Origin of the sequence: Mesorhizobium sp. B2-3-5 (assembly GCF_006442395.1) — a bacterium.
Taxonomy (GTDB): Bacteria; Pseudomonadota; Alphaproteobacteria; order Rhizobiales; family Rhizobiaceae; genus Mesorhizobium.
Map to the genome: position 1 here is coordinate 1 of NZ_VFVX01000017.1, position 114005 is coordinate 114005.

Below are 114005 nucleotides of genomic sequence, written 5' to 3' on the forward strand. Positions count from 1 at the left end.
CATCGACAATCCGTTCGGCACGAGATTGTCACCCATGTCTTAGGTACGCTCTGTCACCCATGTCTCCGGGCCGTACAGAAAAGGTGATGGTGCCCAGAGGCGGATTCGAACCACCGACACGCGGATTTTCAGTCCGCTGCTCTACCAACTGAGCTATCTGGGCCTGTTCCGGCTAACGAATGACTCGCGCTCCGGATTTCGCTGGAAGCGCCGTGGGCGCCCCTTGAAAGCGCGTGGGTTATAGCATGGGAATCCGGCCTGTCCAGCGCCTAGGTGCGGATTTTCCGTAGGAAAAGAAATGCGCTTCGATAGGTCGGTTTCAATGCCATGCGCCTGCCCGTCTGGCTTGCCTGTCGTCGCGGAAATCGAACGGCCTCATGCCGCCAACAGCTCGGGGATTTGTTGAAGGCGCTGAGGGGGCCGGCGGAGCGATCCCTATTTCGGCTCGTCGGCGTCGGGGTCTTCCTCGTCGTCGCGGGCGGGAATGATATAGGCGCCCTTCAGCCAGCGGTTGAGGTCGATGTCCTTGCAGCGCTTCGAGCAGAATGGATAGGTCTCGCGCGCCGATGGCTTGCCGCATTCGGGGCAAGGGCGCTTGGGCCGCAGCGGCGTCACCTTGTCGTCGAGGCTCATGGCCGCGCGGACTGCCAGTTTTGGTGGGTCTTGAAACCCTCGCCGGAAAGCAGTGCCACCGTCTCGTAGAGCGGCAGGCCGACGATGTTGGTGTAGGAGCCGACGAGCTTGACGACAAAGGCGCCGGCGAGGCCCTGGACGGCATAGCCGCCGGCCTTGCCGCGCCATTCGCCCGAGGCGACATAGGCATCGATTTCCTCGCGCGGCAGCCGCTTGAAACGCACCCGCGTCTCGACCAGCCGCTGGCGCAGCTTGCCGCCCGGCGTGATCAGGCAGATGCCGGAATAGACCCGGTGCGAGCGGCCGGACAACAGCCCGAGGCAATTGGCGGCGTCATCCAGTGTTTCGGCCTTGGGCAGGATGCGCCGTCCGACCGCGACCACCGTGTCGGCGGCCAGCACGAAGCTCGGCGCATAATCCGTCTCGGTCTTCAGCGAGGCAAGCGCCTTCTCGGCCTTTTCCTGGCACAGCCGCTTGGCCAGTGAGCGCGGATGCTCGGCACGCAACGGTGTTTCGTCGACATCGGCGGGCAGCACACGGTCCGGCTCGATGCCGGCCTGCTGCAAGAGTTCGATGCGGCGCGGGGAACCCGAGGCAAGCACCAGCTTCTGCAAAATGCTCATTGCGTTCCGGCCGGGCCTTGATCTTACTTGAAACGGTAGGTGATGCGGCCCTTGGTCAGGTCGTATGGCGTCATCTCGACCAGAACCTTGTCGCCGGTCAGCACGCGGATGCGGTTCTTGCGCATGCGGCCGGCCGTATGGGCGATGATCTCGTGTTCGTTTTCGAGCTTCACCCTGAACATCGCGTTGGGCAACAATTCCGTCACGACACCAGGAAACTCGAGGACTTCTTCCTTCGGCATTCGATACCTTTGCTTGGATGGCAGTTCCGGCGCCTAGAGCACGATGCCGAAAAGTGTGAAGCGGTTTTCGGACGACATCATGCTCTACTTCTTTGACCTGGAGGCGGATTCGGATTTCAGGTCGAACAGACCCGAAATCATCCGACTCCAGCCGGAATTTCGGCGGAACCTATATGATAATCGTGCGCTTGTGAACACGCTTAATCCGTCGCGTTTTTTGCTTCTGGAAGCAAAAAACGTCGGCTTATGCGCGCCTTCAGCCGCTCGCGGACATCGCGATAGACCGCCATGATCTGTTCGCGCGTGCCGCCGGCATCGGTCGGGTCCGGCGTCGGCCAATATTCGACCTCGACGGCGAGCGAGCGGGTGAGCTCGAGCGCGGCGTGGTGCGCCTCCGGCGCCAGCGTCACGATCAGGTCGAAATAGTCGTCCTCGAGATCGTCCAATGTCCTTGGGTGACGCTCGCCCAGCGACAGGCCTTCCTCGGCAAGCACGGCATCGACGAACGGGTCACGCTCGCCGGCGCGCACGCCGGCCGAGGCGACGAAAATGGTGGCGGGCAGCATCCGGCGCGCCAACTGCTCGGCCATCGGCGAGCGCACGGCATTCATGCCGCACAGGAACAGGATCGAGCGGGGCAGGGCGCCGGGTGCCAGGATCAGCCCCGCCAGTGCAGCACGCAGACCAGCGTGAACAGCCGGCGCGCCGTATCGAAGTCGATGTCGATCTTGCCGGCGAGCCGGTCCATCAGCGTCTGCGAGCCCTCATTGTGCAGTCCGCGGCGGCCCATGTCGATGGCCTCGATATGGCTCGGCGTCGAGGAGCGGATGGCGTCGTAATAGCTTTCGCAGATCATGTAGTAGTCCTTGACGATGCGCCGGAGCGGCGTCAGCGACAGGATATGGGTGACGACCCCGGTGCCGTCCTCGCGCGCCACGGCAAAGACCAGGCGCTGCTCGGCCAGCGACAGCTTTAGCCGATAGGGGCCTGTGCCGCCGTCATTGACGGGCCGGAAACTGTTCTCCTCGATCAGGTCGAAGATCGCTACCGCCCGCTCATGCTCGACATCAGGCGTCGAACGGCCGATCGATTCATCGAGTTCGACATCGATCAGTTTTGCGCGGGTTTGATCGGAGCCCGTCATATCAGCCTACATGTTCAACCGTATGGCGACGGAGCGGCCATGCGCGTCGAGCCCTTCCGCCTTGGCGAGCGTGATCGCCGCCGGCGCCAGAACGCGCAACTGCTCCGGTCCAAGTCTGAGCACCGAGGTGCGCTTGACGAAGTCGAGCACCGACAGGCCCGACGAGAACCGCGCCGAGCGTGCGGTCGGCAGCACGTGATTGGAGCCGCCGACATAGTCGCCGATGGCTTCCGGTGTATGGCGGCCGAGAAAAACGGCGCCGGCATTGCGCATCCGCGACAGGAAGCCTTCGGCATCGTCGATAGCCAACTCGACATGCTCGGCCGCGATGCGGTCGACCAGCGGCAGTGCGGCCTCGATGGTCGGAACTTCGATCACCGCGCCGAAATCACGCCAGCTCGCCGCGGCCGTCTCGCCGCGCGGCAGGCTCTGCAACTGGCGCTCGACCGCCCGTTCGACCGCCTTGCCGAAGGCCGGATCGTCGGTGATCAGGATCGATTGCGCCGACACATCATGTTCGGCCTGGGCCAGCAGATCGGCCGCGATCCAGTCCGGATCGTTGTCGCCATCGGCCACCACGAGTACTTCCGAGGGGCCGGCGATCATGTCGATACCGACCGTGCCGAATACCTGCCGCTTGGCCGCCGCCACATAGGCATTGCCAGGGCCGACGACCTTGGCCACCGGACGGATCGTTTCGGTGCCATAGGCAAGGGCCGCGATCGCCTGCGCGCCGCCGACGCGGTAGATTTCGGAAACGCCCGATATGTCGGCCGCCACCAGCACCAGCGGCGGGATGGCGCCGCCGGAGGCAGGTACGCAGATGGCGATGCGTTCGACGCCGGCAACCTTGGCCGGTATGGCGTTCATCAGCACGGAGCTTGGATAGCTTGCGGTGCCGCCCGGCACGTAGAGGCCGACAGCCTCGATCGCCGTCCAGCGCCAGCCGAGTTCGACGCCGGCGGCATCCGTATAGCGACTGTCCTTTGGAAGCTGCTGCTCGTGATAGGCGCGTATCCGGTCACGCGCGAATTCGAGCGCCTTGATCGTCCCCGCATCGGCGCCATCATAGGCGCTGGAGATTTCGGTCTTCGATACGGCAATGCCGACGCTTCTGAGGTCGGCGCGGTCGAATCGCTTGGAATAGTCGATCAGCGCCGCGTCGCCCTCGGCGCGCACCCGCGCGATGATCTCGCGCGCCGCGGCCTCGACATCGGCGGACACTTCCCGCTTGGTCAGAAGGAAGGCGGCGAAACGCTGCTCGAAATCGGCGTCGGACTGGCGAAGCGTGATGGCCATGAGACGCTCAGGCCCTGTGCACGGGACGCGAGGTGGCTTCCCACGCGCCGCCGATGTCGGCAAGGCGGGCCTCGATGCACTCGACATCGAGCATGATGGTGCCGCCGCCTGAAAAGATCAGTTCGACGATGCCCGCGGGCTTGCTGATCTCGATGAAGCTGATGGCCAGCAGGGACAGAACCTCGGTCGGCCTGTCGCGGGCAATGCCGTTGGTCTTGGCGCCCAACACCCGGTCGAAATGCAGCACCGCCTGGCGCCGCTCGTTATGCTGGCGAAACAGGCCCGACTTCGCCTCCCAGACGAAGCGGTTCATGGTCAACACGAAACGTTTGGCCGCGGGCAGATATTCGAGGTCCGAAACCTTCATCACGGCATCCTGGACATGGGCCGAGACGATGCCCAGGTCCTGGTCGTCGAGCGCGATAAGCTTGAGGGCATTCATGCGGATTTCGCACCTGAAAGTTGACTGTTCAGCCTTCTGTTAGAGCATGATCCCGAAAAGTGGAAACCGGTTTTTGGCAAAGATCATGCTCAGACAAAACAGGCTCTAGGCGGTCTTTTCGAAGCACGCAACCGCGATAGGGGTTCTGCGCCAGGACAATCGCTTCAGGTTTGCACCGCTACTCGTCGCCCTGCCGGGCACTTCTCCCCGTATAGAGACGGGGAGAAGGACGCACCCCGATCGCGGATGCCGGCAGGCAGATAAGGGGGCGGTGCCGACTCGACAATTGCCCATTGGACGCCGACTTGAAGCGGCTGCCTTGGGGTTCTAAGCGGAAATCCGCTCGATCACAGCGCCGCAATTAGACAGCTTTTCCTCCAGCCGCTCGAAGCCGCGGTCAAGATGATAGACGCGGTTGACCGTGGTCTCGCCTTCGGCCGCCAGTCCGGCAATGACCAGCGACACCGAGGCGCGAAGATCGGTCGCCATCACCGGCGCACCCTTCAGTTTCGGAACGCCGTCGACGATCGCCGTCTGGCCGGAAAGCGTGATGTGGGCGCCGAGCCGGGCCAGTTCCTGGACATGCATGAAGCGGTTCTCGAAGATGGTCTCGGTGATGCGCGACTTGCCCTTGGCCATGGTCATCAGGCCCATGAACTGCGCCTGCAGGTCGGTCGGGAAGGCCGGGAAGGGCGCCGTCGTCACGTCGACAGGCGAAATGCCGGCGCCGTTGCGCTTGACGCGGATGCCGGAATTGGTCTGCGTGATCTCGGCGCCGGTCTGTGAAATCACATCCAGCGCGGTCTGCAAAAGCTCGGGACGCGCGCCTTCGAGCACGACGTCGCCGCCGGTCATGGCGACCGCCATGGCGTAGGTTCCGGTCTCGATGCGGTCGGGGATGACGCGTACGCGTGCGCCCGACAGCGCCTCGACGCCATCGACAGTGATAACAGGCGTGCCGGCGCCGGAAATTTTCGCGCCCATGGCGTTGAGGCATTCGGCGAGGTTGACGATCTCGGGCTCGCAGGCGGCGTTTTCGAGCACCGTTTCGCCCTTGGCCAGCGAGGCCGCCATCATCAGCACATGGGTGGCGCCGACCGACACCTTCGGGAACACATAGCGGTTGCCGACAAGGCGGCCATTGCGGGTCTTGGCGATGACATAGCCGGTGTCGACGTCGATATCCGCGCCGAGAGCCTGGAGGCCTTCGAGGAACAGATCGACCGGCCGCGTGCCGATGGCGCAGCCGCCTGGCAGCGACACCTTGGCCTCGCCCATGCGGGCCAGCAGCGGCCCGATCACCCAGAACGAAGCCCGCATCTTCGACACCAGCTCGTAAGGCGCCGTGGTGTCGACGATGTTGCGGGCCGAGAAGTTGATGGTGCGCGAATAGCCCTCATTCTGCTTCTCGCGGCGGCCATTGACGGAATAATCGACGCCGTGATTGCCGAGGATGCGGATCAGCTGCTCGACATCGGCCAGATGCGGCACGTTTTCCAAGGTCAGCGTGTCGTCGGTCAAAAGCGAGGCGATCATCAAGGGCAGGGCGGCGTTTTTCGCGCCCGAGATCGGAATGCTTCCGGCAAGCTCGTTGCCGCCGACAATTCTGATGCGATCCATTGGAGAACGTCCCTCTCGGCCAAAAAGGCCGGTTCAATCGTTTGAGTGTCGGCCCGTCTAGACCATCGGCTGGCTTGGTTCAAGAAATAGCATTTCGCCCATCCCAAGCTAAGTGTGGCCGATTTGAGTTAATCTTTTTGCATTTCCTTGGAAGCGGTGAGCCCGTCCGGCCGCTGGTCGGCCTCGCCGGTGCGGCGCGAGCGCGACTGCGCCTTGCGCTTCTGCAGATTGGCGCGCAACTGCTCGGCAAGCCTGCTTTTGCGGTCGGTGCCGCTGTTTCTCGGTGGAATTGTCTTGCCGCTCATCGTCCCGTCCCGGCCGGCGCCCGGCCAAACCGACATTCAGGGATAGCCAAGATTGTGGCGCCGCCATGTCATTGAAAGCTATCCGGCAAAGGCTTTCACAGAAGCGTTGTTCTTGGCCTTGCGCTTGCCGGTTCGATATGGCAGAAGCCCCGCCATCGGCGGCTGCGGTAGCTCAGTGGTAGAGCACTCCCTTGGTAAGGGAGAGGTCGAGAGTTCAATCCTCTCTCGCAGCACCAGCTTATCTCCGAATCTCGAATTTTATCTGCCTTGACGCCTGGCGTGCGTCGGACAAGCGCTGTTTGGCGCTCCGCGACATGGCTGCCTCCCTTATCGCACCGCCCAACTCGGTCGTTTTCGCGGGCTGACGGCTTGTCGGGCGCTCGGGTCGATGGCTAAATAAACGCTCACAGGGGAAGGGAGCATGGCACTTCACCTTTCGGCGGATGCCCCCGCTTCAGTCGCGGCCGCGCCGCAAAAATATCTCTTTGGCCCGTTCATCGACTTTTTCATGCTTGGCGGAAGCGCGCTTCTGATCCTGCCGGTCCTGTATTTCGTGCCGCTCAGATACGAAGCTGCTGTGACGCTGACGATGTTCTTGCTTTCCCATCTCATAAACCAGCCGCACTTCGGTCATTCGTATCAGATCTTCTATCGCAATTTCGCGCGCAAGGTGCGCGGCGACGGCTACAGCCGCAATCTGCAGATCCGCTATATTTTGGCGGGCATCGTCGTCCCGCTGGCGATGATTGCCTTCTTTGCCTATGGTTCATTGACGGGGAACACCCGGCTGCTCGGCTATGCGACCAACGCGATGGGCTTTTTCGTGGGCTGGCACTACGTCAAGCAGGGCTATGGCATGCTGATGGTCGATGCCGTGCTGAAGCGCAAATTCTTCAGCGATCAGGACAAGAAGGTGTTGCTGTTCAACGGCTATGCCGTGTGGCTGTTCGCATGGCTGCAGACCAACATGGTGATCACCCAGAGGCAGTTCTGGGGTTTGGACTACTACACCTTCGCGGTCCCGCCATGGCTTATCACCATCGCCATGTCGATCGCCGCCGCCTCCTCGGCGGCTACCGCCGTGATGTTCATCAATCGCTGGCGCAGGCATGGTGGCGCGCTGCCGTATAACGGCGTCGTCGCCTATGTCGTGTCCCTCTATGCCTGGATACTGTTCGTGACTTGGAACCCGCTCTGGCTGCTCGTCGTGCCGGCGATGCATTCCTTGCAGTATCTGGCGGTGGTCTGGCGCTATCAGACCAATGTCGAGCGCGACCGCGCGGATGCCGTCGGGAGGCCGGCTTTGAAGCTCCTGTCCATTCTTGGACCGCTGTACAGGCTGCGCGTGCTGGCGTTCATCATCGTGGGCGCAATTCTGGGAGCGCTCGGTTTCTGGCTGGTGCCGATGGCGCTGGTCGACCTCATTCCCTACGACAAGGCAGTGCTCGGCTCGTCGCTCTTCCTCTTCATCGCCTGGATATTCATCAACGTGCACCACTACTTCCTGGACAATGTGATGTGGCGGCGCGGCAATCCGGAAGTCTCGAAATATCTGTTTCGCTGAAGCAGGTTCATTCCGGGCAACCGCCCCTGCGGGACAGCCTTTCGGGCACGAACACGATTCGTTAACCAAGATGCTGTTCATCGGCGTGTCGAGGACTGATGTCCCGTCTGCGTGGTCAAGCCTGCTTGTCAGGTCGAGAGCGTCGAAAGAAGGCTCCGCATCGGCGAAGACGTCAAATCGCCCGAAACAAGAACAATGTGTAAGGCATGAACGTGATCGAAAGCCAACAAAACGCACCCGGCGCCTCCCCTCGTTGGACATGGCTGCCGGCCATTGCGGTCGCGTTCCTTTGCATGTGCGCCACCACTGCATTCGCGGAGACGCGCGCCCTGAAGATCCAACATCTCCATACGGGCGAGAAGGCCGAGATCGTCTTCAAGCGCGATGGACGCTACGATCAGGCGGGATTGAAGAAGATCAATTTCATGCTGCGCGACTGGCGCCGCAACGAGCCGACCAGGATGGATCCGCGTCTGCTCGACCTCGTCTGGCAGGCTTATCGGGCCAGTGGCTCCACAGCCTATATCCATGTGGTCAGCGCCTATCGTTCGCCGGCGACCAACGCCATGCTGCGCGGCCGCTCGAAGGGCGTGGCCCGGGAAAGCCAGCACATGGTTGGCCGCGCGATGGACTTCTTCCTGCCTGATGTGCCGCTGAAGAAACTGCGCGACATCGGCCTCAAGATGCAGGGCGGCGGCGTGGGTTATTATCCGACATCCGGTTCGCCTTTCATCCATATGGATGTCGGCAATGTGCGGCATTGGCCGGGCATCAGCCGCCAGGAACTCGCCAGGGTCTTCCCGAACGGCAACACGCTGCATGTGCCGAGCGACGGCAAGCCGCTGCCCGGCTACGAGCAGGCGTTTGCCGCCTACAAATCGCGCAAGGCCGCCGGCACGCCCAACATCGAGCTGGCAAGCGCCGACAGCGGCCAGCGCAGGCCGGCACGCGGCCTGCTGGCGACGCTTCTGGGCAGTCGCGGCGCGGAAGCGAATGATGTCGCGGAAGCGGTGCCGGCGCCGCGCAAGCCGGCCAAATCCGTTGAAACCAAATCCGTTGAACCGAAGTCCGTTGAAACCAGGCCGGCCGGACAGGGGGGTATCGCTGTCGTGCCGCCGCAGGCAGCCCAGCGGGCGGACATCCAGATGGCTTCCGCCGCTCCGGCTGAAGAACCTCCAGTCGAGCAGCAGGCGAAAACGGCTGAAGCGATCGTCATGGCGATGGCGCCCGGCGCGGTGCCTCTGCCGGCCTTCGCGCCGCGCACCGAGTCTAGGGCGAGTGTTCCGATCCCCGAAACGCCGACCCGCGAAACCGTGCCGTTCACAACAGCCAGCGCTTCCGCGGCGCGGGCCGAACTGTCGGCTGCCAAGCCGGCGGCAGCCAATGCCGAAATTTCCTTGGGCAACACGAATGCCGCTGCCGCAAACGCCGCGCCGGACCTCAACATCCCCTTGCCGACGTGGCGGCCGCGGACAAGCGCCGCGCCTCGTCCGGAGGCCGGATCCGGCGATGTCATCGCTGCCTTGCTGGCCGGGCATCATGCCGATGACGGCCTCGATGGACTGGCCGGCCAGCGGCTGCCGGTCCCCGCGTCGAAACCCGAAGATCGCGTCGGGGCGAGCCCCAAGGCCGACCGTGTCCAGCCGCGCGGCGATGCCGAAGCACCGCCTGTCATTGTGCCCGCTGCGTCGGCCGGCCGGCCGCTCGGGGCGGGCCGTGAGATCGCCGGCAAGGCGGGTTCGACAGCGGCGCCTGTCATTGCCGCCAATTTGATCCGCACGGCGCCGCAGCACGTCTATCTCGACGGATTCCAGCCGCGAGGACAGGCATCCGACCACCGCCGCTTCACCGGCTCCGCGGTGAAGTTCCTGCCCATCGCCAGCTTCAAATAGGTCGACGAACGCACCCGTTGGACATGGCATGCATATTGTGCGCGATACCGGACCGCTGCGATCCGATCTTCGCCTGCTTCGAAGTGATGGCGCAAGCCGTCGCCAATGTGCAACGTGTCAGCATTTGCGCCGGTGGCTCGCCTGTGATCCAAGACGGCACTGGATGCGGGTCACCCCTGCGGTTGGAGCGCTGAATGACTCTACTCACACGTCGCGGGCTTCTCAAAACGGCCGCGGTTGCCGGTGCGAGCGGGGTCGGGCTCGCCGCCATCGGCCGGCTCGGCGGCTGGGCGGTGGCCGCGCCTGAACCCGTGGTGCTGCAGACAGCGAAAATCCAGGCGAAGCTGATGGACGTCGGCCCGACGAGGAATGTGCTGACCTATGGCAGCGCCGGCATGCCGCCGGTGCTCAGGATGAAAAAGGGCGAGCCCTTCGCCGCGCGTCTGGTCAACGCCATCGACGATCCGACAACGATCCATTGGCATGGCATTCGCCTGCCGAACAAGATGGATGGCGTGCCGTTCCTGGTCCAGCCTTATGTCTATACAGGCGACCATTTCGACTACGCCTTTACCCCGCCGGACGCCGGCACCTTCTGGTACCACCCGCATTGCAACACGCTGGAGCAGATGGGCCACGGCCTGACCGGCGTGATCGTGGTCGAGAACCCGAACGATCCGAAATTCGACGCCGAATTTGTCCTCAATCTGCGCGACTGGCGTCTCGGCGACGACGGCCAGTTCATCGAGCAGTTCCGGCCACGCGATGCCGCCAGAACCGGCACCTACGGCACGGTGCGCACCGCCAACTGGCTCGACCAGCCGCAATATGACGCGCCGGCCGGCGGGCTGGTGCGGCTGCGCGTCGCCATCACCGATGTCACCCGCATCTACGCCTTTCGTGTCGATGGCGCGGAGGCTGATGTCATGGCGCTCGACGGCAATCCGGTGCCGCAGCGTTTTTCGCCCGATGCCTTGCTGCTTGGCCCGGGACAGCGCATGGAACTCGCCATCCGCATGCCGGACGAGGAAGGCGCTGTCGTCAGCCTGCGGGATGTCAGGGGCACGAAGCCCAAAATCCTGACGACCCTGCGCGCGATGGGCGGCTCACTCAGGCGAGACATACGCGATCTTGCTCCGCTGGAGGTCAATCCGGTGGCGGATGTCGATCTGACCAGCGCCCAGCATATTTCCCTGGCGCTCAGCGCCACGGCCGAAAACATTCCGAGCAATGGTATCTGCGGTTCACTCGGCTACGGTTTCTGGGCGATCAACAAGGTGCCGTGGCCAGGCGATACGCCGGATCCGACCGCGCCGCTGGCAGAACTGAAGCTCGGCAGGAGCTATGTCATCGACATGGAGAACCTGACGCCGCAATCGCATCCGATGCATCTGCACGGCATGAGCTTCAAGGTGCTGTCGTCGTCGACACGACCGGTTCAGCCGCTGATTTCGGACACCTACCTCATCCAGCCCAACGAGAAGGTGAGCCTGGGCTTCGTCGCCGACAATCCGGGCGACTGGCTGCTGCACTGCCACATCATCGAGCACCAGAAATCGGGCATGACGAGCTACCTAAGGGTGGTTTGAAGCCAAGCCCCGTCGCCAGGTCGCATCGTTGGCGAGCTACTTGCGCAGCTCCGCTTCGATCTCGTCGAGCACCTTGTCCTTGCCGATGCCGGTGAGGAAGGCGAGGCCCTTGATGACCGGCTTGGTCACCGAAGCGGAGATCGGGGTGGTGGAGACGATGAAGTCGACGCCGTCGGCAAGGCCCGGTACTTCGGTCGCCTTTGCCTGCTGGGCGTTGAAGGTCAGGCCGCGCTTCTTCATGGCCTCGGTGACGGCGACATTGACCGCGGTCGAGGTGGCAATGCCCGTGCCGCAGGCAAAGAGAATTGTTTTCTGTCTGGACATCTCTTGCTTCTCCTTGGGTATCAGCCGAGCACGGCACGCACGTCGTCAAGCGTCCTGGCCGACCTCAAGCCGTCCAATGCTTCTGGATTCTGGATGGTGGCCATCACGGATTGCAGCGCTTCAATCTGCTTGTCCTTGTCATTGATGGCAAGGAGGAAGACGAAGCCGACGGGCAGCTTCTCGTCGGGGTCTTCCATGTTGGCGAAGGTCACCGGCTTTCTCAGCGTGCCCATGGCGATGCCGGGTTTCAGCACATGTTCCGGATCGGTGTGCGGCACCGCGACATTGTCGGCGCGTTCCAGCGGCAGTCCCGTCGGGGTGGTTCTTTCGCGATGGACGACCGCGTCGGCATAGGAGCTTTTGACATAGCCAAGGGCCTCGAGCCGGCCGGCCAGGATGCGGATGATCTCCTCATTGGTCGAGGCATCGGATCCGAGCACGATCGCTTCGGGATCCAGAAGCTGCATGAGGCCGTCGGACATGTCTTGCTCCGTTATGGGTCGTGCGCCCGCGAAGGGCGCACGACCGGTTCAAATTGAAGCCGTGTTGGCGTTCAGGCCGTGCCTTCTGCCGGCTCGTCCTCGGCGCCTGCTGCCCGTTCCCAGCCGAGCGTGTTGCGGCGGTAGAGGACGAACAGCGCTGCGATGACCACCGCGATCACGATGATGCCGACAAGGCCAAGTCCCTGGATCGCTTCGATGATTACATAGGGGACCCACAGGAAGCCATCGACCACCGAGGTGATCTGCAGCGCGTCCGCCGGGAGCTTGAAGCCCGACGCGACGGCCGCGCTGGTGAACAGCGGGGCCAGCGCGTTGGCGACGTAGAAGCCGATCGCCAGCGTCACCGTGCCGATCACCACCATGCGGAACACGTTGCCTTTCACCAGAGGCGCGGTCATGGCGACGATGAACGGGATGACCGCCAGGTCGGCGAACAGGATGACGCGATTGCCCGGCAGGATCACCGACAGGATGATCGCGATCGGCACCAGGATCAGCGACGACGAGATCGCGGCGGGGTGGCCGATCAGGATCGCCGAATCGAGGCCGACGAGCAGCTCGCGATCGCCGGTGCGCTTGCGCACGAACTCCTGCGCCGCGTCGGAAACCGGAAGCAGGCCTTCCATCAGGATCTTCACCATGCGCGGCAGGAGCAGCATCACAGCCGCCAGCGTCATGCCGGTGCCCAGCACCTTGGCCAGCACCGTGCCGAGATCGCCTGCATTGTAGAAGGCGATGGCGCCGAGCACGAGGCCGATGATCAGGCCGAGCACCACCGGCTCACCGAACACGCCGAAGCGGCGTTCGATGGTGTCGGTGTTGATGTTGATGCGATTGATGCCGGGAATGCGGTCCATGATCCAGTTCAGGATGATGGCGATCGGCAGGATCTGCGCCGAGGCGAGATGCGGCACTGAGATGCCGGGCACGCCGTAGAATTGCTGCACCGCGCGCGCCGACCAGTCGGCGAAGAGCAGCGAGAGCGCTGCGACAAGGGCGGCAATGGCAATGCCGTAGGCCAGATTGTTGGTAGCGGCGACGACGAGCGAGCCGACAAAGGCGAAGTGCCAGAAATTCCAGACGTCGACGTTGAGCGTACGCGTCATGCGCGTCAGCAAAAGCACGATATTGACCAGGATGCCGACCGGGATGACCCACAGGCCTACCGAGGAGCCGAAGGCGATCGCGGCCGCCGAGGGCCAGCCGACATCGATGATGTCGCGGTGGATGCCGGTGTTGGTGACGATGGCCTTGGCGACGTCGCCGATCGACGTAAACATCAGGCCAAGCACAAGATTGATACCAATGAAGGCGACGCCGATCGTGACAGCGGCGCGAAAGGCCTTGCTGACCCTGGCACCCAGGACCACGGCTATGACGAAAATGACGATCGGCAGCAGAATTGTCGCGCCGAGCGTGTCGATGGCCCCCTTGAGGCCAGCGAGAACAGTATCCATTCTTCCTCCCCCGGAGCCCGAGCCTATGTCTCGCGATGCTCCTTGATCTCACCCAACGCCTCTGCCGCCGCATTGGCACAAAGGCACTCCCAAATTGCGCCTAGACCAATGCACTCCGATCCATCGTCTCGGTGAACATTTGCCTTTGCCAGCAAACGAATGTTTTATTCAGATTGTTCACAACAATGTCAATTGGCAACCCTTTGGGCCAATCGACCAATGCGAAGGCCGCTTTTCCCCGGCCAATTTCGGCTGGAATTGCCGGCCGGAGCCGGTTTCGTTGGCACAGATGGCCGGTCCCTGCTAATCCGGCGAGCAATCAAGAAGCTGTGGACGTCCCTGCATGACCAATGTCGCCCTGACCGGGCTTGCCCGCGATCTCGCCAGCCGCGCCGCCGAGGGCCGTCCGGTGCGCATCGGCGTCATCGGTTCGGGCGAAATGGGCACCGACCTAGTCACGCAAGGCATGCTGATGCCGGGTATTTCGGTTTGCGCCATCTCCACCCGCCGCCCGCACACGGCGCGTGACGCCATCCTTATCGCCTATGGCGACGAGGCGATGGCGGTGGAGGCCGACACGGCATCGAAAGTCACCGGCGCCATCGAGAGCGGCAGGATCGCCATCACCTCCAACGAGATGCTGGTCACCAATCCGTTGATCGACGTCGTCATCGACGCCACTGGCAAGCCCGGCGTCGCCGCCGATTTCGACCTGATGGCGATGGAGCATGGCAAGCATCTGGTGATGATGAATGTCGAGGCCGACGTCACCATCGGCTGCTATCTCAAGCAGCAGGCCGACCGGCTTGGCGTCGTCTATTCGGTCGGCGCCGGCGACGAGCCGTCGAGCTGCATGGAGCTCATCGAGTTCGCTTCCGCCCTTGGCCTGACGATCGTCTCGGCCGGCAAGGGCAAGAACAACCCACTCAACCGCGACGCCGTGCCCGACGACTATCGCGAGGAAGCGATCCGTCGCAACATGAACCCGCGCATGCTGGTCGAGTTCGTCGACGGCTCCAAGACCATGGTCGAGATGTGCGCCATCGCCAACGCCACCGGCCTGGTGCCTGATGTGCCCGGCATGCACGGCCCCAAGGCCGACCGCGACGACCTCGTCAAAGTGCTGATTCCGCGCGAGGATGGCGGGCTCCTCACCAAAAAGGGCGTCGTCGATTACACCATCGGCAAGGGCGTGGCGCCCGGTGTCTTCGTCATTGTCGAGGCGACGCATCCGCGCATCATCGAGCGCATGGACGATCTGCATATCGGCCATGGTCCCTATTACAGCCTGTTCCGGCCTTATCATTTGACGTCGCTGGAAGTGCCGCTGACCGCCGCCCGCATCGTGCTTTTCGGCAAGCCAGACATGGTGCCGCTGCCAAGGCCCGTCGCCGAAGTCTGTGCCGTCGCCAAGCGGGACCTGGCTCCCGGCGAGACCTTCGATGCGATCGGCGAGACCTGCTACCGGTCCTGGACCATGACCGTCGGAGAAGCCCGCGCCCGGTGCGCCGTGCCGGTCGGCCTGCTCGAGGGCGGCAAGGTGTTGAAGCCGGTTGGCAAAGGCGAACTGCTGACCACCGACAATGCGGCCCCCGACCAGACGACGAGGCTGTTCGCCTTGCGCCGGCTGCAGGATGAGATGCTTTATGGAAAATAGGTCGTTGTGGCGCCGTCATGACAAATGCACTACATTGTAGTGGCATATGTCGCTGAGGATCGGCCAATGAATCTCCAGATCAGAGACCCGCGTGCCCGTGAACTGGCACAGCGGCTTGCCGCCAAACGCAAGATTTCGATGACCGAAGCGGTCATCGAAGCGCTTGAGTCTGAATTGAGACGGGAAAGCGGACGCGTTCCCCTGGCGAAGCGGTTGGCTGCCATCGCCGATGACCTTAAAGCCAAGGCCGGCCATGGCGGCCGGCCTGTGAGCAAGGATGAGATCGACGACATGTGGGGACACCCCTGATGTTCGTCGACACCTCCGTTGTCGTGGCAATTCTTTCGGGAGAAGGGGATGCCGCCGAGTGGAGCAACCGGATCGCGGCCGCACCTCTCAAGATTACGTCCGCGCTGGTGGTCCTGGAAGCGGCGATGCGCCTCTCCACCATGCTTGCTATCGAGCCGGTGGTCGCGGAAGCGGCGATAGAAGCCTTTCTGCGCGAGGCCGAAATCGAAATCGTGCCGATCGATGCCAGCGACGCCAAACTCGCGATCAGGGCATTTTCAGACTACGGAAAAGGACGTGGGCACCCCGCGCAGTTGAACCTTGCCGATTGCCTGTCCTATGCTTGCGCAAAGAACCATCGCTCGGTCTTGCTCTACAAAGGCAACGACTTTTCGCACACCGATCTCGCTTGACGGGATATCGGCGCTACTTCCCCAACTCGATTGACCGCAGCCGCGCTGCTTCGACAGCCCGGGTGAGCAGATTGGTCAGCCGGTCTTCGCCCATCAGCACACCAAGCGCGGCCGCTGTCGTCCCGTTCGGGCTGGTCACTTGCTGGCGGAGCACGCCCGGTTCCTCCTGGCTTTCGGCGGCAAGCGAGGCGGCGCCATAGACTGTCTGCATGGCGAGCAGCCTGGCGGTTGCCGCCGGCAGGCCGGCCTTTTCAGCGGCCACCGTGAGCGCCTCGATGAAATGGAAGATATAGGCCGGTCCCGATCCGGACACGGCGGTCACCGCATCCATCAGGCCTTCGTCATCGATGGTGGCGACCTCGCCGCTGGCCGACAGCAGGTCGGCGACGAAACGCTTGGCATCGTCGGAAACCAGGGGATTGGAAAACACCACCATCATGCCCTTGCCGATCGCCGCGGGCGTGTTGGGCATGCACCGCACGATCGGCGCACGCTTGCCCAGGATCTCCTCGAAGGTGGCGACCGGCGTGCCTGCGGCGATGCTGACGAAAGTGGTGCGGCCGTCGCCGAAACGCTTGTAGGCGGTGGTGGCGTCGCGGATCACCTGCGGCTTCACCGCGATGACGACGAGATCAGGCACGGCGTCGGCTGGAATGCCGCCGGCATCCGCTGCCGTGCTGCAGCCGAGAGCTGCGGCACGGTTGCGCAAATCGGTATTGGGCTCGACCACGAAGACCGCCGAAGGCCCCAGCTTGCCGGATTTCAGCCAGCCGCTGAGCATGGCGTAACCCATATTGCCGCAGCCGGCGAGAACGAGCCTGATCGTCATGGAAACCCTCCGAAGGAAGGCTCTGACATAGACGTTCGCGTCTCAGCGGGGAAGCCCTGTCAGGACGGACGGGATGATCGCGCGCCGCGAGCCTCGGTCGTGTGCTGGGAGCCATAGGCGGGAAAGCTTAACGTGCCATTCCGAGGCCCGAATGCGCTGCAATTCCAGTGCTCGAGGTTATGAAAAGCCTATGCACCGGCCTGCCAAAGTTAACCTTTTGTTTCCTATGCTTGTTTAGCGTGGCTTAACGAATGGCCGACCGCCGCTGCCAGGCGGCCAAAGAGTGAAGCTCCAAGAAATGGTCGACAGGGAAAACCGTGAAGACTGGAGGCGCGAGCGTTCATTGCTGGCGCTCGGCCAGGCCATACGCGGTGAGGACGGCAAGGACGCGTCCCTGGTCTCGATAGGGGACCGGGCGGATCCGGCATGGCGCGAAGACGCCGCCACGCGCCATCGCCTGGCCCGTTCACGGCGGGAGACGCGGACGGACCCGACACTGTCGGCCCTCGAAACAGAGCGGCTCCGGCGGGACGGACAGCCGAGAGCGACTGCACAGCACGACGACCTCGTGTCGATGCGCGAACTGGAGCGTGAGGCCGCCGCCAAGCGCACCGTCTATGAACAGTTCCTGCTGCGCGCCAAGGAACCCGGCGAACAGAAAGACATCAACACCGCCAACATGAATGTGATCTCCAAGGCCTTCGCGCCGCTCGAGGCGAAAGGCCCGTCACGGGCCGTGATGGCGCTTGCGGGCCGGCTCCTGGGTTTTGCCTCCGGTGTCGGCCGTGCGCTGATGGCGAGGCTGCGCAATGCCATGTCCCGCAAGCCATCCGACGAGGCTGACGACGGCATTTCCAGCGCGTTAGCCGCTTTTGGTGAAAACGCTCGGGCGGCGGATGCCGCCATGCCCTCCGGCCATCCGAATCTGGATTCGGTCTTCATGCCTCGGCCAGTGGTGTCGGACTATCCGCGGCCGTCTTTCCCCCCGGGCTTCGATACGACTTATTCCAGGCCGATGGGGCCGCCGTCGCGGTCACCCCTGCTGCCGCTGCCGGTCTATCCGGCTCCGCCGCCCTATCCCCATGCACAGCAGGCGGGGTATCCGCGGATGCGGCCGTGGCAGGCGCCATCGCCGGCAGGCTACCCCTACACTCAGGCTATGGCGGCGCCCTATGCCGGGCACATACCGTATCCACCGCAGCCCCCCGCATCGCCGCAACCATCGGCCTACCCGGTGCAGCCGCCGGTGGAACCCTCGCAAGTCGAGGAAGGTGCCGAACAGGCGCCGATCGACGAAATTCGCGCCAGCCTGCGGGAGTTCCGCGATGCGGTCCGCGAACTCGCCGAGAGCCGCGCCCGCCGCCGCTACTTCTGAGCCACAAGATAGGTTGCCGAGGCCGAACAAAACCATCCCGATTTCGCGTAAACGGCATGGGACGGCGCTTTGACGGGATTGCGTGCAGGAATTTTCGTGACAATGCCGCGCTGCATGGTGCCGGCGCGCATTGTGTTTTGTGAACGCGCGTTGGGTAAAACGGTGTTGAGGGTGCTTCATGGCTGATGTGATCGACGGAAAAAGCGTTGCCGAAGACGTGGTGCGGACGGTGAAGACCCTGACCGCCGAGCTGGTCGCCAAGGGCAACGCCAAGCCAGGTCTCGCCGTGGTCATCGTCGGCGAGGATCCGGCGAGCCAGGTGTATGTCGCCTCCAAATCCCGTACCGCGAAGGAATGCGGTTTTCATTCGCTGCAACACACGCTGCCGGTCGACACGTCGCAGGAAGCCCTGCTTGAGATCATCGGCGAGCTCAACGCCGATCCGGCCGTCAACGGCATCCTGGTGCAGCTTCCGCTGCCTGCCCATATCGACGCCGGCAAGATCATCCAGGCCATCGCGCCCCAGAAGGACGTTGACGGCTTCCATTTCATCAATGTCGGCAAGCTTGGCACCGGCGAACTCGACACGGCCTTCGTTCCCTGCACGCCCGCGGGCTCGATGCTCCTGATCGAGCGCGTGCGCGGCAAGGATCTGTCCGGCCTCAACGCCGTCGTTGTCGGCCGCTCCAACATCGTCGGCAAGCCGATGGCCAATCTGCTGCTCGCCGCCAACTGCACTGTCACTATCGCCCATAGTCGCACCAAGGACCTGCCGGCGCTTGCCCGCACGGCCGACATCCTCGTTGCCGCCGTCGGTCGCCCGGAGATGATCAAGGGGGATTGGGTGAAGCAAGGCGCCACCGTCATCGATGTCGGCATCAACCGCATCCCCGCGCCCGAGAAGGGCGAGGGCAAGTCGCGCCTGGTCGGCGACGTCGCCTATGCCGAAGCGGCCAAGGCGGCAGGCGCCATCACGCCGGTGCCCGGCGGTGTCGGGCCGATGACCATTGCCATGCTGATGGCCAATACGTTAGCTTCGGCCTACCTTGCGGCCGGGTTGAAACGGCCCTCCTTCTGAGCCCGGGTTGACCCTGAAAGCCGCAGCTTTGCCGAACCCCAACATTTCTCCGGAACGGCCGGTCACGACTGATCCCGTTCAGGGCGGCCGGCAGTTCGCGTTCCTGCTGGTCGACAAGTTTTCCATGTTCTCGCTGGCCGCCGCGATCGACACGTTCCGCTCGGCGAACCGTCTGCTTGGCCGCGATTTCTATGGCTGGACCACGGTGTCGGCCGATGGCGATCCGGTGATGGCGTCCAACGGCCTGCCGCTGAAGATCGACTACAGCGTCGCCGACCTGCCGCCCGTCGACATCCTCTTCGTCTCGGTCGGCCTGACGACGGAATTCCCCGGCAAGAGCAAGGTTCTGGCGGCGTTGCGCAGTTGGGGCCGGCGTGGCAATGCGCTTGGCGCGCTGTCGGTCGGATCCTACCTCCTGGCCGAGGCCGGCCAGCTCGACGGTTACCGCTGCACCATCCATTGGGAAAACCGCGCCGGCTTCATGGAGCGTTTCCCCGATATCAACTGCACCGGCAATGTCTTCGAGATCGACCGCAAGCGCTACACCTGTGCCGGCGGCACCACCTCGATCGACCTGATGCTGGAGATCGTGCGCGGCGATTTCGGCTCGAACCTCGCCAATGGCGTCGCCAACCAGTTCCAGCATGAGCGCATCCGCTCGGCTGGCGACCGCCAGCGCGTCGGGCCCGAGCGCGATCTGACCGGCAAGTCGGAGAAGCTGCGGCGCATCGTCGAACTGATGGCCGATCACCTCGACGAGCCGCTCTCGGCGGTGCAGCTTGCCAAGTCGGCCGGCCTTTCCGTGCGCCAGGTGGAGCGCCTGTTCCTGCGCCATCTCAATGTCACGCCGGGCCGCTACTACATGCGGTTGCGGCTGGAGCGGGCGCGCGAATTGCTGCGCCAGACCAACATGCCGATCCTTGATGTGGCGATCGCCACCGGCTTCACCTCGCATTCCTATTTTGCCCAGAGCTACCGGCTGCAGTTTGGCCGGCCGCCTTCCGAAGAGCGCCGCACCACCTACTGAGCCGCTTCGCGGCGATGCCCCACCCGGCGCCGGGCGCATGAGCGACTTGGCGCGTGCCGGGCTTGTGTCCGGACGTGGCGTCCAATAGCTTCCCAGTGCGGACGAGGGCTAACTCAGGAGATTTCGATGACGGTACTTGCGCGGGGCGTCGCTGCGGCGGTCCTCCTGTTTTTCATGACGGCGGCCGGCGTCGCTGCCAACCGCGTCATCATCATCCTGGATGCTTCAGGCTCGATGTGGGCGCAGATCGGCGGCAAGCCCAAGCTCGAAATCGCCCGTGAATCGCTGAGGACCGTGCTTCAATCGGTTCCCGCCGACGAAGAAATTGGTTTGATGGCCTATGGCCATCGCGAGAAAGGCAGCTGCGAGGACATCCAGTTGATCGTGCCGCCCCAGCCTGGCTCGGCAAGCGCCATCACCGACGCCGCCGACAGTCTGAAATTCCTCGGCAAGACGCCATTGACGGCAGCCGTCAAGCAAGCGGCCGAAGCGCTGAAATACACCGAGGACAAGGCGACCGTCGTCCTCATCACCGATGGGCTCGAGACTTGCGGCGGCGACCCCTGCGCGCTCGGCAAGGAGTTGAAGGCATCCGGCGTCGATTTCACCGCCGATGTCGTCGGCTTCGGCCTGACCGCTGACGAAGGCAAGCAGATCGCTTGCCTCGCCGACAACACCGGCGGCAAGTACATCCAGGCCTCCGACGAGAAGGCGCTGCAGGAAGCCTTGATCCAAACCGTCGCTGCACCGGCGCCGGCACCCGCGGCTGAACCAGCGCCAGCTCCCGCCCCGGCACCCGCGCCGGCACCCGCGAAATCCGAGTTCAATTTTCAGCCGAGCGTGGTGATGGCCGAAGGTGGCGAGCCGATCACCGACGGCAATGCCTGGGAGATCTACAAGACGAAGTCGGACGGTTCACGCGGCGATTCCGTCACCACCGAATACGGCAACTACAACGGCAATCTCGACCCCGGTGACTATGTTGTCATGGCGCGTGATGACGAAGCCAAGGTGGAGCAGAAGATCAAGATCGAGGCCGGCCAGGTCTACAAGCCGCTCTTCACCTTGAACGCGGGCACCGTGCTCATTCATCCCAAGGCCTATCAAGGCGCCGATATCAGCAGCCAAGCCCGTCTGGATTTTGCCTATCCGGGCGGCAGCACCACCCACTATGGCGACTCAAAGGTCGTTGTCCCGGCGGGTGAACAGAAGGTCACGGTTCAGATTGGCAGCGGCTCGCTGACGGAGACCATTCAGCTGGCCGCCGGGCAGACAATTGAAAAGGATGTCGTGGTCGGCGTCGGCCATGCCGTCCTCAATGCCTACTACACATCGGGCGGCGATAAGGCCGACAATTCGGGCATCGGCTTCGAGATCGTCAAGGCGAAGAAGAAGATCGATGGCAGCCGCGACAGCGTCGAACATTCCTATGGCCCCGACAGCAAGTTCTGGCTGCCGCCCGATGACTATGTGGCGGTCAGCACGCTTGATCTTGCCGTCGTCGAGCAGCCCTTCAGCATCAAGGCCGGCGACAATCAGGACGTGAAGGTGACGCTCGATGCGGGTGTGCTGGCCATGACCGCCCCCGGTGCCTATTCGATCGAGGTGCTGTCGCCGAAAAAGGATATCGAGGGCAAGCGCAAGTCACTCGGCCTGAGTTATGGCGACACCTGGCAGCAGACCGTTCCGGCCGGCGACTATGTGGTTGTCCGTCACATGTCCGACGAAGGCCACGACAAGGAAATGCCGGTGACGGTGAAAGCCGGCGAACGCGCCGAGATCACGGTCCAGCCGTGATGCCGTTTTCCGCTGGTCGTAAAAAGGACGGCTTCGAGCCGCCCTTTTGCGTATGAACTCAGGCGGTCCCGAACGCGCTGGCGCCGTGGTCGGCGCGGCCCACCAGCTGCCGCAAGCCGGTGAAAAGCTCGCGCCCGAAACCGAACTCGTTGCCGATGAGGTCGGCTTCGGCGGCGCGGCGCAGCGCGAATTCCGTCCCCGGCACCAGCACCTCCAGCGTTCCGGCATCGGCGTCGAGGCGGATGATGTCGCCGTCATGGATCCTGGCGATCGGCCCGTCCTCGACCGCCTCCGGCGTCACATGGATCGCCGCCGGCACCTTGCCGGAAGCGCCAGACATCCGTCCGTCGGTCACCAGCGCGACGCGCTGGCCGCGATCCTGCAAGATGCCGAGCACGGTGGTCAGCTTGTGCAGTTCCGGCATGCCGTTGGCCTTCGGCCCCTGGAAGCGGATGACGGCAATGAAATCGCCGGTCAGCGTGCCAGCCTTGAAGGCGTCGTTCAGGCCCTGCTGGCTGTCGAACACCTTGGCCGGCGCCTCGATGATGCGCCGTTCCGGTTTGACCGCGGAGGTCTTGATCACGGCGTGGCCGAGATTGCCCGAAAGCACCTTCAGGCCGCCCGTCGGCTGGAACGCCTTGTTGAACGGCGCCAGCACCTTTTCATCGCCGCTGGCGCGCGGCGCGGCTTCACGCACCACGCTGCCCTCGGCACCGAGCTTTGCCTCGACCGCATAGGGCCGCAAACCTTCGCCCCACACCGTCTGCACGTCCTCGTGCAGCACGCCCTCGTCGAGCAATTCCCGGATCAGGAAGCCGAGGCCACCGGCGGCGTGGAAATGGTTCACGTCGGCAAGGCCGTTCGGATAGACGCGCGCCAGGAGCGGCACTGCTTCCGAGAGGTCTGAAATATCCTGCCAGGTCAGCGCGATGCCGGCCGCCGCCGCCATGGCGATCAGGTGGATGGTGTGGTTGGTCGAGCCGCCGGTGGCGTGCAGGCCGACGACGCCGTTGACGATCGAACGCTCGTCGATCATGCGCCCGACCGGCGTATACGCATTGCCGAGCGCGGTGATCGCCAGCGCCCGCTTCGTCGCCTCGCGGGTCAAGGCTTCGCGCAACGGCGTGCCGGGATTGACGAAGGAGGCGCCGGGCGTGTGCAGGCCCATGATCTCCATCAGCATCTGGTTGGAATTCGCCGTCCCGTAGAAAGTGCAGGTGCCCGGCCCATGATAGGATTTGGACTCCGCCTCGAGCAGTTCGGGCCGTCCGACCTTGCCTTCGGCATAGAGCTGGCGGACCTTGGCTTTCTCGTCATTGGGCAGGCCGGTCGTCATCGGCCCCGCCGGAATGAAAACCGCCGGCAAATGGCCGAAGGTCAGCGCCGCGATAACCAGTCCGGGCACGATCTTGTCACAGACGCCGAGATAGACGGCGGCGTCGAACATGTTGTGCGACAGGCCGATCGCGGCGGCCATGGCAATCACGTCGCGCGAAAACAGCGACAACTCCATGCCGGGCTGGCCTTGTGTGACACCATCGCACATTGCCGGCACGCCGCCGGCCACCTGGGCGATGCCGCCGGCCTCGCGCGCGGCCTCCTTGATCAGGGCCGGGTAGGTCTCGAAGGGCTGATGCGCCGACAGCATGTCGTTGTAGGAGGTGATGATGCCGAGATTGGGCACCTTGTCGGCGCCGAGCGCCAGCTTTTCCGAAGGGCTGCAGACCGCAAAGCCATGGGCAAGGTTGCCGCAGGACAGCACCGACCGGTTGGCGGTCTGGTTCGATGCGCTGGCGATACGGCCGAGATAGGCCTCGCGGGCCGCCTTCGAACGTTGGCGGATGCGTTCCGTGATGGCTTCGATGTCGCGTCTTGCGGTCATGTCGGTCGGTCCTTTCAGACGAGGTCCCGGAAACATCCTCCCGCGGTTGCCGGAACCACAGTAAACGTGAAATCAGGGCGCCCAGAAAACCTCTACGGGTCTGGGAGCGGCGTCGAGTACGGCTCGGATCGGCTTTCGCGGCCCGGGCGCGACAGCGCCGTCGAAAGCGGTGCGCTTATCCTCGCCTTCTATGTGCAGCGCGATGAAACCGGCGTCGATGATGCGCGCCAGCGAGAGCGTCAGTCGTGGCTCGCCGGCACTTGCCGCGTGAACCGGCAGGATGATCCGGTCGGATGCCGGATCGAGCAACCTCGGCAGACCGTCGGCATCGGGAAAGAACGAGGCGGTGTGGCCGTCCGGCCCCATGCCGAGCACCACGACATCGAGCGGCCAGGGCAGGGAGCGCAATGCCGCATCGTCGGATGCCGCCGCAGCCTCGATGCCGGCGGCCTCATGATAGAGCGGCACGAAACGCGCCGCTTTGGCCGCGTTCTGCAACAGATTGGCGGCCACCAGCCCGGCATTGGAGCGGGGCGAGGAGGCCGGCACGAAGCGCTCGTCGACCAGCGTCACGATCACCTTGTCCCAGGCGATCGGCGCCGCCGAAAGTGCGGCGAAGAATTTCGCCGGCGTCGCACCGCCGGAGACAGCCAGCAATGCCGTGCCGCGCTCGGCCATCGCCTTGGTCAGGTGGTCGGCAACGCGACCGGCCAGCGCCGCGGCCAGTGCCGGGCGGTCGGGAAAGGCGTTCCAGTTGTAGCTGGTGCTGTTCAATTGCTCTCGTGCCATGTCCGCCCGTCGCGTTCGATCAGTGCTATCGAGGCCGATGGCCCCCAGGTGCCTGCCGTATAGCCCTGTGCTTCCTGCCTGGCGCTTTCCCAGGCGTTCTGGATCGGGTCGATCCATTTCCACGCCGCCTCGACCTCGTCGCGGCGCATGAACAGCGTCTGGTTGCCACGGATGACATCCATGATCAGCCGCTCATAGGCGTCGGGCGCGCGGCCGTCGAAGGATTGCGCAAAGCTCATGTCGAGCGAGATCTGGCGCAGCCGCATGCCGCCCGGACCCGGATCCTTGATCATGATGAACTGCTTGACGCCTTCGTCCGGCTGCAGCCGGATGACCAGCTGGTTGGCGAAGATGGGGCCGGCACTGTCGCCGAAGATCGAATAGGGGATCGGCTTGAACTCGATGACGATTTCCGAGACGCGGGTCGCCAGCCGCTTGCCGGTCCTGAGATAGAAGGGAACGCCGGCCCAGCGCCAGTTGCCGATTTCGGCCCTGATGGCGACGAAGGTCTCGGTGTTGCTGTCCTTGCCGAGTTCCTCGACATATCCTTTGACCGGACCGCCGGCGGACGCGCCGGCGCGATACTGGCCGCGTACCGTGTGTTTCGGCGCCTCGTTGCCGTTGATGCGCTTCAGCGCCCTCAGCACCTTCAGCTTCTCGTCGCGCACGGCGTCCGCGTCCATCGAGGACGGCGTTTCCATGGCAACCAGGCACAGGAGCTGCAGCATGTGGTTCTGCACCATGTCGCGCAGCGCGCCGGCCTTGTCGTAGTAGGTGACGCGATCTTCCAGGCCCACGGTCTCGGCGACGGTGATCTGTACATGGTCGATTTGGGCGGAATTCCACAAAGGCTCGTACAGCGCATTGGCAAAGCGCAGCGCCATCAGGTTCTGCACCGTCTCCTTGCCCAGGTAGTGATCGATGCGGAAGATCTGGCTTTCGTGGAAATCGTCGCCCACGGCGTCGTTGAGCGCGCGCGCCGAGGCAAGGTCGCGGCCGATCGGCTTCTCCAGCACGATGCGCGAGTTCGGCGTGATCAGCTTATGCTCCTTGAGCTGGTGCGAGATATCGCCGAACAGCGCCGGCGCCACGGCCAGATAGAAGGCGCGTATGCAGTCGCTGTCGCCGATCGCCTTCTTCAACTTGTCGAAGCCGGCGCCGGTGGTCGCGTCCGCCGCGACGTAGGTTAGCCTCGCCAGGAATGTTGCCAGTTCCTTCGGGTCGATGTCTGCTGGCTTCACATGGTCCGAGATCGCCTGCTTGGCAAAGGCCCGGAATTCCTCGTCGCTCATCTTCGAGCGCGACGTGCCGATGATGCGCGTCGGCTCGGAGAATTGATGGTCGCGCTGGCGATAGTAGAGCGACGGCAGAAGCTTGCGCTCCGACAGGTCGCCGGTACCGCCGAAGATGATGAAGTCGAAAGGGTCGACGGGGATGATCTGGCTGGTCATGGTCTGTCCGCTTTGACGCCGCTCGCGAGTATGCGGCTGATATATTCTAATCGATTTAAATTTTCCAGTGCCATGGTGTCACATCAAGGACCGATCGCTGGATAATGCGTGGGTCCACATGTGCGCTTGACACTGGCGACAGCCGGAGGCTTGTCGGTGAACGAAGACTCCAGAAGCTTTCGCAGTTGCAGCATAGAACGTGAATGTGACGAAAGCTAAGGGGGAAATCTCGCGGTGTGGACCGCATCGCCGTCAGCCTGTTGTGCAAGCTGTGGAATGATCTCGAGGATATCAATGAGCGGGAAAAGCATGCGTCTGGAAAACAAGGTTGCCGTCATCACCGGTGCGGCCTCGGGCTTTGGCGAAGGCATGGCCAGGCGCTTTGCCGAGGAGGGCGCCAGGGTCGTTGTCGCCGATCTCAACGCCAAGGGGGCGGAGCGCGTCGCCGGCGAGATCGGCGAGGCGGCGATCTGGACGCAGACCGACGTTTCGCTGCGCTCTGAATTCGACGAGATGGTCTATGCCGCCAAAAGCGCCTTCGGCCGTATCGATATCATGGTCAACAATGCCGGATTCACGCATCGCAATAGCGACATGCTCAAGGTTGACGAGGAAACCTTCGACCTGATCACGGCCGTCAACATGAAGGCGATCTACCATGCCGCCCTTGCGGTGGTGCCGATCATGGAGCGGCAAGGTGGCGGCGTCATCCTGACCACGGCCTCCACCGCGGGGCTGCGGCCACGGCCCGGTCTCACCTGGTACAATGCCTCGAAGGGTTGGGCCATCACCGCCACCAAGTCGATGGCTGTGGAACTCGCGCCGAAGAACATCCGCGTCAACTGCCTCTGCCCGGTCGCCGGCGAGACGGGCATGCTGGAGAAGTTCATGGGCGTCGATACGCCCGAAATCCGCGAGACATTCCGCGCCTCGATTCCGCTCGGCCGGCTGTCGACGCCGCTCGATATCGCCAATGCGGCACTGTGGCTGGCATCGGACGAAGCCGCTTTCATCACCGGCGTGGCGCTGGAGGTCGATGGCGGCCGCTGCATCTGAAGCGCATCTTCGACAAGCCAGGCAATGGCAATCGTCGATTTGACCGCAACCGGCCTCGATTTGACTTGAGGTTCCCGCGGCCTAGAGTTCTTTCCGAGGCCAGGGGCCGGTGCGATGAACGCGAGATTGCGGAAAGTTCGCGAAAACCTGCGGCAGCGCGTCAGGGCCTACAGGGCGAGGCGCGCCCGCGCGAAAAGCAAGGCGACCTTCATCGGCGTTACCGGCAGTTCGGGAAAATCGACCGTCACGGCGCTGCTTGGGCATATATTGGCCGCCCATGGGCCGACCTATGCGCGAGTTTTCGCCAACACCATCAAGTCGCTGGTCAGCACGCTCTACAAGCGCATGAAGCGAGCGGGCGAGGTCGATTATGTCGTTTTCGAAGCTGGGGCCTTTGGCATCGATACGATCCGGCCAATGGCGGAAATGCTGCAGCCGCATGTGGCTATCGTCACCATGGTTCGCCTTGAGCATTTTGCCAGTTTCAGGACCCTGGAAAACATTGCCGTCGAAAAACGTGCATTGGTCGAGGCGTTGCGGCCGGACGGCCTTGCCGTCCTCAATGCCGACGACCCCCTGGTGGCCGGCATGGCTGAAGGCGCCAGATGCCGTGTCGTCACCTTCGGCAGGTCGCAACTGGCCGATTATCGTGTGACAGACATTCACGCCGCCTATCCGGATCGGCTGACGCTTTCGATCCATTGGCGCGGAGGCGTACTTGAGCTTCAAACGCCATTTCCAGCCGAGCACTTCTGGTTGCCGACCGCTGCTGCCGTGGCGACGGCGCTCGAACTCGGTGTTCCGCCGGACAAGATTGCCACCCAGATGGCGACTTTCCAGCCATTGGCAAATCGCTGTGCAGTGCTTGTCACCGAAGGCGGTCCGCAATTCGTTGTCGATGCCGCCAAGGCACCCTGGCATTCGATCGATCTTGCCTTGGATGTGATGGCCAAGGCGAGTGCTGGCCGAAAACGCATCGTGCTTGGCCAGATTTCGGATTATTCCGGCTCGACCAAGAAATACGCCTACGCCTACCAAACCGCGCGGGAAATCGCCGATCAGGTGATCTACGCCGGTGACAATGCGCATCGCTCGGGGGCGGGGCAGGCTGACCGCGACAGCGGCCGATTTGTCGAGCTTCGCACGGCGAAGGAAGTCTCCGACCACATCAAGCGCACGGCGGTGCCGGGTGAGCTGATTCTCCTCAAAAGCTCTTCAAACCTTCACCTGGAGCGCGTGGCGCTCGCCTGGACGCATGATGTCAGATGCTGGATTCCCGTCTGCGGCAAGCGGGAGGGCTGCGATACTTGCGGCCTGTACGAAGTTCCTTTCGAGCAGCATGGCGAGCATGTCAGGCAACGCAGGCGCGCCAAAAGATGGCAGCGGCTGCGACGCATGTTCGGCGGCAGGTCGTCGTAGTCCCGGCAGCTGAGGCCGGCCTCGGCTGCACATGCGCAAGTCCGTTACGCGCCGGTCTTGATATAGCTCTTGTAGACCCAGCCGGTCTTGCCGTTATAGACGATCTGGCACCACTTCTTGCAGCTCATCACCTGCACCGAGGTCTTGGCGGGCACCGTGACGATGGCGGCTGCATTCTTCTTCGGACTGCTGCGCATGGTCACTGGCCGGAGAATTCGCCCGGTGCCGGCCGCAGCTGCCTTGTGCGGCTTGGCCTTGTCCTTGCCGCCATTATCCTCGGCCGCCGCCGGCTGCTGTTCCGGTACTTGCGGCTGAACCTCCGGAATGGCGGCAGTCTGTGCGCCATCGGGATTGCTGGCTGCCGCCGGTGCTGGCGCGGCAACCTTGGCCAGCTCGGTGGCGGCATCGTTGTCGGCCGACGGTTGAGCAAACGCCGCCACGGCGGCTGGTTTGTCCGTCGGCTGCTCGGTCTTGCCTGCGGTCGGGCCGGTGGAAGCCGGGGCGGGAGCCGATACGGTTTTTGCCTGCGAGCCGGTCCAGCGAGGGTCATTGGCCGCAAGCGCGGGAATGGCGGCCTCGGCGACAGCCACGGCCGGTGAAACCTGATTGGCCTTGTGCGCCGCCCGCGGCACCGCTGCCGCGGCCACTGTCGTTCCCGATGGGGCGATCTTCGTCGTTTTCACGGGGGTGGCCGGAATCGTCTGTTCAGTGCTGGCGACCGCTTGCCGCTCGCTAGCCGGCAATGCCAGCCAGAGCGCGACCGCAGCCACGCCAAGCAGCGCGGCGGTGCCGATCGCGGCAATCACCAGATGAGAATTCGAACGGACTTCCTGCCAAAAGGACGGACGCATGTCATAGCCGAACTGCATGGCAAAGCGCCGACGTTCCGGAGCACCGAAACTGAAGGGCTCTTTCACTCTTGCCACCTCCATAAGCGGGCCGGTGTTCTCTCGATCAAATCCCGCAAATCATGCGTCTGATCAGCATCGGTCCCAAAAAACGCGGGAAGGCCCGCAACAATCCCCGAACAATCGCCCAGATGCGGACCTTTCGCCCGCGATTGTGGCATCAGTGCGCCATTATGAGAGATTCTGCGCTTTTGCCGGGAATTCCGCAATGTCCCGCCCGGGCAACAAATATTACATGGATATTACAATATTATATGGGATCGTGATCGCACGGGGTCGTGGCGATCCCAAGCGCACGGCGTCGAAAGGGGTTCAGTCGACGCCCTTTAGCCCCTATTTTCGTGAATGTCGTTCGCCCGAAAAGCGGGTCGCTTTCGGGCGACATGCATCAGATCCTGTCGCGCAGCGCGAACCAGTTGAGCGCCAGGAAAAGCAGCGGCGCGCGCAAACGGCGGCCGCCGGGAAATGGCGGAATTTTCAGGTCCTCGATCAGTTTCAGCCGGTCGCGGTTGCCGGCGACGGTCTCCGCGTAGAGCTTGCCGAAGAAGTTCGACAGCGTGACGCCGTGGCCGGAATAGCCGCCGGCCGAGATCACATTCGGCATCACTTCGCGCACAAACGGTTTTCTCGGCATCGTGATGCCGACATAGCCGCCCCAGCCATGGGTGATCTCGACATCACTCAGCGCCGGATAGAGTTCGGCGATCTGACGGCGGATATGGATGTGGATATCTTTTGGGTCGTTGACGCCATAAACCTCGCGTCCGCCGAAAAGCAGCCGGCCGTCCGCCGACTTGCGGAAATAGCGTACGACGAAGCGCGAATCATCGACCGACTCGCCGCCTGGCAGAACTTCTGAATTCGCTCCCAAGGGCACTGTCGCGCCGATGAACGACCCGATCGGCATGATGTGCGCGGCGCTCACCGGCTCGAGCGTACCGCCATAAGCATTGACGGCGATCAGGCATTTCTGAGCGCTCACCGTACCTCTCGGCGTCGAAACCTTGACCTTGCCGCCAGCGGAAATGATGCCGGTCGAAGATGTCCCTTCGAAGAGCCGCGCGCCTGCCTTTGCCGCCACCCGCGCCGTGCCGATCACCAGCTTCATGGGATGGATATGGCCGGTGCCGGTATCGCGCGTGCCGCCAAAATAGGCGATCGAGCCCAGCCGCTCCGCCGTTTCCTTGGCATCCATGAACGAGATGTGCGGGTAGGAGAAACGTTTGGCCATGATCTCGGCATGCGCCTTGTAGTCGTCGACATAGCGCGGCTTGTGCGCCACCGAAAGCTGGCCCGGCACGTAATCGATCTCGATCTGGTTGGCGGCGGCGAATTCAAGCAGATGCGCCTTCGCCTCCTCGGCGAGATCGAACAGCGCCTTGGCGCGGGACAAGCCGTATTCAGCCTCGAGATCCTCGGCCCAGGCGCGCTGCCCAGTGCCAAGCTGACCGCCATTGCGCCCGGACGCGCCATCGCCGAAGCGGTGAGCTTCGATCAGGACGACATTGGTCCCTGCCTTGGCCAGATGCGTCGCCGCCGACAGACCAGTGAAACCGCCGCCGATGATGACCACGTCACAGGTCCGGTCACCGTCCAGCGCCGGATATTCAGGCCGTGGCCCGGCCGTATCCTCATACCAGGAGCGGCCGGGAGAAATCGGGGATTGGTAAGGCATCGTACGGTGAAGACTCGGGTGTTCGTAGAGCGGTATAGTGAATAATGAGTGAGTAGTCAGTAGTCAGTAGTGAGTAAGTGAGTAGTGAATAGTGAAATGGTGGAGGACGATCCTACTCACTACTCACTACTCACTACTCACTACTCACTACTCACTACTCACTACTCATTATTCACTCAGCCATCACACATTCAGCAGCAGATATTCCCTCTCCCACGGACTGATCACCTCCATGAAGGTCTCGAATTCCGCCCGCTTGATCGCGGCGTAGGTGGCGGCGAAGGACTTGCCCAGGATCGCGCCGAGTTCTTCGTCGCCTTCGAACAGGTCGACGGCTTCGAGCAGGCTGCGCGGCAGGTCGATCTCGTCGGCATTGGCGGTGGTCAGCACCGGCGGTTCGGCCTTGATCTTGTTGGTGATGCCGATCAGTCCGCAGGCAAGCGAAGCCGCCAGGGCCAGGTAGGGATTGGCGTCGGAGGACGGGATGCGGTTTTCAACGCGTCGCGCCGCCGGGTCGGAACGCGGTACGCGGAACGCCGTGGTGCGGTTGTCATAACCCCATTTGTTGTTGACCGGAGCCGAGGCCGCCTGTGTCAGCCGGCGATAGGAATTGACATAGGGCGCGAACATCACCAGCGCGTTCGGCACATGCTTCTGCATGCCGCCGATGAAATGGAAGAAGTCCTCGGTTTCCGAGCCGTCCTCGGCCGAAAAGATGTTCCGGCCCGTCTTCTTGTCGATGATCGACTGATGGATATGCATGGCCGAGCCCGGCTGGCCCTGGATCGGCTTGGCCATGAAGGTCGCATAGATCTCATGCTTGAGCGCCGCCTCGCGAATGGTGCGCTTGAACATGAACACCTGGTCGGCAAGCTCGACGGGATCGCCGTGGCGCAGGTTGATCTCAAGTTGGCCCGCACCCTCTTCATGGATGAGCGTATCGATCTCCAGGCCTTGTCCTTCGGAGAAATGGTAGATGTCGTCGATCAGTTCGTCGAATTCGTTGACGCCGGCGATCGAATAGCCGGCGCCGCCGCCGATCGCGCGCCCCGAACGGCCGACAGGTGGGGTCAGTGGATAATCCGGATCCGGATTCTTGCGCACGAGATAGAATTCGATCTCGGGCGCTACCACCGGTTTCAGCCCGAGCTTGTCATAGGCGGCAATGACGCGCTTCAGCACGTTGCGCGGCGTGAACTCCACCGAGCGGCCATCCTGATGCACGAGGTCGCAGATGACGGCGGCCGTCGGATCCTCTTCCCAAGGCACCACCGTCAGCGTCGACAGGTCCGGCATCAGTTTGAGGTCGCCGTCATCCTCGGGATAGTGGAAGCCGTTGCCGTCCTCGGGATAGCCGCCGGAAATCGTCGTCATGAAGACGGCCGAAGGCAGGGCCAGCGAGGTGTTGGAGGTGAATTTCTTCGACGGCATCATCTTGCCGCGTGCGACACCCGCCTGGTCAGGCGTAATGCATTCGATATCCTCGATGCCGCGCCATTCAAGCCAGGCGCTGACTTCCTTCCAGTTCTTGACGCCACGTTGGCTTTTTACGAAGGCAGGCGCGCGGACACGTCCTCCGCGGCTCGACGGACGGACTTCCTTTTTTGCAGGCGGCATTATTCACCAGATAGAGTTGCGGATTTCGGAGTATAGCCGTGGCCAGCGATGGAAGGGAAGGGGAGCCATTGCCGGCATTTGCCGCCGCGGTTGAAAATCGCCCTCGGGTCGGCTTAGATTCGGCTTGTCCTTGAGTCCAGGAAGTCGGCGATGCGAACCAGCAGCGAAGTAACCACCATAGGCTTCGACGCCGACGATACGCTTTGGCAGAACGAACAATTCTTCCGCATGACGGAGAAGCGCTTCGCCGCCATGCTTGCCGATCATGGCGAGGAGAAGCAGATTTCAGCCCGATTGCTCGAGGCCGAACGGCGCAACCTTGCCGTTTATGGTTTCGGCATCAAGGGATTTACTCTGTCGATGATCGAGACGGCGATCGAGGTCACCGATGGGCGCGTGCCGGCTGCGGTCATATCGGAAATTCTCGATGCCGGCCGTGAGATGCTGAACCATCCGATCGAGCCCTTGCCGCACGCGCGCGAGACGGTGGAGAAGCTCGCCGGCACATTCCGCCTCGTGCTGATCACCAAGGGCGACCTTTTCGACCAGGAGCGCAAGCTGGCCGGGTCCGGCCTCGGCGATCTGTTCGACGCGGTCGAGATCGTCAGCGACAAGAGTGCCGCGACCTATGCGCGCCTCTTCAGCCGCCACGGTGATGGTCCCGCAAAGAGCATGATGGTCGGCAATTCGCTGAAGTCGGACGTGGTGCCGGCCATCGAGGCCGGCGGCTGGGGTGTCCATGTGCCGCACGAACTGACCTGGGTGCTCGAGCATGTCGAGGCGCCCGTCGCCGAGCCGCGGTTCCGTCAGATAGCCGATCTTGGACTGTTGCCCGCACTGGTCGAAAGCATCGGGAAATCGGGCTGATCGCCGCCTCAACTCTTTGTTTTTGCGCAATTCCGTACGGAAAAACCGTTGCGCACTTTTCTCCGGAATTGCTCTACCGGCCGATCAGGCGATCGATCACCGGTTGCAGCCGCTCAGGCGTGATCGGCTTGGCGACCACCACGTCGACGACGCTCGACAGGCCCAGGCTCTCGGGCGTGCCATTCTTGGTTGAAAGCAGGATCACGGGAGGAAGCGATTTGCCCGAAGTCCGCCGCAGCGTTTCGATGCCGGACATCAGATTGTCGCAGTCCTTGTTGTCGGAGCCGCCGTCGAGCACAATCACGCCGGGCAGGAGGGACCGCAAGGTCCTCGCCGCCGTATCGGGCGATTCCGAGATCGGTCTGAGCCCGGAACGCTCGACAATCTTCGATACCACCACTCGGTTGATCGGCGATTTCCCGACAACGAGCACTTGCGAGCGATCGCGGATCGTCTCGGCGCTGGAATGCCGGCTAATCTGATTCGGATGTTTTGTGGTCTCGCCCTCACGATTCACTGGGCACCCAAGTCGGCCAAGTTCGCCCCCATTTCAATGCAGAGTTGAAATCTGAAGACAATTGGCGTGAGATCGTGGCTCATGTCAAGTTGAAATAAAAGGCTGCTGGTTTGCCCCTGAAAACAATGAATTCAAGCAACAGTACTGTACTGAACTGTCCAGAATCTGATTGCGTAAAAATAAAATTCACCTGCGCACAATGTGCGCAGGTGAAGGGTCGGTTCGAACGATTTCCGATCAGCCATGGCTCTGCTGTGTCACGATCACCGGGATCAGCAGATCGCCCCAATTGCCGTCGCCACCATGGTGCCTTGCCGAGCGCACCAGCTCCACCGAGACGCCCGCCTCGACTGCCTTCATCACCGACTGGTTGAGTCTGTGCAGATCGTTGGCCAGCATGCGGATCGTCGCCTGCTGGTCGACGCTCATCGTGGTCGATTGCTCTTCCGCCCGTTCCTTGACGCGGCTTATCGATGCCATTGGTCTTCTCCTGTCCTTGAAGCCCTGTAGGGCGTTTCCTCGGTGTTTTCTGATCCGCTATTCCGCGGCCGGTTTGAACTGTGCGTGCTCGGTCGATTCATGCATGGCGGTGGTCGACGACTTGCCGCCGGTGATCGCCATCGACACCGCATCGAAATAGCCGGTGCCGACCTCGCGCTGGTGCTTGGTCGCGGTGTAGCCATTGGCCTCCGCGGCGAACTCGGCTTCCTGCAGTTCGGAATAGGCAGCCATCTGCCTCGCCTTGTAGCCGCGCGCCAGTTCGAACATGCCGTAGTTGAGCTGGTGGAAGCCGGCCAGCGTGATGAACTGGAACTTGTAGCCCATGGCGCCGAGCTCCCTCTGGAACTTGGCGATCGTCGCGTCGTCGAGATTCTTCTTCCAGTTGAACGATGGCGAGCAATTATAGGCCAGCAGCTTGCCCGGATGGTGCTTGCGCACGCCCTCGGCGAACTTTTTGGCCTGTGCCAGGTCGGGCTTCGAGGTCTCGCACCAGATCAGGTCCGCATGGGGCGCATAGGCGACGGCCCGCGCGATGCAGGGCTCGATACCGTTCCTGACCTGGTAGAAGCCTTCCACCGTGCGCCCGGCGTCATAGTCGACGAAGGGCTGGTCGCGCTCGTCGATGTCGGAAGTCAGAAGCTTGGCGGCTTCGGCGTCGGTGCGCGCCACGACCAACGTCGGCGTGCCCATCACGTCGGCGGCCAGCCGCGCGGCGTTGAGGTTGCGGATATGCGCTGCCGTCGGGATCAACACCTTGCCGCCGAGATGGCCGCACTTCTTTTCCGACGCCAGCTGGTCCTCATAGTGGACACCGGCGGCACCCGCCTCGATGAACGCCTTCATGATCTCGAAAGCATTGAGCGGTCCGCCGAAGCCGGCTTCGGCGTCGGCGACGATAGGCGCGAACCAGGTCTCGACCGAAAGCCCGTTGCCTTCGGAGGTTTCGATCTGGTCGGCGCGCTGCAGCGTGCGGTTGATGCGCTTGACGAGCTCCGGCGCGGCATTGGCCGGATAAAGTGACTGGTCGGGATACATCGCCGAGGCTGTGTTGGCGTCGGCGGCGACCTGCCAGCCAGACAGATAGATTGCCTTCAGCCCGGCGCGCACCTGCTGCATGGCCTGGTTGCCCGACATGGCGCCGAGCGCGTTGACGAAGTCTTCCTCATGGATGAGCTTCCACAGCCGGTTGGCTCCCATTTCGGCGAGGCTCTGGCGGATCTGCACCGAACCGCGCAGCCGCTTCACGTCCTGCGGCGAATAGGGACGTTCGATGCCGTCGAAGCGACCTTCCGGCGCCGAGGGGACAAGGTTGTAAAAATCAGTCATGGTCACTCCGAAAGATTGCTGCACGCTGTCCGCATGCCGATTGGCTTCAGCATCGGTATGTGACTAAGTTTACATTGCGGCGCAAAATGAGCCAGAAAAATCGGGAAGCTTAGCCGGATATAAGGGAAAATCTGTATTGTGTTTGACACGAACGCGCTGTAAATTTGTCAACATTGTAAAAGCAGCGGGCTGAGAACATCGCGGCTATCGTGTAAATTTATGTCAAGGGCATGTGGATGGCTGACCAGAAGATTTTCGCCGGACCGCGCATCCGCCGCATCCGCAACGCCAAGGGCCTGACCCAGACGGCGATGGCCGAGGGGCTCGGCATCTCGCCCTCCTATCTCAACCTGATCGAGCGCAACCAGCGGCCGCTAACGGTGCAGCTTATCCTCAAGCTGGCGTCCGTCTACAAGGTCGACCCACACGAGCTGCAGGGTGAGGCAAGGGGATCGGTCGCGGCCTTGAAGGAGGTGTTCACCGATCCGCTGCTGGTCGGCGAATTGCCTGGAGACCAGGAACTGATCGAGCTTGCGGAAGCGGCGCCCAACGCCTCGGCCGCGGTGATAAAACTATTCCGCGCCTATCGCGAGCAGGCCGAGCGGCTCTCCGACCTCAACGAGCTTCTGGCGCGCGAGGGGCGGGCGACGGCGCTTTCCGGCGCCCGCCTGCCGATCGACGAGGTGCATGAGACCTTCGAGCGGCGGCCGAACCATTTCGCCGCGCTCGAGGAGGAGGCCGAGGCGTTCACAGCGGCGCTCGATCCCGGTGACGACCTGTTCGGTGCGCTCAAGGCCTGGCTGAAGCGCGAATACGGCATCGTGGTCAAGGTGCTGCCGGTCGCCACCATGCCCAATTGGCGCCGCCGCTATGATCGCCATTCGCAACGCCTGTTCCTGTCCGAGCGGCTGTCACCGTTCGACCAGTTGCGGGAAGTGGCGATGGAGGCCTGCCTGATCCGCATCACGGTCGCGGTCGCCGGCGAAATCCAGGCGCTCAAACTGAGCACGGACGAAGCCCGCAGGCTCGCCCGCTTCGAGCTCGGCCGTTATGCCGCGCATGCGCTGATGATGCCCTACCAGACCTTTCACGCGGCCGCCATTCGCGCTCGCTATGACATCGACGTTCTGCGCTCGCGTTTTGGCGTCTCCTTCGAACAGGCGGCGAACCGGCTCACCATGCTGCAGCGGCAAGGCACGCCAGGCCTGCCCTTCTTCATGCTTGAGGTCGACAATGCCGGGAACCGCTTTCGTAGAGCCGGCAGCCAGGGCTTTCCGCACAGCCGCTTCGGCGGCGGCTGCCCCAAGCTGCCCGTGCATGCCGCCTTCACCCAGCCGGGCCAGGTCTTCGTCGAGGCGGTGGAAATGCCTGACGGCGCCGAGTTTCTGTGCATTGCCCGCACGCTGGAAGGCCCGCAGGGCGCGTTCTCCGAGCGTCCGCGCCGCACCGCTCTGCTGCTCGGTTGCGACATCGGCTTTCGCGACGACATCGTCTATGGCGCGGCACTGCCCGGCGCGGCTGCCGGGAAGTCGGGCCCAGGCACTGTCGTGGCGACGCCTGTCGGGCCCGCCTGCCGGCTCTGCGAACGCGTCGGCTGTCTGGCGCGTGCCGAACCGCCGGTGACACGTCCGCTCGGCCTCGACGAGATGGTGACCGGCCTGAGTGCCTTCGACTTCCAGTAACGCGGTGGATTGCAATAGAGCGGTCGTGAGGTGCCACAATCGTCGCCGGGCTCTGGACCACGCCCGGCCAGCGCGTTTGCGTTACGCGAACGGAGTATATTTTTGTCGTCCCTTGCGCATCGTCCCCGACCACAAAAGCTCGACAGTCGCGCCCATGACAGACGCAGCATCATCACGGAGCCTTGTTGCATCGACCGCCTCGCGGCGCGAGGAGCGCATCGGCTTCCTGCTGGTGTTCCTGTCGGCGCTGATGTGGAGTTTCGGCGGCACAATCGCCCGCTTCATCACTGCCGGCGACACCTGGACGGTGGTGTTCTGGCGCTCCGTGTGGGCCGCCGCCTTCCTGCTCTGCTTCATGGTCTGGCGTGACGGTTGGCGCGGCATGCTGAAATCATTCCGCGACATGGGCCTGCCCGGCCTTGCGGTCGGGTTCTGCTTTGCCATCGCGTCAACCGCCTTCGTCGTGGCTCTCGGCTACACCACCGTCGCCAACATCCTTTTGATGCAGGCCGGCGTGCCGCTTCTGGCGGCGCTGTTTGCCTGGGCTCTGTTTCGCGAACGGGTTGGTGTCGTGACCTGGGTGGCGATCGCCGCCGTCATCGCCGGCGTCGCCATCATGGTGTCGGAATCGCTCGATGGCGCGGTATCGCCCATAGGCGACGGGCTGGCGTTGCTGATCGCATTCATGTTCTCGATCGCCACAGTCATCACCCGGCGGTTCTCCAGTGTGCGCATGACGCCGGCGACCTGTCTCGGCACGATTCTGGCCGCGGGCTTTGCCGCCTCACAGGCCTCGACCTTCTCGGTCTCGCCCGGTGACATGGGTTTTCTGTTCGCCTTCGGCGTGGTCAATCTCGGCATTGGCCTCGCCTTCTTCGCCACCGGCGCTCGGCTGATCCCGGCGGCAATCGCGGCACTGCTCGGCACATTCGAGCCTATTCTTGGGCCGATATGGGTATGGCTCATCCATTCCGAAGTGCCGTCCGGACGTACCATCATCGGCGGTGCGGTGGTGGTCACGGCACTCCTTGTCCATATCGGGCTTGAATTCAAGCGCCAGGCACGGCCGCAACGGGCGGGGGTTACCGGAGTGCCGTCGCCTAATTGATGCCGGCACCGATGCTTTGCCATTGACAACGTTGCTGCCGCCCGGGCAGGCTGTGAACACGGCAACAACAAGACAGGCGTATCTTGCCAAGTCTCCCCGGCAACCCGATCGAGACCGGACCATATTTCTGTATTTCTGTCCGCGCGGTGGCGAAAGCTTCTGACGGCGCCGTGATTCCCTCCAGTCCGAGACGATTCCTGGGCTGCGTCGGGCGCGCCGATTGGCGCTTGTTGTCCCCTGGAAAGCTCAATAGTCTGAAGCAAATGCCCGGCCGCGCGCACGCCGCGACGAGTCGGCGATGGAACACTCACCAAAGGAGAATAGCATGATCCGCAAAGCGCTATGGCTTTCGGCGACCTCGGTATTTCTGGCGCTTTTGACGCCCGCGGGGCACGCCGAGGACCGCGTCGTCAATGTCTTCAACTGGTCCGATTATATCGATCCGACGATCATCGACGACTTCACCAAGAAGACCGGCATCAAGGTCGTCTACGACACCTTCGATTCCAACGAGATACTGGAAACCAAACTGCTTGCCGGCGGCAGCGGTTATGACGTCGTCGTGCCGAGCGGCAATTTCCTTGCCCGCCAGATCCAGGCCGGCGTGTTCCAGAAGCTCGACAAGTCGAAACTGCCGAACCTCTCCAATATGTGGGACACGGTTTCGGAACGGACCGCCAAATACGATCCGGGCAACGAGTATTCGATCAACTATATGTGGGGCACGGTCGGCATCGGCTACAACATCAAGAAGGTGCAGGCCGCGCTTGGCACCGACAAGATCGACAGCTGGGATGTGTTCTTCAATCCCGAGAGCCTGGCTAAGCTGAAGGACTGCGGTGTCTACGTGCTGGATTCGCCGGCCGACATCATTCCGGCGGCGCTGAAATATGTCGGCCTCGACCCGAACAGCACCTCGCCCGATGACATCGCCAAGGCCGAGGACGCCTTGATGAAGGTCCGCCCCTTTATCAGGAAATTCCACTCGTCCGAGTACATCAATGCCTTGGCAAATGGCGACATCTGCCTGGCCATCGGCTGGTCCGGCGACGTCTTCCAGGCGCGCAACCGCGCCAACGATGCCAAGCAGGGCGTGGAGATCGGCTATTCCGTGCCGAAGGAAGGCGCCCAGATGTGGTTCGACCAGATGGCGATCCCGGCCGATGCGCCGCATGTCGCCGAGGCGCATGAATTCCTCAACTACATGATGACGCCGGACGTGATCGCCAAATCGTCGAACGCCGTGCTCTACGCCAACGGCAACAAGGCGTCGCAGCAATTCGTCGACAAGGCGCTGCTGAGCGACCCGGCCGTCTATCCGGACGACGCGACGTTGCAGAAGCTCTATACCGTCTCGCCATACGATCCCAAGACCCAGCGCGTCATCACGCGTACCTGGACCAAGATCGTCACCGGCCAGTAAGTCATGGGATACGGCCCCGGCAGCCAACTGCCGGGGCCTCCTTTCCTTTGGGGAATTTTGAAGCACGGAGTTGGAAATGAAATCGCTTGGCAGCATCCGCAGGGATTTCGCGCCATGGAACGACCCGAGCGCCAAGCCATACATCCAGTTCGACAACGTCACCAAGAAGTTCGGTGACTTCACCGCCGTCAACAATTTGTCACTGACCATTTTCGAGCGCGAATTTTTCGCCCTGCTCGGCGCGTCGGGTTGCGGAAAGTCGACGTTGCTCAGGATGCTTGCCGGTTTCGAGGAACCCTCGGCCGGCCGCATCCTGCTCGATGGTCAGGATCTGCGCGGCATTCCGCCCTATCGCCGACCGGTCAACATGATGTTCCAGTCCTATGCCCTGTTCCCGCACATGACGGTGGAGAACAACATTGCCTTTGGCCTGAAGCAGGAGGGCATGCCGAAGGCCGATATCGAAAAGCGCGTCGCCGAGATGCTGAAGCTGGTCAAGCTCGAGCAGTTCGCCAAGCGCAAGCCGCACCAGCTCTCCGGTGGCCAGCGCCAGCGCGTCGCGCTCGCCCGCTCGGTCGCCAAGCGGCCGAAGGTGCTGCTGCTCGACGAGCCGCTCGGCGCTCTCGACAAGAAGTTGCGCGAGGAAACCCAGTTCGAACTGATGGACTTGCAGCAGGAGCTTGGCCTGACCTTCGTCGTCGTCACCCACGACCAGGAAGAAGCGATGACCATGGCCGACCGCATCGCCATCATGGACAAGGGCGAAGTGATGCAGGTCGCGACGCCGGCGGAGGTTTACGAGGCCCCGACGTCGCGCTTCGTGGCGCATTTCGTTGGCAACGTGAACATGTTCGAAGGCAAGGTTGCCGAGCGGACCGACAAGACAACACGCATCACCGGCACGACCGGAGCCCAGATCGTCGTCGAGAATGGCGCCGCCGCCGCGACAGGCGCCGACATCATCTTCGCCATCAGGCCTGAGAAGATCAGGGTGTCGTCGAAGAAGCCGGCCGACGCCGTCAACGCATTGGAGGGCGAAGTCTATGACATCGCCTATCTCGGCGACATGACCGTCTATCACGTCAGGCTGGATGACGGGCAGCTCGTGCGGGCAAGTGCCTTGAACGCGGCGCGCGTGAGCGAGGATCCGCTGACCTGGAACGACCGCGCCTGGGTGTCCTTCCGGCCCGACGCCGGCGTCGTCCTGACACGATAGGGGGCTGATATGTCCAACATCGCTGTCACCGACGCCGCCGCACCATCCGCCGCCGGCCAGCCGTTCGGGGCACGGCTGGCCGCCGGTTTCGTCAACCGGCTCGTCATCATCGTCCCCTATCTCTGGCTGCTGTTCTTCTTTCTCATCCCCTTCGTCATCGTCTTCAAGATTTCGCTGTCGCAGACGGCGATCGCCATGCCGCCCTACACACCCGTGCTCGACTTCAGCGACGGCGTTTCCGGCTTCTTCGCCGGGTTCCGTGACCTGAACTTCGACAATTATGTCTGGCTGACGCAGGACGCGCTCTATTTCAAGGCCTATGTCACCAGCCTGATCATCGCCGCCATTTCGACCGTGCTGACGCTGCTGGTCGGCTATCCCATCGCCTACGGCATGGCGCGTGCGCCGGCCACCATCCGCCCGACATTGCTGATGCTGGTCATCCTGCCGTTCTGGACGTCGTTCCTGATCCGCGTCTACGCCTGGATCGGCATCCTGAAGCCTGAAGGCCTGCTCAACCAGCTGCTCTTGTCCCTGCACATCATCAACCAGCCGCTGGTGATCCTCAACACTTACACGGCGATCTTCATCGGCATCGTCTATTCCTATCTGCCGTTCATGGTGCTGCCGCTCTATTCGTCGCTGGAAAAGATGGACTATTCGCTGATCGAGGCGGCCAAGGATCTCGGCTGCCCGCCGACATCAGCCTTCTGGAAGATCACCTTCCCGCTTTCATTGCCGGGCGTCATCGCCGGCTGCCTGCTGGTGTTCATCCCCGCTGTCGGCGAGTTCGTCATTCCCGACCTGCTTGGCGGGTCGCAGACGCTGATGATCGGCAAGACCTTGTGGAACGAGTTCTTCGCCAACCGTGACTGGCCGGTATCTTCGGCCGTCGCCGTCATTCTGCTGTTGCTGCTGACCGTGCCGATCATGCTTTTCCAACGAGCGCAGGCGCGTGCCCAGGAGCAGGATAAATGAACGCCACCTGGAGCCGCTTCAACGTCACCTCGATCGTGCTTGGCTTTGCCTTCCTGTACCTGCCGATCGTGCTGCTCATCGTCTTCTCCTTCAACGAATCCAAGCTCGTCACCGTCTGGGGCGGCTTCTCGACCAAATGGTACGTGTCGCTGTTCCACAATCAGGGCCTGATGGATGCCACCTGGGTCACGGCGCGCGTCGGTGTCATTTCGGCGACGGTGGCGACCGTGCTCGGCACGCTGGCGGCACTGACCTTGACGCGCTACACGCGGTTCAGGGGCAGGGTACTGTTTTCCGGTATGGTCTTCGCGCCGCTCGTCATGCCGGAGGTGATCACCGGCCTGTCGCTGCTGCTGCTCTTCGTTGCCGTCGGTCTCGATCGCGGTTTCCTCACGGTGACGCTGGCCCACATCACGCTCACAATGTGCTTCGTGGCGGTCGTCGTGCAATCGCGCCTGGTTTCCTTCGACCGTTCGCTGGAGGAGGCGGCGATGGATCTCGGCGCCACGCCGGCGAAGACCTTCTTCCAGATCACGCTGCCGGTCATCATGCCCGCGATCGTCTCCGGCTGGATGCTGGCCTTTACGCTGTCGCTCGATGATCTGGTTATCGCCAGCTTCACCTCCGGGCCGGGCGCCACCACGCTGCCGATGAAGATCTACAGCCAGGTCCGCCTCGGCGTGACGCCGGAGATCAATGCCGCCTGCACGATCCTGATCGCCGTCGTCGCGGTCGGCGTCATCATCGCCTCGATCGCCAACAAGCGGCGTGAGGTGCAGCGCCAGCTCGACGAGCGGGCCGCGCAGCGCGGGTGAGGGAGACGGAAGCCGAGGCTGGAGCCGTTCACCGTTTTATGGAAACAGCGAACCGCTCCGACTTTTTTGTTTTGACGCAATTCCAGGAAACCCGCTTCGCACGTTTCCTGGAATTGTCCTATTCGCCAGAGACGCCACGGCTTATCGGTGAAATGAACGGGGTGCTCCACGTTCCGCCGACGAAGAAGGACGACTGGTTCGGCCCCTGCTGGCCGTTCTTCTGCGCCGCCTGGTCAGGCTGGATGACGCCGCCGGACAACGCCAGCCCGCGCCCCGCATAGGAGGCGATGCCGGAAAGCCAGATCTTGTATTTCGCCGAATTGGCCTCGGCCTTGTCCAGCCTCGCCACGCCTCTCGAAATGGTTGCCTTCACTTCGGCGCCGTCGATCGGCAGCGTCCCGTCCGAGACGTCGTCCAGCGCGAAGAAGCCGCCCTGTTCGGTATGCTTGAGAAAGGCCGGCAGGTTGAATTTGCTGAGCGCGCCGGGGCCGAAGGTCGCCGTCACCGAGCCGTCGGCGTTTTCGAAGATGGAATCCCAGGTCCTGCCCGGTCCCTTGAGGATGACCGAAACGGTGCCCGTGCCGACCGGAACCAGCCGGGTCATCCCGGCCGCCGTGCCGAACGCGCCGCCATCGACATCGGAAGCAAGCAGCCGGATCTCGACCTGGGTGCCTTCGGGCTTGCGGTCGAAACGAAGGCTGCTCTGGATGTTGCCGCCAAAGGCCGAGGCATCGGAAATGTCGAAGACGGAAAGACCATCCTTGACCTGGGCGGTGGCGGCCACATCGGCAAGCTGGATGCTGCCGGCTGTGGCATGTGCGGCCGAGAGCCTGAGATCGAGGTTGACCCGGTCGGCAAAACTCGTGTCGGCATCACTAGGTCCAGCTCCGCTCGCCGGCCCCAGCGGCGTGAAGGCGGACAGGAATGATCTGAGATCGAGCGTGTCGAAGGCGAGTGTGCCGGAGATCACCGGCTGTGCATCGCCAAGCGACAGGTCCAGCGCGCCCATACCGGGATTGTTGTCCAGCGCCAGCGCGGTATTTTCGAACTTGACGCGTCCGGCCGACGCCGTGACCTTGCTCGAAATGCTGACGGAGCCGATCGCCGCGCTTGGCGCGATGCCAGCCTGCGACCATTCCAGCACGCGGCGCAGCGAGGGTGCTGCGAACTTCACCTGGCCGTCGAAATAGCCGTTCTCGGACATGCTGGCCATGCCGTCGAAGGAGAAGGTGGCGGGCGCGGCCTTGAAAGACAAGGTGAGCGGCGCCGTGCCGCCGGCAAACAGCACCAGCGGCTTCGGCGAAGCGGCATCCACGGTCACGCTTTCGCCGCGCCAGATCCCGGTTGCCGACAGTGTCGCGTTGCTGTTCATCGCCGCCCAGCTGGCCTGGCCATTAAGGCTGCTCAGGATTTCCACGTCCTTGCCGTTGACCGAAGCCACCATGCGCCCATCCCTGAACTCCACCGTGCCGAAGGCATCGGCCGGCAGCTTGTCGAGGTCAGGCTTGGCGGGGTTGGCATTGACGACGCCGCGGGCGGTGTCGATGGAGCGCGCGATGCGGCCGCCGGTCGGTGCTGTGGGCAGGAACAGGCCGTTTTCCGTGCGCTGGACCCGGATCGTCGGCCGCACCAGCCGCGCCGTGGAGAACGCCACATCGCCCTGCAACGCCGCCATGGCCGAGAGGTCGACCTCGACCCGTTCGGCCTCGACGACTGGCGGCGCGTCGGTGTCCGTCCACTTTGACAGCGTCACATCGGTCAGGATCGCGCGGAATTTCGGCCAGACCTCGATGCGCGGTGAGCCGTCAATGGCAACCCGGAATCCACTCCAGGCGCTCATCTCCCAGGCGATGCGGTCGCGCACGATGCGCGTCGAGGCGATCAGCGGCAGGGCGGCGACCACCAGAGCGATGACGATCACGGCAGCGCCGATCGCCCATACTCCACGGCGGATCAAGGATGATGGCATATCGCCCCGTATGCTTCCATTCCGATAAAATCATCCGACGGGTGTAACCCCTGTCGTCACCACGACTCCTGTCGTCACCACGACTCCTGTCGTCACCACGACTCCTGTCGTCACCACGACTCCCCGTCGTCACCACGACTTCCCGTCGTCACTACGACTTAGGGCTGACGCATTTCAAGTCTTTATGGCCCGGCGATGGCATTTGCGCACACCTAGCGGTATCAGCCGAACAAAATCTTGCTCTGCTGCGCTGCGATATGCATAAGCGATGACGACCCTGGGAGGATCGATCATGGCTGCCGAAGTACCGCTCTGGACCCCGACGCAAGACCAGATTGACGCTTCGCCATTGACTGCTTTCATGAAGGCCGCGGAGGCGAAAGCCGGCACCGCATTCGCCTCCTATGCCGACCTTCACGGCTGGTCGGTCGAGAACCGCGAGGCATTCTGGAGCCTGGTCTGGGACTTCTGCGGAGTCGTTGGCGACAAGGGCACCGGTGGGGACGAACGCATACTTGTCGATGGCGACAGGATGCCTGGCGCCGCCTTCTTCCCCGATGCGTCGCTGAATTTCGCCGAGAACCTTTTGAAGACGACCGGCGCGGCCGAGGCGATCGTCTTTCGCGGGGAGGACAAGGTCGAGCGGCGGCTGTCCTGGAGCGAACTGCATGGCCTGGTCTCGCGCCTGCAGCAGCTTTTCGTCTCGCTCAAGGTAAAGAAGGGCGACCGCATCGCCGCGATGATGCCCAACATGCCCGAAACCGTCGCCGCCATGCTGGCCGCGGCCTCGATCGGCGCGGTGTGGTCATCCTGTTCCCCTGATTTCGGCGAGCAGGGCGTGCTCGACCGCTTCGGCCAGATCGAGCCTGTGCTCTTCATCGCGCCGGACGGCTACTGGTACAATGGCAAGGCGATCGAGGTCGCCGACAAGGTCGCGGCGGTCGCGGCCAAGCTCGCCAGTGTCCGCAAGGTTCTGCTCGTCGACTATCTCGGCACCTCGGCCGACGTGGCCGACACCATCGACAAGGCCGTGGCGATGGAAGAGGCGCTGTCGCCCTTCGCCGCCAAGGCCGTCACCTTCGAGCGGCTGCCGTTTTCGCATCCGCTCTACATCCTGTTCTCGTCGGGAACCACCGGCATTCCCAAATGCATCGTCCATTCGGCAGGCGGCACGCTGATCCAGCATGTCAAGGAACACCGCCTGCATGCCGGTCTCTTGGATGGCGACCGCTTCTTCTACTTCACCACCTGCGGCTGGATGATGTGGAACTGGCTGGTGTCGGGCCTCGCTTCCGGTGCGACGCTGCTGCTCTATGACGGCTCGCCCTTCTATCCCGACGGCAACGTTCTGTTCGACTTCGCCGATGCCGAGAAGATGACCTTTTTCGGCACCTCGGCCAAATTCATCGATTCGGTGCGCAAGGCCGGCCTCAAGCCGATCCGCAGCCATGATCTGTTGAGCGTGCGCAGCATCTCTTCCACCGGTTCGCCGCTGTCGCCCGAGGATTTCCGCTTCGTCTACGACGGCATCAAGAAGGACGTGCATCTGGCTTCGGTTTCCGGCGGCACCGACATCGTCTCCTGCTTCGTGCTCGGCGTACCGACCCAGCCGGTCTGGACCGGCGAGATCCAGGGGCCGGGCCTTGGCCTCGCCGTCGACGTCTGGAATGACGACGGCAAGCCGGTCAGGCAGGAGAAGGGCGAACTGGTCTGCACCAAGGCGTTCCCGTCCATGCCGATCGGCTTCTGGAACGACCCCGACGGCAAGAAATACCAGGCGGCCTATTTCGAGCGTTTCGACAATGTCTGGTGCCATGGCGATTTCGCCGAATGGACGGCGCATGGCGGCATGATCATCCATGGCCGCTCGGATGCCACGCTCAATCCGGGCGGCGTGCGCATCGGCACGGCCGAGATCTACAACCAGGTCGAGCAGATGCCGGAGATCCTGGAGGCGCTGTGCATCGGCCAGGATTTCGACAATGACGTGCGCGTCGTGCTGTTCGTGCGGCTGGCCGCCGGCGTGCAACTGGACGAAGACCTGGAAAAACGCATCCGCGCCAAGATCCGCGGCGGCGCGAGCCCTCGCCATGTCCCGGCCAGGATCGTCGCCGTCACAGACATTCCGCGCACCAAGTCGGGCAAGATCACCGAACTCGCCGTGCGCGACGTGGTGCATGGCCGCGCCATCAAGAACAAGGAAGCGCTCGCCAACCCGGAAGCGCTGGAACTGTTCAGGAACCTGCCTCAGCTTGCCGAATGAGCCCAGCCGGCATGGTTAATGAAATATGGCGTGCGAATTTACCTAGATTTCACGAGTGGTACACATTCGTAAATTTTCCGCGGCGCCGGTAAGGACTTGTTAAGGCCCGACGCCGATAGTCGCACGTAACTTGAGGGAGAAATCCCGTTCCTCGGCCCCCGGAGGACTGAATTCGCTCAAGCCCCGTTGTGACAGCAATCCAATCTTTAAGGCGTCCTCCAGGGCGCCTTTTTCTTTTGGACTTTGCTATTCCGCGAGCACCCGGGTGGAGGGAAAAGCGACCTCCACCAGCGTGCCTTCGCCAGGCGTCGAATTGATGGTGAAGCGGGCGCGGTTTGCTTCCACCATTGCCTTGGTCAGCGGCAGGCCAAGGCCGGTGCCGTCGCCGCGGCCGCGCTTCAGGGCGTTGATCTGCTTGAACGGTTTCAGCGCCTGCTCGATCTCGGCCGGGCTCATGCCGATGCCGGTGTCGCGCACCCGCATCACGACGTCGCCCGAGGTCTCGTAGGCGGTCGAGACGATCACCTGGCCGCCAGCCTGAGTGTAGCGGATGGCGTTCGACAAGATGTTGAGCGCGATCTGGCGCACGCTGCGCAGGTCCGCCACCACTTCCGGCAGCCGCGAGGCGAAGCTGGAGCGGATGATGACGCGTTCGCGGTTGGCCTGCGGCTGCATCATAGCCACCGTCTCGGCCAGCGTGTCGTTGAGCGAAACGGCCTCGTAGGCCATCTCCTGCTGGCCGGCCTCGATCTTGGAGATATCCAGGAGGTCGTTGACCAGATCAAGCACATGGTTGCCCGAGCGGTTGATGTCGCGCAGATAGTCGCGGTAGCGGTCATTGGCGACCGGCCCGAACTTCTCGTCGACCATCAGTTCTGAAAAGCCGATGATGGCGTTGAGCGGCGTGCGGATCTCGTGGCTGATGCGGGCGAGGAAGTCGGTCTTCTGCGAGGAGGCGCGCTCGGCCACCGCACGCGCTTGGGTGAGATCCTCTTCGGCCCGCTTCCACTGCGTGATGTCGCGCACCACGGCACAGAAGCCGCTGTCGTTGGGCAGCCGGCCGATGGTCATGAACAGCGGGATGAAGCGGCCCTGCGCTTCGCGTCCGATCACCTCGCGGCCGTCATTCAAGACGCTCGCCACGCCGGGCTCGGACAGTCCGCTCAGATAGTCGCGCGCCGCGCGCTGGCTTTCGATTGCAAACAGCGAGGCGAACGGCTTGCCGGTCACCTCGTCGCTGTCGAAGCCGAACAGCGCCTCGGCCGGGCGGCTGATCGAGCGGATGGTGCCGTCACTGCCGATCAGCACGACGCCGTCGGTGGCGGTGTCGATGATGGTGCGCATCTCGGCGATGCGTGCCTTGAGCTCGGAAATGTCGGGCTGCGTCTGTTGCTCGCCGACCACGTGCAGGGCCGCCGGCGCCTCGTCCTCGCCGGAACGGCGCACGACCAGCATCAGTGCCTTGCCGTCGCGCCAGGGAACCGAGCGCAGGATGGCGTCGATCGGGAATTCGTGTCCGTCGCGCGTCCTCAGCCGGAGCGCATGGTCGCTGCCGTCGGAGGCGCCGTCATCCGCATAGGGATCGGCAAACAGCGCGCCCAGGCCGCCGGCATCCTCAAGGTCCTCGAGCGCGGCGTAACCGGTCAGGTTCAGGAACTCCTCGTTGGCATAGTGCAACTGGTCGCCCGAATGGATGAGCAGGGGCACCGGCAGCTTACCGAGCAGCAAGGTATCGGGAGCCTTGTTATCATCTCCGACGGAAAAGGCGGACGGCAAGAACCCGCTGGCTTTGAGTGGCGGCACCTGCAAGCGTGGCCGTTCCATCGCATTGTCCGCAGCGCCGCTTGCGCCGTCGGTTGCACCGGCGGCGGGCGCAACGGCCTGCTCGTCGGGTGAGGCGGCTTCCTCGCCGTTTTTCCAATCCTCATTGTCCTCGGCATCGCGAAAATCATCCGAGGTCATGCTGTCATCATCGACAGCCTCGGCCTTGGCAGCGATCGGTCCGCCGCCGGTCGCGAGGGCCTCGGAGATTTTAGGTTCCGCCGCCGGATCGGCAACCGGTGGCTGATCGCTGTTATCGGCGACAGGACCGGCTTCGTCACCCCGGCCGGCATAGTCAAGCAGCGAGCCTGCTTGATTGGGCAAGCTGCTGGCGGGCTTCCGATCCGTCGCTTCGTCTGGCCGCGCACCGTCAAGCCGTGCCAAGTCCTCTTGATCCCCGGCATCGGTCTCGGATGGCTCGGCCGGTTCTGTATCGGGTTTCGACGCAACCTCGCCTGCGTCCATGGTCGGCGCTTCGGTCTCCGGCGTCGGGACATCTGCTATTTCGGCCGGGGGTTCAGCGGGCATCTTGGCCGCCGGTTCATCCGAGCCAGGCCTTTCCGCTTGCGGAGGCTCGGCCGGCGAACTGTCCTTCTTCAGCCGTTCGCCGATCTCGCGAAAGGCGCTGCGTTCCAGCGTCGACAATCCCTTGTCGTTGGCCGGCTGCCGGTGTTCGGCCAGCCGGATGACCTTGTCGGCGAAGCGCCGTTCCGGTTTCGGCACGATGGTCAGCGCCGGCACCTCGCCCTTGAACGGGTCCGCAGCGTTCGGCTCCTCGGCCTTGGGCTCTTCGGTGGGAGGTTCGACGGCTGACGGCTTTGACGCCGCGGCGGCCTCGCCATTGGGCAACAGTGCCATGCCGATCGCTTCCGGATCGACGACCGCGTCGCCGGTCCGCGCGACGCCGAAGCCGCGGAAGCCTTCGAAAGCGCGGCTGCGGCCATAGACAGGCAAAGCCGCGAGGTCGACGGGGATCTTCATGTCGGTGCCGACGACCGGCCACAGCACGGAGCGGCCGGACCAGGTGTCGCGTCGCTCCAGAAGGCCGGCGATCTCGCCCGACGCGTCAAGACCGAAGGCCGCCGCGACATCCCTGAAGCGCCGGCCGATCACGTCGGCGGCCTGCTTGCCGACAATGTCGGCGAATTCCGGCGACAGCGCGCTGAACCTGCCCTCGGCGTCGGTGCGCCAGACGAAGCGCATCGGCGCCACCGAACGGTCTATCGTGCGGCCGGCTGGGGTTGCGGTTTGGGCGGAAGGGGAGGCGGCCTGGATGTCGTCCGGCCCCTTCCTTTCCTCGTAAGCTCCGGCGACGGCTTGTCTGGTCCCGGTCTCCGGGGCCGGCGTGGCGGGCTCGGGCGGATGATCGTCCTCGCCCGCATGGAAATACCAATGATCGTGCTGTGGAGACGTGCCGCCGTTCGCCGGCTGGTCGCTGTTTGCCGCCACCGGTCCGGCCGGGCCTGCAACTTCGGTCGGCTTGGGAGGGTCCTCGGCGATGGCTTCAGAAGGGGTGGGTTCCTGCCTGGCCGTTTCTGCCTGTGGATCCGCGGCCCGCTCCTTGTCCGCATCTGGCCGGGATTGTACGGCGGGGGCACCCGTCGCCGCGTCGGAAGGCTCGTGCGCCGGCGTTCCGTCTGCGACATCGGCGTCCTCGAGCCGATCCTCGTCGATCACTACCAGCAGATGCCGCTCCGGCGTCAGCCGGGCGAGACCGGCCGGGTAGGAGGTCTTGCTGCCCGGAACCAGGCGCTTGACGATGCGGTCGCCCTCGGCAGCCACATCGGCCACCAGGGCCGCCAGCGTCGCGGGCTGGATGCCAAGCGCCGAAAATCCTTCGGAGGCCGCCTCGACATTGCCCTTGGCATCGACGAAGGCGATGAAATGGCCGTCTTCGGTGAAGCCACTGATCGCCCGGCTGGCGATCTCGGCAACACTTCGCGAGCCTGTCTGTCCCGCCGGCACCACCAGCATGATCGCCTTTTCGTCATCGGGCAGCGTCACGGCACTTGCAAGAAAGCCGACAGCGCGGCTGGTCATGCCGGTTGCCAGCCGCACCATGATGGCGCGATCGTTGCCGATCTCAGGAAAGCAACTGGTCGCCATCACCTGACGGCGGGCGATCAGCGGCAGCCGCGCCGAGGCGCCGATGATCGCCTCGATGTCGGGGTAGCCGAACACGGCGGCGCCCGGCCCATTGGCCCAGATCACCTGCTCCAGGTCCACCGACAGGATCGCGATCGCGTCGCCGGCGGCAAACCGCTCGCGGACCGCGTCGAGGACGGCGACGTCGAGGAAGGAGTATTCGGACGGCATGCGCTTGGCGGACCCTCACGGAGCGGCGAATTTGCAGTTAACGCTTTGTTAATAAAAGCCGCAGGCGCGAAGGTCCACAAGCCAGAACGTGCAAAGGCTGGAATCTGGGCTTTTGGTTAACGGGGCAAAACAATTTTTTGTGCACTGCAACAAAGATATTGCAATGCACAAAAATTGCCTTTATATTGCCATCATACATGAACGAGACGGCTTTCTGTCAAAGCCGCTGCCCGCTGAAAAGGATGGAAAATGTCCAGGACCAAGACCGCCGAGACGATCGAAAACGTTGAATTCCCGAGCTTCGACGCTTCCAAGGCCACCGACCAGATGCGCGCTTTCGCCGAGAAGGGCGTCGAGCAGTCGAAAGAGGCCTATGCCAAGCTCAAGACCGGCGCCGAAGAGACCCAGAAGGCCCTGGAGTCGACCTACGAGACCGCCAAGACCGTTTCGAGCGACTTGTCGCTCAAGGCCATCGCCACGTTGCGCGCCAACGCCGAAGCCGGCTTCTCGCATCTCGAAGCCCTGATTGGCGCCAAGTCGCTGTCGGAAGTCGTCGAGCTGCAGACCGCCTTCCTGCGCCAGCGCGTCGAGATGACCGTCGAGCAGGCCAAGGACTTCCAGGCCGTCGCCTCCAAGGCGGCCGAGGACGTCTCCAAGCCGATCAAGACCGCCTTCGAGAAGGCCGTGAAGGACATTAAGGCTGCCTAATATTTACGCATGATCGGGAGATGCAACGAAAGGTCGCATTTCCCCCGGTATGATCAAGCGTATGATGGCAGCCATCAACGAATACCCGGCGGGTGGAACCTCCTCCCTTCACCTCCGGGGTGACCAGCCAGCTCCTCCTCCCGCTGGCTTGTAACAGGAAAAGGCCGGCACCTCCTCCCGCCGGCCTTTTTCTTTGCCTTGTGCACGTTGTGCCGCTGTGGGGAAGTGGTCTTTGCTTTGCAAAAGCCTTGAATTAAAATCCATAAGCCCGTAAGGACGCATCGCCGAACGACAGAGCGGATCAAGTGGGACGGGTTTCCTGCAGGGATTTGCTCAGGCAAGTGTGCCGTTGTAGCTCAGCTGGTTAGAGCGCCGGATTGTGGATCCGGAGGTCGCTGGTTCGATCCCAGCCAACGGTACCATCGGGTTACTCCTAATAAATCATTGACATTATTATATAATCCTCGCTTGGCGACTTGGACGTCACGGCTGGTTTTCTTCAACAGGCGGGGGATCGTTTCCACCCGAATCATTGAAGACGGTTTTCGACGAGCGACTACGGTCCAATAGATGACTGCGCTGACCTGCTCGCGGCAGCAGTCAGCTGCCATCGACAGCGCCACCTAACCTGATAGGCCTGTCGATCGCGGAATTCTTGGCGAAGAATTCTTGGCGAAATAGAATGCATCGTTGAGACCGGAACCCTTGTTGAAGTGCCACGTTCAATCGGCGGCGGATGGCCCTTCAACAGGAGAAGTTTATGCGTAACATTCTGATCGCTCTGGCTGCAGTGTCCGCACTGGCGACACCGAACCTCGCGCAATCGGCGACTGCTACGACGACTGGAACGTATGTCACCGCTAAGCCTACCGATATTCTGAGCTACAATCTGATCGGGCTTAATATCGTAAATGGCGCGAACGAGACCGTCGGGGAAATCAAGGATCTCCTCATCTCCGATGGCGCGCTTGCCGGCTACATCGTTTCGGCGGGCGGCTTCCTCGGCGTTGGAGAGCATTACGTGATCGTTTCGCCGGCTGCTGTGAAGGTCAATTACTCCGAGAACGACAAAAAGTGGACGGCCACCATGGACGCCACCAAGGACCAGCTAAAGGCTGCGCCGGAGTTCAAGTACGAAGGCCGCTGGAGCAAGTAGGCTTTTCCTGCGGCGCCGGACGCACATTCCGGCCCCTGCGGCCCGATCAGAAAACCGCGTTATTGTTCTCAGCCCAACCTCTCTTTGCGCGACCGCTCACAGTCATTCCCGGTTGCGAACGAGGCACATCGACAAGGAGACCTTTTATGACCACGGCCAAGAAGACATCATCTGAAAAGAAAAACGAAGCAATGCGCTTGGCGGAGACGACCGACGTATCGCCGAAGCAGGCTGACGATCTCATTCGCAAGCACGGCGGTGACAAGAAGAAGGTTGAAAAGGAAGCCAAGAATTTCAAGGCCGAAGGATAGGCTCTAGCGCGCATCTTGGCCCACTGCGGCGTTACCTGCGAATGGCCGTCTTGATCGCGGCCGCGTCGATTTTCTTCATTTCCATCGTGGCTTCGAACGCGTTCTTGGCCTGATCGCTGCCAGCAGGGATCTGATTCGAGCCGTGCTTTCCGTTCGCCGGCTTGGTTACACCGGAACACGAAGCACCCAGGCGCGTTTCTGTTCAGTAGCCGGTTGGGCTGTTCTGGAGAACTATCACATGAGCTTGGGCACAATTCTCATCATCATCTTGATCCTTGCATTGCTGGGCGGATTCAGCGGCCTGGGAGGCGGTCCGTTCTACGGGACCGGCTATTATGGCGGAGGCGGTCTCGGGCTGTTGCTGATTATCATAATTATCCTCGTGGTCCTGGGCCGCATCTGACCAGCAGCGCCCAGGGGGCGGCATAGGTGGACGAGTGGAAACGCACCCCGGGCGCCCGTTGGCCCCCGGGGAACAAAGCAGACCACGGAAACTTCTAGCCACACGGGACGCACGCCTGGGCAGGCCACAAGCGCAGGCCTGGCGGGTCGAGGAGAAGTGATGAATAATGAGCCTGTAGAGGCGCCAGTCCCCCGCAAGGGCATGCCAAGTCCCCGGCTCGACGAGGTCGAATTCAAGAGGCGGTACCGGGAGCAATTTTTCGATCCGGCGTTTCAACCGCATGAGGCGGCAATCGATGAACTCGCCGAAGTCGCCTGGCAGGCCTATAGGGAGTCCAGGAAGAGTCCGGTCACCCGCAAGGCAGGCGCGGAATTTGCTGATCCTGGTTACGACCTGTCGGTCGAATGGCTTTCCGCGCGTGATGCCATTCGCGATGCCCAGGAAAGATATGAGGACAGGGCGCGAAAGCCGACCATACTCATTGTCAACGGATCGTCGCGCAGTGAGCATACCTGTCCGGGCGAAATGTCGAAAAGCTTCCGGTTGGCCGAAATCGCAAGGTCAACTATTCAAAACGAGGCCCGGCTGGACGCCGAGATTTTGGATTTGTCTCGTCTCGCTTCAGAATATGGCCGCAACATTCACCCCTGCAAGGCATGTTTCTCGACCGCGGCGGCGCTGTGCCATTGGCCTTGTTCATGCTATCCCAATCATTCTCTCGGCCAGACCCAGGACTGGATGAACGACATCTATCCGCTTTGGGTCGCCGCGCACGGTGTCATGGTCATCACGCCAGTGAATTGGTACCAGGTTTCCTCGCCCGTGAAGCTCATGATGGACCGGCTTGTGTGTGCGGACGGAGGCAACCCCGACCCAACGCTCACGCACGGCAAGGACGCTACCGAGGCAAAGAAGGTCGAGATGAGCGGCTGGGACTACCCGCGTCATCTTGCGGGCCGGCTGTTTTCCGTCGTGGTCCACGGCGATGTCGAAGGTGTCGAAAATGTGCGACGGTCATTGTCCGATTGGCTCTGCTTCATGAAACTTTCGCCGGCGGGAGCCTATGCCGAACTTGATCGCTATATCGGCTATTGGAAGCCGTATGCGACCAGCCATCAGGAACTCGATGCCAACGAGGCTGTGCAAGAAGAGGTGCGCAATGCCGCGCGAGCCCTCGCCGAGGCCGTCTCGGAGCGCAGGGCGGGCCGACTGAAGCCGATCGGATCGAGCCTCAAAAATCCGCACCCTAAATGACTTGCGGACGTCCAGGGCATATTGAGGCGTCTTTCTTCCGGTATCCTGCTGCCGCCAATGCCTTGGGCCGCCAGTGCCTTGGGGCGCGGTTCTCAGGCGAACAGACCGGTGGCCGCACCCCTGCACGAAAACAGGACATTGAGCCACGCTGGACGCTATCTTGGCTCGTTATTCATGCTCAGATAGGTGGGATCGAATTCGGCGATCCCTGCCAGCCGGTCCCAGTCCGAAATCGTCACCGTGTGATTTGACCAGGCGACGACTTCTAGCCGCCTTAGGGAAGCGATCACCCGGTTCATGTGCACAACAGACAGGCCCAACACATCGGCCATCTCGGCTTGCGAGAGAGGCAGGCTGAAGCTCATGCCGTCAGTACGATTGACTACGCGCAGCCGCACGAAGAGCTCGCAGATCAGATGAGCGAGGTGCGAAGTCTTGGATCGTCGTCCCATCGCCACGATCCACTCGCGATGGATCGCGCCATCAATGAGCGTGTCCAGCCACAAAAGGCGCGTCAGGTGAGGAGCCCGTTCGGTAAGCATCTTCAGCTTGCCGTGGTCGGCAAAGGCCACGCGGCAAGGCGAAAGGGCGATGATGCCGTGGTCCATGATTTTTAAGAGAAAGGCATGAAGATCGACAAAGTCACCAGTCACCTGCAATGAAGTGATCTGACGTCCGCCGTTCTCCAGCACCTTGTAGCGCGCGGCAAAGCCATCCAATATCAAGGTGCTGTAGGCGGGGCGGGATCCGGCGGCAACGATATCCTGGCCGACGGCGAAGTCCCGACCCGTGGATATGATGCCGGCCAGGAGGGTCTTTTCCTCATTGGAAAGGTCGTCATGTTGGCCGAGTTGCAGATAAAGGGACTCAAGCATCATCTTAGCCTCGATCGAACGCGTAGGCCGCTGATGCGGATCGGGCACAACGGATGGGCGGGAGCTCAAACGCGCCCCCCTTCGGTTAGAATACCACGTTCTTCGAAGCTGCGCGTCTTCAAATGCTTGTCCCAGACGGCGCAGGACGGACGGGAACTTTTCCGGACGCCCGACGTTGGCGGCACCATGACAATTTTCTATTTCGACGTGGAAGAGAATGGCAACCTGGCGCGAGACCGGCACGGCATCGATTGCGCCGACTTGGATCATGCCAAGAAAGAAGCCGTCCGAGCGATCGTGGACATGACGCGCGATGCCTTACCGGATGGGGATCACCACGAATTACGGGTGACGGTCCGTGACAAATCCGGAGCCGTAGTGGTTGGAGTTACACTTAATTTCGATGCACGGGGCGCTGATCGGCAGTGATGCGGGAGCAATGTTACGAGGCGAAATGCATGCGCCGATGCTGTTGCCGGCCAAGCGTCGCGGCTCTGGAGAGGCCGAATCCAGATGGAAAGTGTCCGAGAGCGAAGGCGCCCATAGGGGAAGTCAAAGAGCGATAGGACTCCCCTCGGCCCAATATGAACGACTCAAACCCGCCGCGGTCGTGGCGGACTTTGCCCGATCCTGCCGGAACGGTGCCGTATTGTATTCTTGCTATTTATCGCCCTTCGTTTTCAGTGCGTCGCCCAAATCCCGCTTGTCGGGATCCTGCAGGTTTTCGCCGCTGGCATCCCTGTCGATATCGGGGTCGTCCTTTGCCGGACGGTATCCGCGAGGACGGTTTTCCGGCGGGCCTTCCCAGCGCGATTTCTCATTCGTGGTGCCTTGTGCAGCTTTACGCGAGCCTGTCATGATCAAGCCTCCTTGGTCGTGATGTTCGGGCATGTCTTTGAGCTGGTCCTTCGTCCATGTCGTGACGGCGTGCACTTCTCCGTCTTCGTCACGCATGAAGTCCAATTGGCTGGCAGGAACAGCGACAGGTTTGGCGCCGATGCCCAGAAAACCGCCGACATCGATGACGATTTCGGTTGCCGGGCCGGTACCATGGACGTGCGAGACGGAACCGATTTTTTCGTCGTCGGGACCGTAAACAGCGGCGTCTTCGAGAATTGTCGGCGTCAATTCGCTGGCGCTGAGCCGGACGTGATTGGTGTGATCCATCGTCGTGCCTCCTCACGGGTTGATTTTTCGTAATCCCGTGAATGGTCATCCGTTCCATACAAAATCCAGGAAACGTTCATCGGCAACCGAGACCCGTTACGGACCAGATGACGTCACGCGCCACACCGTATTGCCGACATCGTCCGCTATGAGCAGCGCCCCCGACTTGTCGATCGCCACACCAACCGGTCGCCCTCTCGCCTCGCCCTTGTCGTTCAGAAAACCCGTGACGACGTCCTGCGCCACTCCATTTGGGTGACCGCCGCTGAACGGCACGAAGACAACCTTGTACCCATTGAAGCGAGCGCGGTCCCAACTGCCGTGCTCGCCGATGAAGGCACCCCCGCGATAGGATTGCGGCAGGCTGGTCCCGGTGTAGAAAGCCAGTCCAAGCGGCGCGACATGGGAACTCAACGCGTAGTCGGGCGGAATTGCCTTTGCAACCAGATCCGGCCGCTGCGGCATGACGCGCGGGTCGACATGTTGTCCGTAATAGCTGTAGGGCCAGCCATAGAACGCACCATCCTTCACCGATGTCAGGTAATCCGGGACCAGGTTCGGACCGAGTTCGTCCCGCTCGTTGATGACCGCCCAGAGCGCTCCGCTCTCAGGCTCAAGCGACAGACCATTGGGATTGCGCAGTCCGCTGGCGAAGATACGCGAACGGCCCGTCGCCCGGTCGACTTCCCAGATCGCGGCGCGGTCCTTCTCGGCCTGGATGCCGTTCTCGGTGATGTTGCTGTTCGAACCGACGCCGACATAGAGCAGCGAGCCGTCGCGGCTGGCGACCAGGCTTTTCGTCCAATGGTGATCGATCGGTCCGCCCGGCAGCTCCGTCAGCACCGTCCCCGGCGCTGTGATCTTGGTGTCGCCCGGTTGATAGGGATAACGCAAGATCGCGTCGGTGTCGGCGACGTAAAGATCGTTGCCCACCAGCGCGACGCCGAATGGCGAGTTCAGATGGTCGAGGAATACGCCCTGATACTCCGGCACGCCGTCGCCATTGGCGTCGCGCAATAAGGTGATGCGATTGCTCGGGCCGGTGTCGCCGCCCGAGGTCGTGAGTGATTCGATCCAGCCCATCACCAGATCCTTCGGCCGTTTGATCGATGGCGCGGGCGGTGCCTTGGATTCCACGACCAGGATGTCGCCATTGGGCATCACATAGAGCGAGCGCGGGTGCTGAAGCCCCTTGGCCAGCGCCTTGATCTGCAAGCCCTGGGCTACGGTTGGTTTCTCGTCGTTCTTCCATCCCACCACGGAGGCAAGATGCATCGGCGGGAACAGATACTGGTTTATGTCAGGCAGTTTCGGGTTCGCACCGATCTGCGTGCTCGGGTCGGTGTTGTCGTCGCTGCAGCCGGCGACACCAAAGGCCGTGGCGCACAGAAGCGCTGCCATCGTCAATTTGAAGGCTCGATCAAAGTGTCTCATCGGCCACTCCCACATGATGGCGATAGACCAGGGCCCAACCGAGCCAGCCTGTAACAATCAGGATGAGTACGACCAGCGTCGATAGGATCAGCCCTGTCGGCACGACCGAGGTCCATGCGTCGCGCGTGTGAACGAGCATATTGAAGAAGGCCAGGATGAGCGCAACAAGGTTGCCGGCCATATGCAGCCAGGCGACCGGTTGTGCCCGGATCTCGCGCTCGCCGATGAAATCGACGAGACCTGCAATGGCCGCCAGGATACCGATAATAACACCTATGGTGACCAGCCAGGCCGAGAAGTCGGCCCACATCATCTCTGCCGTCCGCCAGTAGGTCATGTCCGTGAGAAACGTTCCGACGAAGCAGGCTATCGGAATCGTGACCAACATTGGATGAATTGGATGGCCGGCAATTCTGGCCGTCGATCTCGGGCTTTCCCTGTCCATTTTGGAGTTCCTTCCCGCCAGCTGGTGCTCGGAAAACAACCAGACGATTGTGAGAAAGTTCCCCTGCAATTTGCCCATTCACTGGAAGGTGAAATGAGGCCTTGCCGGATCAACGGCCAGGGCACCTACTGGTTGGTGACCTCTTCTAATCGACGGCGCCACAATTCGAGATCAGGGCCGGCTTTTCATACCCCGAGCGCAATCTATCCTTGGCCAGGTCATTTGCGGGCCTTTCGCCGCTTCCCTATCCGGCTACATGTTGCTCGCCGGCCGGGATGGTGGCCGTGGACGGTAGGATGGCACCTGGCGTGGCTTTACCGGGACATCGGAGAGCGAGTTTCGAATCGGCCTGACAGGTTTTGGTGAAGCAGCGGCACGCCGGCGCAACACAGCGGCCGACAATCTCTCAAGCAGCTCTCTAACTTCCATCGGACTGATCTCCTCCCAAGAGAGCCCCCCGCTTGGCCTTACCTACCATCTGAAACCAACATGTGCATTAAACTTTGACATATCCGGCCTCGAACCGCGTCGCCGGCGTTCGTCGCTTGCGACAGGGCGAGCGCATCCGTCTCCCGGGCACGCCGCTGCGTTGCGACCAGTCGATTTGTTGGAGACTGATGGGGTCAAAAATTTGTGACTGCCGGCGTGGCGCCGGAACCATCCCTATGACGCGCCGTTAGCTCACACGCGCGTTTCAGCAAATTCGGCGAGGGGATGCCGCAGGTCTTTTCCAAGAGCGCCAATGGTGTCGCCCGCTTCGTGGTTTGGGCCACATGCGCGGCGTTGCTTCTAGCCATCGTGATCGGCATCGCCCTGCCGCGTTCAGGCTTCGTGACCGGCGTGGGCCAGGCGGTGGCTCAACCCGTCCCGTTCAGCCACAAGCACCATGTCGGCCAACTCGGGCTCGACTGCCGGTACTGTCACAACGGCGTCGAGACCTCGTCATCGGCCGGGCTGCCGGCCACCGAAGTGTGCATGACGTGCCATTCGCAGCTGTTCACCAACGCAGACATGCTGGCACCGGTGCGGGCGAGCCTGGCATCAGGGCATCCGCTCGAATGGCAGCGCGTCAACAGCGTTCCCGACTTCGTCTACTTCAATCATTCGATTCACATCGCCAAGGGCGTCGCCTGCGAGACATGCCATGGCGAGGTCGACGACATGCCGCTGACCGTGCGGGCGCAGTCGCTGAACATGGGCTGGTGCCTCGATTGCCATCGCGATCCCCAGCCCAATCTGCGGCCACTGCAGGACGTGTTCCTGATGCATTGGAAGCCGCCTGACGACATCGCGCGGATCAGACGCTCACTGATCAGTTTGCTCGACATCCACCCCGAAACGATGACGGATTGCTATGTCTGCCATCGCTGATATCAGGCCAATTCCGACCGCCGGGATCGCCGCCTTGCGTGAGCAACTTTCGAGCGGCCGTGACATGTGGCGGAGCCTCGACGAGATTGCCCGTACAGCTGAATTCCTGCGCTTCGTCGAAGCCGAATTCCCGGCATTGGCCGACCGCCTCCCAAGCCGCATCGACCGGCGCACGATGCTGAAAGTGATGGGCGCTTCGCTGTCGCTTGCCGGGCTTACCGCCTGCAGCGAGGCGCGGAGCATCGTTCCCTATGTGCGTCAGCCTGAAAATGTCGTTCCCGGCAAGCCACGCTATTATGCAACGACGCTTTCAAGCGACGGCTTCGGCATCGGCGCCGTCGTGGAAAGTCATGAGGGACGCCCGACCAAGGTCGAGGGAAATCCCGACCACCCAGCCTCGCGCGGTGCCACCGATGCCATCATGCAGGCGGCTGTGCTCACCCTGTTTGATCCCGACCGCTCCCGCACGCCGCTGAAGGATGGCGAGCCGGCGGCCTACGGCGACTTCCTCGGGGATATGGCGGCGCTCGCTTCCAGGCTGGCTGGGTCGGGCGGCCTGGGCGCGGCCGTGCTGATGGAAGCGACGACGTCGCCGACAGCGAAGGTCCAGGTCGAAGCCCTGCGGGCACAATATCCGCGGTTGAAGATCTTCCGTCACGATCCACTTGCAACGACTGCTGGCGCTCAGGCATCGATGGCACTGTTCGGTAAAGCGTTGATGCCCGTCTACCGTTTCGACCGCGCGGAGACGATCTTCAGCCTCGACGCGGATTTCCTGGGGGAGGGGCCTGGCCGGCTTGCCTATGCGCGCGATTTCGCCGCGCGGCGGCGGGTGCGCGCCCCAAACGACAGCATGAGCCGGCTCTATGCGGTGGAATCGACGCCGACCATCACGGGAGCCGCCGCCGACCATCGTCTCGCAATGCGGCCGAGCGAAATCGAGGCTGTTGCGGCTGCACTGGATGCTGTGCTGGGCGATCAAGCAAATTCGACGCCTTCTATTGTCGATCCTGCATGGATGGCGGCGCTGACGCAGGATTTGCGGGCGGCCGGCGCCAAGGCGCTGGTCGTGCCCGGCTCGCATCAAAGCGCCTTCGTGCATGCCTGCGCTCTTGCCGCCAATGCAAAGCTTGGATCCCTCGGCAACACGGTGGAATTCATCGAGTCGCCGGATGAGGTTCGCTCCGACGGCGATCTGGCGGCACTCTGCAGCGCGATCGCCGACCGCTCGGTCGATACGGTCGTGGTGCTCGGCGCAAACCCGTTGCACACCGCGCCGTCCGATCTCGACGTCCATAAATTGTTCTCCGAATTGAAGCTGCTCATCCACTTCGGCCTTTGCAGGGACGAAACGGCACTTCATGCCCACTGGCACGTGCCGGCCGCGCATGAGCTCGAAAGCTGGAGCGACAGTCGTGCCTATGACGGCGCCGCCTCGATCGTGCAGCCGCTTATCGAACCGCTTTTCGGCGGCAAGACCATTCATGAGATTCTCGCTGCTCTCAGTGGCCGCTTCGATGCCGATGCGCTGGCGCTGGTCCGCCAGACCTGGAAAGCCCTCGACGACACAGCCTGGCGCAAGGCCCTGCGCGACGGCGTTGTGCTGGACAGCGCGTCCAAGCCAGTGCCGATCACAATGGCGCCGGATCTCGGCGGGTTGCAGCACCACCCGGTGACCGCGAACGGCTTCGATATCCGTTTCGTTGCCGATCCTTGGCTGCGCGACGGGCGCTACGCCAACGCCTCCTGGCTGCAGGAGCTGCCTCGGCCGCTGACCAAACTCGTCTGGGGAAACGCAGCCTTGATGTCGCCTGCGAGCGCCGAGCGGCTGAAGCTCGAGAACGGCGGGATCATAAACATCGCGCAAGGCACCTCCAACATAGATGCCCCGATCTGGATCACGCCGGGGCACCCGGACGACACGGTGACGCTTTCCCTTGGCTTTGGGCGCAAGATCGGCTCGGTCGCGACGCTTGCTCATGGCTACGACGCATTCCGGTTGCGGACCAGCGGCGCGAATTGGGTAGCCGCTGGCGCCATGATCGTCGCTCGCGAGGGCAAGGCGGAGGTTATCACCACACAGCACCACCAGGCGATGGAAGGCCGTGCCATCATCCGGCACACTTCGCTCGATGGTTTCCGCGAGAACCCAGGCTTTGTCCGTGAGGGCGTTCCGCGCATACCGACGGAGTCGCTCTACCCCGACTGGAACTATGACGAAGAGGCCTGGGCCATGGCGATCGACCTGTCGGCCTGCATCGGCTGCATGGCCTGCGTGTCCGCCTGCCAGTCCGAGAACAACATCGCGACTGTCGGCCCGGACGAATGCGCGCGCGGCCACGAGATGCACTGGCTGCGTATCGATCGCTACTATTCCGGCCCGGTCGATACGCCTGATCTGTTCTTCCAGCCTGTGCCTTGCATGCATTGCGAGAAAGCGCCATGCGAGGTGGTCTGTCCGGTCAACGCGACCGTGCACACCCATGACGGCTTGAACGCACAAGTCTACAACAGGTGCATCGGCACCCGCTACTGTTCGCAGAACTGCCCGTACAAGGTTCGGCGCTTCAATTTCCTCGACCACCAATCTTTCGACAAGGACGAGGCCGGCCCCGAGCAGGCCGTGCACAATCCGAACGTCACCGTGCGCTCGCGCGGCGTGATGGAAAAATGCACCTATTGCGTCCAGCGGATCAGCGCCAGGCGCATCCAGGCACAGATCGAAAACCGCGACATTGCCGACGGCGAGGTCGTGACGGCCTGCCAGCAGGCCTGCCCGACACGAGCCATAACCTTCGGCGACCAGAACAAGAGGGCCGCCAAGGTCGTCCAGGAGAAAAGCGCGCCGCATAATTATGCGCTGCTCGAAGAGCTCAACACCAGGCCGCGCACCACCTATCTCGGCAAGATCAGGAACAGCAACCCTAAGCTTGCTCAGCCGGGCGAGAAGACCGATGGCTGAGGCGGCCGCCAGGAGCACGGCCGTGCTGCGCGGCCGTCATGATTTTCCCGAAATCAGCGGGCGCATCGGCGCGATCGTGCTGGATGGCCGGCTGCCGCGCCACTTCTGGACAGCGTTCTTTTTCTGCTTTCTCCTGGTGCTCGTCTTCCTTTACTCCATCACCTACCTGATCTCGGTCGGCGTCGGCGCCTATGGCATCGACATCCCTGTCGCCTGGGGCACGATGATCTCGAATTTCGTCTGGTGGATCGGCATCGGTCATGCCGGCACATTGATTTCGGCCGTGCTGCTGTTGCTGCGCCAGCCATGGCGTGCCTCGATCAACCGCTTCGCCGAGGCAATGACGCTGTTTGCGGTCGCCATGGCCGGTCTCTTCCCGATCCTGCATCTGGGACGGCCTTGGTTCTTCTACTGGCTGCTGCCGCTGCCAAACACGCATATGCATTGGCCGCAGTGGCGAAGTCCGCTGGTGTGGGATTTCGCGGCGATCTCTACCTACGCCACCGTCTCTCTGCTCTTCTGGTACATGGGGCTGCTGCCCGACCTTGCCGTGCTGCGCGACAGGGCGAAGTCGCGCGCCGGGCAGCTCTTCTACGGCATATTGGCGCTTGGCTGGCGCGGCTCGGCCTTCCACTGGGCGCGCTATCAGACGGTCTATTTCCTGATGGCGGCATTGGCCACGCCCTTGGTCGTTTCGGTGCACTCGATCGTCGCGCTCGATTTCACCTTCGCAATCACGCCCGGCTATCACTCCACGATCTTCCCTCCCTATTTCGTCGCCGGTGCCTTGCTCTCCGGTTTCGCCATGGTGCTCACCATCGCCATTCCGCTGCGCTGGGCTTTTTCGGTCGAGGACCTGATCACGCTCAAGCACATGGACAATGCCGGCAAGCTGATGATCGCCGCGGGCATGATCGTCATCTACGGCTACGCGTCGGAAGCCTTCTTCGCCTGGTATTCGGGCGAGCCCTACGAGCGCGCGATGATGTGGCGGCGCGCCTTCGGCCCCTACGCGCCGCTGTTTTGGGTGATGCTGGCCTGCAATTGCGGCGCGCTGCAATTGCTCTGGTTCCGGCGCGTGCGCCTCAACATGCCGCTGCTGTTCGCGATTGCGCTGGTCATCAACATCGGCATGTGGCTCGAGCGCTACATCATCGTCGTCACCGGGCCGAGCCGTGATTACCTGCCATCGTCATGGGGCGAGCAGTCGTTGACCTGGCTCGATTTCGGCATCCTGTTCGGTTCGGTCGGCACTTTCTTCGCGCTCGTCTTCCTGTTCATCCGCATTCTCCCTGCCATCACCATCTTCGAGGTCGAGGAACTGGCCGAGGAAAAGGCACAGGCGACATGAGCCTGCACGGCATCATCGCGGTGTTCGCCGATCCCGAAGCGCTGATCGAAGCGGCACGCACGATGCGCGCGCGCGGCTACCGGCGCATGGAGGCCTTCTCGCCCTTCCCGGTGCGCGGGCTGGCCGAAATACTCGGCATGCCAAAATCGCGCCTGCCCTGGGTCGTTCTTGGCGGCGGCATTCTGGGCGCGGTTTTGGTCTACGCACTGATCCTCTACTCGGTCGAGATCGACTATCCCGTCAATGTCGGCGGCCGGCCGCTGCATTCCTGGCCGGCCTTCGCCGTTATCGCCTTCGAGGCTGCGATACTGGGAGCGGCCCTGGCCGGTTTTGTCGGCTTGCTCAGCGCCAACCGGCTGCCGCGATATTACCATCCAGTGTTCAACGCCGGCAGCTTCAGCTATGCGCGCGGCGGCAAGTTCTACCTCTTCATCGAGGCCGCCGATCCGAAATTCCGCAAAGGGGTGACCAAAGGCCAACTGACGCGGCTGGGCGCGCAAAGCGTCGAGGAGGTGGAAGCGTGAAGGCGCGGTTCGCCCTGCTTCTGGCTGCCATGCTCCTCGCCGGCTGCCGTCAGGATATGGAAGACCAGCCGCGCTACAATCCGCTCGCGAAAAGTGACCAATTCGCCGACGGCATGTCGGCGCGAATGCCGGCCAAGGGAACGGTCGCGCGCGACGCCGATCTCTCGTCGGTGCCCGATACTTTCCCCTATCCGATCACGATGGCGCTGCTGCAACGCGGCCGGCAGCGTTTCGACATCTTCTGTTCACCTTGCCATGGCCGCACCGGCGACGGCCACGGCATGATCGTCCAGCGCGGTTTTCCGGCGCCACCTTCCTATCACCAGGACGCCCTGCGCAAGGCGACCGACAGACACGTCTACGATGTCATCACGGACGGCTATGGTGCGATGTATTCCTATGCCGCGCGTGTGGCGCCTGCCGATCGCTGGGCGATCGTCGCCTATGTCAGGGCCTTGCAGTATTCGCGGGACGCGCCCGTTGCCGGGCTTCCCGAACGCCTGCGCGCCCGGCTCGAGGCGGAGGCGGCGCGATGATGCGGTTTGCCGTCGATCGTTGTACAGGGTTGGCGCTGGCCGCCGCGGCAGCAGGATTGCTGTCCTGCGGGGCAGAAGGGATTGCCGATGTCCGGGCGATGCTGGCTGCCTGGCTCACCACGGCGCTTTTCCTGCTCGGCTTGCCACTTGGCGCGCTGACCATATTGATGGTGCATGGGCTGACCGGCGGGCGGTGGGGCGAGGCGGTCCGCCAGCCGCTGCGCGCGTTGGTGGCGACACTGCCGCTGGGCCTGCTTTTTCTCCTGCCGGTGCTGCTCCGGCTCGACCTCATCTTTCCCTGGGCAAGCACCGATGGGGCAGCGCTGCCCGAGACGGTGCGCGAGAAACTGGCCTATCTGAACGTCCCGTTTTTCCTGCTGCGTTTCGCGGTCTGTGCCGCGATCTGGCTTTCGTTGGCGTGGCTTGTGCTCGGCTGGACAGCGGAGGACGAAAGCAGGGATCGTCGGGATGCGGGCAAAGGTTGCGCCGTCGGGCTGATTGTCCACGGTGTGGCGGTCACGGTCTTCGCCATCGACTGGATGCTGTCGCTCGAGCCGGAGTTCACCTCGACCATCTACGCCTTCCTGGAAGCAGCCTCGGAAGTGGTGGGCGCCTTCGCCCTTGCCATGATCATGCTCGCGGCAAAGCGCGCCATCGAGATCCTGCCTGGCGGCGAGGAGGACGTGGCACTGAGCGAAGATGTCGCCAACATGGCGTTCGGTTTCATGCTGATGTGGGCCTATCTCGCCTTCATGCAGTGGCTGGTGATCTGGGGCGGCGACCTGCCGGAGGAGATCCACTGGTATGTCATCCGCAGCAGCCATGGCTGGCAGTATCTGCTCTGGCTTCTGATCGCGGGTCAGTTCGCCCTGCCGCTGGCCGCTTTCCTCAGCCGGGATGTAAAGCGCAGCCATGCAGGTCTGCTCGGGCTCGCCGGCATCGTGCTTGCCGGTCACTTCATCGATATTTTCTGGCGGATCCGGCCGGCGCTTTTCAATGGCAGTGCGCAGGAGCTTTGGTGCGATCTGGCAGCGATGGCGGGCGCCGGCGGACTCTGGCTGGCGCTGCTGTTCTTCTTGGCTGAGCGACCCGACGTGATCGCTCTCTGGCGGCGGAGGCCTGCACATGGCTAAGGTCGCCCGCCACCCCGAAAAACGCGATGTCTGGCCGCGCGCGCTGCTCGGTTTTGGTGCCGGGCTGCTGTTGTTTTTGGCCGTAGCTGCAATCGCCATCCGGCTCGTCTTCGACACATCGCCATTTTGGCCGCCGCCTGGCGCTTCGACATTGTCCAATCAGGCAAGTCCGGCATTGCAGCCGGCGCCGGAAAGCGATCTCGCCGGTTTCCGAGCGCAAGAGGATCGGGAATTGCAGGAACTTGGCTGGGTCGATCGCGCCGCCGGCATTGCCCGGATACCGATCGACGAGGCGATGTCGGCGCTCGCCAGCCATGGCCTGCCCGATTGGGGCCAGCAGACAGCAACGACCGGCGGCGGCAATTGTCCATTGCTTGCAGAGGGCGTGCCGCGCACGCCGCAGGCGGATCGCTGCCGTGGATCGGCATCGGACAATGGCGGGGATGGTCCATGAAGGGCTGGCTTGTTGCACTGGGTCTGCTCATCGCCATGCCGGCCATCGCGGCCGAGCGCCCGACCTTCGATCCGCAAATCGGCGCGCAACTCGACCTTGGCCGGTCGCTTCGCGATGTGGCCGGGAAACAGCGGACGCTCGGCGAAACGCTCGGCGGGCGCCCCGCGCTGCTTATCTTCGGCTATGACAAATGCCCCAATCTTTGCGGCGTCACCCAACAAGCGGTTGCCTCGGACCTGAAGAAAATATCGCTCAGTCCGGCAAGCTACCTTGCGCTGTTCGTCTCCATCGATGCTGCCGAAACAACCGGCGATGCTGCCGACGTGCAGGCCGCGATCGCGCCTGTAGCTGGCGATGGACTGTCTTCGTGGCGGTTCCTCACCAGTGCTGACGGCGCCGGCGCGGTTCTTGCCGCGCAAGCCGGCATTGCCTTCGACCGACGCGCCGGCATCGACCAGTTCGTTCATCCGATCGCCATCATTGCGCTGACGCCGGCAGGCCGCATAGCGCAGGTGCTGCCGGCGCTGACCTTCACGCCGCGCGATCTCGAACTGGCACTGGTCGAGGCGTCCGCGGGCAAGCTTGGCTCGATCGCCGACCATGTCTTTTTGCTCTGTGCCGGCTTCGACACGTCGAAAGGCCAGTACACGCCGGCGATCTGGGCTGCCCTGAAGGTGGCGGGCATCGTGACGGTTCTTGGACTCGCAATGACGATCCTGCTGCTGATGCGCGGGAGGCGCGCATGAGCTTCGGCATTCCGTTTTTTCCGCAGCAAGCGTCGTCCGCCGCGGGCAGCGTCGATGTTCTGTTCTATACGTTGCTCGCCTTTGCCATCGCGCTTGGTCTCTCGCTCACCTTTCTCGTGGTCGGCTATGCCGTCAAATACCGCGTCGGTTCGCCTGCCGACCGTACCGGGGAGCGAGCGCGCAGCCTGCCACTGGAATTGACCTGGACCATCGCCAGCCTGGTCATCGCCTTCATCTTTTTCGGCTGGGGCGCCGTGCTGTTTGTCCGCCGCGACCATCCGCCGCCGAATGCCATCGAGATCGCCGGCCTCGGCAAGCAGTGGATGTGGGAGTTTCGCCATCCCGGCGGCCAGCGCGAGATCAACGAATTGCACGTGCCGGTCGGCAGAGCCGTGGTGGTGTCCCTGGCATCGCAGGATGTCATCCACTCGTTTTTCGTTCCCGCCTTCAGGGTCAAGCAGGACGCCGTGCCGGGGCGCACCACCCATGTCTGGTTCATCACCACGGAACCAGGCCGTTACCATCTGTTCTGCGCCCAGTATTGCGGCACGCAGCACTCCGAAATGGGCGGCTGGGTGACCGCGATGGCGCCGGAGCAGTATGCCTCCTGGCTGGAGAGCCAAGGCGAGGGGGAAACGCTGGCAGCGAGCGGCGAAAAGCTGTTCCAAGCGCTTGGCTGTTCGGGCTGCCACGGCAATTCGAGCAAGGTCAGGGCGCCTTCGCTTGCGGGTATTTTCGGCCGGCCGGTGGCGTTGGCCAACCAGCAGACGGTGATCGCCGACGAACGCTATCTGCGCGATTCCATCCTTGTCCCCAACAAGGAGATCGCCGCCGGCTACGAACCGGTGATGCCGAGTTTCGACGGGTTGGTCGACGAGGGGGAACTGCAGATGCTGCTCGCCTATCTCAAGTCGCTTTCACCTCGGGAGTCGGCAAAAAACGAGGCAGTCCGATGAGCAGTTCCGCAACGGCCGCAAGCTATCTGGGCGAAGGCAGCGGCCCGCGCGCCTGGTTGCTGACGACGGACCATAAGCGGGTGGCTTGGCTTTACCTCGTTTCGCTGACCGCTTTCTTCTTCCTTGGCGGCGCCTTCGCCGTCCTGATCCGCATCGAACTTGCGACGCCGGCCGGCGATCTCGTCACCGATGATGTCTACAACAGGCTGTTTTCGCTGCACGGCATCATCATGGTCTGGTTCTTCCTGGTGCCGTCGATCCCGGCGACGCTCGGCAATTTCCTGCTGCCGCTGATGATCGGCGCGCGCGATCTTGCCTTCCCGCGCCTCAACCTTGCCAGCTGGTATGTGTTCATTTTTGGCAGCTTCTTCGCGCTGTTCTCCGTCGTTGCCGGCGGCGTCGACACTGGCTGGACCTTCTACACGCCGCTGTCGACGCTCTATGCCAACGGGTTCGTCTCGTCCGCTGCCCTTGGCGTCTTCATTGTCGGGTTTTCGACGATCATGACCGGCATCAATTTCATCGTCACCGTGCACACGCTGCGCGCGCCGGGCCTCACCTGGTTCCGGCTGCCGATCTTCGTCTGGACGATGTATGCGACGGCCCTGGTGATGGTGCTGGCGACGCCGGTGCTCGCCGCGTCGCTGATCCTGATCGTTCTGGAGCGCGTCTTCGGCATCGGCATCTTCAACCCCAGGCTTGGTGGCGATCCGCTGCTCTTCCAGCACCTGTTCTGGTTCTACTCGCATCCGGCGGTCTACATCATGATCCTGCCCGGCATGGGTGTCGTGTCGGAAGTGTTGCCCTGCTTCAGCCGCCGGCCGCTGTTCGGCTACAAGGCGGTCGCTCTATCCTCGATGGCGATTGCCGTCTTCGGCTTCCTGGTCTGGGGCCATCATATGTTCGTCAGCGGGCAATCGGCCTATGCCGGCGTGGTGTTTTCGTTCCTGTCGTTCTGTGTCGCCATCCCATCCGCGATCAAGGTTTTCAACTGGAGCCTGACATTGCGCAAGGGCGAGATCAGCTTCGAGACCTCGATGCTCTATGCGCTGTTTTTCCTGGCGCTGTTCACTTTCGGCGGCCTGGCCGGCCTGTTCCTGGCGGCTCTCGCCATCGACGTCCACGTGCACGACACCTACTTCGTCGTCGCCCATTTCCACTACATCATGGTCGGCGGCATGGTGACCGCCTATATGGCCGGCCTGCATTTCTGGTGGCCGAAGCTCACCGGCCGCATGTATTCCGAGACCTGGGGGCGCATCGCGGCGACAGTCACGTTTCTCGGTTTCAACCTCACCTTCTTCCCGCAATATGTCCTGGGTTTCCTCGGCATGCCGCGGCGCTACCACACCTACCCGCCGGAGTTCCAATTCTGGCACGTGCTGTCGTCGGCGGGCGCCGTCGTGCTGGCCATCGGCTATCTCTTGCCGCTGTTCTATCTCACCTGGTCGCTGTTTCGCGGCGCGCGGGCCCCGGACAATCCATGGCAGGCAACCGGCTTGGAGTGGCAGACGAGTTCGCCGCCGCCGCCGCACAATTTCGAGACGATGCCGGTGGTGACGCGGCCGGCCTACGCCTACGACATGAAGGGGCTGGAGCATGAACGCTTCAGCCCGCATCTGGAGGCGGGCCAGTGAGTGGCCAGACGCAGAGCATCGCCTTCGACAACGCATCGCGCGAGAGCGCAGCCGACACCTTGGCCATGTGGGTTTTCATCGGCTCCGAGGCGATGCTATTTGGCGCCATTTTCCTGGTTTTTCTCATCGCGCATATGAATTATGGCGCTGCCTTCGCAGCGGCATCCAAACATCTGTCGCTTCAGCTAGGCACGCTGAACACGGCCATATTGATCACCAGCAGTTTTACGATCGCGCTGGCGCATATGTATTCGGCGGGCGGTCGCTGGCGCGCGGCAATCTGGTCGCTGGCGGCGACCTCTCTGCTCGGACTTGGTTTCCTGGCCGTCAAGGCGGTCGAATACAGCAAGGAGTTCAGCGAGGGGCTGGCGCCCGTTCTCGGCGCGCCGTTCAGCTATACCGGACCGGACCCCGTTCACGCCGAATTCTTCTTCGGCCTCTATTTCGCGATGACCTTCCTGCATGCCCTGCATCTGATTGCGGGCATTCTCGCTATCGCCGGGGTGCTTGCGTTGTGGTCTCATGCCAATCCAGCCGGCAGGGCTCGCCGGATACAAGCCGTCGGTCTTTACTGGCATTTCGTCGACATCGTCTGGGTCTTCCTGTTTCCGATCCTCTATCTGATCAACCGAGGGTGACGGAACGATGGGCGAAATTCGAAAACTTTCTTTCGCTTATGCCGGACTTCTGACCCTGCTGGGGCTGACCGTGGGTTCGTCCTTTGTCGATCTCGGCGGGTTCAATTCCGCTATCAACCTCGCGATAGCAGCCGCCAAGACAGCAGTGATTGCCCTGTTGTTCATGCATTTGACAAGCAAAGGTCTTCCGAGGCTCGTCGTCGCGGCTGTCGGGCTGTGGCTGGTAATTCTGTTTGGGCTGACTTTGGTCGGGCAATAGCCGCGAGTATGAGGCCAACCATATCGGCGGCAACTTCACGCCATCCCGTGCGTTGGGCTGGAAACCCAGGGATTTGCCCGATGTCACTTACCGCCTTTGCTCTCAACTGCACTTTGAAAAACTCCGACGGCACCGAGAAATCATCGACCGACCGGCTGCTGGCGGATTTGCTGGCGGCGATGGTACCGCACGGCGTGAAGGGCGAGATCGTCCGCGCGCTCGATCATGACATCAAGCCGGGTGTGCTGTCGGACATGGGCAAGGATGACGACTGGCCAAAACTACGCAGGAAGATCATCGATGCCGATATCTTCATTCTTGGCCTGCCGATTTGGCTCGGCCAGCCGTCGAGCGTCGCCAAGCGCGTTCTCGAACGCATGGACGCGTTTCTGTCCGAGACCGACAACAGAAGCCGGATGCCGGCAGCCGGCAAGGTGGCGCTGGTTGCGATCGTCGGCAACGAGGATGGCGCACATGCTTGCCATGCTGCTTGTTTCCAGGCGCTGAACGATGTTGGTTTCACGGTACCCGCCAATGGCGGCATCTATTGGGTTGGTGAAGCGATGAGCGACACCAACTATGTCGACCTGCCGGGGACGCCGAAGGCCGTCGTCGAGATGATCGAGATGGCCGCGTCGAACGCGGCCCATCTGGCCAAGCTGCTCAAGGCCGAAAATTATCCGGGAGTGGCGGGCTGAACTCGCCCCACTCGCGGCGGATGCCGTCCGCAGCGGAAATGGCGGCCAGACAAAAAGTTCTGGCCGGCCTTGCCTTCATTCCTCGTCGAACCGCCGGCCCTCCCTGGACGGGTCACGTCCGATCGCGCGTTCCTCGTCGTCATCCGGCAAGGCTTCATCGCTGTTCTGGTAGGCGTTGTCGTCGTCTTCTTCCGGCAACTCGCCGTCCTTCTCGATGTCGGACGGCTCGTCATCATCGTCCGAAACGCTGTCGGGAAGAATCTTTGCGCCTTTAATGGCATCCCAGTCCTGTTGCGCGATTGACGGAGCGTCCGTCTGGTCCTTTTCGGCTCGTTTGTCGCGAGGGGCCATCTTCATCCTCCAATCCTGCGCCTTTCGGTGCTTGCCCCGGCGCCTTGCGCCGGGGCAAAATCAGGCATCACGCGGCTTGCTGCAACGCACGCTCATTGACGCCGCCCTCGCCAAGTTCGGTCAAGGCTTCGTCGGTCGCCACCTCCTCTTCCAACGTCTGGTTGAGGAGCTGGACGATATCCTTCTTGCCGAGCTGCTCGGCCCAGGCGATCAGCGTGCCATAGCGGGCGATCTCATAGTGCTCCACGGCCTGCGCGGCGCCCACGAGGCCGGCGTCAAGCGCTGGAGCGCCGCCATAATCCTCGAGGATCTCCGCCCCCTCTTCGAGAATGCCGTCAATGGCCGGACATGTCTTGCCCCGCGCCGGTTTGTCGAGAAGGTCGAATATCTGCTCGAGACGATCGACCTGGCCCTCGGTTTCCGTCCGGTGCTTTTCGAACGCCGCCGCCACCTCCTCGGCCTCGGCGCCCTTGGCCATTTTCGGAAGCGCTTTCAGTATTTTCTTTTCGGCGTAGTAGATGTCCTTGAGGCCATCGAGGAACAGGGCTTCAAGCCCCTTCGTTTCCGCTTTCGTCGCTCTCTTGGCAGTCGCCATGATTGGTCTCCCATGGATTGTGTTGAGGCCTTCACCTGGCGGGTGAAGTCCTTCGATAACCTGCGACCGTGCGGGTTGTTCCGGCTCAAATCACAAAGAAGCGCAATGGCTGTTCGCCTTCGACGAGAGCGCGAGAAGGTCGGGCTGTTTGCTTTCAAACGCCAGGTCGCGTGGCGAATTCTTCGGAGAGAATGCGCAGACCTTCCTCGTATTTGGCGGTCGAGGCACCCGTTTGGCGGACCTGCCATAGGTTATCGTTGAGGTCCGCCCGTTTGACCGGTAATGCCAATCTGTTCGACGCGGCCCTGCGCACGAAAACGGCGTCGTCCTCGCCATCCCGTTTCGTCAATGCGTCGACGGCCGAAACAATCGCAGGACTAAAGCCTGCCTCTTCCAGGTGGTGCGGTGTCCAGCCTTCGCCCTTTTCCAGGACATCGTGCAGATAGGCGACGATCTTCTGATCAAGCGTTTCGACTGCATCCGCAACGCGCCTGCAATGTTCGATATATGGCCGCCCGGTCTTGTCGGTCTGCGCCTGGTGCGCTTCCTCCGCGATTTTCGCCGCTCGAAAAAGCATGCTCATCTTCGCCTCCATCAATAGATCTGTTCAAACGTGCACTGCCGCGGGGCCTTGTCCGGCCGCCACCGCAACAGCTTGGTTCCATGCCGGAACCGATTGCCGGTGACATGGTCGAACCGGACCTCGACCACAAGTTCCGGCCGCACCGCCTCCCACTCGCCGCTGCGCTCCGTACTCCAGCGGCTCGGGCCGCCCGGCGCTTTCCCGGTAAAACCAGCACCGCCGCGCAGCTTTTCGAGCTTTCTGGTGAGTCCAGCCCGGTCGTCCCTGGCGATCGTTGATGTGAAGCCGACATGGTCGAGCTCGCCTTGGTCGTTGTAAAGGCCGAGCAGGAGGGAGCCGACCTCCCTGCTGCCGGTCAGATAGCGGAACCCGCCGACCACGCAGTCGACCGTGCGCAGCCGTTTCACCTTGACCATCGCGCGTTCGCCCGGCCGGTAGGGCTCAGCGCGCGGTTTTGCAACGACGCCGTCGGTCGAGCCGTGGCTGGTTTCTTGCAGCCAACGTGCGGCGACCGTTGCATCGGTGGTGCAGGGCGACAGCCGTAATGCGGCGCGCGGCGCCCCGGCTATGAAGTCTTGGAGGACAGCGCGTCGCTCTGTCAGCGGATGGTCGAGCAAGATCTTGCCGCCCGGCGCGACCAGAATGTCGAATAAGATGAACCGGGCAGGAGTTTCCACGCTCAGTTTGCGAATTCGGCTTTCAGCCGGATGCAAGCGCATTTGCAGCGCGTCAAAGGAAGGACGTCCGTCGATTTCGATCGTGATTTCACCATCGACAACGAAATCGTGGGCTTCGATCTCGCCGAGCATCGCCACCAGCTCCGGAAAATACCGGCCAAGCGGCTTACCCGATTTCGCGCGCAGATCGACAGTCTCCGCGTTTTTGAAAGCAAGGCAGCGAAAGCCATCCCATTTCGGCTCGTACTGCCAACCACCGTCGTCGTGCGGAAGCGTGTCGGCAGCCTTGGCTTCCATTGGAGGCGTGTCCAGAGGCAGGGCAAACGGGTTTTTGATGGCGACTACCATCGTTCTTCCCTGTCGTGGTGCGGCAGATCGATCCCGCAGCAGATCCAGCCTAGCCGCTGGCCCGATCCGTAATTGTAATGGGGTGTGAGATCCGAGGGATCATCGAACGTTCCGATATGCAGGGCAATTTCACTCGGCGATGCGTCGTAAGCCAATGTGATGGGAGATCCGCAATCGCGGCAAAAACCTCTTTGCGCGATCGGCGATGACCGGCGGTGAAATGGTTTGTCCTTGAGCCACCAAAGGCTGGCCGACGGCACCCAGCCCAGCACCGCGAAGGCGCTGCCGGTCGCGCGGCGGCACATATCGCAATGGCAGTAATGGACACGCGGCTGGGATGTGACGCGGTAACGAATGTTGCCGCATAGACATCCCCCATTTCGTTCCGCACCTGTCATTTGGATCCTGCCGTTCGAGGGTCGCTGCAGCTGAACGTCCGACGCAGGATGTGGTTTCGACGAGAGGAACGAGTTCGAACGCATAGCGTTGTCCGGCACCAACCCAAGCTGGAGCGCCGGATTTGAACAGGGTTTTGCTATCGCGCGCAGACCGACCTGCCGCCAATTTCGCATTGCGCGGGCGCGGCGCGGATTTTTTCGAAATCAGTGTGCCTTGATGTCGGCGCCGGGCTTGGCATACGGCCCCTTGGGCGACCGATGTGTCCATCTCTGTGTCGACATGCAGCGGCTGTTCGCGGAACCCTCGCAATGGGCAACGCCGTGGATTTCCCGCGTCCTTCCTCGCATCGTCGAGCTTGTTGAAAGACGAGCTGCCGAGACGGTTTTCACCCGTTTCCTGCCGGCACAAAAACCGGGGCATGGCGTCGGTTCATGGAAGCGCTACTATGAACGGTGGGCGTCAATGACGATCGACCACGTTGGCCCCGAAATGATCAAGCTCCTGCCCGAACTGGCGATCCATTGCCCGCCAGCGGTCGTCGTTGACAAGCACGTCTATTCGCCATGGCCGGAGGGCAATCTTCAAGCGCTGCTTTCAAGGCGCCGGATCGATACACTCGTCGTAACCGGCGGCGAGACGGATGTCTGCGTCCTGGCCACCGTCCTTGGCGCGATCGACATCGGCTATCGCGTCGTGCTGGTAACAGACGCGCTGTGCAGCTCTTCGGATGCGACGCACGATGCGCTCATGACAGTCTATCACCAGAGGTTCGCACAGCAGGTTGAAACCGTTGAGATGGAAACGGTCCTGTCGAGTTGGAGTTGAAATTCCAAGGCCTATGCCGACGCGTCCAGATCGATCAAGGCGATGCCGAGTTGGTATTCTCCGTTTTTGGATCGCACGGTGCCATCGCTGTCAGGCCGACGCCGCGATCTCGGAGGCGAAGTCGCGGTAAGACCGCAGGGAGCGTCCCAGGAGCTTGGTGAGGCGTTCGACGTCGCCCGCATCGGGCACCATGCCTTCGGTGATGAAGCGCTCGGCCATCAGGCGCATATCCAACGCCATCCAACTCGGCATGAACTGGCGAAAGTTCCGCTCGAAGCCGGCGGTATCGTTGCCGGGGAAGGAGATCGTGCGGCCTAGCACTTCGGTCCAGATGGCAGCGACGTCTTCGCCGGTCAGCGTGTCGGGACCGACGACGTTGATACGATCGAGCGGAAGCGGCATGGAGGCCCGTTCGCGGCGGACCAGCTCGATCGCCGCGATCTCGCCGACATCGCGTATATCGACCATCGCCAGGCCCTTGCTGCCGATCGGCATCGGGTAAATGCCATGGCCGGTGATCACGTCCTTGATGGCGACGTCGTTGTTGATGAAGTAGGCCGGGCGCAGGATCGTGGCGTTGAGGCCCATCTGCTCGATCGTCCGCTCAACGCCGAACTTACCCGCGAAGTGGGGCACGTTCGCATAGAGGTCACTATGGATCACAGAGAGGTAGACGATCCGCTCGATGCCGGCTTCACGAGCCACGTTGAGGGCAACCAGCGCCTGTGTGAACTCGTCGGCAACCACGCCGTTGACCAGGAACAGCGTCGAGACGCCGGATATCGCACCGCGCACCGAATCGACGTCGAGCAGATCGCCCCGCACGACGGTGACGCCCGCTGGGACTTTGGCCTTTGCGGGATCGCGGACAAGTGCTCGCACGTCGGCACCGCGCCCGACGAGTTGTGCGACGACTTGGCTGCCGACATTGCCGGTAGCGCCGATGACGAGGATGGTCATGAGACTTCTCCGTGTTGGGTTTGATTGACGTTCTGAATATGAGTGCTCCACCGCTCTTGCGGCGTTGGACGACCTGCCGGCTGATGCAGGCAATGTTGCTCCCTGGCCGGGGCGCCCTCAAGGTAGGAGGATCGGATTTGGACCGATCCTGCGAGTGCTATAGTCTGCGTGCGCCTGCGCCGCCTCCGCCAGCCGGTAGCGATGAAGCTCGATTTCCCCGAAGATGCAGTCCCTCCACTGATCAAAGACTTCGGTGGCCGCCTGGGCCAGCATTGAGCCTTTCACGATCGCGGCGGCGCTCGCCTGGCCGATCTTGACGTTGCGCGCGGCGAGTGCCTGCTGATCGATATCCGGAGGGCCTGAAGAAGCGCCGATGGTGAAAATTGCTCCACCATTCCGAACCGCGCCAGCCGAGGCCGCAAACGTTGCCCTGCCGACGAATTCGTAGACGACGTCGACGCCTTTGGGGGCGATGGCGCGAATCCGGTCAGGAAGGTTGGCCTGATCGGACGCAAGGGCATGATCCGCGTCGGCCGAAATGCGCCCAAGTTTGGCACTTGAGCCAACGGCGATGACGATCGCGCCCAACGCTTTGGCCCAGCGCGCAACCAACGAGCCGACGCCACCCGTTGCGCCCTGAACGAGAACCGTGTCGCCCGGCCGCACTTCATGCAGCCTTTTGACGGCCAGCCACGCCGTTATGCCTTTCGTCAGTAATCCCGCCGCGATTTCGGCAGGCACGTCGTCCGGCAGATGCACAAGAGGCGCGACGTCGATAAGCCGCTCGCTGGCATAGGCGCCGGGTGCAAAGAAATAGGCAATTCGATCGCCGACCTTGAAGCCGTCCGTCTCTGGGCCCGTCTGCGCGACAACGCCGGCGGCCTCGACTCCGGGTACGAAGGGTAACTCCGATCGAAAGGCTCCCGAACGGAACATCGTGTCGATGAAATTCACGCCGATCGCGTCCTGGCGAAGCTTGACCTGACCTCGACCGGGGGCACCGACCGCATCCTCCTCAAGAACGAGAACCGACGGGTCTCCAGTGCGGCGTATACGGATGACAGCAGACATGGCGTTTGTCCTTGTGATCTCGATTTCCTATCGAGGCAGGTGGCCCAGTTGCCGCAGACCGGTCATCCAGTCCTCGGTGTGCCATGTGCGAACGATCTTGCCGTTCTCGATTTCGTGGATGTCGACAGCCTGGATATTCATCGATTGGCCGGTTGCGGGCAGACCGGCAAAAATCTGGCGCTGCGTTCCAGTGATGGTCGATCGCACGACGACTTTGTTTCCTTCTTGAATAACGTCATCGATCTTGATGTCGAAATCGGGGAATGCTCCCACAAGCATCGCCATAGCCGCTTTTGCAGCTTCGGGACCGTGTGGAGTGCCCGGTGGCGACGGGATGTCGACCCAGCTCGACGCCAGTAAGCTCTCAAGCAGTTTTGCATCATGGCGTGCAAACGCTTGGTACCATTGCGATGCGATGTGTTTCGGGTCGTTGGACAGGGGCGCCGCGCTCGCCTGAGCAGCGAGCAACGACCCTGCGATCAATGCGATAAGAGACTTCATGCCTTCCCCCGTCAGGCTTGCGGGAGCGGAGCGATCGCGCCCAACTGCTGCATGGCGGAGTAGAGGTTGGCGACGCCCCAGTGCTCGGTAATCTTGCCATTGACGACGCGCATCGCATCGACGGTCTCGAAGCTGACCTTCTTGCCGGTGCCGGCGACGCCGAGGAAGTTTCCCCGATGCGTGCCATGATATGTCTTGAAGGTGGTGACCACGTCACCGTCGATGCGCTGCCAATGGATTTCTGGCGTGAAATCCGGGAACGCCTCGCGCAAGCGCTTGTAGAGGACGAGGACGCCGGCCTTGTCGCGGGTGCCGCCGGGCTGAGGTGTATGATCGAAGAAGTCGTCCGAAAAAAGTTCATTGAACAGAGCCCAATTCCCTCCGCCTTGCACCTCTTCGGTGTTACGGCGAACGATGTCCTTGGCACTGCGGTTGAGATTGTCGGTCACTGGAATCTCCTCGATTTAGCGTTCAGAGCTGTCACGGGCCTTCGCCCCATCGGCGCCTGCGGCAACGCAAGCCAAGCCTGAAACCCGAACATGATTCCACCATCGGCGCGCCACTGGGTCATATTGCTGTTCCTCACCGATGCCGACGTGCCGGCCATGTTCGATGGGAAAGATCTACGCCCGCTGCATTTCCCAGAAAACCGGCATAATATCGGTTGTTACGTTCGAGGAATTCGATATGCGCTCAGGGCTTTGTATGCCGGCCCTTGACCAGCTGCGGATCCTTTTGACCGTCTTCGAAGTCGGGAGTTTTGCCGGCGCGGCGCGTCTGTTTCACCAAGGCATGCCACGCTTGCATTGCCACGAGCCGATGCGCGGCAGACTGTCTGTCAGCGCCGATGCGCGTCGAGGCTAAGGCGGCCAGCGCCGAAGGCGACGACATGAAGAAGTCCACCGGCAATGGCAATGTTCTTGAAGAAGTGAGGAAACTCGTTTTGATCCGCCAGGTTGGAATGAAACGCGGTCGCGATCGTGAACAGCGCCATGACAGCGGCGACGATGCGCGCACGATAGCCTGCGATGAGCGTCGCGAAGCTCGGGGCACCCGCAGCTACAGTCGAAATGATCGCTGCATCCGGACTTCCTTTGCCCCTCTCGCTTCGCCATCGCGGTAACGATGGAAGTTGCGGGTAGTCTCGCGCCGGAAAGGAGGAAAAGCGAGCCGATGAGAGTGCGGCCGACGATAGGGCTTCTGTCGTTCCCCACTTGCGGTTGTCTATGCCTCGCTTGATTGATGCTAGGCGAACAGCTTTCAGCCTATGGGCGCTATTCCGCGGGCGGGGATCGGAGCAAAGCGATCAGAGCAAGGCAGCCGACCGTGGAAAATCCGATCACGACAAAGCCGTCGATATAGGACAGCAGGTTGGATTGCGTTTGCACGACGCGTGCCAGAAGAGCCGCGGCCCGCGCATTGGTTTCATCTGGCCCCACCGACCGGGTGGTGACCGCGGCCCTGTATTGGTCGAGCCGTTGGTCGGTGAGATAGGAGCCAGCGGCTACGTGGAGGCCAATCAGGTTCGAATGGAACTGCTCGCGCACCCTGAGGAACGTCCCAATGAAGGCAACGCCGAGCTCCCCGCCGAAGAGCCGGAACGTTTGCAGGAAAGCGCCGAAGGTAAAGGCGTCGCCGCGATAAATGTGTCTGGTGGAGAACCAGATCAGGGATATGAAACCAAGCGACTGGCCAATTGCCTGCACGATCTGGGACGGAAGGAAGTCGTCGCTTGCCCAATCCTGCGTGAGGCCAGTGGCCATGAAACACGCCACGCCGATCAGCACGAAACCCGCCGCGAGGGGAAGCCGGGCGTCGACATGCTTAAGCAGTTTGCCGATCAAGGGGGCAAGCACAAGCTGAGGGGCCGCGATCCATAACAGCACGTCGCCCGTCTGGAGCGATTTGAAGCCCTGCACCGTCGCCAGATATTGCGGAATAATCAGCGCCGTTGAAAGCAGGACAAACCTGAACGCGATCAAAAGCGCGGCCAGGAGCGGAATGTTCCCGGATGCGACGAAGCGCAGATTGATCAGCGGCTGATCATGGCGAAGCTCATGGATGACGAAGGCGATGACCAGCAGAAATCCGGCCAGGAGCAGCCCGCAAATCAGTCCCGAGTTCAGCCAATCGAGCCGGTTGCCTTGATCGAGCGCGGCATAGAGCAAGCTGAATCCGACACTGGCATAGACTAGGCCGAACCAGTCGGCCCCTCGCAGGTAGTCGCGATTGATCGGCTCCCGTGGGATGCCAAACCAGACGCATAGCATCATCAGCGGCGTGATTATGGCGTTCTGCCAGAAAATCCAACGCCATGACAGATTCTCGATAAACCACCCCTCGATCGAGGCCGAGATGTTCAGTGACAACTCGGTGTTCATCGCATAGGCGGCAATGCCGTAGACCGCTAGGTGCGCCGGCAGATTGCGCAGAACGAAGCTGAGCGTCAGTGGAATGAATGTTCCCGAAGACAGTCCGCCCAGAAAATAGAACGTGAGGAAGATGGGTAGGTTCGCGGAGTAGGGAATGAGCACTGACAGGAGGGTAAAGACCGCGGTGGCCCCGAGAAGGACGCGCCGCACACCAAAAGTGCCGCCGAGCCATACCGCGACCGGTCCCATCATCATCTGCCCGACGGTCAGCGCGGTGCTGATCCACGCGCCTTCGTCAACACCGGCGTGGAGGGCACCGCGAATGTCGGCAAGCCCGAAGGTCGTGATACGCCCGGCAAGCGTGGAAATGATCGAGCCGATCAGCACAGCGAGGATACCGATATAAGGCCGGGCGCAAACAGCGGGAGTGGACGATGCGTTCCCGTGGGGTGCGAGAGACGGTGAGGTCGAGACCGATCGTGACAAGCCGAAGCTGACGTCCGTCATGGCAGGCCGTCCGCCGCCGCCCGGCCGTCCTCGCTTGCGCCGCCCGTGTCGACAGTCGCGGTCACCGACATCCCCGGACGCAGGAGCTCGAGCTGCGAACTGTCGTGATCGAGGATAATTTTCACCGGAATGCGCTGCACCACCTTGGTGAAATTGCCTGTCGCGTTGTCGGGCGGCAGCAGGCTGAATCTCGATCCGGTGGCGGGTGACCAGCTCTCGACGCGACCCTTTAGAACGACGCCGGGAACGCTGTCGATTGTCACCGTTGCCAGCTGCCCGGCGCGGACACGCGTCAATTGCGTCTCCTTGTAGTTCGCCACCACCCACAGGTCGGGAAGTGGCACTATCGAGATCACCTGGGTGCCGATACCCACATACTGCCCAGGCCGCACCTGGCGCAGGCCCACCATCCCGTCGACGGGTGCGAGAATCCTGGTATGACTGAGATTGAAGCGCGCCAGCGCCAAAGCGGCCTGCTGGGCCTTCAGAGTCGCTTCGGCCTGCTGTTGCTGCGTATCGAGCACCTTCAACTGCTGGCGCTGCTGATCGAGCTGCGCGTGGTTGAGATCAAGCGTCGCGGTAGCCCGGCTGTAGCTGTTCAGCGCCTGCTCCGCGGCTTGATGCGAGACAGCGTCCGTGGTGAGAAGAGACTGATAGCGCTTCGAATCCCGCTCGTAGCGCCACACATCCGACTCTGTTGCGGCGATGGTGGCTTCCGCCTGACGAATGAAGGCCTGTTGCAGGATTTTCTGATTTTCGATGTTGGCGATCGCCGCCTTGCCGGCCTCGACATTCGCTTCGGACTGATCCACCAGCGCGCTGTAGTCATCGTCTTCGATCTGGACGAGAAGGTCGCCCGCCTTCACGCGCTGGAAATCCTTGACCGCAACGGAGCGCACATAGCCGCTCACCCTGGCCGCAAGCGGCGTTATGTCCGATTCAAGATACGCGTCGTCGGTGCTCTGTGTCCTGGCGGAGCCGATCCAGACGTTCCAATTCATGGTGAAAAGGAACACCAGGCCTGCGGCCAGCAGGAGGACGGCAACGCGAAGGGGCAGAGTTTTGCTGCTGGCAGGCATTGGCAAGTGGACCACCACTACATTTTCAGGATGATGAACTGATCATTGGTCGAGTCGGTCTTCTCTCGCAGTTCGGCGACTTGCGCGGCAGGTGACCGCCGGCACGTGATTGCCCCAGCCATTGCGGATGGAGGCAAGCACGTCTCTTGACCCCTAGAGCCGGATGATTTCAGGTCGAGTCGACCTGAAATCCGAATCCGTCTCTAAATCAAAAAGTTAGAGCATGATGTCGTCCGAAAACCGCTTCACATTTTTCGGCATCATGCTCTAGGCAAACGCCTCTCCACTTGGGTCGAGGCGGCAATGGAATGGAAATGAGAGGACGACCTCAGAGTACCGAAAGAAGCCCTCCGTCCACGAAAAGCGCAATGCCGGTGATGTAGCTCGACAGATCCGAGCCCAGGAAGGCGACTGCATCACCTATCTCGGAGGGTTGACCAAGACGACGGAGCGGGGTGCGTTTGCGAAAGCCTTCGGACGCCTCGGCGATACCGGGACTGGTCCGAAGCAGCACCGTGTCGATGGTCCCCGGAGCCACCGCGTTCACGCGGATGCCATCGGGACCGAGCGCGTCCGCCAGGGATTTCGCCATCAAGACGACGCCACCCTTGCTGGTGGAATACGCGACTGTGATTCCGGCCCCGTGGATTCCGCCCATGCTGGCCATCAGCACGATGCTACCGCCCTTGCCCTTCGCCTTCATCTGACGCGCTGCTGCCTGGGATCCGAACAGTACACCGTCGAGATTCACCGACATCAGCCGTCGGTAGTCATCTTCCGCCACGTCGGGTCCGTCTGTCTTGAGCGTGATTCCCGCGTTGGCGACCATGACGTCAACGCCGCCGAACGTATCGGCCGCGTCAATCAGCGCATCATTGTCTGCCCGCTTGCTGACGTCGGCTTTCACGAAAAGACTGGACACGCCCAGCTTTTCGATATCGAGCGCGGTTGGCGCGCCGCCTTCGCGTGGTGTCTCGGTCACGTCGGAGACAATCACGGCCTTCGCGCCGTGTTGTGCCGCCTTGAGGGCAATTGCTCGGCCGATGCCGCTAGACGCGCCGGTGACGACAACTACCTTGCCCTTCAATATGTCGCTCATACGATTCTCCTGGGTTCCTTGCTTGATAGGCCGTCGACTTGCATTGGAATGCCTTGAAGGCATTGGCTTCCGGATTGGCGGTGTGCTGCTCCTGGAATTTCGCAAATCCGCGACTTCCCAGTGCTTGGCGAGCTTGCCGTCCGCGATTTGGTAGAACTGAAACGCCGCGAAATCGAAGCGGTTACCCGTCGCTTTATACTTGCCGAAATCGTTCACGTGAGTGCCGCTGACCCAGTTCATCACCGCCGCCCGATGAACTTCCAGACGATTGTCGGCTCAGATGAGATACCGAGGATGACGCTCGGATATCTCCAGGATTGTCACAGTCGTCGCTCGCGAACACCCAGATAAGGTCGCGAGCGACGTTCGACGCCGCATGGCTGCTCGCCGAGCGTGGCGCTCATGTCGCGGTGGGTGTGGATTCGTCGCAAGGCACATATCCGAAGTTCACCCACCCATCGACCCAGATGCTCCCGCCAATTTCTGCAGCTCGGACCCATACCACGCAGAGATGGCGCGGTACTCAGTTCCCTGAGGGGTCTTCCAATCCCGAAACCACTCATCAATCATTGCCCGCGAGGTGTTAGGTATAGCGCCGGCCTGAATCAGACGTCTTATGGCAGTCTCATGAGCTACCTGCGAAAGGCCGCCCACGGCGTCCACGACGAACATCGCCTCATAGCCATCGCGGAGGGCATCGATGATTTGATATGCGAGACAGATTTCCGTCCAGAGTGCCGCGAAGACCAAGCGCTTCCGGCCTGCTTTTTCGACGGCGGAGCGAATATTGACGTCTTCCCACGCGTCCATAGTCGAACGATCGATAGCAGTTGTTCCGGGTAACTCGTCCGCGATGGCCTGAACCGTGGGGCTGTTTACTTTGCCGCCAACCCCCACAGTACTTAGAATTACCGGTACGCCAAATGCCTTCGCAGCCCTGATCAGGAATCTGACATTCAGTTCGATAAGCGCCGAACTCGTTTCGGATCGGACTGCTCTGAGCATTTCGGGTTGGTAGTCAACCAGCAACAGGGCACATTCAGCAAACTTCCATACTCCTTTTGAAGGAGGTTCCTGTGCCTGAGCAAAGGAGGCGGAACTGAGTGATGCTCCAACCGTGACCAGCGATGCTCCAGCCATGGCCCCGGCGCCGCGGAGGATTCCTCGCCTGCTCGTCGACTTGGACATGATGTCATTTTCGTTCATCGATGCGCTCCACAGGGGGATCGGGTCATGACCTTCGCTCCGGTGTTGGTTGCATCTCTAGGATTTGCCGCAGTCATCGCTCGCGAACAGCCAGATAAGGTCGCGAGCGACGTTCGACGTAATCGACAAGCCATCCGCTCAGGCGATCGATGCTTCCGCCCGCCACCACGATGCGGCGTTCGCTACGCGAACTATTCGAATTGATCGAACTCGCATGTCAAAACTATGCGGCTGTTCCAGAGAGCCGACTGCTGACATTCATTCACCGTCTGCCGCGCCATCCTGGCTGCGACCGTCAGGATGAGGATGGTTCATGCTCGACCCGGCAACGCCCGCGATATCAATGCGCGTCGGCAAATCCGAACGAAATGGGATGACCGACGTTGCAGCGCTGGTTGGCCGGATTTTTATCAGCGGCGTTTTCATCATCTCGGGGATCGGCAAGATTGGCGCGCCGACTGCAACCATGGCCTTCATCAGTTCCGTCGGTCTGCCGTTTCCGCAATTGGGGCTGGCGATAGGGATCGTCATCGAGACAGTCGTGACGGTGGCATTTTTGGTCGGCTACCGCACGCGTATGATGGCCGCGATTATTGTAGTCTATTGCTTCGCCACCGCCATCTTCTTCCATAACGCCTGGTCTGATGTGAATCAGTTGATGCATTTTTGGAAAAACATGACCATGGCTGGCGGTTTGATGCAGGTCCTGGCCTTCGGTGCGGGCCGCTATAGCCTCGATGCATTTCGCAACTAGAAGTTTGGCCCCGCGACCGGTTCGCCGAATTCAATCGAGGCGTGCCACTTTTGAGGAGGCTAGTCACTGCATCCCATGTCGTCGCTAGTATGCTCGTGTCGTAAGACGATGGGAGCGGCGGCGTCAGTCGATGCAAAGGCCGGCAAAGTGCCACCATTCATGCCATGCGATTGGCGCATGAACTGATTGATCAGGAACGACGCCGCGGGGCCAGGAGGCATGTCCGTTCGGTGAATCGCAAAGAAGCGATAATGGCCGCCTTTGAAATCCGGCATGTCCAGCAGCACGAGCCTGCCGGAGGCGAGGTCCTCAACGATCATCGGTTCTGGCATCGTACCCCAGCCTATTCCTTCGCGAAGCAGCATATGTTTGGTGGCAAGATCCGCTACACGCCAAGTGTGGGTGGCCATGACGCCGAGATCCGAACCTGCGGTCAGCGGCGAGCGATCGGTAAGGACCAACTGAACATGATGGCGCCCGGCGCCGAGTGCGTTGACGCCCAGTGCCAGCGGATGAGAGGGCGCGGCGACCGGAACAAGGTGAACACAGCCGACACCGATGCGCTCCAGGCCGTCGATTTCGACGTCTGGAGGGCCGCGAACGCCGATCATCGAAGTCCGATCGAGTACGAGTTGGGTCACGGCGCCAAGAGCCTCGGCTCTCAGCCGGAGCGGGACCGTTGGGAACTCATCGTGGAAATTCCTCAGGGCTTCAACCACGCGGGCGGCGGGTAGCATCACGTCGAGGGCGACGTGAACTTCTGATTCGATGCCTTGATGAAGGCCCTTGGCCTTCGCGCGTAATCGGTTAAAGCCCAATGCCACGTCGCGGGCCGCCGTCAGCAACGCGCGGCCATCGCTGGTGAGCTGGGGGCGGCGGGTGGAATCCCGTTCGAAAAGCATGACGCCCAGTTGCGCCTCCAGATTGGTGATTGTGTAACTGATGACGGATGTCGCCCGGTTTAGCTGCCGCGCTGCTCCGGCGAAACTGCCCACGTCGACAACCGCGAGAAACACCCGCAATTGGTCGAAAGTCGGCGTCCCCGGATCAGACATATCGATTTCCTCCCAACGCACGAATGAGCATTTGCTAATCAATCGGGCAAATACTCGCACTTTGGCGTATAGAGTCAACCGGGCCTGGTTTTGCAGGGTCCATAACAAGCGCGATAAGGAATGACGCATGCAATTGTCGGGTCCGGCGCGATTGGCGAGCACCCTCGCAATTCAGTTCGCCAAGCACCGAATCGAGGTCATGCTGGCCAACAGCCGCCGCCCCTCCACCCTGACGGATCTGGCCGTGATTTAAGCACGAGCGTCACGCCAGTCGAGAGAGATTGTGGCTGAGGCCGTTCCGGCGCGTAGGTGGTCAACGCCTCAACACGATCCCGGCGGCCAGGCTGGCGGCATATCCCAAGCAGGCCGGCGGGCGCCGAGTGGTCGTTCTTCCGGCTATGAGGCAGTCGCTAGATCCCAGGCCGCCAAGCTGGTCGAAAGCCTCGGCTTGCCCGCTCGACCTCGGCATTGCCGTGCGAAGCCGGAGTTACCCGAAACGCGAATTCCATCGGTTCAGGGCCGCGCGCCGATCAAGACGGAATTGGCGTCCGAGTGCCGTATCGCCCATTAAGTCGAACCCGTGAACGGCCCCGGGATAGACATGGCATTCTACGGATACTCCCGCTCGCGAAGCGCGCATGACGAAGTTCACACCCTCTTCAAGGAAGAGGTCCAGGGCGCCGATGGCCAGGAACAGGGGCGGGAAGCCGTCAAGGCTTCTGGTCAGGCTCGGAGAAAAATAGCCCACCCGATCGTCATCTGCCGAATAGGCTCCTTTCATAGCCGACCACCCGAAGCGATTGTCTTGCGCTGTCCAGACAAATCCGCCGGTCGTCGGATTGGGCTGAACGTCTTGGTCGGACCCCGTCCGGCAATCAAGCATCGGATAGATCAGCATGGCGCCTGCCGGCAGAAACTCCTTACGATCGCGTGCCAGAAGCGTCGTCGCTGCAGCCAGTCCCCCGCCAGCGCTGTCTCCCATGATAGTGATCCGTCGCGGGTCCACTCCGAGCGAAGCTGAATTTTCGAAGAGCCAGCGAAGCCCGGCATAGCAATCCTCGATCGGGCCGGGGAATGGCGTCTCTGGCGCCAGCCTGTACTCCACCGACACCACAACCGCCGTATTCTCTATCGCCATTTGCCAATTCAGACCGTCGATCGAGGCCGCGGAACCTAAGACATAACCGCCGCCATGAATGTTCAGGATTGCTGGCTTTTGTCCCGCACCAGGCGGCGCATAAATGCGCAGTTGAACAGGAGGCGCCCCGTTCATGCCCGCGGTTACAGCGAGCCGAGGCTGCTCGATCGCCATGCCCTGTTGCTCGAAGTACTGTTGCGCGGTTGCTCGCGCGTCTGCGAGACTGGCGGCGCTAAGACCAATGCTGGGTCCATTTTCGAGAAACGGACGCAGTTCAGGGTCAACCAGACTCTCTCCGCTCATGTTCAAAAACCTCTCACTGAGACGCGCAATGGTAACGTCGCCAATCGCTTCAGCCAGTCCGATAGCATCGAACGCCGTGTTCCATGCTTCCGGCATGTGAGTTGCTTCGCCTTCGAATTCCTGCGGCCGCAGCGGCGAAATCGAGCGACCGACCACCTTTGAACCGCGGATGGGACGGGATTCGCCGCTTCGCTACATGCCTAACGGATAGAACGTCGTCATCGACGGAATCTGACTGGCATGGGAGGCCTCATCCAAGTCAGTGTCGATCAAGATCCGGCAGCCGAAGGAATAGGTAGCGGGCGGTGACCCTGTGACCTTTGCTGACCGTTCCATATCGCAGTCGAGGGATTTGACCATGATGGATGATTTCGATGGCAAAGTGGTCTTGGTGACCGGTGCAGGCTCAGGCATCGGACGCGAAGCGGCGTTGGAGTTTGCTGCTCGTGGCGGCATTGTTTTTGGCGCGGACCTGAACGAGCAAGGCCTTGCAGAGACCCGGCGTCTTATCTTGGAGGCAGGCGGCAGAGCGGAAGTCGGCCGCGTCGATGTATCCTCGGAGGATGATGTCTCGGCCTTTGTCGCGCGCATCGATGCTGAAGCGGGCCGTCTGGACGCCGCTTTCAACAATGCAGGAATTACTGGTGGCGCGCACCGGATCGAGGATTATCCCACGGATGACTTCGACCGCGTTCTACGGATCAACCTCCGAAGCGTCTTTCTCTGCATGAAGCATGAGCTACCGCTGCTGAAGCGGAGCGGCGGCGGTGTCATCTGCAATACGGCTTCGGTCGCCGCGCTCACCGGCCCCGGCGGAATGTGCGCCTACGCAGCATCAAAACACGGCATTCATGGGCTGACACGAGTCGCGGCGATGGAGAACGCCGCACATGGAATTCGAGTGAATGCCCTCGCGCCGGGTTGGACCGAGACGCCGATGGTCCTCACCGCAAGTGCTCAAAATCCATCCTTCGCCGCGCAGACGACCAACGCGATTCCGGCCAAGCGAGGCGGCAAACCAAGCGAAATCGCACAAGCCGCCGTTTGGTTGTGCTCGAGTGCCTCGAGCTATGTATTCGGGCAAATGTTGATCGTTGATGGAGGCATGACCATCGGTGGATTCGAGTTCTAATACCGAAACTTTGCTCCTCCGAGAACGACACCGAAATATGGAGACTGGATGATGCGCCTTGACGTCTGCAAACACTGTATCTCGGTTGAGCCGGAGGGGATGACAGACCTGTCTCGGGGATTTCTTACCCGTGAGGTAAGCCGGGGCGTTTTCATGTTGAACGGGAATTGAGGAAGTCACCGCAAAGGCTGCCGCTGACGTGAAGACGCGATGGTTGAACGGTCCCATGAAAGGCGTCGATCTTTGGACGGAAAGCCACTGCCGCGCGATGCTCCTCTATGTCCGTTGGAGTGACTAGCCCTCCCGAAGCCCAACTGAAGCCGCCCACAAGCGAGCGCGCGGCTGACCGTACCGACTTCCGAAAATGATCGAGTTTCGACATCTTTGCCATTTCATCGCCGCGGCCGAGCATCGCAAGGTTGCCACGGCCCTCGAAGACGGCGCGGGCGCTTCGCGCGAATGTGAGCTCCATGGAAGGCTTCGGATTCGTGGCGTCCATGTACGCCACGAAGTGTGGGTCTGGAGTGAAGAACGCCGTCTGGCCTTTCGCATTGCGCCGGTCGGGGCAGTGCGCGTAGGAGGCGATGAGTTCGTGGATGGCGAGGCGATCTGCGCTTTTTTGGGTAATACAAATTGAAAATTGCGCCCTCATGTTTCACAACAGGCCGGTAGACCGGGGATGGTTTCGCAGCCTGCGGGTCGCTCACGGTCCTCGAGACGAGAATTCTAGAGACGTTCAACAATGACCCAGCACGTACAAAACGCTCGAATTCTCATGTACAGCCACGATACGTTCGGGCTCGGCCACTTGCAGCGCTGCCGGACGATCGCGCATTCGCTGGTCGAGGATTTCCGCGGACTTCAGGTGCTTATCATTTCGGGTGCGACCATCGCCGGCGCTTTCGACTACCGCGCCCGTGTCGACTTCGTGAAGATCCCCAGCGTCATCAAGCTGCGCAACGGCGAATACACCTCGCTGGAAAAGGATATCGATCTGCATGAGACGCTAAGGATGCGCCAGTCGATCATCCGCCACACAGCCGAGAGCTTCCGGCCGGATATCTTCATCGTCGACAAGGAACCGCTCGGCCTGCGCGGTGAGATCGAGGACACGCTGTCCTATCTCAAGACGCGGGGTACCACGCTCGTGCTTGGCCTGCGCGAGGTGATGGATGCGCCGCATCTGCTCGAGGCGGAGTGGGCACGCAGGGATGTGATGCGCAAGATAGGCCTGTTCTACGACAAGGTCTGGGCCTATGGTCCGCCGGATTTCTACGATCCGCTGACCGGCCTGGATGTGCCGCCGGCTGTCAGGGCAAAGATGAGCTTCGTCGGGTTCCTGCAACGGAGCCTGCCGCGGAACGAGTTGCCCGGCCACCGGCCGGAGGGCGACTATATCCTCGTCACCACCGGCGGCGGCGGTGACGGCGCCGAACTGATCCACGACGTCATCGATGCCTACCAGCAGGATCCGCAATTGCAGCACCGGGCGCTGATCGTGCTTGGCCCCTACATGCCGGCGCGCAAGCGCAACAAGCTGCTCAAGAAGGGGGCCAGGATCCCCTACATCAAGATCATCGAGTTCGACAACCGCATGGAAGACCTGATTGCCGGCGCCAAGGCGGTGGTGGCGATGGGCGGTTACAACACCTATTGCGAGATACTGTCTTTCGACAAGCCGGCGCTGATCGTGCCGCGCGTCGAGCCCCGTGAGGAACAACTGATCCGCGCTCGGCGCGCGGCCGAACTCGGCCTCATCGAGATGCTCTTGCCGGAAGAAGCCAAGGATTCGCAGCGGTTTGCCGATGCACTGATGGTGCTGCCGGACCGGCCCCGCCCATCACAGAGCAATCCGCATCTGACGCTGGAAGGGCTGCCTCATATTTCCGCAATCGTCGCGGAACTGCTCGACCGGCGGGCCGGCCATCACCTTTCGGTCATCGAAGGAATGAACTGAGTTGCGATATCGCAAGATCGTCGTGGTTCTGAAGGGCTATCCGCGGCTGTCTGAAACCTTCATCGCGCAGGAACTGCTCGGTCTGGAGCGTGCGGGGTTCGACCTGATACTCGTCGCGCTCAGGCGGCCGACCGACGCAAAACGCCACCCCGTGCATGATGAGATCAAAGCGCCCGTCCATTATCTGCCGGAATATCTGCATGAAGAGCCACTCCGTGTGGCCCGCTCGCTGTTTGCCTATCTGCTGCGGCCGGGCTTCTGGCGCGCGCTCGGATCGCTGGCCAGCGACATCCGCCGCGACTTTACGCGCAATCGCGTGCGCCGCTTCGGGCAAGCGCTTGTGCTGGCGGCCGAATGGCCGGAAGACGCGGAATGGTTGCATGCGCATTTCGCGCACACGCCGGCATCGGTGACGCGCTATGCCAGCCAGCTTCGTAGCCTGCCTTGGAGCTGCTCAGCCCATGCCAAGGACATCTGGACTTCGGCGGACTGGGATCTGGCTGGCAAGCTTTCCTCGGCGCGCTGGACGGTCACCTGCACGAAAACCGGTTTCGACCGTCTGAAAGAACTCGCTAACGGCAAATCGTCCGTGCATCTGAGCTACCATGGGCTCGACCTTGATCGCTTCGGCAGTTTCGGCGAAGCGCGAAAACACTATGACGGCTCGGCGCCGGACGAACCGGTCGTCATTCTGAGTGTCGGGCGCGCCGTTGAAAAGAAAGGTTACGACACCTTGCTGGAGGCTCTTGCTCTCTTGCCTGGCGATTTGGCGTGGCGTTTCGAGCATATCGGCAACGGCGAGGAACTGAAACGGCTGAGGGCGCTGGCGCAAAAGCATGGACTGGATGATCGGGTCTCCTGGAAAGGCGCGCTAGCGCAGGAGGAGGTGCTTGAGCACTACCGCCGTGCCGACATCTTCGCCCTGGCCTGCAGGATCACCGCAAACGGCGACCGGGACGGTCTGCCGAACGTTCTGGTGGAGGCGGCCAGCCAGCGGCTTGCCTGCGTGTCGACCGATATTTCCGGCGTGCCGGAGCTCTTATCGCCTGACGAAACCGGGCTGCTGGTTCCGACGGAAGATCCAATTGCCCTGGCAAAGGCGCTGGAGCGCCTGATCCGTGATCCCGTGCTGCGCGCCCGCCTCGGCGACGCCGCCGAGCGGCGCGTGCGCGGCAATTTCGATCATATGGCAAGCATTGGACAGCTCAAGGAACTGTTCGAGCGTGAGTGGCGGGCCGCCGATTGAAGCGCGTCTTCCTTTATGTCCAGCATCTGCTCGGTATCGGCCATCTCGCGCGCTCCAGCCGCATCGCGGCGGCTCTGGTCGATGACGGGTTTGACGTAACCGTCGTGACCGGCGGAGCGCCGATCGCGGGGTTTCCGGGACCGGGGGTAAAATCTGTAACCCTGCCACCTGTCACCTCCGGTGATGAAGGATTTTCCGGACTGGTCGACCTGCAAGGCAAACCCATCGACGATGATTTCAAGAAGCGGCGTTCAGAGATGCTGCTGCAGGCATTCCGGGATTGCAGGCCAGACATCGTCATCGTCGAGGCGTTTCCATTTGGACGCCGGCAGATGCGCTTCGAACTTTTGCCGCTGATCGAGGCCGTCGACGCGACGTCGCCCAGACCGCTGCTGGCGACGTCGGTCCGCGATATCCTTCAGGAGCGCGTCAAGCCGGGCCGCAACGAGGAAACGGTCGATCTCATCAACAGGCATTTCGACCTGGTTTTGGTCCACGGCGATCCGGCTTTCGCAACCCTCGACAAGACATTTCCACTGGCTGGGGCGATCAGGGCCGAGATCACCTACACAGGGCTCGTCGCCGCGCCGCCGTCGCCCGCGGCCTCCGAGCGCTTCGATGTTCTTGTGTCGGTTGGCGGCGGGGCTGCCGGAAAGAGCCTTGTCAGATCCACCGTCGCAGCGGCGCGGAATGCCGAGAACGGTTGGAAATGGTGCCTGATCACCGGCCCGAACCTGCCGAAAGACGAATTCGACGCGATCGCTGGCGATGCCACGCCGGGCCTGTCCATTTTCCGGTTCCGCGAGGATTTCGCCAGCCTGCTAACCGGCGCCCGCCTGTCAGTCTCGCAGGCGGGTTACAACACGGTCTGCGATGTCCTGCGCGCGGGTTGTCGCTCCCTGCTCGTTCCATTTGCAGCCGGCGGTGAAACCGAACAAACGGTTCGCGCCCTGATGCTCGAAGAACTCGGCCTTGCGACGGTGCTGATGGAAAAGGACCTAACGCCTGAAGGTTTGACGCAAGCGATCGAACAGGCGCTTTTGGCACCGACGCCAACCGCGCATCGTCTCGATCTAGAAGGCGCGCGTCACTCGGCGCAAATCCTGCGCGAGCGGTATCGAACAGTTCCCTGAAAATGGAGCCTGGTTTCGGAAATGTACATGATGAAACAGGCGATTGGTCCTAGCGCGCGTCGCGTCCGGTGAGATTAGTGCGACGCGCTTCAAGTCCTTGTTTTATGCAGGTCGTCCCAAAACCGCTGCCCACTTTTGGACGAAATGCATTAAACAGTTCCAATCAGCATGAAGCGCGTATAGTTCTTTGTCGGTAGTTCGCCGGAGAACCGCATCTCCCGCAGCGCTGCCATTGCTTCGAAGGCTGCAAGTGAAGCCACGCAGTTGATGTGCGTAGGCTCGCTAAAATAGTCGTTGGATTGCAGCAGCACATTCGTGCCCCGCGGAAGCAGATCAAGCCAGGCGCGCAGATCGGCTATGTGTTCGCAGCTCGTATTGACGATCAGGTCGGAGCGCCCGGCCGCATAGTCGAGGGCGTACATATCCGCCGTCAACGCCTGGAAACGGTCGCCGGCATCCCGGTTGAGGGTCCGGGCGACCGAGGCGACTTCGGAATCGATGTCGATGCTATCGACCGCCGCGATGTCGAAACGGGCGTCGTTGAAAAGCATTGCCGGCAATATGCCGTACCATCCACCCACGACCCATACACGCCCAAACCGGCCGCCGCAGCTTTCGAACAGCCTGTCGAGCGCCCACATCTTGCAGGCGACCTGCTTGTGGTTGAAGGCATTGGCGATATCGGCCTTCGGATGCTTGGTGATGACGCGCGCCAGCCCTGCCACGAGAGGGTGGTTGACATAGGCGGCAATCCCCCGCGTGAGGTCCAGGGCCTGCTCGTGCCCGTCCATGCCGGCATTGCGTGGTTGCGTGACATCCATCATAGTTGTCTTCTATGTTGGGATTTGGGGCGACACAACGCAATCTTGCCTCCAGTAATGCTGTTTGGTTCGCGGACGTGACTGTGCCGCAAGACGCTTCGCCCTTGGCCGGTGCCGGAGAGAGCCTGTTGCATCGGTTCGGACCATCGGCGTCCGCCGGCGGCAGGACAATCCCCCGGGCCTCGCTGGCGGCGAAGACATCGCCTATAACGCCGCTCGCCAGCAGGTGCTTTTACATCCGTCCGTCCAACTGAAGGCCCACAGTCGCATATGGAACCCAGCCTAGCCCGCTATATCTGGACGCACACCAAGAAGCAGCAGGTCTGGATATTGATCATCGTCCTGCTTTCGATGATCCCGTATTTCATGTCCTTCGACCTGCCGAAGCTGATCGTCAACGGCCCGATCCAAGGTCGTGGCTTCGAGCAACCGGGCGCGACGCGGCCATTCATGAGGCTACACTATAACCTGCCGTTCATTGGCGACGTTCAGTTCTTCTCCGGTTTTCAGCTCGACCGCAAGGAGACGCTGTTTGCCCTGAGCCTCGTGTTCCTCCTTCTGGTCATCATCAACGGCCTGTTCAAACTCTACATCAACACCTACAAGGGCCGCCTCGGCGAACGCATGCTGCGGCGTATCCGCTTCGATCTGGTCGATCTCGTGCTGCGGTTTCCGCCGCGTTACTTCAAGCGGGTGAAATCCGCCGAAGTGGCGACCATGGTGAAGGACGAGGTGGAGCCGCTGGGCGGCTTCATCGGCGACGCCTTCCTGCAGCCGGTACTGCTGGGCGGCCAGGCGCTGACGGCCATGCTGTTCATCATGGTCCAGAACGCCTGGCTCGGAATGATAGCGGTCGTGATCGTGGTGATCCAGATCGTGCTCATCCCGCGAATGCGGCGGCGGCTGATCGTGCTCGGGCGCCGGCGACAGCTGACGGCGCGTGCACTTTCGGGCCGGGTAGGCGAAATCGTCGACGGCATCGGCGCGGTTCATATCCACGATACATCGAACTACGAGCGCGCCGACATCGCTGCCCGGCTTGGGCTTATCTTCAAGATACGCTTCGATCTTTACCAATGGAAATTCATGGTGAAGTTCCTCAACAATATTCTCGCGCAGATCACGCCCTTCCTGTTCTACATGATCGGCGGATATCTGGTGATCGAGGGGCGGCTGGATGTCGGCCAGCTCGTGGCGGTGATCAGCGCCTACAAGGACCTGCCCGGACCGATGAAGGAACTGATCGACTGGGATCAGGACCGGCAGGATGTCCAGGTCAAGTATCAGCAGGTCGTTGAACAGTTCACCGTCGAGGGTGTCATTGCGCCGAGAATCGAGGCATTGACGATCGAAGATCCACCTCCGATGACCGGCCCGCTGTCGGCGATCAGTCTGTCCATGGCGGACGATGGCGGTGCAATGCTCCTCGACCGTATCTCGCTCCAGATCAACCCGGGTGAGACGGTGGCGCTGGTCAGTACCGCAACGGGTGGGGCGGAGGCGCTGGCAGAAGCCTTCGCGCGACTGGACTGGCCGGACAGCGGAAGGGTCGCTTCGGGAGCCGACGACCTGCTCGAAATCCCCGAAGCGGTGACCGGCAGGCGCATGTCCTATGCCTCGTCGGATGTTTTCCTGTTCCAGGCAAGCCTCCGCGACAACCTGCTCTACGGGTTGAAGCATGCGCCGCTGACATCGGTGACCTATGACGGTACCGCGGCCGACCAGCGCCGCTGGGATATCGAGGAAGCGCGCCGGTCGGGCAATCCGGATATTGATATCCAAAGCGACTGGATCGACTATGCTTCCGCCGGCGCTACCGGCCCGCACGACCTCTTTGAAGTCGTGCGGCGGGTGCTCGACGCGGTTGTTCTGTCGCGCGACATTCTGGATCTTGGCTTGCGCTCTTCGGCCGACCTGACGCGTCACAAGGGTTTTGCCGGGCGGATCGTGGAACTGCGTGCGACGTTGCGAACCCGGCTGGAACGCGAAGGCCTGAGCGGCCTGGTGGTTCCTTTCGAACCGGGCGCCTACAACAAGGAAGCAACGATCGGCCAAAACCTGCTCTTCGGCGCCGCCGCCGGTCCCGAACTGGCCGACCGGGCTCTGGCGGCCAATCCGTATTTCGCTTCCGTGCTGAGGCAAGCCGGCCTCGACCGCACGCTCTACGAAATGGGCATGGAGATCGCAGAGCAGGCGATCGAACTGTTTGCCGACCTGCCGCCCGATCACCAGTTCTTCCAGCAGCTCGCCTTCATGAGCGCCGAAGAGATCCCCGCCTACGAAACCTTGCTGCAACGGCTCAAGAACCGTCCCTACGAGGCGGTTTCGGAGGCCGACCGCGCCATGATCGTCACCCTGAGCTTTGCCTATATCGAGCCCCGGCACCGCTTCGGCCTGCTGAGCGACGAGCTGATGAGCAAGATCGTCGCTGCGCGCAATTTATTCTATGAAAACCTACCGCCCGAGCTGCAAAATGCGGTCGAACGGTACGATCCTGCCAAATACATTGCCGCGGCTACCGTCATGGACAATGTGCTGTTCGGCCGCGTGGGCAACAATCATCCCGACGCGCCGGACCGCATACGCTCCATCGTCTATGACATCCTTGACGAACTGGGGCTTTATTCCGAACTTCTTGATGTCGGCCTGGACTTCAACGTCGGCTCCGGCGGCAGACGTCTGACTAGTGGCCAGCGACAGAAGCTCGACGTCGCCCGGGCCCTGCTCAAGCGTCCCGATTTTCTCATTCTCAACCGGCCGCTGTCGGCGCTCGACCAACGTGTGCAGGACAAGGTGCTGCGAAACGTGATCGAGGAAGCCAGACGCGACGGCCGTTCGCCGGCAATCGTGTGCGTCGTGACGAGTCCGGCAATGGCAACGATGTTCGATCGCGTTGTCGTGTTCGACTCGGGTCGTTTGGCGGAAGACGGAACTCACGAGACACTTTTGGCAGGGGACGGTGTCTTCAAGGAGCTGCTGTCATAGAGCATTGGACATTCAGATGGGATCATTCCGCCGGTGGGAACTTGCCGCAAGGTCAAGGGGTTCAGGTTTCCGGCTGATCGGGCTCGCCACCTTTCGCGTGGTTCGTCTCGCCATCCGGAACAGAATTGATTCCATCTGGGTGCCGTTTGATCTAGTCTCGCAAACGTGAATTTGGGAAGGTTGCGACGATGCTGCTCAAGGATGAGGTTGGGATGCTGCAACGCGTCCCCTTGTTCTCCGGCATAGAGCCGACAAAGCTCAAGCTGCTTGCGTTCACATCCGACCGCGTCAGCTACGGCGCCGGCCAGATCCTTTTCCGGCAGGGCGACGAAGGGGACGCCGCCTATGTCATCCTCTCAGGCCGAGCGGATATTCTGGTCGATTCCGACAGCGGGCCGATAAAGGTTGCCGAAATGGTGCCAAATTCGATCGTTGGCGAGATCGCCATATTGTGCAACAGTTCTCGCACTGCCACCGTCAGAGCCGCGAGTCCGCTGGAGGTCCTGAGAATCCGCAAGGATCATTTCCTGAGGCTTATGAAGGAGTACCCGGAAATGACCATCGAGGTGTTGCGGGTTCTTGCCGATCGCCTAAGCCATACGACCGCGGATCTGATCGACGCACGAAGCGCCAAGTAACGAGTGACGTGCGCTTAATCCTCGCCATCGTGACGGCACTGGCTGCCATCTGCGACTGGACTGCGAAGGGCTAGCATGGACGACGACGTTTTCCTGGTCAGGTTTTGGGGTGTGCGCGGCAGCATCGCGGTATCGGGGCCAGAATTCTCTCGCTATGGCGGCAATACGATCTGCATTGAGATGCGATGCGGTAAGCATACGCTTCTGTTCGACGCGGGCTCCGGCCTGCGGCCCGCCGGCGGGGCACTTCGGGCGTCGGGCGTGACCGATTTCGACCTGTTCTTCACCCATTGCCACTACGATCACATCATCGGGCTGCCGGCTTTCAAGCCGATATACGACCCGAGCGTCAAGATTACGCTTTGGTCCGGACATCTCGCAGGACGCATGACGACCCGGCAAATGGTCGATGCATTCATACGGCCGCCGTGGTTTCCGGTGAAACTCGATATCTGCAAGGCAAGCCTCGACTGCCGCGATTTCGTGTCCGGAGACGTGCTCCGGCCGCGTGAAGGCGTGGTGGTGCGGACCGGCAGTCTCACCCACCCGGGCGGCTGCATAGGCTACCGGGTCGAATGGGGCGGCCGTGTCGTGGCGGTGATCACGGACACCGAGCATCAGCCGGACAAACTCGATCAGGCGGTGCTCGGCCTGATCGAAGATGCCGACCTCGTCATTTACGATTGCACCTACACCGAGGAGGAAATGGAACGCCGCCGCGGCAATGGGCACTCGACATGGCAACAGGGCGTCAAGCTCTGCGAGGCGGCCGGTGCGCGGGGGCTTGCGTTGTTTCACCACGATCCGTCACGCACCGACGAGGAACTGGACGAGATGGAGAGACTGGCCAAGGACAGGTTTGCCGGCGCATTTGCCGCGCGGGATGGCCAGACGCTTGAATTTCCAGTCTCATCGCACAAAGGACGCTGAGCTATTTTCCTTTGCCGGCGCCGCGCCCGATCAATGTCCTGATCGGAAGCCATGCGCAGGCTTCAGCCTGTGCGGTGACCGTGAACAGCCGTTCGAGGAAAAGCCAGGCCGATTCATCATGCACGAGATGGTGGGTAAGCAGGCCGACCGGCTCGCCGCCGTCGAATGCATGCTGCAATTGCGCGATGATGGCCTGAACCAATAGGCCATGATCGCGGCAACCGCGCGTGCCATGCCAGTCCATGATGTCGACATTGCTGTTGATGACCGCCAGCGAAGCCGGCTTCGGCGGCCCATAGACCGACAATGCCGCAAATCCTATCGATCCAAGGTCGGGTATCAAGCCGGCGTCGATCCTGTTCCAGGGTGGCACCAGCATCGGAACGGCACGTGCGCCATGCAGGCCGGTTACGCGCGACAGCCCGCGAGCCAGATCATCGAGCACCACCCCGCGTGGCCGATGGGGGCCGAGCTCCTGCTTTTTCTGATTCTCGGGCGCATGATTTCGGTGCGCCCAGCCATGAATGGCGACCATGGCATGCGGCGCCTCGTCAAGCCGGGCGACAAGCTTCTCATCGGTCAGCGCCGGAATGACGGCCAGGGTGACCGGAACCGCGAATTCACCGGTGAGGTCGAGCAGCCGATCAAGCGCAGGCGTCGGATCCACGGCGTCATCGTCACGCAGCCAGAACTCTGCCTTACGGTTCGCCCGTCGCCGGCACGCCAGTTCTTCCACCAAGGGTTGCCAGATCTGATCGGAAGTCATGAAACCGGGATCGTCGCAAGAAGCTCGGCCAGACGCGCCGCCGCGGCGCCGATGGAACGTTCTTGGAGGATGAAACGTCTGGCTTCCGCGGCCATGATGGTTCTTTCGTCACTACGGGCCAGAAGCCTTTCAATGGCGGAAGCGAACGCCTTCACGTCGCCCGGCGGGGTGAGAAATCCGGCCTGGCCACCCCGTACGACCTCCGGCACGCCAGCGATGTCCTGAGCCACCACCGGAAGGCCGGCGGCCTGTGCTTCAAGATAGGCAACGCCATAGGCCTCGCCGAAACCCGGCCAGACATAAATTCCCCCACTGTAGAGGACATCCGGCACGGCTGCGGGCTCGATCGCCCCAAGCCATTCGATACGGTCGACGGGCAAGCCGGCGAATTGCGCTTTGACCTCTTCACGGGCAGGCCCATCCCCGACGACCGACAGCGTCCAGGGCAGGTGGCCGATTGAACCGAGCGCTTGCGCCAGCATGCGATAGCTGTCGACTTTGTCGCCCGGGCGCATCATGGCGACGGTTACGAGGCGCGTCGGACAACCCCGTGCCGGCGTTTCCCGGAATACCGATGTGTCGATGAAGGGCGAAAGCATGCCGAGCGTGGCGCCGGGTATCGCATCCGCCAGTCCCTGACGATCCCTTTGCGTGAAGCAGATGTTCAGCGCCGCCTGTTCGACGGCTCGCGCCACCAACGCTTGCGTATCGGCCCACAGACCGGCGTTGCGCCGCCTCGAATAGGAAGCTTCCGCTGTCACATAGGGGATCGCAAACGCCGACGTCAGCTCGGGCCCGATGAGGTCGGGCGCCTTGTAATAGGGATGATAGGAGAACCAGAGATCGGGCTTGCCGTCACGATCCCAAAGCCTTGTCAGCCGCGCGGCTTCCTCTCGGGCCTCGAGCTTGAGCGCATCGAAACTTTTCGGCTCCGGTTCGCGTAGATAGAAGCGCAGTTCGGATGCCAGTTCGACGCTATGCCTTCCATGCTCCAGCGCCTTGACCAGCGCCCGTGCCATCTGGCGGTCGCCGGAGGCAACAGGATGATTGGGGGACTTCAGCGGCGCGTGGAAGGCAATTCGCATCGCCGGACCCTATCATCGGAAAGCCAGCGCAAGTCAATTTCGAAGCACGATCGACGTCACCTTCAAGCAGTGGAATGTGCTATCTGATGCTCATGGAAACAGCTGCCGCGTCCGACCCGTTTGTCGCTTCTCTGCCGGTCTTCGCGAAGTTCGAAAGCGCTGCCTATATCGACAATTATCGGCCTCTCCCCGATGGCTGGGCTCTGGCCACCGCCGACATCGTCGGCTCGACCAAGGCGATCGAGGCAGGGCGCTATAAAACCGTCAATATGGCCGGCGCCAGCGTCATTTCGGCGCTGCTCAATGCACTGGGTCGGCAAGACCTTCCCTTCGTCTTCGGCGGCGACGGCGCGCTCGTCGCGTTTCCCGGCTCGGCGCTGGAGGTCACCCGCAACGCGCTGGCTGCTGTCCAGAGATGGGTGGCGGACGAACTGGACCTGACCTTGCGCGCCGCAATCGTGCCGATAAAGGATATAAGAGCGCAAGGCCTCGACGTTCGCGTGGCGAGGTTCCAAGCCTCAGAAGCGGTCTTGTTTGCCATGTTCGCCGGCGGTGGCGGCAGTTGGGCGGAAACCGAGATGAAAGCGGGGCGCTATCGCATCGATCCCGCGCCGGCCGGCGCGCGGCCGGATCTGACCGGTCTCTCCTGCCGCTGGAACCCGATCGAAGCCCGGCATGGCGAAATCGTCTCGATCATAGCCGTACCGGGGCCGTCGCGCGACTTGCGCGGTTTTCAGTTTCTGGCCTCCGATATCATCGCCCTTACCGGCAGCCAGGAACGCGATGGCCACCCGGTGCCGCTGAACGGGCCGAGCTACAGTTTTCCGCCCGCCGGCCTCGATATCGAGGCGCGCGCCATGGCGCCGGCAGGATGGCGGTGGCTGCCGAAGCTGTGGATATTGTTCCTCATGACGCTCACGGCGGTCAGCGATAGATATGGCTGGACGATCGGCAGTTTCGATCCGAAGATCTACAAACGCGACGTGGCCAGCAATTCGGATTTCCGGAAGTTCGACGACGGCTTGAAGATGACCGTCGACGTTGACGCGGATGTGTCGCAACGGATCGAGAACCGGCTGAAACAGGCGGAAGAGGCGGGTATCTGCAACTATGGCCTGCACCGTCAGAAATCGGCCTTGATGACATGCCTCGTCGCCTCGCCGCTGCAGCGCGATCACCTTCATTTCATCGATGGCGCGGCCGGCGGCTATGCGATGGCTGCCGCAAACCTGAAGGCGAAGGTGCCGGTTTGATGACGGCTTGCGGAAATCGATCTTCCGCAATATGCCTCGGCCATTGTTCTTGGGACCAAGTGAGGGTCTCCATGGGAACGGACAAGCCTGTGCGAATGACGGGAAAGCAGATTTTTGGACGCCTCACGATCGATATATGACCGACTTCTAAACCGGATTTCGACGCGCGCCGCGCAAGTCGGTGTTATCGGACTGGGCTATGTCGGGTTGCCCCTAGCGGTTGCGATCGCACGCGCCGGCTTCCCGGTTTCCGGCTTCGACATCGAAGCCCAGAAGGTCGAGAGCCTGAACAACGGCCAATCCTATATCGAGGCGGTGACGTCGACAGCCCTTGCCAGCCAGGTGGCGAGCGGACGGTTCCGCGCCACCGCGGATTTTGCCAAGCTGGCCGTCTGCGATGTCATCATCATCTGCGTTCCGACACCGCTGACGAAACACCGTGAGCCGGATCTCTCTTTTGTCAGGAACACGGCAGGCACGATCGCGAAACATCTGCGTCTCGGCCAGATGATCGTGCTGGAATCGACCACCTATCCCGGCACCACCGACGACGTGATCAAGCCCATACTGGAAGAAACCGGCTTGCGGTCGAAGACGGATTTCTTCCTCGGCTTCTCGCCCGAACGCGAGGATCCCGGCAATCGCAGCTTTGAAGTCGCGACGATCCCCAAGGTCGTGGCAGGCGACGGCATGGAAGCGGCGACGCTCGTGCAGGCTTTCTACCAAAGCGTGGTCAAGACCGTCGTTCCGGTTTCCACCACGGCCACGGCCGAGGCGGTCAAGCTGACGGAAAACATCTTCCGCTCGGTCAACATAGCCCTCGTCAACGAGCTGAAGGTCGTGCTCGGCGCGATGGGCATCGACATTTGGGAGGTGATCGAGGCGGCAAAGAGCAAGCCCTTCGGCTACATGCCTTTCTATCCTGGCCCCGGACTTGGCGGGCACTGCGTTCCGATCGATCCGTTCTACCTGACGTGGAAGGCGCGCGAATACGAACTGCCGACCCGCTTCATCGAGCTGGCGGCAGAGATCAACACGGCCATGCCGCGCCATGTGGTCGATGAACTGGCTAAGGCGCTGGACCGGCGCTGCGGCAAGGCGCTCAGCCGCTCCCGCATTCTCATCATCGGGCTCGCCTATAAGAAGAATGTGCCCGACATCCGCGAAAGCCCCTCATTGCGGCTCATTGAACTCATCGAGGAATGGGGCGGCAAGGCGGAATTCCACGACCCGCATGTGACCGAGATCCCGACCACACGGGAGCATATGGCGATCAAGGGGCGCCGCTCGGTCGAATTGACAGAGGCGGCCTTGAAGCATTTCGATGCTGTCGTCATCGCAACCGACCACGACGCGATCGACTATCGGACGATCGCTGATCACGCCCTTCTGATCGTCGACACACGCAATGTTTTTGGCCGCCTCGAGCTGGCCCGAGAGACGGTGGTGAAGGCCTGAGGGCGTCTTAGCCGACGAATTTTTTGCCCGATGTCGGGATCGTGATTGCACTCCGCCGGCAGCTTCGCCACTTATGCCGCAGGATATAGGTGCAGTTACGCTTGGCTCCTGGCCACAAGGACAGTCATCCGGGAAATTCTCACCGCTTTTGCCGCCGTAGTCGGCCCTGTTGAAATCCGGGTCTTATCTTTGGGTCGTGGGCAGACTGTGATATGGCGGATCAAAGGATAATGGGTTCGTCTTCGACAGGTTTCGAGATAGCATGAGCACAGCACAAGCAGAAATTTCCACTATTCTCATGGATAAGGTTGCCGATTGGCTGACCCAGTCGGCGCTGGCGGGCAATGACCTTGAAACGTTGATAAAAGGCTTTTGCGAACGGCTGGCTGCTGCCGGCCTGCCGTTGAAGCGGGTGCATTTGAGCTTTTCGATGCTTCATCCGCTTTATGACGCGCTTGGCTTCACCTGGCTTCGCGGTCAGGGCATGGAAGTGGAAGGCTTTCGCAATAAGGCCGGCGCGCCGTCTGACAGATTCCTGACCAGCCCATACTATCATCTGCTCAGCAACAAGCTCGAACATCTGCGACGTCGGCTCGATCCGTCGGTGCCGTCGGAGTTTCCTGTTTTCGATGAACTCAGGCTCATGGGCGTCACCGATTACATGGCTTTCGTCCATCCCTTCAGCGGCAACGCCAGTCAGGGCATGCTGGGGTCTTGGTCCACCGACAGTGCCGCAGGCTTCAGCGACAGCATGATCTCGGCGCTGCTGCGCATCCAGAGCCATCTCGCGATCGCAACCAAGATGGCGGTGCTCACCAAGCTCGCCGACAACATGATGACCACTTATCTCGGCGGTGACGCCGGCAGGCGCGTGCTGGACGGTCAGATCAGGCGAGGCGAGGGCGATACAATTCGGGCCGCACTGGTGATGGCCGATATGCGTGGGTCGTCCAGGCTTGCCGAAACCTCGGGCCGCGAAATCTATATCGACACGCTGAACCAATTTTTCGATGCCGTTGCTGCACCTTTCAATCGCAGAGGTGGGCAGATCATGAGTTTCATAGGTGACGGCTTCATTGCCGTCTACCCTTGCGAAAGACACCGCTCGCAGTCCGAGGTCGCCTGCCAAGCCGCTCTTGCGGCCGCGCACAAGGCCTCAGCGCGCATGATGGATCTCAACCTGCGCAGAAAGGAGCGGGGTTTGAGCGACATACAGTTTGGTATCGGCCTGCATATCGGTAATGTGATGTTCGGCAATGTCGGGCTTACCGACCGCCTCACATTCTCCGTCTTCGGCTCGGCTGTAAACGAGGTCCAGCGCCTCCAGACCCTGACCAAGAAATATCCGCACAGCGTTCTCGCCAGCGAAGACTTTGCCGGCTACTGCGGCGCCAACAGTTGGTTGACGCTCGGCAAGGAGGAACTGCCGGGCATCAAGCATAGGCTGACGGTGCTTGCACCCGATCTGTCGGGTGCTCTTGCCCTCGATGAGGACGGTGCGCTGGAGACGATTTACGACCGAATGTCGGACGCCGAGCAGGTCATGCTGCTTCATCGCGATGCCGCGCGGATGCCGACGGGCGACCCCAGGAAGATCCAGTAGCCGCAATCTGATCCGAACGCCTTTGGCATGCGGTCCGGTCACGGTTCCGCCAGGGAACTGGCGATCGTTTCGAATCCAAGTTGCTCTAGGCTGGCAATGCGATAGTCTCGTTTACTGGCCCTGCCGCCTGGCAGGCCGCCAGAGTGGGCCTGGTGCGCATGAATTCGGGTGTTGATCTGCTGCGGATCGAAGATGTTGGCATCTCTTTTGCCATTATCGGGGGACCGTTGCGTGCCGTCAGGCGCGCGAATCTTCGCGTTCTGCCCGGCAGGGTTACCGCGCTTGTGGGCGAGTCAGGTTCCGGAAAATCGGTTCTCAGCCAGGCAGTGATGGGCATTTTGCCGAACACTGCCCATGTTCACGGCCGTATCCTGTTTTCCGATCCTGAAAAGCCCGGCACGACGCAGGATATCCTGCAGATGTCGCGTGATGGACCCGAAATCCGGGCGTTGAGAGGCAGCCGCATCGGCAAGATCTTTCAGGAGCCGATGACATCGCTGTCGCCGCTGCACACGATCGGCAACCAGGTCAGCGAATCCCTGCAAATTCATACGCCTCTAGGTCGGGCGGAGCGCAAGGCGCGGACCGAGGAAATGCTCAGCCTTGTCGGCTTTCCCAATCCCAAGCGCGCCTACGACATGTATCCCTTTGAACTTTCAGGAGGATTGCGTCAACGCGCCATGATCGCCATGGCTCTTATCTGCCGGCCTGCCCTGTTGATCGCCGATGAGCCGACGACGGCGCTGGACGTCACCATCCAGGCGCAAATCCTGCAATTGCTGCGCGGGCTTCAGACCAAGCTGAACATGGCGATGCTGCTGATCACGCACGACCTCGGCGTGGTCGCCAATGTCGCCGACGAGGTGGTGGTCATGTACCATGGCGAGATCATGGAAGCGGGACCTGTCGAGGCGATATTCCGCCGCCCGGGTCACCCTTACCTGAAGGGTCTGATGGCAGCCGTTCCGCATTTCGACCTGAAGCCCGGCGAAAGGCTGAAGGCGCTTCGCGAGGTGCCGGTGAATGTCGGGAACCTGCTCGGCAAGCAGCCGGCGCCGGCATCGAAAGGGCCGGACGACATCCTATTGTCGGTGAGGGATCTGAAAAAGGTCTTCACCATCCGCAAGTCCGGATGGTTCGGCGGGGATCATCAAGCCTCTGTTCGCGCCGTGGACGGCGTGAGCTTCGATATCAGGCGGGGAGAGTGCCTCGGTCTGGTCGGCGAAAGCGGCTCCGGCAAGACCACCGTCAGCAAGATCCTCATGCGGGCCGTCACCCCCAGCGGCGGCTCCGTGACCTTCAACGGTCGCGATGGGCCGATCGACGTCTTGGAGGCCGAGGAGGACGCGTTGCGCACGCTGCGCGCGAAAATCCAGATGATCTTCCAGGACCCGGTTTCGTCGCTTTCACCCCGCATGACGGTGGAGAATATTTTGAGCGAGCCGCTGGAAATCCATCAACGTGGCAATGCCGCGTCCCGTCTCGCCACGGTCAAGAGCCTGATGCAGGCAATCGGGCTCGATCCGCGCTTCATCAAGCGCTATCCGCACAGTTTCTCCGGCGGGCAGCGTCAGCGTATCGGCATCGCGCGCGCGTTGGCGCTGGGGCCTGAACTCCTGATCTGCGACGAGCCGGTTTCGGCGCTCGATGTCTCTGTCCAGGCACAGATACTGAACCTTCTGAAGGACCTGCAGAAGGAACTGGGCCTGACCTATCTGTTCATATCCCACAACCTGGCGGTGGTGGACTACATGGCGGACCGCATCGCGGTGATGTGCGGCGGGCGTATCGTCGAGCTTGCGCCGCGCGAAATCCTGCTCAGGAAACCGGTCCACCCCTACACGCGCTCACTGGTCGCCGCGGTGCCTTTCCCCGATCTCGACAGGCCGATGGATTTCAAGACGCTGAAGCTCGGCGGCGCGTCCGACACCAGCGCTTGGGGACCGCAATTCCGCGACGAGGGCGAGGAGGATATGCTGTCGCCGCTCGATCTTGGCGGCGGCCACCTCGTGCTGGCCCGTCGTTCGGCCGATGTCAGCGAGCTGCGCCATTGATCAGCCGGCGCACCGTTCTTGGGCTCATGGCTTCGGCATTTCTGCCGAGCACGTCGCGCGCCGGCGATCTGGAGCCGGAATTCCTTCAGCCGCAATTGAAGGCCAGGGCGCTGCCGGCACTCGCCGAGCGCTTGCCCAAGAGCCCGCGCGCGTTGAACCTCGCCGCGATGGGCCGGCAGCCCGGCCAGTATGGCGGCACGCTGCGCACGATCATCGGTAGCCAGAAAGATATCCGGCTGATGACGATCTATGGATATGCTCGCCTGGTCGGCTATGACGAAAAGCTTAAACTGCAAGCCGACATTCTCGAAAGTTTCAACGTATCGGATGGTCGCGTCTTCACTTTCAAGATACGGGAAGGACATAAATGGTCTGACGGCAGCCTGCTGACGCCGGAGGATTTTCGCTATTGCTGGGAAGATGTCTGGCTGAACAATGAGCTTTCGCAAGGCGGGCTCCCCCCGGCCCTGCTGGCCGACGGCAAGCCGCCACGCTTCGAGATCGTCGATCCGTTAACGGTCCGCTATAGTTGGGACGCTCCCAATCCCGATTTCCTGCCCAAGCTCGCCGCGGCTTCGCCGCTATCGCTTGTCCTGCCGGCCGCCTATCTCAAGCAGTTCCACAGAAAATACCAGGATCCATTCCGGCTAGCCGGCCTGATGAAGGAGAACCGGGCCAAGAAATGGACGCTCCTGCATATCCGGATGTCGCGGCAATATCGCCCGGAGAACCCGGAACTGCCGACGCTCGATCCCTGGCAGAACCGGACCAAGCCGCCGGCTGAGCAGTTCGTCTTCGAGCGAAATCCGTTCTTCCATCGAATGGATGAGAATGGCCGGCAACTGCCATATATCGACCGGGTTGTCATGAATGTCAGTTCGTCGGAGATCATTTCAGCCAAGACCGGTGCGGGCGAGAGCGACCTGCAATGCATGGGAATTGACTTCACCGATTATGCCTTCCTGAGGGATGCGGAGAAGCGCTACCCGGTGAAGATGCATCTCTGGAAACGCACACAGGGCTCGCGGCTGGCGCTGCTGCCCAATCTGAATTGTTCCGACCAGGTGTGGCGTGGCCTTCTTCGTGACGTGCGCGTGCGCCGCGCACTTTCGCTCGCTGTGGACAGGCGCGAGATCAATATGGCCGTGTTCTACGGATTGGCGCAGGAAAGTGCCGATACGGTCCTGCCGGAAAGCCCGCTCTACCGGCCGGAATTCGCGAAGGCCTGGGTCGCCCATGATCCTGACCTGGCCAATGCCCTTCTCGACGAGGTCGGGCTTCAGACGCGTGGCGATGACGGCCTGCGGATACTTCCCGATGGACGCCCGGCGCAGATCATAGTGGAAACGGCCGGCGAAAGTACGCTGGAAACCGACGCGCTCGAGCTCATCACCGATCACTGGCGCAAGATCGGCATCGCCCTGTTCATCCGGACTTCGCAGCGCGACATATTCCGCAGCCGCGCGCTTGGCGGCCAGATCATGATGTCGATATGGTCGGGCATCGACAATGGCGTGCCGACCGCCGACATGAACCCTTACCAGTTGGCCCCCACCACCGACGACCAGTTGCAATGGCCGCTCTGGGGTGCCCACTACTTGTCTCACGGCACGCTCGGTGAAGCGCCCGATCTTCCAGCCGTGGTCGATTTGATGGCTCTGCTGAAGCGCTGGAACGCATCGACCGAAGCCACGGAACGCGCCGAAATCTGGAATTCGATGCTGTCGATCTACACTGACCAGGTGTTTTCAATCGGCACGGTGAACGGAACGTCTCAGCCGATTCTGGCGTCCTCGCGGCTGCGCAATCTGCCTGACAAGGCGCTCTACGGCTACGACCCGACAGCATATTTCGGTGTCTACATGCCGGATGCATTCTGGCTTGGAGAGTCCTGAGCGTGCTTCGATATATTGTCTGGCGCATCGCCGTAATGGTTCCAACGCTGCTGGTCATATCGGCGCTGGTGTTCACCATCATCGAACTCCCCCCGGGCGACTATTTCGACAGCTACGTTGCCGAGCTTAAGGCTCAAGGCGAAGCGGTGGATTCCGACCGCATCGAGATGATGCGGAAGGAATATGGTTTCGACAAGCCGCCGGTCATTCGCTACTTCTACTGGGTAGGCGGGATGCTGCACGGCGATTTCGGTTATTCCTTCGAATATGAGCTGCCGGTTCGCGACGTCGTCGGGGACCGAATGTGGCTCACCGTGCTGGTCTCGTTCGTCACGATCATCTTCACCTGGCTCATCGCCTTTCCGATCGGCATGTACTCCGCCACCCATCAATATAGCTGGGGCGACTACGGCCTGACTTTCTTCGGCCTTCTCGGCCTTGCCATTCCGAACTTCATGTTGGCGCTGATCCTGATGTATTTCGCCAACATCTGGTTCGGCACGTCCATCGGCCATCTCATGGACCAGCAATATCTCGGCGAGCCTATGAGCTGGGCCAAGGCGAAGTCGATCCTCGCCCACCTTTGGATCCCGGTCTTGATCATCGGCACCGGGGGCACGGCCAGCATGATCCGGCGGCTGCGGGCCAATCTGCTCGATGAACTACACAAGCAATATGTCGTGACCGCGCGCGCCAAAGGCCTTCATCCCTTCAAGGCGCTGGTCAAATATCCGCTGCGCATGGCGCTCAATTTCTTCATTTCAGACATCGGCTCTATCCTGCCGGCCATCATCTCCGGTGCCGAAATCACGGCGATCGTGCTGTCTTTGGAAACGACCGGGCCGATGCTGATCAAGGCGCTGCAAAGCCAGGACATGTACCTGGCAGGGTCGTTCCTGATGTTCCTCGCCTTCCTGACGGTCATCGGCGTGCTGATTTCCGACCTGGCGCTGGCGCTGCTCGATCCACGAATTCGTTTGCAGGGCGGCAGCACCAAATGAACACGCAATCGCCGCTGCCTGCTCCGGGTGCTCCACTGCAACACTACGTTTCCATAGCGCCCTTTGACCTGCAGTCGGTCGAGGCGATGACTCCGGAGCAGTCGAAGGTCTTTCAGGCGTCGCAGTTGCGGCTGATGTGGTGGAAATTCCGACGGCACCGGCTTGCGCTGATGTCAGGCATATTCCTGGCAGCGCTCTATTTCAGCATACTGATCTGCGAGTTCCTGGCGCCCTACAATCTGCACACGCGCAACATGGACTATATCTATTCGCCGCCGCAGCGGGTGCACCTGTTCCACAACGGCCAGTTCATCGGGCCGTTCGTCTACGGCCGCCAGATGATGCTGGACATGGACACGCTCAAGCGGAACTACGTCGACAAACAGGATGATGTTCAGCGGATCCGTTTCTTCTGCAAGGGCGACAGTTACCGGCTCTGGGACCTGATCGAAGGTGACAGGCATTTTGCCTGCCCTGCCGAAAACGGCCAGCTCTTTCTGGCCGGCACTGACAGGCTGGGCCGCGATGTGTTCTCGCGCATCATCTATGGCGCGCGCATTTCACTGACAATCGGCCTCGTCGGCATCAGTTTCAGCTTCCTGCTCGGCATAGTCATCGGAGGACTGGCCGGCTATCACGGCGGCATCTTCGACCTGATCGTTCAACGGATAATCGAAGTTCTGCAATCGATCCCCAGCATTCCGCTATGGCTGGCTCTGGCGGCGATCATGCCAATAACCTGGAGTCCGATCCTGATCTATTTCGGCATCACCGTCATCCTCGGGCTGCTCCACTGGACCGGACTGGCGCGGGCCGTGCGTTCAAAGCTTCTAGCCTTGCGTGAGGAGGATTACGTTCTGGCCGCGCAGTTGATGGGCGCCAGCAGCAGCCGCATTATCCGGCGGCACCTCATTCCCGGCTTCATGTCGCATCTGATCGCGACGGCGACGATCTCCATCCCCGGAATGATCCTGGGCGAGACGGCGCTGAGCTTCCTTGGGCTCGGCCTGAGGGCGCCGACAACCAGCTGGGGCATCCTGCTGACGGAGGCGCGCAGCGTCAATGTGATCGCGTTCTATCCATGGCTGCTTTTGCCAATGCTCCCGGTCATTCTCGTCATCTTGGCGTTCAACTTCCTCGGCGACGGCTTGCGGGACGCCGCGGACCCCTACAAGTGACATCGCTATTCCGCCGCGCGTCGTGCCGCCACTCCACCCGCTATGATCCTTGTAGGCAGCCTGTTCGGTTTATTGCAGTGTTCGTCGTTCGCCTCTATATGCGGCGAGGCTCGATCCGGGTTTAATACGTCGCGCCCGGCTTTCACCCGCGAACCGTTCGCGGGCATTGCCGATCCTTTGAGCTGGTTCAGGATACACAACACATATGAGTCGCCTCGAGAGTTTCATCCGCAGGATGACTGCACAGCGCGACATTCTCGATCAAGTCTGCGCGGAGGTGGCGAAGATAGAGGGTCCCGTGCTCGAACTCGGCCTGGGCAATGGCCGGACGTACCATCACCTGCGCGAGCGCCTGCCCGGACGTCGGATCGTGGCGTTCGACCGCGCGCTAGCCGCGCACTCCAGTTCAATTCCCGAAGCTGAAAACCTCGTGCTCGGCGAAATACGTGAGACGGCGGGCAGGTTCATTGGCATCGACGCCGCTCTTGTCCATGCCGACATCGGCACCGGCTATCAAGACCGCGATGCGGTGACCGCTACCTGGCTTCCCGATCTGACCGCGCGCCTGCTTCGCATCGGCGGCATCGCGGTCAGCGGCACGCCGCTCGATCACCCGCTGTTGCAACGCCTCACGCCGCCGCCTTCGGTACCCGCCGATCGCTATTTTATCTGCAGGCGCGTGTAAGGACCGAGGCGACCCAAGCCCTCAGGGGATCGTATATATCGCTATTTCCCGCTCAATGCCGCGCAGCGAGACCTCGTGGGGCACGGGCGTCAGCGCGTTCCTGTGCAACAGATCGGCGGTGAGAGTGTCGTCGACCACCGCACGAGTGGCGAAGATCGCCTGTGCATTGGCAAGGTTCTGCACCCGCGAGGCTATGTTGACCGTCTGGCCGAAATAGTCCTGTCGCTCGTTCATGGACACGGCGATGCAGGGGCCGGCATGGACTCCGATCTTGAGCAGCAGGTCCTCGCGCCCGCTCTTTTCGTTGAGCGCACGCATGGCTTCGCGAATCCTGAGGGCCGCGGCAATCGCACGATCAGGCGTCGCGAAGGTCGCCATCACCGCATCACCGATCGTCTTCACCACGGCGCCTGCCTCGGCCGCGACGATCTCGTGCAGAACCTGGAAATGCTCGCGCACGAGATCGAAGGCCGAAAGATCACCCACCCGCTCGTAAAGCGCGGTCGATCCGCGCAGGTCGGTGAACAGGAAGGTCAGGCTGGTGATCTTCAGGCGTTGGTCGATGTCGAGCGTGTCCGTGCGGTAGAGATCGCGGAACGTCTGGTGGGTGAGCAGGCGCTTGGCGGTGAGGAAGGGCCGGCGTTTGCCGAGCAAATCATGCAATGCCTTGCCGGCGATGAAGACCATCGGCAGCACGCGGGTGTCGGTCCTGTTTTCCAGCGAAATGCGCAACGGGCCGGGTTGCATCTCCAGCGTCTGGCTCTGGACATGATCGCGGTCGAAGACCAAAGAAAGGCTGCGGCGCTCCTTTGTTGGTTCACCCTTCCCGTCGATGAACTGCACTGAATGGGTGACCGGCTCGAAGACGATGACGAATTCGGGCGGCAGCTGTACGGGCAGAACCGCCTTTTCACCGGGCGCAAGCTCGATATCCTCCAGCGAGATCTCTTCCATCTTTTTCGCGAAATCCTTATCCGGCAGATCGACGCCGGATGCCCAGTAGATCTGGCGGAAATATTCCATCAACGGCAGCTCGTGTGGATTGTGGGCGGCAATCCTGCGTATGCGGGGACTGACGGTGAATGTCACCTCGACCATCTCGTCGAGCGTCGGCGAATATCCCTCGGAACACAGCGTGCAGGTGTATTCGTCCTTCTGCAGGGTCTTTAGCGTGGCGTTGGTGTCGAGCACGCCGCCGCAGCCTGGGCACAGGACGTTCCAGGAAATGTCGAAGATGCCCACCCGCGCCGCATGCAGAAAGGCGCTTATGGCGCGCTCCTCGTCGAGGCCATGCTTGCTGGCGAAGGCCGGCACATTGATGCGGCAAAGGTCGCGGTCCTCGGCCTCGGCGATGGTTCGCTCGATCGCGTCGATTGCCCTCGGATCGACATCGGTCGATTGCCGCAGAAGCGAGAACAGATCCTGAGCTTCGTTCATCGTGCAGGCTCCGGAAAATGCGCCCCAAGGCGTGTTGACCGGACCGCTCTTTGGTCCGAGGGTCCATTTTACCTCGAAACGTGCCGCACGGCCATTCGAATAGACAGGCCTGGTGACAGTTCAATTTCCATTCGGCCGATTCTCACCGGCCGCAAGCGGCACGATGACGGTCCATTGGCATTCATCTTTGAGACTGTCGCACTCATC

General features: G+C 62.0%; 106 protein-coding genes, 3 tRNA genes and 3 pseudogenes. 60 read left to right on the forward strand and 52 right to left on the reverse strand.

The features are described 5' to 3' along the window. Nucleotides 1-87 precede the first annotated feature (87 nt). The 10 genes from FJ958_RS19215 to FJ958_RS19265 all read right to left on the reverse strand — a co-directional run bounded on the left by FJ958_RS19215 (nt 88) and on the right by FJ958_RS19265 (nt 6308). Nucleotides 88-163, reverse strand: a tRNA-Phe gene (locus tag FJ958_RS19215). 272 nt (nt 164-435) lie between these two features. Then, nucleotides 436-633, reverse strand: a complete 198-nt coding sequence (gene yacG / locus FJ958_RS19220; RefSeq protein WP_140744763.1) for a DNA gyrase inhibitor YacG — start codon at nt 631-633, stop codon at nt 436-438. Continuing rightward, nucleotides 630-1256, reverse strand: coding sequence for a Maf-like protein (locus FJ958_RS19225; protein WP_140744764.1), 627 nt, complete (start codon nt 1254-1256; stop codon nt 630-632). The genes yacG and FJ958_RS19225 overlap by 4 nt, the downstream gene beginning before the upstream one ends. Before the next feature lie 23 nt (nt 1257-1279). Beyond that, nucleotides 1280-1498, reverse strand: a complete 219-nt coding sequence (gene infA, locus FJ958_RS19230) for a translation initiation factor IF-1 (protein ID WP_006200926.1) — start codon at nt 1496-1498, stop codon at nt 1280-1282. Nucleotides 1499-1698: 200 nt separating this feature from the next. Continuing rightward, nucleotides 1699-2169: a low molecular weight phosphatase family protein gene (locus tag FJ958_RS19240; RefSeq protein WP_140744766.1), complete on the reverse strand. Its 471-nt coding sequence runs from the start codon at nt 2167-2169 to the stop codon at nt 1699-1701. Further along, complete coding sequence (locus tag FJ958_RS19245) at nt 2157-2642, reverse strand: UPF0262 family protein (protein ID WP_140744767.1); 486 nt, start codon at nt 2640-2642, stop codon at nt 2157-2159. Before FJ958_RS19245 ends, FJ958_RS19240 begins: the two co-directional genes overlap by 13 nt. A gap of 6 nt (nt 2643-2648) precedes the next feature. Next, nucleotides 2649-3941, reverse strand: coding sequence for a histidinol dehydrogenase (gene hisD, locus FJ958_RS19250; protein ID WP_140744768.1), 1293 nt, complete (start codon nt 3939-3941; stop codon nt 2649-2651). A 7-nt stretch (nt 3942-3948) separates the two neighbouring features. Next, nucleotides 3949-4383, reverse strand: a complete 435-nt coding sequence (locus FJ958_RS19255) for a DUF2948 family protein (protein ID WP_140744769.1) — start codon at nt 4381-4383, stop codon at nt 3949-3951. 327 nt (nt 4384-4710) lie between these two features. Beyond that, nucleotides 4711-6003, reverse strand: coding sequence for a UDP-N-acetylglucosamine 1-carboxyvinyltransferase (murA, locus tag FJ958_RS19260; RefSeq protein WP_140744770.1), 1293 nt, complete (start codon nt 6001-6003; stop codon nt 4711-4713). 128 nt (nt 6004-6131) lie between these two features. Continuing rightward, nucleotides 6132-6308: a hypothetical protein gene (locus FJ958_RS19265; protein ID WP_140744771.1), complete on the reverse strand. Its 177-nt coding sequence runs from the start codon at nt 6306-6308 to the stop codon at nt 6132-6134. Between the two features lie 161 nt (nt 6309-6469). Between FJ958_RS19265 and FJ958_RS19270 the strand changes: the two genes are divergently transcribed. From FJ958_RS19270 to FJ958_RS19285, 4 genes are all read left to right on the forward strand, one after another. Continuing rightward, nucleotides 6470-6544 (forward strand) — tRNA-Thr (locus FJ958_RS19270). Between the two features lie 185 nt (nt 6545-6729). After that, nucleotides 6730-7872: a hypothetical protein gene (locus tag FJ958_RS19275; RefSeq protein WP_140744772.1), complete on the forward strand. Its 1143-nt coding sequence runs from the start codon at nt 6730-6732 to the stop codon at nt 7870-7872. 206 nt (nt 7873-8078) lie between these two features. Then, nucleotides 8079-9764: a DUF882 domain-containing protein gene (locus tag FJ958_RS19280; protein ID WP_140744773.1), complete on the forward strand. Its 1686-nt coding sequence runs from the start codon at nt 8079-8081 to the stop codon at nt 9762-9764. A gap of 194 nt (nt 9765-9958) precedes the next feature. Continuing rightward, nucleotides 9959-11353 carry a multicopper oxidase family protein gene (locus tag FJ958_RS19285; RefSeq protein ID WP_140744774.1) on the forward strand — a complete coding sequence of 465 codons (1395 nt, stop codon included), beginning with the start codon at nt 9959-9961 and terminating at the stop codon, nt 11351-11353. 36 nt (nt 11354-11389) lie between these two features. On the opposite strand, the gene FJ958_RS19290 is transcribed toward FJ958_RS19285, so the two are convergent. The 3 genes from FJ958_RS19290 to FJ958_RS19300 form a co-directional block, all read right to left on the reverse strand. After that, nucleotides 11390-11677, reverse strand: coding sequence for a PTS sugar transporter subunit IIB (locus FJ958_RS19290; RefSeq protein ID WP_140744775.1), 288 nt, complete (start codon nt 11675-11677; stop codon nt 11390-11392). A gap of 20 nt (nt 11678-11697) precedes the next feature. Beyond that, entirely contained in the window at nt 11698-12159 is a 462-nt protein-coding gene (locus tag FJ958_RS19295) for a PTS sugar transporter subunit IIA (RefSeq protein WP_140744776.1), read from the reverse strand. 71 nt (nt 12160-12230) lie between these two features. Further along, nucleotides 12231-13637 (reverse strand): PTS transporter subunit IIC, encoded by a 1407-nt coding sequence (locus tag FJ958_RS19300; RefSeq protein WP_140744777.1) that lies wholly within the window; start codon nt 13635-13637, stop codon nt 12231-12233. A gap of 343 nt (nt 13638-13980) precedes the next feature. Here FJ958_RS19300 and FJ958_RS19305 point away from each other — a divergent pair, with 343 nt between their 5' ends. The 3 genes from FJ958_RS19305 (at nt 13981) to FJ958_RS19315 (ending at nt 15995) form a co-directional block, all read left to right on the forward strand. Beyond that, nucleotides 13981-15294 (forward strand): NAD(P)H-dependent oxidoreductase, encoded by a 1314-nt coding sequence (locus tag FJ958_RS19305; protein WP_140744778.1) that lies wholly within the window; start codon nt 13981-13983, stop codon nt 15292-15294. Nucleotides 15295-15360: 66 nt separating this feature from the next. Continuing rightward, nucleotides 15361-15603 (forward strand): type II toxin-antitoxin system VapB family antitoxin, encoded by a 243-nt coding sequence (locus tag FJ958_RS19310; protein WP_140744779.1) that lies wholly within the window; start codon nt 15361-15363, stop codon nt 15601-15603. Next, nucleotides 15603-15995, forward strand: coding sequence for a type II toxin-antitoxin system VapC family toxin (locus FJ958_RS19315; RefSeq protein WP_140744780.1), 393 nt, complete (start codon nt 15603-15605; stop codon nt 15993-15995). The genes FJ958_RS19310 and FJ958_RS19315 overlap by 1 nt, the downstream gene beginning before the upstream one ends. 13 nt (nt 15996-16008) lie before the next feature. Here the strand turns inward: FJ958_RS19315 and proC are convergent, their stop codons facing one another. Then, entirely contained in the window at nt 16009-16824 is an 816-nt protein-coding gene (proC, locus tag FJ958_RS19320; RefSeq protein ID WP_140744781.1) for a pyrroline-5-carboxylate reductase, read from the reverse strand. 283 nt (nt 16825-17107) lie between these two features. Between proC and FJ958_RS19325 the strand changes: the two genes are divergently transcribed. The 4 genes from FJ958_RS19325 to FJ958_RS19340 all read left to right on the forward strand — a co-directional run bounded on the left by FJ958_RS19325 (nt 17108) and on the right by FJ958_RS19340 (nt 22101). Then, nucleotides 17108-18199, forward strand: a complete 1092-nt coding sequence (locus tag FJ958_RS19325) for a hypothetical protein (protein WP_246679658.1) — start codon at nt 17108-17110, stop codon at nt 18197-18199. Between the two features lie 178 nt (nt 18200-18377). Next, complete coding sequence (gene folD / locus FJ958_RS19330) at nt 18378-19277, forward strand: bifunctional methylenetetrahydrofolate dehydrogenase/methenyltetrahydrofolate cyclohydrolase FolD (RefSeq protein WP_140744782.1); 900 nt, start codon at nt 18378-18380, stop codon at nt 19275-19277. A 28-nt stretch (nt 19278-19305) separates the two neighbouring features. Continuing rightward, on the forward strand, nt 19306-20304 hold the full coding sequence (locus FJ958_RS19335) for a GlxA family transcriptional regulator (protein WP_140744856.1): 999 nt from the start codon (nt 19306-19308) through the stop codon (nt 20302-20304). Nucleotides 20305-20430: 126 nt separating this feature from the next. After that, the gene (locus FJ958_RS19340) at nt 20431-22101 is read left to right on the forward strand and encodes a VWA domain-containing protein (protein WP_140744783.1); all 1671 of its coding nucleotides are present in this window, start codon (nt 20431-20433) and stop codon (nt 22099-22101) included. A gap of 58 nt (nt 22102-22159) precedes the next feature. Here the strand turns inward: FJ958_RS19340 and edd are convergent, their stop codons facing one another. From edd to zwf, 3 genes are all read right to left on the reverse strand, one after another. Continuing rightward, nucleotides 22160-23983 carry a phosphogluconate dehydratase gene (gene edd, locus FJ958_RS19345; RefSeq protein ID WP_140744784.1) on the reverse strand — a complete coding sequence of 608 codons (1824 nt, stop codon included), beginning with the start codon at nt 23981-23983 and terminating at the stop codon, nt 22160-22162. A 72-nt stretch (nt 23984-24055) separates the two neighbouring features. Next, nucleotides 24056-24772 (reverse strand): 6-phosphogluconolactonase, encoded by a 717-nt coding sequence (gene pgl, locus FJ958_RS19350; protein WP_140744785.1) that lies wholly within the window; start codon nt 24770-24772, stop codon nt 24056-24058. Then, entirely contained in the window at nt 24754-26223 is a 1470-nt protein-coding gene (gene zwf / locus FJ958_RS19355; RefSeq protein ID WP_140744786.1) for a glucose-6-phosphate dehydrogenase, read from the reverse strand. Before zwf ends, pgl begins: the two co-directional genes overlap by 19 nt. A gap of 309 nt (nt 26224-26532) precedes the next feature. On the opposite strand from zwf, the gene FJ958_RS19360 reads away from it, so the two are divergent. Beyond that, a complete protein-coding gene (locus FJ958_RS19360; RefSeq protein ID WP_140744857.1) occupies nt 26533-27279 on the forward strand; it encodes an SDR family oxidoreductase in 747 nt (248 codons plus the stop codon). Between the two features lie 114 nt (nt 27280-27393). Continuing rightward, the gene (locus tag FJ958_RS19365; protein WP_140744787.1) at nt 27394-28698 is read left to right on the forward strand and encodes a Mur ligase family protein; all 1305 of its coding nucleotides are present in this window, start codon (nt 27394-27396) and stop codon (nt 28696-28698) included. Nucleotides 28699-28742: 44 nt separating this feature from the next. On the opposite strand, the gene FJ958_RS19370 is transcribed toward FJ958_RS19365, so the two are convergent. From FJ958_RS19370 to FJ958_RS19380, 3 genes are all read right to left on the reverse strand, one after another. Next, entirely contained in the window at nt 28743-29615 is an 873-nt protein-coding gene (locus tag FJ958_RS19370) for an SH3 domain-containing protein (RefSeq protein ID WP_181176441.1), read from the reverse strand. A 379-nt stretch (nt 29616-29994) separates the two neighbouring features. Then, nucleotides 29995-31281 (reverse strand): FAD-binding oxidoreductase, encoded by a 1287-nt coding sequence (locus FJ958_RS19375; protein ID WP_140744789.1) that lies wholly within the window; start codon nt 31279-31281, stop codon nt 29995-29997. A 183-nt stretch (nt 31282-31464) separates the two neighbouring features. Beyond that, nucleotides 31465-32898, reverse strand: a complete 1434-nt coding sequence (locus FJ958_RS19380; RefSeq protein ID WP_140744790.1) for a glutamine synthetase family protein — start codon at nt 32896-32898, stop codon at nt 31465-31467. 150 nt (nt 32899-33048) lie between these two features. Here FJ958_RS19380 and FJ958_RS19385 point away from each other — a divergent pair, with 150 nt between their 5' ends. After that, entirely contained in the window at nt 33049-33765 is a 717-nt protein-coding gene (locus tag FJ958_RS19385) for an HAD family hydrolase (protein ID WP_140744791.1), read from the forward strand. Between the two features lie 73 nt (nt 33766-33838). Here the strand turns inward: FJ958_RS19385 and FJ958_RS19390 are convergent, their stop codons facing one another. From FJ958_RS19390 to aceA, 3 genes are all read right to left on the reverse strand, one after another. Beyond that, a complete protein-coding gene (locus FJ958_RS19390; protein WP_246679666.1) occupies nt 33839-34243 on the reverse strand; it encodes a response regulator in 405 nt (134 codons plus the stop codon). Between the two features lie 276 nt (nt 34244-34519). Beyond that, nucleotides 34520-34762 (reverse strand): hypothetical protein, encoded by a 243-nt coding sequence (locus tag FJ958_RS19395; protein ID WP_006202762.1) that lies wholly within the window; start codon nt 34760-34762, stop codon nt 34520-34522. Nucleotides 34763-34819: 57 nt separating this feature from the next. Continuing rightward, nucleotides 34820-36109 (reverse strand): isocitrate lyase, encoded by a 1290-nt coding sequence (gene aceA, locus FJ958_RS19400; RefSeq protein ID WP_140744793.1) that lies wholly within the window; start codon nt 36107-36109, stop codon nt 34820-34822. A gap of 236 nt (nt 36110-36345) precedes the next feature. Between aceA and FJ958_RS19405 the strand changes: the two genes are divergently transcribed. The 6 genes from FJ958_RS19405 (at nt 36346) to FJ958_RS19430 (ending at nt 43331) form a co-directional block, all read left to right on the forward strand. Beyond that, complete coding sequence (locus FJ958_RS19405; protein WP_140744794.1) at nt 36346-37791, forward strand: XRE family transcriptional regulator; 1446 nt, start codon at nt 36346-36348, stop codon at nt 37789-37791. A 154-nt stretch (nt 37792-37945) separates the two neighbouring features. Next, on the forward strand, nt 37946-38899 hold the full coding sequence (locus FJ958_RS19410; protein WP_140744795.1) for a DMT family transporter: 954 nt from the start codon (nt 37946-37948) through the stop codon (nt 38897-38899). 325 nt (nt 38900-39224) lie between these two features. Beyond that, the gene (locus FJ958_RS19415) at nt 39225-40322 is read left to right on the forward strand and encodes a polyamine ABC transporter substrate-binding protein (protein ID WP_140744796.1); all 1098 of its coding nucleotides are present in this window, start codon (nt 39225-39227) and stop codon (nt 40320-40322) included. A gap of 76 nt (nt 40323-40398) precedes the next feature. Next, on the forward strand, nt 40399-41538 hold the full coding sequence (locus tag FJ958_RS19420) for an ABC transporter ATP-binding protein (RefSeq protein ID WP_140744797.1): 1140 nt from the start codon (nt 40399-40401) through the stop codon (nt 41536-41538). Between the two features lie 9 nt (nt 41539-41547). After that, nucleotides 41548-42516 (forward strand): ABC transporter permease subunit, encoded by a 969-nt coding sequence (locus tag FJ958_RS19425; RefSeq protein ID WP_140744798.1) that lies wholly within the window; start codon nt 41548-41550, stop codon nt 42514-42516. Then, a complete protein-coding gene (locus tag FJ958_RS19430; RefSeq protein ID WP_140744799.1) occupies nt 42513-43331 on the forward strand; it encodes an ABC transporter permease subunit in 819 nt (272 codons plus the stop codon). The genes FJ958_RS19425 and FJ958_RS19430 overlap by 4 nt, the downstream gene beginning before the upstream one ends. A 118-nt stretch (nt 43332-43449) precedes the next feature. Here the strand turns inward: FJ958_RS19430 and FJ958_RS19435 are convergent, their stop codons facing one another. Next, nucleotides 43450-45300: an AsmA family protein gene (locus tag FJ958_RS19435; RefSeq protein WP_140744800.1), complete on the reverse strand. Its 1851-nt coding sequence runs from the start codon at nt 45298-45300 to the stop codon at nt 43450-43452. Nucleotides 45301-45592: 292 nt separating this feature from the next. Between FJ958_RS19435 and FJ958_RS19440 the strand changes: the two genes are divergently transcribed. Continuing rightward, on the forward strand, nt 45593-47563 hold the full coding sequence (locus tag FJ958_RS19440) for an acetoacetate--CoA ligase (RefSeq protein WP_140744801.1): 1971 nt from the start codon (nt 45593-45595) through the stop codon (nt 47561-47563). A gap of 246 nt (nt 47564-47809) precedes the next feature. Here FJ958_RS19440 and FJ958_RS19445 read toward each other — a convergent pair whose 3' ends face one another. Beyond that, nucleotides 47810-51700: a PAS domain S-box protein gene (locus FJ958_RS19445; RefSeq protein ID WP_140744802.1), complete on the reverse strand. Its 3891-nt coding sequence runs from the start codon at nt 51698-51700 to the stop codon at nt 47810-47812. A 249-nt stretch (nt 51701-51949) separates the two neighbouring features. On the opposite strand from FJ958_RS19445, the gene FJ958_RS19450 reads away from it, so the two are divergent. The 6 genes from FJ958_RS19450 (at nt 51950) to FJ958_RS19470 (ending at nt 55532) form a co-directional block, all read left to right on the forward strand. Continuing rightward, nucleotides 51950-52408, forward strand: coding sequence for a phasin (locus tag FJ958_RS19450; RefSeq protein WP_140744803.1), 459 nt, complete (start codon nt 51950-51952; stop codon nt 52406-52408). A gap of 345 nt (nt 52409-52753) precedes the next feature. Beyond that, a tRNA-His gene (locus tag FJ958_RS19455) sits at nt 52754-52830 on the forward strand. A gap of 338 nt (nt 52831-53168) precedes the next feature. Next, nucleotides 53169-53564, forward strand: a complete 396-nt coding sequence (locus FJ958_RS19460) for a PRC-barrel domain-containing protein (RefSeq protein ID WP_140744804.1) — start codon at nt 53169-53171, stop codon at nt 53562-53564. Nucleotides 53565-53710: 146 nt separating this feature from the next. Next, nucleotides 53711-53875, forward strand: coding sequence for a hypothetical protein (locus FJ958_RS31630; protein WP_181176442.1), 165 nt, complete (start codon nt 53711-53713; stop codon nt 53873-53875). A gap of 238 nt (nt 53876-54113) precedes the next feature. After that, entirely contained in the window at nt 54114-54278 is a 165-nt protein-coding gene (locus FJ958_RS19465; RefSeq protein ID WP_140610360.1) for a DUF3309 family protein, read from the forward strand. Between the two features lie 159 nt (nt 54279-54437). Further along, the gene (locus FJ958_RS19470) at nt 54438-55532 is read left to right on the forward strand and encodes a flavodoxin family protein (RefSeq protein ID WP_181176443.1); all 1095 of its coding nucleotides are present in this window, start codon (nt 54438-54440) and stop codon (nt 55530-55532) included. Between the two features lie 155 nt (nt 55533-55687). Here FJ958_RS19470 and FJ958_RS19475 read toward each other — a convergent pair whose 3' ends face one another. Beyond that, the gene (locus FJ958_RS19475) at nt 55688-56407 is read right to left on the reverse strand and encodes a Crp/Fnr family transcriptional regulator (protein WP_140744859.1); all 720 of its coding nucleotides are present in this window, start codon (nt 56405-56407) and stop codon (nt 55688-55690) included. A gap of 186 nt (nt 56408-56593) precedes the next feature. On the opposite strand from FJ958_RS19475, the gene FJ958_RS19480 reads away from it, so the two are divergent. Beyond that, entirely contained in the window at nt 56594-56836 is a 243-nt protein-coding gene (locus tag FJ958_RS19480; RefSeq protein WP_140744805.1) for a hypothetical protein, read from the forward strand. Between the two features lie 231 nt (nt 56837-57067). Here FJ958_RS19480 and FJ958_RS19485 read toward each other — a convergent pair whose 3' ends face one another. The 4 genes and pseudogenes from FJ958_RS19485 to FJ958_RS19500 all read right to left on the reverse strand — a co-directional run bounded on the left by FJ958_RS19485 (nt 57068) and on the right by FJ958_RS19500 (nt 59453). Further along, nucleotides 57068-57265 (reverse strand): hypothetical protein, encoded by a 198-nt coding sequence (locus FJ958_RS19485; RefSeq protein ID WP_140744860.1) that lies wholly within the window; start codon nt 57263-57265, stop codon nt 57068-57070. Between the two features lie 18 nt (nt 57266-57283). Beyond that, nucleotides 57284-57574, reverse strand: a pseudogene (locus FJ958_RS19490) (PRC-barrel domain-containing protein); the annotation flags it as partial. 96 nt (nt 57575-57670) lie between these two features. Beyond that, nucleotides 57671-58975 (reverse strand): sorbosone dehydrogenase family protein, encoded by a 1305-nt coding sequence (locus FJ958_RS19495; RefSeq protein ID WP_246679667.1) that lies wholly within the window; start codon nt 58973-58975, stop codon nt 57671-57673. Nucleotides 58976-58994: 19 nt separating this feature from the next. Then, on the reverse strand, nt 58995-59453 hold the full coding sequence (locus tag FJ958_RS19500) for a DUF2231 domain-containing protein (RefSeq protein ID WP_140744807.1): 459 nt from the start codon (nt 59451-59453) through the stop codon (nt 58995-58997). 714 nt (nt 59454-60167) lie between these two features. Here FJ958_RS19500 and FJ958_RS19505 point away from each other — a divergent pair. From FJ958_RS19505 to FJ958_RS19565, 13 genes are all read left to right on the forward strand, one after another. Continuing rightward, nucleotides 60168-60824, forward strand: a complete 657-nt coding sequence (locus tag FJ958_RS19505; RefSeq protein ID WP_140744808.1) for a cytochrome c3 family protein — start codon at nt 60168-60170, stop codon at nt 60822-60824. A gap of 34 nt (nt 60825-60858) precedes the next feature. Continuing rightward, nucleotides 60859-63786 carry a TAT-variant-translocated molybdopterin oxidoreductase gene (locus FJ958_RS19510; protein ID WP_181176444.1) on the forward strand — a complete coding sequence of 976 codons (2928 nt, stop codon included), beginning with the start codon at nt 60859-60861 and terminating at the stop codon, nt 63784-63786. Further along, nucleotides 63779-65137, forward strand: a complete 1359-nt coding sequence (gene nrfD, locus FJ958_RS19515; RefSeq protein WP_140744810.1) for an NrfD/PsrC family molybdoenzyme membrane anchor subunit — start codon at nt 63779-63781, stop codon at nt 65135-65137. The genes FJ958_RS19510 and nrfD overlap by 8 nt, the downstream gene beginning before the upstream one ends. Then, nucleotides 65134-65661, forward strand: coding sequence for a DUF3341 domain-containing protein (locus tag FJ958_RS19520; RefSeq protein ID WP_140744811.1), 528 nt, complete (start codon nt 65134-65136; stop codon nt 65659-65661). Before nrfD ends, FJ958_RS19520 begins: the two co-directional genes overlap by 4 nt. Next, nucleotides 65658-66197 (forward strand): cytochrome c, encoded by a 540-nt coding sequence (locus FJ958_RS19525; RefSeq protein WP_246679659.1) that lies wholly within the window; start codon nt 65658-65660, stop codon nt 66195-66197. Before FJ958_RS19520 ends, FJ958_RS19525 begins: the two co-directional genes overlap by 4 nt. Further along, a complete protein-coding gene (locus FJ958_RS19530; protein ID WP_140744812.1) occupies nt 66194-67330 on the forward strand; it encodes a hypothetical protein in 1137 nt (378 codons plus the stop codon). Before FJ958_RS19525 ends, FJ958_RS19530 begins: the two co-directional genes overlap by 4 nt. Continuing rightward, entirely contained in the window at nt 67323-67784 is a 462-nt protein-coding gene (locus FJ958_RS19535) for a hypothetical protein (protein WP_140744813.1), read from the forward strand. Before FJ958_RS19530 ends, FJ958_RS19535 begins: the two co-directional genes overlap by 8 nt. Next, nucleotides 67781-68530 (forward strand): SCO family protein, encoded by a 750-nt coding sequence (locus FJ958_RS19540; protein WP_140744814.1) that lies wholly within the window; start codon nt 67781-67783, stop codon nt 68528-68530. The genes FJ958_RS19535 and FJ958_RS19540 overlap by 4 nt, the downstream gene beginning before the upstream one ends. Beyond that, nucleotides 68527-69486 (forward strand): cytochrome c oxidase subunit II, encoded by a 960-nt coding sequence (gene coxB, locus FJ958_RS19545; protein ID WP_140744815.1) that lies wholly within the window; start codon nt 68527-68529, stop codon nt 69484-69486. The genes FJ958_RS19540 and coxB overlap by 4 nt, the downstream gene beginning before the upstream one ends. Continuing rightward, nucleotides 69483-71123 (forward strand): cytochrome c oxidase subunit I, encoded by a 1641-nt coding sequence (gene ctaD, locus FJ958_RS19550; protein ID WP_140744816.1) that lies wholly within the window; start codon nt 69483-69485, stop codon nt 71121-71123. The genes coxB and ctaD overlap by 4 nt, the downstream gene beginning before the upstream one ends. Then, a complete protein-coding gene (locus FJ958_RS19555) occupies nt 71120-71761 on the forward strand; it encodes a cytochrome c oxidase subunit 3 (RefSeq protein ID WP_140744817.1) in 642 nt (213 codons plus the stop codon). Before ctaD ends, FJ958_RS19555 begins: the two co-directional genes overlap by 4 nt. 7 nt (nt 71762-71768) lie before the next feature. After that, nucleotides 71769-72020 (forward strand): cytochrome C oxidase subunit IV family protein, encoded by a 252-nt coding sequence (locus FJ958_RS19560; protein WP_140744818.1) that lies wholly within the window; start codon nt 71769-71771, stop codon nt 72018-72020. An 80-nt stretch (nt 72021-72100) separates the two neighbouring features. Beyond that, nucleotides 72101-72718 carry an NAD(P)H-dependent oxidoreductase gene (locus FJ958_RS19565; RefSeq protein ID WP_140744819.1) on the forward strand — a complete coding sequence of 206 codons (618 nt, stop codon included), beginning with the start codon at nt 72101-72103 and terminating at the stop codon, nt 72716-72718. Nucleotides 72719-72793: 75 nt separating this feature from the next. On the opposite strand, the gene FJ958_RS19570 is transcribed toward FJ958_RS19565, so the two are convergent. The 5 genes from FJ958_RS19570 to FJ958_RS19590 form a co-directional block, all read right to left on the reverse strand. Then, a complete protein-coding gene (locus FJ958_RS19570) occupies nt 72794-73075 on the reverse strand; it encodes a hypothetical protein (protein ID WP_348642210.1) in 282 nt (93 codons plus the stop codon). A 61-nt stretch (nt 73076-73136) separates the two neighbouring features. After that, on the reverse strand, nt 73137-73664 hold the full coding sequence (locus FJ958_RS19575) for a ferritin-like domain-containing protein (protein ID WP_140744820.1): 528 nt from the start codon (nt 73662-73664) through the stop codon (nt 73137-73139). A gap of 154 nt (nt 73665-73818) precedes the next feature. Further along, on the reverse strand, nt 73819-74247 hold the full coding sequence (locus tag FJ958_RS19580; protein ID WP_140744863.1) for an HD domain-containing protein: 429 nt from the start codon (nt 74245-74247) through the stop codon (nt 73819-73821). Nucleotides 74248-74258: 11 nt separating this feature from the next. Further along, entirely contained in the window at nt 74259-75272 is a 1014-nt protein-coding gene (locus tag FJ958_RS19585; RefSeq protein WP_140744821.1) for an ATP-dependent DNA ligase, read from the reverse strand. After that, complete coding sequence (locus FJ958_RS19590; protein ID WP_181176445.1) at nt 75266-75670, reverse strand: GFA family protein; 405 nt, start codon at nt 75668-75670, stop codon at nt 75266-75268. Before FJ958_RS19590 ends, FJ958_RS19585 begins: the two co-directional genes overlap by 7 nt. Nucleotides 75671-75887: 217 nt before the next feature. Between FJ958_RS19590 and FJ958_RS19595 the strand changes: the two genes are divergently transcribed. After that, a complete protein-coding gene (locus tag FJ958_RS19595) occupies nt 75888-76496 on the forward strand; it encodes an isochorismatase family cysteine hydrolase (protein WP_140744823.1) in 609 nt (202 codons plus the stop codon). A 90-nt stretch (nt 76497-76586) separates the two neighbouring features. Here the strand turns inward: FJ958_RS19595 and FJ958_RS19600 are convergent, their stop codons facing one another. The 4 genes from FJ958_RS19600 to FJ958_RS19615 all read right to left on the reverse strand — a co-directional run bounded on the left by FJ958_RS19600 (nt 76587) and on the right by FJ958_RS19615 (nt 79477). Then, nucleotides 76587-77456 carry an NmrA/HSCARG family protein gene (locus FJ958_RS19600; RefSeq protein WP_140744824.1) on the reverse strand — a complete coding sequence of 290 codons (870 nt, stop codon included), beginning with the start codon at nt 77454-77456 and terminating at the stop codon, nt 76587-76589. A gap of 117 nt (nt 77457-77573) precedes the next feature. Then, on the reverse strand, nt 77574-78527 hold the full coding sequence (locus FJ958_RS19605; RefSeq protein WP_140744825.1) for a zinc-binding dehydrogenase: 954 nt from the start codon (nt 78525-78527) through the stop codon (nt 77574-77576). A gap of 27 nt (nt 78528-78554) precedes the next feature. Beyond that, nucleotides 78555-79028 carry an ester cyclase gene (locus FJ958_RS19610; RefSeq protein ID WP_140744826.1) on the reverse strand — a complete coding sequence of 158 codons (474 nt, stop codon included), beginning with the start codon at nt 79026-79028 and terminating at the stop codon, nt 78555-78557. An 11-nt stretch (nt 79029-79039) separates the two neighbouring features. After that, nucleotides 79040-79477 carry an ester cyclase gene (locus FJ958_RS19615; RefSeq protein WP_140744827.1) on the reverse strand — a complete coding sequence of 146 codons (438 nt, stop codon included), beginning with the start codon at nt 79475-79477 and terminating at the stop codon, nt 79040-79042. Nucleotides 79478-79640: 163 nt separating this feature from the next. Between FJ958_RS19615 and FJ958_RS31820 the strand changes: the two genes are divergently transcribed. Further along, nucleotides 79641-79892, forward strand: a complete 252-nt coding sequence (locus FJ958_RS31820) for a hypothetical protein (RefSeq protein WP_210243459.1) — start codon at nt 79641-79643, stop codon at nt 79890-79892. On the opposite strand, the pseudogene FJ958_RS32055 reads toward FJ958_RS31820, so the two are convergent. The 6 genes and pseudogenes from FJ958_RS32055 to FJ958_RS19645 all read right to left on the reverse strand — a co-directional run. Beyond that, nucleotides 79867-80061: pseudogene (locus FJ958_RS32055) on the reverse strand (DoxX family protein); the annotation flags it as partial. The gene FJ958_RS31820 and the pseudogene FJ958_RS32055 overlap by 26 nt on opposite strands. Nucleotides 80062-80302: 241 nt before the next feature. Beyond that, nucleotides 80303-81907 (reverse strand): MFS transporter, encoded by a 1605-nt coding sequence (locus FJ958_RS19630; RefSeq protein ID WP_140744828.1) that lies wholly within the window; start codon nt 81905-81907, stop codon nt 80303-80305. After that, nucleotides 81904-82986 (reverse strand): HlyD family secretion protein, encoded by a 1083-nt coding sequence (locus tag FJ958_RS19635; protein WP_140744829.1) that lies wholly within the window; start codon nt 82984-82986, stop codon nt 81904-81906. Before FJ958_RS19635 ends, FJ958_RS19630 begins: the two co-directional genes overlap by 4 nt. A gap of 328 nt (nt 82987-83314) precedes the next feature. Next, nucleotides 83315-84085, reverse strand: coding sequence for an SDR family oxidoreductase (locus FJ958_RS19640; RefSeq protein WP_348642211.1), 771 nt, complete (start codon nt 84083-84085; stop codon nt 83315-83317). 114 nt (nt 84086-84199) lie between these two features. Next, a pseudogene (locus tag FJ958_RS32550) lies at nt 84200-84325 on the reverse strand (ester cyclase); the annotation flags it as partial. A gap of 207 nt (nt 84326-84532) precedes the next feature. Then, nucleotides 84533-85291 (reverse strand): isochorismatase family protein, encoded by a 759-nt coding sequence (locus FJ958_RS19645; protein WP_140744831.1) that lies wholly within the window; start codon nt 85289-85291, stop codon nt 84533-84535. Nucleotides 85292-85604: 313 nt separating this feature from the next. Between FJ958_RS19645 and FJ958_RS19650 the strand changes: the two genes are divergently transcribed. Then, nucleotides 85605-86045, forward strand: a complete 441-nt coding sequence (locus FJ958_RS19650) for a DoxX family protein (RefSeq protein WP_246679662.1) — start codon at nt 85605-85607, stop codon at nt 86043-86045. A 59-nt stretch (nt 86046-86104) separates the two neighbouring features. On the opposite strand, the gene FJ958_RS19655 is transcribed toward FJ958_RS19650, so the two are convergent. Then, nucleotides 86105-87100 (reverse strand): LysR family transcriptional regulator, encoded by a 996-nt coding sequence (locus FJ958_RS19655; RefSeq protein WP_140744832.1) that lies wholly within the window; start codon nt 87098-87100, stop codon nt 86105-86107. A gap of 127 nt (nt 87101-87227) precedes the next feature. Between FJ958_RS19655 and FJ958_RS32435 the strand changes: the two genes are divergently transcribed. Then, nucleotides 87228-87353, forward strand: a complete 126-nt coding sequence (locus tag FJ958_RS32435) for a hypothetical protein (RefSeq protein ID WP_281406669.1) — start codon at nt 87228-87230, stop codon at nt 87351-87353. A gap of 234 nt (nt 87354-87587) precedes the next feature. Here FJ958_RS32435 and FJ958_RS19660 read toward each other — a convergent pair whose 3' ends face one another. Continuing rightward, nucleotides 87588-88637, reverse strand: coding sequence for an alpha/beta hydrolase (locus tag FJ958_RS19660; RefSeq protein ID WP_210243460.1), 1050 nt, complete (start codon nt 88635-88637; stop codon nt 87588-87590). 262 nt (nt 88638-88899) lie between these two features. Between FJ958_RS19660 and FJ958_RS19665 the strand changes: the two genes are divergently transcribed. After that, nucleotides 88900-89673 (forward strand): SDR family oxidoreductase, encoded by a 774-nt coding sequence (locus FJ958_RS19665; protein WP_140744833.1) that lies wholly within the window; start codon nt 88900-88902, stop codon nt 89671-89673. Nucleotides 89674-89824: 151 nt separating this feature from the next. Here the strand turns inward: FJ958_RS19665 and FJ958_RS19670 are convergent, their stop codons facing one another. Continuing rightward, nucleotides 89825-90325, reverse strand: a complete 501-nt coding sequence (locus tag FJ958_RS19670) for a nuclear transport factor 2 family protein (RefSeq protein WP_140744834.1) — start codon at nt 90323-90325, stop codon at nt 89825-89827. A 90-nt stretch (nt 90326-90415) separates the two neighbouring features. On the opposite strand from FJ958_RS19670, the gene FJ958_RS19675 reads away from it, so the two are divergent. The 3 genes from FJ958_RS19675 to FJ958_RS19685 are packed head-to-tail and all read left to right on the forward strand — an operon-like array spanning nt 90416 to nt 94009. After that, a complete protein-coding gene (locus tag FJ958_RS19675) occupies nt 90416-91630 on the forward strand; it encodes a glycosyltransferase family protein (protein ID WP_140744835.1) in 1215 nt (404 codons plus the stop codon). A gap of 1 nt (nt 91631) precedes the next feature. Further along, nucleotides 91632-92876, forward strand: coding sequence for a glycosyltransferase (locus FJ958_RS19680; RefSeq protein WP_140744836.1), 1245 nt, complete (start codon nt 91632-91634; stop codon nt 92874-92876). Then, the gene (locus FJ958_RS19685; RefSeq protein WP_246679664.1) at nt 92873-94009 is read left to right on the forward strand and encodes a glycosyltransferase family protein; all 1137 of its coding nucleotides are present in this window, start codon (nt 92873-92875) and stop codon (nt 94007-94009) included. Before FJ958_RS19680 ends, FJ958_RS19685 begins: the two co-directional genes overlap by 4 nt. A gap of 149 nt (nt 94010-94158) precedes the next feature. Here the strand turns inward: FJ958_RS19685 and FJ958_RS19690 are convergent, their stop codons facing one another. Continuing rightward, the gene (locus FJ958_RS19690) at nt 94159-94830 is read right to left on the reverse strand and encodes a class I SAM-dependent methyltransferase (protein ID WP_140744867.1); all 672 of its coding nucleotides are present in this window, start codon (nt 94828-94830) and stop codon (nt 94159-94161) included. A gap of 270 nt (nt 94831-95100) precedes the next feature. Here FJ958_RS19690 and FJ958_RS19695 point away from each other — a divergent pair, with 270 nt between their 5' ends. From FJ958_RS19695 to FJ958_RS19705, 3 genes are all read left to right on the forward strand, one after another. Beyond that, entirely contained in the window at nt 95101-97815 is a 2715-nt protein-coding gene (locus tag FJ958_RS19695) for an ABC transporter ATP-binding protein (RefSeq protein ID WP_140744838.1), read from the forward strand. 188 nt (nt 97816-98003) lie between these two features. Then, nucleotides 98004-98453, forward strand: coding sequence for a cyclic nucleotide-binding domain-containing protein (locus tag FJ958_RS19700; RefSeq protein ID WP_140744839.1), 450 nt, complete (start codon nt 98004-98006; stop codon nt 98451-98453). 75 nt (nt 98454-98528) lie between these two features. Next, the gene (locus FJ958_RS19705) at nt 98529-99383 is read left to right on the forward strand and encodes an MBL fold metallo-hydrolase (RefSeq protein WP_140744840.1); all 855 of its coding nucleotides are present in this window, start codon (nt 98529-98531) and stop codon (nt 99381-99383) included. Between the two features lies 1 nt (nt 99384). Here the strand turns inward: FJ958_RS19705 and FJ958_RS19710 are convergent, their stop codons facing one another. Both FJ958_RS19710 and FJ958_RS19715 read right to left on the reverse strand, forming a co-directional pair. Continuing rightward, nucleotides 99385-100149 (reverse strand): polysaccharide deacetylase family protein, encoded by a 765-nt coding sequence (locus FJ958_RS19710; RefSeq protein WP_140744841.1) that lies wholly within the window; start codon nt 100147-100149, stop codon nt 99385-99387. Further along, nucleotides 100146-101234 carry a glycosyltransferase family 4 protein gene (locus FJ958_RS19715; RefSeq protein ID WP_140744842.1) on the reverse strand — a complete coding sequence of 363 codons (1089 nt, stop codon included), beginning with the start codon at nt 101232-101234 and terminating at the stop codon, nt 100146-100148. The genes FJ958_RS19710 and FJ958_RS19715 overlap by 4 nt, the downstream gene beginning before the upstream one ends. Nucleotides 101235-101326: 92 nt before the next feature. Here FJ958_RS19715 and FJ958_RS19720 point away from each other — a divergent pair, with 92 nt between their 5' ends. From FJ958_RS19720 to FJ958_RS19755, 8 genes are all read left to right on the forward strand, one after another. Continuing rightward, nucleotides 101327-102487 (forward strand): DUF3095 domain-containing protein, encoded by a 1161-nt coding sequence (locus tag FJ958_RS19720; RefSeq protein ID WP_140744868.1) that lies wholly within the window; start codon nt 101327-101329, stop codon nt 102485-102487. A 114-nt stretch (nt 102488-102601) separates the two neighbouring features. Then, complete coding sequence (locus FJ958_RS19725) at nt 102602-103945, forward strand: nucleotide sugar dehydrogenase (protein WP_140744843.1); 1344 nt, start codon at nt 102602-102604, stop codon at nt 103943-103945. Nucleotides 103946-104207: 262 nt separating this feature from the next. Next, nucleotides 104208-105548: an adenylate/guanylate cyclase domain-containing protein gene (locus FJ958_RS19730; protein ID WP_140744844.1), complete on the forward strand. Its 1341-nt coding sequence runs from the start codon at nt 104208-104210 to the stop codon at nt 105546-105548. Between the two features lie 158 nt (nt 105549-105706). Then, the gene (locus FJ958_RS19735) at nt 105707-107602 is read left to right on the forward strand and encodes an ABC transporter ATP-binding protein (RefSeq protein WP_140744845.1); all 1896 of its coding nucleotides are present in this window, start codon (nt 105707-105709) and stop codon (nt 107600-107602) included. Further along, nucleotides 107599-109497 carry an ABC transporter substrate-binding protein gene (locus FJ958_RS19740; RefSeq protein WP_140744846.1) on the forward strand — a complete coding sequence of 633 codons (1899 nt, stop codon included), beginning with the start codon at nt 107599-107601 and terminating at the stop codon, nt 109495-109497. Before FJ958_RS19735 ends, FJ958_RS19740 begins: the two co-directional genes overlap by 4 nt. Before the next feature lie 2 nt (nt 109498-109499). Further along, a complete protein-coding gene (locus tag FJ958_RS19745; protein ID WP_140744847.1) occupies nt 109500-110498 on the forward strand; it encodes an ABC transporter permease in 999 nt (332 codons plus the stop codon). Continuing rightward, nucleotides 110495-111676: an ABC transporter permease gene (locus tag FJ958_RS19750; protein WP_140744848.1), complete on the forward strand. Its 1182-nt coding sequence runs from the start codon at nt 110495-110497 to the stop codon at nt 111674-111676. The genes FJ958_RS19745 and FJ958_RS19750 overlap by 4 nt, the downstream gene beginning before the upstream one ends. Nucleotides 111677-111881: 205 nt before the next feature. Further along, a complete protein-coding gene (locus FJ958_RS19755) occupies nt 111882-112361 on the forward strand; it encodes a class I SAM-dependent methyltransferase (RefSeq protein ID WP_140744849.1) in 480 nt (159 codons plus the stop codon). A 21-nt stretch (nt 112362-112382) separates the two neighbouring features. Here FJ958_RS19755 and FJ958_RS19760 read toward each other — a convergent pair whose 3' ends face one another. Then, on the reverse strand, nt 112383-113798 hold the full coding sequence (locus FJ958_RS19760) for an adenylate/guanylate cyclase domain-containing protein (protein WP_140744850.1): 1416 nt from the start codon (nt 113796-113798) through the stop codon (nt 112383-112385). Between the last annotated feature and the right edge of the window lie 207 nt (nt 113799-114005).

Coding starts and splice junctions, on each gene's coding strand:
- FJ958_RS19280 (WP_140744773.1), top strand. CDS start 8,079: ATGAACGTGATCGAAAGCCAACAAAACGCACCCGGCGCCTCCCCTCGT.
- FJ958_RS19415 (WP_140744796.1), top strand. CDS start 39,225: ATGATCCGCAAAGCGCTATGGCTTTCGGCGACCTCGGTATTTCTGGCG.
- FJ958_RS19275 (WP_140744772.1), top strand. CDS start 6,730: ATGGCACTTCACCTTTCGGCGGATGCCCCCGCTTCAGTCGCGGCCGCG.
- FJ958_RS19735 (WP_140744845.1), top strand. CDS start 105,707: ATGAATTCGGGTGTTGATCTGCTGCGGATCGAAGATGTTGGCATCTCT.
- FJ958_RS31630 (WP_181176442.1), top strand. CDS start 53,711: ATGACCACGGCCAAGAAGACATCATCTGAAAAGAAAAACGAAGCAATG.
- FJ958_RS19610 (WP_140744826.1), bottom strand. CDS start 79,028: ATGAAGTCTCTTATCGCATTGATCGCAGGGTCGTTGCTCGCTGCTCAG.
- hisD (WP_140744768.1), bottom strand. CDS start 3,941: ATGGCCATCACGCTTCGCCAGTCCGACGCCGATTTCGAGCAGCGTTTC.
- FJ958_RS19435 (WP_140744800.1), bottom strand. CDS start 45,300: ATGCCATCATCCTTGATCCGCCGTGGAGTATGGGCGATCGGCGCTGCC.
- FJ958_RS19375 (WP_140744789.1), bottom strand. CDS start 31,281: ATGCCTTACCAATCCCCGATTTCTCCCGGCCGCTCCTGGTATGAGGAT.
- FJ958_RS19440 (WP_140744801.1), top strand. CDS start 45,593: ATGGCTGCCGAAGTACCGCTCTGGACCCCGACGCAAGACCAGATTGAC.
- FJ958_RS19570 (WP_348642210.1), bottom strand. CDS start 73,075: ATGAAGATGGCCCCTCGCGACAAACGAGCCGAAAAGGACCAGACGGAC.
- FJ958_RS19760 (WP_140744850.1), bottom strand. CDS start 113,798: ATGAACGAAGCTCAGGATCTGTTCTCGCTTCTGCGGCAATCGACCGAT.
- FJ958_RS19635 (WP_140744829.1), bottom strand. CDS start 82,986: ATGCCTGCCAGCAGCAAAACTCTGCCCCTTCGCGTTGCCGTCCTCCTG.
- FJ958_RS19290 (WP_140744775.1), bottom strand. CDS start 11,677: ATGTCCAGACAGAAAACAATTCTCTTTGCCTGCGGCACGGGCATTGCC.
- FJ958_RS19585 (WP_140744821.1), bottom strand. CDS start 75,272: ATGGTAGTCGCCATCAAAAACCCGTTTGCCCTGCCTCTGGACACGCCT.
- FJ958_RS19450 (WP_140744803.1), top strand. CDS start 51,950: ATGTCCAGGACCAAGACCGCCGAGACGATCGAAAACGTTGAATTCCCG.
- FJ958_RS19470 (WP_181176443.1), top strand. CDS start 54,438: ATGAATAATGAGCCTGTAGAGGCGCCAGTCCCCCGCAAGGGCATGCCA.
- FJ958_RS19410 (WP_140744795.1), top strand. CDS start 37,946: ATGACAGACGCAGCATCATCACGGAGCCTTGTTGCATCGACCGCCTCG.
- FJ958_RS19540 (WP_140744814.1), top strand. CDS start 67,781: ATGAAGGGCTGGCTTGTTGCACTGGGTCTGCTCATCGCCATGCCGGCC.
- FJ958_RS19650 (WP_246679662.1), top strand. CDS start 85,605: ATGCTCGACCCGGCAACGCCCGCGATATCAATGCGCGTCGGCAAATCC.
- FJ958_RS19750 (WP_140744848.1), top strand. CDS start 110,495: ATGAACACGCAATCGCCGCTGCCTGCTCCGGGTGCTCCACTGCAACAC.
- FJ958_RS19590 (WP_181176445.1), bottom strand. CDS start 75,670: ATGACAGGTGCGGAACGAAATGGGGGATGTCTATGCGGCAACATTCGT.
- FJ958_RS19465 (WP_140610360.1), top strand. CDS start 54,114: ATGAGCTTGGGCACAATTCTCATCATCATCTTGATCCTTGCATTGCTG.
- FJ958_RS19605 (WP_140744825.1), bottom strand. CDS start 78,527: ATGTCTGCTGTCATCCGTATACGCCGCACTGGAGACCCGTCGGTTCTC.
- FJ958_RS19495 (WP_246679667.1), bottom strand. CDS start 58,975: ATGGCAGCGCTTCTGTGCGCCACGGCCTTTGGTGTCGCCGGCTGCAGC.
- FJ958_RS19705 (WP_140744840.1), top strand. CDS start 98,529: ATGGACGACGACGTTTTCCTGGTCAGGTTTTGGGGTGTGCGCGGCAGC.
- nrfD (WP_140744810.1), top strand. CDS start 63,779: ATGGCTGAGGCGGCCGCCAGGAGCACGGCCGTGCTGCGCGGCCGTCAT.
- FJ958_RS19700 (WP_140744839.1), top strand. CDS start 98,004: ATGCTGCTCAAGGATGAGGTTGGGATGCTGCAACGCGTCCCCTTGTTC.
- FJ958_RS19310 (WP_140744779.1), top strand. CDS start 15,361: ATGAATCTCCAGATCAGAGACCCGCGTGCCCGTGAACTGGCACAGCGG.
- FJ958_RS19295 (WP_140744776.1), bottom strand. CDS start 12,159: ATGTCCGACGGCCTCATGCAGCTTCTGGATCCCGAAGCGATCGTGCTC.
- FJ958_RS19595 (WP_140744823.1), top strand. CDS start 75,888: ATGTCGGCGCCGGGCTTGGCATACGGCCCCTTGGGCGACCGATGTGTC.
- FJ958_RS19315 (WP_140744780.1), top strand. CDS start 15,603: ATGTTCGTCGACACCTCCGTTGTCGTGGCAATTCTTTCGGGAGAAGGG.
- FJ958_RS19225 (WP_140744764.1), bottom strand. CDS start 1,256: ATGAGCATTTTGCAGAAGCTGGTGCTTGCCTCGGGTTCCCCGCGCCGC.
- FJ958_RS19340 (WP_140744783.1), top strand. CDS start 20,431: ATGACGGTACTTGCGCGGGGCGTCGCTGCGGCGGTCCTCCTGTTTTTC.
- edd (WP_140744784.1), bottom strand. CDS start 23,983: ATGACCGCAAGACGCGACATCGAAGCCATCACGGAACGCATCCGCCAA.
- FJ958_RS32435 (WP_281406669.1), top strand. CDS start 87,228: ATGCAATTGTCGGGTCCGGCGCGATTGGCGAGCACCCTCGCAATTCAG.
- FJ958_RS19485 (WP_140744860.1), bottom strand. CDS start 57,265: ATGACAGGCTCGCGTAAAGCTGCACAAGGCACCACGAATGAGAAATCG.
- folD (WP_140744782.1), top strand. CDS start 18,378: ATGGCTGATGTGATCGACGGAAAAAGCGTTGCCGAAGACGTGGTGCGG.
- FJ958_RS19675 (WP_140744835.1), top strand. CDS start 90,416: ATGACCCAGCACGTACAAAACGCTCGAATTCTCATGTACAGCCACGAT.
- FJ958_RS19505 (WP_140744808.1), top strand. CDS start 60,168: ATGCCGCAGGTCTTTTCCAAGAGCGCCAATGGTGTCGCCCGCTTCGTG.
- proC (WP_140744781.1), bottom strand. CDS start 16,824: ATGACGATCAGGCTCGTTCTCGCCGGCTGCGGCAATATGGGTTACGCC.
- yacG (WP_140744763.1), bottom strand. CDS start 633: ATGAGCCTCGACGACAAGGTGACGCCGCTGCGGCCCAAGCGCCCTTGC.
- FJ958_RS19385 (WP_140744791.1), top strand. CDS start 33,049: ATGCGAACCAGCAGCGAAGTAACCACCATAGGCTTCGACGCCGACGAT.
- FJ958_RS19380 (WP_140744790.1), bottom strand. CDS start 32,898: ATGCCGCCTGCAAAAAAGGAAGTCCGTCCGTCGAGCCGCGGAGGACGT.
- FJ958_RS19710 (WP_140744841.1), bottom strand. CDS start 100,149: ATGACTTCCGATCAGATCTGGCAACCCTTGGTGGAAGAACTGGCGTGC.
- FJ958_RS19660 (WP_210243460.1), bottom strand. CDS start 88,637: ATGCCGGAAGCATGGAACACGGCGTTCGATGCTATCGGACTGGCTGAA.
- aceA (WP_140744793.1), bottom strand. CDS start 36,109: ATGACTGATTTTTACAACCTTGTCCCCTCGGCGCCGGAAGGTCGCTTC.
- FJ958_RS19580 (WP_140744863.1), bottom strand. CDS start 74,247: ATGAGCATGCTTTTTCGAGCGGCGAAAATCGCGGAGGAAGCGCACCAG.
- FJ958_RS19670 (WP_140744834.1), bottom strand. CDS start 90,325: ATGAGGGCGCAATTTTCAATTTGTATTACCCAAAAAAGCGCAGATCGC.
- FJ958_RS19365 (WP_140744787.1), top strand. CDS start 27,394: ATGAACGCGAGATTGCGGAAAGTTCGCGAAAACCTGCGGCAGCGCGTC.
- FJ958_RS19715 (WP_140744842.1), bottom strand. CDS start 101,234: ATGCGAATTGCCTTCCACGCGCCGCTGAAGTCCCCCAATCATCCTGTT.
- FJ958_RS19640 (WP_348642211.1), bottom strand. CDS start 84,085: ATGAGCGACATATTGAAGGGCAAGGTAGTTGTCGTCACCGGCGCGTCT.
- FJ958_RS19655 (WP_140744832.1), bottom strand. CDS start 87,100: ATGTCTGATCCGGGGACGCCGACTTTCGACCAATTGCGGGTGTTTCTC.
- FJ958_RS19730 (WP_140744844.1), top strand. CDS start 104,208: ATGAGCACAGCACAAGCAGAAATTTCCACTATTCTCATGGATAAGGTT.
- FJ958_RS19265 (WP_140744771.1), bottom strand. CDS start 6,308: ATGAGCGGCAAGACAATTCCACCGAGAAACAGCGGCACCGACCGCAAA.
- FJ958_RS19645 (WP_140744831.1), bottom strand. CDS start 85,291: ATGAACGAAAATGACATCATGTCCAAGTCGACGAGCAGGCGAGGAATC.
- FJ958_RS19460 (WP_140744804.1), top strand. CDS start 53,169: ATGCGTAACATTCTGATCGCTCTGGCTGCAGTGTCCGCACTGGCGACA.
- FJ958_RS19720 (WP_140744868.1), top strand. CDS start 101,327: ATGGAAACAGCTGCCGCGTCCGACCCGTTTGTCGCTTCTCTGCCGGTC.
- FJ958_RS19560 (WP_140744818.1), top strand. CDS start 71,769: ATGGGCGAAATTCGAAAACTTTCTTTCGCTTATGCCGGACTTCTGACC.
- FJ958_RS19480 (WP_140744805.1), top strand. CDS start 56,594: ATGACAATTTTCTATTTCGACGTGGAAGAGAATGGCAACCTGGCGCGA.
- FJ958_RS19305 (WP_140744778.1), top strand. CDS start 13,981: ATGACCAATGTCGCCCTGACCGGGCTTGCCCGCGATCTCGCCAGCCGC.
- FJ958_RS19445 (WP_140744802.1), bottom strand. CDS start 51,700: ATGCCGTCCGAATACTCCTTCCTCGACGTCGCCGTCCTCGACGCGGTC.
- FJ958_RS19630 (WP_140744828.1), bottom strand. CDS start 81,907: ATGACGGACGTCAGCTTCGGCTTGTCACGATCGGTCTCGACCTCACCG.
- FJ958_RS19690 (WP_140744867.1), bottom strand. CDS start 94,830: ATGGATGTCACGCAACCACGCAATGCCGGCATGGACGGGCACGAGCAG.
- FJ958_RS19245 (WP_140744767.1), bottom strand. CDS start 2,642: ATGACGGGCTCCGATCAAACCCGCGCAAAACTGATCGATGTCGAACTC.
- FJ958_RS19405 (WP_140744794.1), top strand. CDS start 36,346: ATGGCTGACCAGAAGATTTTCGCCGGACCGCGCATCCGCCGCATCCGC.
- FJ958_RS19755 (WP_140744849.1), top strand. CDS start 111,882: ATGAGTCGCCTCGAGAGTTTCATCCGCAGGATGACTGCACAGCGCGAC.
- FJ958_RS19425 (WP_140744798.1), top strand. CDS start 41,548: ATGTCCAACATCGCTGTCACCGACGCCGCCGCACCATCCGCCGCCGGC.
- FJ958_RS31820 (WP_210243459.1), top strand. CDS start 79,641: ATGGGAAAGATCTACGCCCGCTGCATTTCCCAGAAAACCGGCATAATA.
- FJ958_RS19255 (WP_140744769.1), bottom strand. CDS start 4,383: ATGAATGCCCTCAAGCTTATCGCGCTCGACGACCAGGACCTGGGCATC.
- FJ958_RS19565 (WP_140744819.1), top strand. CDS start 72,101: ATGTCACTTACCGCCTTTGCTCTCAACTGCACTTTGAAAAACTCCGAC.
- FJ958_RS19285 (WP_140744774.1), top strand. CDS start 9,959: ATGACTCTACTCACACGTCGCGGGCTTCTCAAAACGGCCGCGGTTGCC.
- zwf (WP_140744786.1), bottom strand. CDS start 26,223: ATGACCAGCCAGATCATCCCCGTCGACCCTTTCGACTTCATCATCTTC.
- FJ958_RS19530 (WP_140744812.1), top strand. CDS start 66,194: ATGATGCGGTTTGCCGTCGATCGTTGTACAGGGTTGGCGCTGGCCGCC.
- FJ958_RS19535 (WP_140744813.1), top strand. CDS start 67,323: ATGGCTAAGGTCGCCCGCCACCCCGAAAAACGCGATGTCTGGCCGCGC.
- FJ958_RS19475 (WP_140744859.1), bottom strand. CDS start 56,407: ATGCTTGAGTCCCTTTATCTGCAACTCGGCCAACATGACGACCTTTCC.
- FJ958_RS19575 (WP_140744820.1), bottom strand. CDS start 73,664: ATGGCGACTGCCAAGAGAGCGACGAAAGCGGAAACGAAGGGGCTTGAA.
- FJ958_RS19430 (WP_140744799.1), top strand. CDS start 42,513: ATGAACGCCACCTGGAGCCGCTTCAACGTCACCTCGATCGTGCTTGGC.
- FJ958_RS19600 (WP_140744824.1), bottom strand. CDS start 77,456: ATGACCATCCTCGTCATCGGCGCTACCGGCAATGTCGGCAGCCAAGTC.
- ctaD (WP_140744816.1), top strand. CDS start 69,483: ATGAGCAGTTCCGCAACGGCCGCAAGCTATCTGGGCGAAGGCAGCGGC.
- FJ958_RS19360 (WP_140744857.1), top strand. CDS start 26,533: ATGCGTCTGGAAAACAAGGTTGCCGTCATCACCGGTGCGGCCTCGGGC.
- murA (WP_140744770.1), bottom strand. CDS start 6,003: ATGGATCGCATCAGAATTGTCGGCGGCAACGAGCTTGCCGGAAGCATT.
- FJ958_RS19695 (WP_140744838.1), top strand. CDS start 95,101: ATGGAACCCAGCCTAGCCCGCTATATCTGGACGCACACCAAGAAGCAG.
- FJ958_RS19665 (WP_140744833.1), top strand. CDS start 88,900: ATGATGGATGATTTCGATGGCAAAGTGGTCTTGGTGACCGGTGCAGGC.
- pgl (WP_140744785.1), bottom strand. CDS start 24,772: ATGGCACGAGAGCAATTGAACAGCACCAGCTACAACTGGAACGCCTTT.
- FJ958_RS19520 (WP_140744811.1), top strand. CDS start 65,134: ATGAGCCTGCACGGCATCATCGCGGTGTTCGCCGATCCCGAAGCGCTG.
- FJ958_RS19300 (WP_140744777.1), bottom strand. CDS start 13,637: ATGGATACTGTTCTCGCTGGCCTCAAGGGGGCCATCGACACGCTCGGC.
- FJ958_RS19395 (WP_006202762.1), bottom strand. CDS start 34,762: ATGGCATCGATAAGCCGCGTCAAGGAACGGGCGGAAGAGCAATCGACC.
- FJ958_RS19500 (WP_140744807.1), bottom strand. CDS start 59,453: ATGGACAGGGAAAGCCCGAGATCGACGGCCAGAATTGCCGGCCATCCA.
- coxB (WP_140744815.1), top strand. CDS start 68,527: ATGAGCTTCGGCATTCCGTTTTTTCCGCAGCAAGCGTCGTCCGCCGCG.
- FJ958_RS19420 (WP_140744797.1), top strand. CDS start 40,399: ATGAAATCGCTTGGCAGCATCCGCAGGGATTTCGCGCCATGGAACGAC.
- infA (WP_006200926.1), bottom strand. CDS start 1,498: ATGCCGAAGGAAGAAGTCCTCGAGTTTCCTGGTGTCGTGACGGAATTG.